Source organism: Bacillus sp. FJAT-42376, assembly GCF_003816055.1.
Classification (GTDB): Bacteria; Bacillota; Bacilli; order Bacillales; family Bacillaceae; genus Metabacillus_B.
In genome coordinates, this window is record NZ_CP033906.1 from 3,093,759 (window position 1) to 3,209,101 (window position 115,343).

Sequence of the window (115,343 nt, forward strand, 5' to 3'; positions counted from 1 at the left end):
ATCTCATTCCCACAAGCGTAAAGATGCTTACCCTTACGCCTGCTGCCAGTGCGGAAATCCAGAGCATGACCGGTACAAATGTAAAGAAAATTCCCAGGAAAACAAGAGCAGCTGCTATAATGACAAGCGTTAACAATGTTGATGGATCCATACTATCCCTCCTATTGGGCTGGTTCGATTTCCCTGACTACTACTCGCATACCTTCCGTTTTAACCACCTTAACTGTTTTTCCTTTTTCAGTGAAGGTACCTTCTGATACAGCGTCAATCCGCTCATCTCCAATTAAAACGGTGCCGGCCGGACGAAGAGCCGTCAGGCATACACCATGCTGTCCAATTAAATCTGAACGCGATTTATTGGAAATGTATCCGCTTTTTGTATCTGTTTGATCTGTTAAAATAAACTTTTTGAAAAATTTCATTTTTTTACCAAACACCTTTGTCAGTAAGATGAAAACAATGAAACAAACGGCAAGCGCAATGCCAATGGATATTCCCATCCATGATGGATTATCCGCTGAAATAAATAGACTGTATCCTATAGCCGCCGCTCCCGCTAAGCCGATTATTCCTCCTGGAAGAAAAAGCTCTGCAATCAACAGCAAGATGCCGGCAGCAAAAAATAGCACAGCATCCATTCCTGCCAATCCGGCAGCTAAGTGACCGAAGAAAAACAAAAAGAGAGCTGACAGTCCAATAAAGCCAAAGATCCCAAATCCAGGTGTATACAACTCTAGAAGCAAGCCCACTAAAGCCACTGTCAAAAGGATTGGAATGACAGCTGGACTCGTTAACAGCCTTGCTGTATGCTCAGCGAATCCTTCCTTGGGCCTTTCTGTATCCGCATAGGACAAACCGCGGAGCGCAAGGACTTCCTGCAATGAATTTGCTTCGCCTTCAGCGTATCCTATTTGCAGCGCCTGCTGTCCGGTTAAGGTGAGAAGCCTTCCTTTTCCTGCATTTAATTGAGGAAGATGAATGGATGGGTCGGCCATAGCAAGCGCATAGACAGGATCCCGTCCGCTGCTTTCTGCGGTTTCTTTTAATTCAGCAAGCCAGAACGATTGGGTCTTCTTATCAGCATCTCCTCCATCGCCTCTAATTACTGCTGCCGCGCCCATTTTTGACTGTTTATTTACTAGGATGGAGTCGGCACTTAATGCAACGTATGCGCCGGCAGAGAGGGCATGTGTATTTATGTAGGCTGTAACCGGAATATCGGTTTTGCGGAGCTTGCCGGAGAGTTTCAGTGCAGACTGAAGAGTTCCTCCTGGTGTATGAATATCAAGAATGATTTGTTTGATATCATCTTTTTCGGCCTGGTTAATCTTTCGCTCTACAAACTTTGCGAGGACAGGATCGATCTCTTTGTGGATCGGTATGAGCATTCCTTTTGGATGACCATCCCCAGCAGCGGCATTAGTGACAGGCACTGTACATAATAAGGACACGATCACAGTGAATAGGAAGCTTGAGAAAAATAACTTAATTGGTGATTCCCCTCCTTTCTGATACAGGATCCCCATATTGGTTATACGTAATAGGAATGGAAAAGATTCAATTTTTTTGAAGCAGTGTTGAGAAGGGGGAATGAGCAAGAAGGGAGGGAGAAATGCTAAAAACACCTTACCGGCCGGCAAGGTGTTTTGCTACTTTATTATGATAGCTGCTGCTGTACAAGCTTATTGACAAGGGAACCGTCGGCTTTGCCTTTTACTTTAGGCATAATCGCGGCCATCACCTTGCCCATCTCAGCTTTGGAAGATGTGCCAGTCTCTTCAATCGCCTGATTGATGATGGTTAGCAGTTCTTCATCTGAGAGCTGTTCAGGCATGTACTCATTGACGATCACAATTTCAGCTTGAAGTTTATCTACCAAATCAGAACGATCAGCGTTTTTGAATTCCTGGAGGGAGTCCTTACGTTGTTTAAGTTCGCGAGAGAGGATCGTTAATTCCTCGTCCTCAGACAACTCGGATTTGTTAAGCTTGATCGCTTCATTTTGCAAAGAAGCTTTGACCATACGTATAACAGTGAGTCTGTCTTTGTCTTTACTTCTCATCGCTTGCTTCATATCCTGATTTAAACGATCAAGAAGACTCATGCAATACACCCTCTTTTAGAATTTGCGTTTTCTAGCCGCCTCTGATTTCTTTTTGCGTTTTACGCTAGGTTTTTCATAAAATTCACGCTTTCTTGCTTCTTGCAACGTGCCTGTTTTTGAAACGGAACGTTTAAAGCGGCGAAGAGCATCTTCAAGCGATTCATTTTTCTTAACTACTGTTTTAGACATGCTATTTCCCTCCCTCCGAATACACCAATCGACGAATGCTTCAAAGTTGTCATGCTTATTTAAACATGTACTTTGCCATTATAATATAACAGGTGGAAATGGTCAACCAAAACCTTAATTATTCCGCGGTTTTGGAAGCTTTGCTCAGTAATCGGATTGGGAGGTTCCGCCATTTACGATACTGATTCCTGCGCTTGCACCTATTCGGGTCGCACCTGCCTCAATCATCGTGTCTGCGCCTTGCCGGTCCCGTACTCCGCCGGATGCCTTCACTCCGATTTCTGGTCCAACTGTTTTTCTCATCAGACGGATATCCTCGACAGTCGCTCCGCCGGTTGAGAAACCTGTTGAAGTTTTTACAAAATCTGCGCCAGCTTTCACTGAAAGTTCGCAGGCAAGTACTTTTTCTTCATCTGTCAGAAGACAAGTCTCAATAATTACTTTTGTAAGAGCTTTGCCGTTTGCAGCTTCTGTAACCGCACGAATGTCTTTTTCGACAAGCTCGGCATTGCCATCTTTTAACGCTCCAATGTTAATGACCATATCAACCTCAGTTGCACCTTTTTCAATCGCATCCTTGGTTTCGAACGCTTTTACTGCAGATGTGGATGCTCCAAGAGGGAAACCGATCACTGTGCATACTTTTACATCCGTTCCCTTTAACAGGGATGCACATAATTCTACCCAGGCAGGGTTTACGCAAACAGAAGCAAATCCATATTCTTTTGCCTCCGCGCACAATTTCTCAATCTGTTCTTTTGTTGTCTCCGGTTTTAAAGCAGTATGATCTATCATTTTTGCGATTTTTTCAGACATGAATAAACACCTCTCACTTAGTTGTCGGACTTCTTACCTCTTCTATTATACATAGTCAAGCTCTTTAAGTCATACATAAAAAGAGACTGGGACATAACTAAAATTGTTGTCCTTAAAGCCGAATATTTCTTTTGAAAAAGCACTGTTAAACTTGGCTGTTGATTGCAGCTAGCAGTCGTTCGCTTTCCGCTCCAATCAACAGGTGTAAAAAATCAGCAACATGCTTTAACATAGCCTTTGAAAAAAACATAAAAACAGTAAAACCGAACGATTATGAAGCTCTATATCAGAGTTTTAAATAATCGTTCGGTTTTTTTATTAGCCGGAAACCTTTTGTCCCCGCCTATTCCTTATGAGCTTAATCGGATGGAATCTTCACGATCGTCCAATACTCTTACGAATTGGCCTTCACTATAAGGATAACCTGCTTTTTCAATCTTCACACGGACAATTTGGCCGACCATGTCTTCCGATGCAGGAAAGACTACTTTTAGATAATTGTCTGTATAGCCCACGTATAATCCGCTGCCGGGGGCATCCTTATATTCCTCTTCAGGAATGACCTCAAGGACTTCTCCCTCGTAGCCGGAAGCATATTCCTTGGCGAGCTGATCGGATAATTCAATTAGACGGTGAACCCGCTCATTTTTCACATCTTCATCCACTTGATCATCCATTCTTGCGGCAGGGGTGCCTGTCCGCTTGGAGTAAGGGAATACATGAAGTTCTGAAAACTGATGCTCTTTTATAAAATTGTAGGTCTCCATGAATTCTTCTTCTGTTTCCCCAGGGAAGCCAACGATGACATCCGACGTAACAGCAAGTCCAGGAAGGGCTTTTTTCAGCCTGACGAGTCTCTCTGCAAAAAATTCCATCGTATACTTTCTTCTCATTCTTTTCAATACGGTATTTGAAGCAGATTGAATCGGAATATGAAGGTGGCGGACAATTTTATCTGAGCGGTCAAGTACTTCTATGACTTCATCTGTAATTTGGCTTGCTTCGATGGAAGAAATACGGATTCTTTTCAGTCCTTCTACCCGCTCATCAAGCGCGCGCAGAAGTGCGGCAAAATTGTAATCCTTCATGTCTTCTCCATAACCGCCGGTATGAATGCCTGTCAGGACAATCTCTTTATACCCTGCATCTACAAGCTGCTGAGCCTGGTTGATCACTTCTTCCGGATCGCGGGAACGCATGAGACCGCGAGCCCATGGAATGATGCAGAATGTACAAAAATTGTTGCAGCCTTCCTGGATTTTCAAAGAAGCTCTCGTACGGTCTGTGAAGGCTGGAACATCCAGTTCTTCATATGTCCGAGCCTTCATAATGTTGCTCACACCGTTGATTGGCTGTCTTTCTTCCCTGTACTGGTCAATGTAATCCAGCATCTTTATACGGTCCTGAGTACCAACCACAATGTCCACTCCGGGAATAGCCATAATTTCGGCAGGAGATGTCTGGGCATAGCATCCTGTTACACAAATAACACCATCCGGATTTTTACGGATTGCACGGCGGATTACCTGCCGGCTCTTTTTATCCCCTGTATTTGTTACTGTGCACGTATTGATTACATACACATCTGCGGAGCTTTCAAACTCTCTCCGCTCATAGCCTGCTTCTTTAAAAAGCTGCCAAATGGCTTCGGTTTCATAGTGATTTACTTTACATCCCAATGTATGAAACGCAACGGATGCCATATATCTTCACCTCATTAATTCAAAATGGTAGGAAACCGCTGAAAGTGCATAGAGCGGAGCGGTTTCCGTCCTTAATATTCTAGGGCCAAATCCTGCTGTTATAAATCCGTTTTCCTGAAGTAATTCCATCTCAGCTTCTGTAAAACCGCCTTCAGGACCTGTCGCGACAAGAAGGGTCTGACCTGGAGAAAGCTGTTCGAGAGCTTGGGCAAACCGGCTTTTCTCTCCATTTTTAGCCGCTTCTTCGTAAGCTGCTATTTTCACGTCATAATCCTTGGCGATTTGAATGAGTTCTTTAATGGAAACCGGGTCATAAACGGCAGGTATAAGATTCCGGTATGACTGCTCTGCAGCTTCCTTTGCAATTTTCTGCCAGCGCCCGGTTTTCTTTTTGGATTTTTTGTCATCCAATTTTACTACAGAACGAGCCGCATTAAAAGGGATAAACGAAAAAGCACCAAGCTCTGTCCCTTTTTGTATAATGAAATCCAGCTTATCCCCTTTAGGCAGCCCGCATGCAATGGCTATATGAACCGGAAGCTCTTTATTTTCCGTGATCCATTCTTTTACGGAACATTTCACTTCACTATTCCCGGGTTCCATTAACGTGCATAATGCTTCTTCTCCGTCTGAGGTCACCCAGACGACAGAGTCCCCTTCCCTCATCCTCATTACTTTGACGATGTGATGAAAATCATCTCCCTCTGCTTGAATAAAGGAGCTGATTTTATGTTTAGGCAGATCGGTAAAATAACGCTGCATGTCCATTCCTCCAGATGCCGGATGCAAAATTTGAAAGGGACGGCTGGAAGAGCCGGCCCTTATGTTTAGTGAGCAATGTGTCAGGAAAGGTCTAATTCTTCCTGGCTAGAAAAGCGACCCAATCTTCCATCACTAGCGTTTCAGCAATTTCAAATCCTGCACTTATGAGAGCATCCTTCACATCGTTCTTTTTATTTAGAATGATGCCGGAGGTAATAAACCATCCGCCCTCTTTTACGAGTTGATAGGCATCATCCGTGAATTTCAAAATAACCTCAGCCAATATGTTCGCTACAATGACATCTGCCTTACCTGTGATTCCGGAAAGCAAATCATTTTGAAAAACTTCCACTTGCCCGTCTACCTTGTTTAACACGATATTTTGTCTGGCACTTTCCACGGCTACCGGATCAAGATCCATTGCCTGTACGGATGATGCCCCAAGTAATGCAGACGCAATACTCAGAACACCCGAGCCCGTCCCAATATCAATAACCTGGTCCCCTTTTTGCACGGTTCGCTCCAAGGCTTGAATGCACAGAACGGTAGTGGGATGAGTCCCTGTTCCGAAAGCCATGCCCGGATCAAGCTCAATAATCAGTTCATCCGAGTGAACAGGCTGATACTCTTCCCATGTAGGAACGATGGTGAATTTTTCAGAAATTTTGACTGGATGATAATACTTCTTCCAGGCTGTTGCCCAATCCTCTTCATGCACTTCGCTTGTCGTAAGCTGTTTAGAGCCCAGATTAATTCCGTACTGGGACAATCCTTCTATTGAATCTGTAATCCCATCAACCGTCTCGGCTAAAAAACTGTTCATTGGCAGATACGCCTTGATGATTACTCCTTCTGCAGGATAATCGCGGGGATCGAGGTGGTAGATTTCTCCATAAACACTTTCTCTATCCTTAAGCAGGTCCATTTGGTCTTCAATTACGACGCCGCTCGCACCAGCTTCATGTAGTATATTAGAGATTGGTTCTACTGCTTCCTGTGTTGTATGGATACTGATTTCTGACCATTTCATCCTCTGCCAACTCCTTAATTATTAATCGCCTTTTATGGCTCTTTTCACTTTATCGAAGAAGCTTTCTTCATTTTCATCGGGACGGTTGCCGGTTGTTTCAGCAAATTCTCTGATCAGTTCTTTCTGCTTTTCTGTCAGATTTGTCGGAGTTACAACCCGGACTACGATATGCTGATCCCCCTGGCCATACCCACGTACATTAGGAATCCCTTTTCCTTTCAGACGGAATTTTGTTCCGGCCTGTGTTCCTGCAGGGACTTTCAGTTTCACTTTACCGTGAAGTGTAGGAACGTGAATCTCATCCCCAAGCGCTGCCTGAGCAAATGTAAGCGGCATTTCACAGTAAACGTCGTCACCATCGCGCTGGAAGAAGTCATGAGGCTTGATTTGGAAGACCACATATAAATCTCCCGCCGGTCCTCCGTTGACCCCCGGTTCTCCTTGACCGGCTACGCGAAGCTGCTGTCCATCATCCACTCCCGCAGGTATGTTCACTTTAATTTTTTTTCTTTTTTTGACCGTTCCATCGCCGCCGCAAGTAGAACATTTATGCTTTACCATCTTGCCGGTACCGCTGCAGTAATGGCAGACTCTGCGGTTTACAATTCGTCCAAATGGTGTATTTTGCTCGACATTAAGCTGACCGGATCCTCCGCAGTGGGAACATGTTTCAGGAGATGTTCCCGGTTTTGCTCCTGAGCCGCGGCATGTATCACATGTCTCATCTCTCGGGATTTCAATTTCCTTTTCCATTCCAAAAGCTGCTTCCTCGAATGTCATGGACATCGTATATTGCAAGTCAGCCCCTTGACGCGGTGCATTCGGATCTCTTCTGCGACCGCCTCCGCCGCCGAAAATAGAGCTGAAAATATCATCAAAGCCAAATCCGCCGCCAAAGTCCCCGCCCTGGCCTCCGAATCCGCCAAATCCCTGGTTTGGATCGGTATGTCCGAACTGATCATAATGGCTGCGTTTCTGGTCATCACTCAGTACTTCATATGCTTCTTTTACTTCTTTAAATTTCTGATCGGCATCTGCCTCTTTATTAATATCAGGGTGAAACTTTTTCGAAAGCTTTCGGTAGGCGCGCTTGACCTCCTCTTTCGAAGCATCTTTACCGACACCAAGTACATCATAGTAGTCTCGCTTACTCATAATCCTCTCAACTCCCGAATTCTCACATAAAGTAAATTGTATCATTTTTAAGCTTACTGTAGCAATACTGAAAAACACAGGATTCTGGTGGCTCAGCCAATGGTTCGGAGCGCCTTTAAAGCTAGCCGGCATCTTGTGCAGGCTCCAGCCCCTTTTTCAGCGAACCTCTCGGGGTATGCATGAATTGTAACGAATGTCATATGGCTGCTCCGCCCAAACATGCTCTTGCATATTATTGCAGTCAGGCTTATCCCGTTCATTTATGACCGTAAAAAAAGTCAAAGTCAAGGCAAGCCTGACTTTGACTTTTCTAGGTCGATCATTCATTATTTTTTATCGTTGTCGTCTACTTCTTCGTAATCAGCGTCTACAACGTTATCGTCTTGCTTAGCAGAACCGCCTTCTTGACCCTGCTGCTGTTTTGCTGCTTCTTCATAAAGCTTCATAGACAGCTGCTGTACAATTTCCTGAAGCTCATCTTTTTTCGCTTTAATTTCTTCAAGCTCGTTTTTCTCAATTGCAGCTTTCAATGCATCTTTTGCATCGTTTGCTTTCTTCACTTCTGCTTCATCCACTTTGCCTTCAAGATCCTTAAGTGTTTTTTCAGTCGTGAATACAAGCTGATCTGCTTCATTGCGGACTTCTACTTCTTCTTTGCGCTTTTTATCCGCATCTGCATTTACTTCGGCTTCTTTTACCATGCGTTCGATCTCATCATCACTTAAACCAGTTGAGGACTTAATCGTGATGGTTTGTTCTTTATTTGTCCCAAGATCTTTTGCACGCACATTTACGATACCGTTCTTGTCGATATCGAAGCTTACTTCGATTTGAGGCACTCCTCTTGGTGCCGGCGGAATGTCAGTAAGCTGGAAGCGGCCAAGTGTTTTGTTGTCGGCAGACATTGGACGTTCACCTTGAAGAACGTGAATATCAACGGCTGTCTGGCTGTCTGCAGCTGTTGAGAATGTCTGTGACTTGCTCGTCGGGATCGTCGTGTTGCGGTCAATCAGCTTTGTAAACACTCCGCCCATTGTTTCAATTCCAAGTGATAGAGGTGTTACGTCAAGAAGCACGACATCTTTAACATCTCCTGTAATGACACCGCCCTGAATGGAAGCACCAAGTGCTACAACTTCATCAGGGTTTACCCCTTTGTGAGGCTCTTTTCCTGTTTCTTTCTTGATTGCATCCTGTACAGCAGGGATCCGTGTAGATCCGCCGACAAGAATGACTTTATCAAGCTCGTCTTTGGAAATGCCAGCATCCTGAAGGGCCTGGCGTACAGGTGCCATCGTGCGTTCAACAAGCTCTGAAGAGAGCTCTTCGAATTTCGCTCTTGAAAGATTTAGTTCCAAGTGAAGAGGTCCTGCTTCTCCAGCCGTGATAAATGGAAGAGAAATCTGAGTGGACGACACTCCTGACAAATCTTTTTTCGCTTTCTCAGCTGCATCTTTCAAACGCTGCAGCGCCATTTTATCTTTAGAAAGGTCAATGCCGTTTTCTTTTTTGAATTCAGCGACAAGGTGATCGATAATGACTTGGTCAAAATCGTCTCCGCCAAGGCGGTTGTCACCTGCAGTAGAACGTACTTCAAACACTCCGTCTCCAAGTTCTAAAACAGATACGTCAAATGTACCGCCGCCAAGGTCATAAACGAGAATCGTCTGGTCTTCATCTTGTTTATCCAAGCCATAAGCAAGAGCTGCTGCTGTCGGCTCGTTGATGATGCGTTCCACTTCAAGACCTGCAATGCGGCCGGCATCTTTAGTAGCCTGGCGTTCTGCATCATTGAAATAAGCAGGAACCGTGATAACAGCTTTTGTAACTGTTTCGCCAAGATAGCTTTCTGCATAGGATTTTAAGTGCTGAAGAATAACAGCTGAAATTTCCTGAGGCGTGAAATTTTTGCCTTCTGCCTCTACTTTGTAGTCAGTTCCCATGTGGCGTTTAACGGACATGATTGTGTTGGGATTTGTAATCGCCTGGCGTTTTGCCACTTCCCCAACTTGACGCTCCCCGTTTTTAAAAGAGACTACGGATGGAGTTGTGCGGTTGCCTTCCGGATTTGGAATAACTTTTGGTTCTCCGCCTTCGAGAACAGCCACACAAGAGTTTGTTGTACCTAAGTCGATACCGATAATTTTGCTCATAATGCTACCTCCTCAAATTATGTATAGATTATTGACTTACTTTTACCATCGACGGGCGAATGACCCGGTCCTTAAGCTTATAGCCCTTTTGAAACTCTTCAATGACAGTGTTCGGCTCATAGCCTTCTTCTTCAGCCTGCATCACTGCCTGATGCAGATGAGGGTCAAATGGTTTTCCAACCGTTTCGATTTCTTCTACGCCTTCGCTTTTAAGAGCCTGAACGAGCTGGCGGTGAACCATCTCCATTCCTTGCAGAAGGGATTTTGTCTTATCATCAGAAGCTTCTACCTTAAGAGCTCTTTCAAAGTTATCAAGCGCCGGCAGAATTTCAGAAATCAGGTTTTGAGCGCGGTACTTTTGTGCGGACTCCGCATCCATCCTTGATCTGCGCTTGAAATTTTCAAAGTCAGCCTGCACACGGAGAAGTTTGCCTTCTGTCTCCTCTACCTTCGCTTCAAGAGACGCAATTTTCGAGTCGGTTTCACTTATTTCAGCAGTTTCTGAAGAATCTTCCCCAGCTTCATCGTGCTCGAGAACCTCCTCATCTGAAAGTGCGGATTTCCCCTCTGATTCTTCTGTCCATTCACGGTCTTTTAAGTCTTTTTCGTTTTCCACAATCTTTCACCTCCCTTAAATGCATGAGAAAGGGGATGGGTTATTGCCGATCCCCATCCTTCATTTTTAAAAAGCAGCAATCTCAGCTGTAATACTGATCCGACATAGCCTTTGACAAGCCTCCGGCAACTTTTTGAAGAAGACTGACAGTCCTTGAGTATTCCATGCGTGTCGGCCCAAGAATGGCTATTGTCCCTATTTTTTTGTCATCGATTGAATATGCAGCTGTAATGAGACTGCAGTATTCCATCGCAGTAATTTGATTTTCTTTTCCGATTGAAATTGAAAGTCCGGCATCCTTGCTGCTGAGTAAATTATAAAACAGCCTTTCTTCATCAATCATTCTCAAAAGAGTTTTCACTTTTTTAAGATCACTGAATTCGGGCTGATTCAGCATATTGGTTTTTCCGCCGAAGAACAATTTCTCCTGGTGGTCTGTCGGAAGAAGGGTGTCCTCAAACGATTCAAGGAAAAGCTCATAATTTTCAATATGAGACTTTAATATGCTCGCTACTTCCTTGTACATTTTATCCTTAAGTTCGGAAAGTGAAACCCCCGATAGTCGTTCATTAAGGATATTTACGATTTTTTCAATATCACCTGGCCTTACAGAGTCCGGAAGGGAAATCGGCCTGCTTTCAACATGCCCCGTGTTGGTTACCATAATAGCAACCGCAGCAGTTTCGCTGATTGGGATAATCTGCAAGTGTTTCAGCTGATTTTCATTCACTTTCGGCCCTAGCACAATGGTCGTGTAGCTCGTCATATCTGAAAGAATCTGAGCTGACTTCTGTACCATTTTTTCCAGTTCAAAGATCTTATCCTCAAAAAGAGATTTGATCATTCGAACCTCATTGCTAGCCAGTCTTTTCGGAGACAGCAGATGATCTACGTAATACCTGTAGCCTTTCTCTGAAGGTATACGTCCTGACGAAGTGTGGGGCTTTTCAATAAAGCCCAATTCTTCAAGATCTGCCATTTCGTTCCGAATGGTAGCTGAGCTGAAGGATATCTCTTCTTTTTTGGACAGGGTTCTCGAACCGACAGGCTGAGCTGACTGGATGAAGTCATCAACAATTACTTGCAAAATCAGCAATTGACGATCTGTTAGCATCTGTCATCACCTCTGTTAGCACTCGTAGCAGCTGAGTGCTAATACTATTAACAAATTATCAAAACAGAAAAGAAAAGTCAATTCAAATGTCTTACTTTTTAAAGACGGCTAAATGCCGATAAAGGATTGGAAAACTTCATTCCCGAGGAGTCTCCCTTTAACCGAAAGAAATATTCTGGAATCGGTTTCTTCAAGCAATCCTTTTTCTTTCTGCTCATTAATGGGTTTGCTGAAAACCTCCGATAGGTCCAGGCCAAATTTTTCTTTAAAATTCCCCTTGCTGATCCCGGCTGTTTTGCGCAATCCGAGAAACAGTTCTTCCTCCATCCGTTCATTGGCCGTTACATGATGTTCGGATGTGACAGGAGATCCTGTTTCATCAATTAAGGACATATATTTTTTCAGCGGACCGGCGTTTACTTCCCTCATACCATTTACATAGCCATGCGCCCCCGCTCCAAAACCGAAGTATTCCTCATTCTCCCAGTATGTCAGGTTATGTTTGCTTTCCATTCCCGGCAGAGAAAAGTTGCTGATTTCATACTGATGGAACCCGCGGCTTTCCATGCGGTCCATCAGTATTTCGTACATACGCGCTTCATCTTCCTGAGGAGGAAGCGGAAGTTTTCCTTTTTGAACCAGGTTGTAAAAAACCGTTTTCGGTTCAATGATGAGAGAATAGGCAGAGAAATGCTGGACGTTGAGACTAAGGGCGAGATCCAGCGTTGTTTCAAAATCTTCGATCGTTTGTCCCGGAAGTCCGAACATTAAATCGATGCTCAGGTTATCGAAGCCCGCCTTTTTCGCATCTTCGACTGTCCGGAATACATCCTCTTTCCTGTGAACGCGCCCGATTTTTTCGAGCAGTCTGTCATTAAAGCTTTGCACTCCGATACTGAAGCGATTGACTCCAAAGCTTTTGAGCAGCTTCATTTTTTCGTAGGAAAGGTCTCCGGGATTGGCTTCCACTGTAAATTCAATGTCTTTATCCAGCGGAAGCAGATGCCGATTAATAGATTCCATCAGCATGGTAAGCTGCGGCTCATTCAATGCCGTTGGAGTGCCGCCCCCGATAAAGATCGTATCAAGCTTCTGTTTGTCATGCTTTTGCATAACTTGCTCAATTTCTTTATTTAAATAGTCCAGATATGCTTCTACTGGCTGATTCTGTATAAATATCTTGTTGAAATCGCAGTAGTGGCATATGTATTCACAAAACGGGATATGCACATAGGCTGCTTTCACCATGATGGACTCTCCTTTTACAGGAAGATGCCGCAGAAACTCTGCGGCATCCCCTTGGCTTTTAAGTTAGTAGCTTTGTTTAATTTGGCTGTTGTTTTCCGCTCAAGGCATTCGCTTTGCGCCTTGGGACTGTCCTAAGCCATTCCAGGCGCCCATCATCAGCAACGGACTTTACCGGAGGCTGATTTCCAGACAAATCCGGAAGAGCGGAATCTCATCCAGTTTTCCCGCCCGGACAGGCTGCTCATCCTTCTGCGTCCAAAGAATGCAGCCTCTCTCCGGCTGGGCTCTTTTGCTTTTATTAGTTATCATCCATTTTAAGAACGGCCATAAACGCTTCTTGGGGAACCTCAACGGAACCAACCATCTTCATGCGTTTTTTTCCTTCTTTTTGCTTTTCCAGAAGCTTTCTCTTACGGGAAATATCTCCACCGTAACATTTAGCGAGCACGTTCTTCCTCATCGCCTTAATCGTAGAACGGGCTACAATTTTCTGTCCGATGGCCGCCTGAATCGGCACCTCGAATTGCTGGCGCGGAATCAGATCTTTCAGCTTCTCAACAATCACTTTTCCGCGGTCATATGCGCTGTCGCGGTGAACGATAAAGGATAATGCATCAATCGTTTCATTATTCAGCAGGATATCCATTTTAACAAGCTTGGATTCTTTGTATCCGATTAATTCGTAATCAAAGGAAGCATAGCCCTTTGTGCTGGACTTGAGCTGGTCGAAAAAGTCGTAGACAATTTCAGAAAGAGGGATTTCGTATACAATGCTCACCCGAATTTCATCCAGGTACTGCATGTCAATAAAAATGCCCCGTTTGCCCTGGCAAAGTTCCATAACAGCCCCTACATACTCATTCGGGACCATAACCGTTGCTTTAACGTAAGGCTCTTCCACTCTGGCAATTTTCTGCGGATCAGGCATGTTGGACGGATTATCAATGCGCAGTTCTTCTCCATCCGTCAAAAATACGCTGTAGATAACACTTGGTGCAGTCGTAATCAAATCGATGTTAAATTCCCGTTCAATCCGCTCCTGAATAATTTCCATATGCAGCAGTCCGAGGAAGCCGCAGCGGAATCCGAAGCCAAGGGCCTGTGAAGTTTCCGGCTCGTATTGAAGGGCAGAGTCATTCAATTCCAGTTTTTCAAGCGCTTCACGCAAATCATTGTATTTAGCGGTATCAATTGGATAGAGTCCGCAGTATACCATCGGATTTAATCGTCTATAGCCTGGAAGCGGCTCAGTAGCCCCATTCTTGGCACTGGTTATCGTATCACCGACCCGTGTATCGCCAACGTTTTTAATGGCTGCCGTAAGGAATCCTACATCTCCTACTGTCAGCTCGTCTTTCATAACGGCTTTTGGTGTGAAAACTCCGAGTTCAAGCACCTCAAACTCTTTCCCTGTTGCCATCATTTTAATTTTCTGTCCGACTTTAACCGTACCTTCCACAATTCGGATGTACGCTACAACTCCCCTGTACGAATCGTAAAGCGAGTCAAAAATCATGGCTTGAAGAGGGCCCTCAGGATCTCCCGTCGGAGCCGGGACCTTTTCAACAACCTGTTCCAGAATTTCTTCGATTCCTATCCCCGCTTTTGCAGAAGCGAGTACCGCTTCAGAAGCGTCAAGGCCGATAACATCTTCAATTTCTTTCCGGACTCGCTCCGGCTCGGCACTTGGCAAATCAATTTTATTGATAACAGGCAGGATTTCAAGGTTGTTATCCAGTGCCAGGTATACATTCGCAAGGGTTTGCGCTTCGATTCCCTGAGCAGCATCAACAACAAGAACGGCTCCTTCGCAAGCTGCCAGACTCCGTGATACTTCATACGTGAAATCGACGTGTCCGGGAGTGTCAATGAGATGGAAAATGTATTCTTCGCCATCCTTCGCCTTGTATGTAAGCTGAACAGCATTTAGTTTTATGGTAATTCCGCGTTCGCGTTCAAGGTCCATTGAATCCAAAAGCTGGGCCTTCATCTCCCTTTGGGTGATTGCCGAAGTCTTTTCGAGAATCCGGTCCGCCAAAGTGGATTTTCCATGGTCAATGTGAGCAATTATTGAAAAATTACGGATTTTAGACTGTCTTTTAAATTTATCCTGATTATTCATGATCATCCATCACTCCTACAAAACTGCGCAGTGCGCTAGCATTGATTATATCAATTGAATTTTCAACATTCAACAAATGTTTTGAAGAGAACGATGAACCCTATGGGTTTTATCAGCAAAAACAGCTTCCGAAATGGAAGCTGTCCGCTATTTATCCTTTTCACCTTGAGCAGCCTTCATCAGGCTGCTGAAAAGATGTTCAATTCCGGATGATATTCCTTTCGCTGCTTCGGAGAGTGGATTAAAGGCATCCATGCTTTCAATCTGTTTTCTTTTCTCTTCTAAATCATGACTGGAGATCGACTGACCGAGAACCGAAGCCTCCATTTCCTGTTTATCCCCGCCGCTCTTTAAGGTAAAGGCACTTTTCATATCCGGATTGTCATAACCCTGGAGGTTCTTCATCCCGGTCCCTGCCATTTGCATTCCCATAAGGACTCCAAGAAAAAGAAGGGCTGCTATAAAAATGGATGTAAACATGAATTTGATCATTTTAATCCCTCGAGTCCTATTATTTCTTCTCTGTTTTCCCTTTAGTATCACCCTGAACCTTCTCCGCCTGCCAATAGTATTCACTAAACACATCTGCAACAGCTTTTGTAGAATTCCTTAATTCTTCGATATTGTTGTCTACTCCTCCGACTTCCAGCAAGATCGAATTTCCGGAGAGATCCTGGTTGAACAGCCCGTTCGAATTTTTAATTTTCAACGTGACCCCTTTACTCAGGCCAGGATATTTTTTTGCCAGCTGGGTATGGAGTTTTTTAGCAAGTTCAATATTTTTCTCCCGATTTGCATTCTTTCCGCCAACTACAAAAACGAGCTGGGCATAAGCCTTTCCTTTGATTGTCACCGTGGTTTGTGCATGGCGGCGGGAATCCCTGTGAATATCAATCAGATAAGCCAGATCTTTTCCGGAGGCCATTGCTTCTTGTACAACCGGTCTGGCAGCGGTGTAGGACTGGCTGTATTTCATGTTCTTTTCTTTTAACAGGCTCTGAATATCTTTTTGCTCAACACGTGTCCCTACTCCCTGTGCTTTCAGCTCATCTGCCAGCATTTTGCCGACGAGCGTCACATTTGCACTTTTATGAAAGGCATCATCAGAATTTTTGGATGGATTTTTAAACAGCGGAAGATAGGATTCCGTATTATGGGTGCTGTAAATGTACACCACTTGTTTATCACCGGTCGTATTGACAGGCGGCTCAGCCGTTCCTTCCGTTTTAGCCGAAGCTTTTCTCAGCTCCTCTATGGATGCTTCCCGTGCCTGAAGCTGAACTTCTTCAGGCGGAGCTGATTCAAAGGGGATAATCGTGCTGTAATTGCCACCTTCACCGGCAACAATAATTTCACTGTCATATAATGAAAAACCGGGGAGCTCTCTTCCAAGCAAGCTTCGCGGGTCATTTAAATTAATGCTTGCGGCCAATCTTAAAAACATCGATGACCAGTCAGCCGGCTTGCTTTCTTCAGGAAGTACCTGAGTAAAGTAATGGTTTTCAGAACCCATCAGATAAACAAATGCCTCCCCTGCAATTCCATCGGCAAGGCTGTGCAGAGATTCGGAAGCCGGCCTGTACTGAGGTTTTAAAGAGGTAAGGACACCAGAGAGCACAAAAATAAAGACAAGGCCCAAAAAGGCTGAAAATAAGAGTTTTTTTATGCTTGTCCCGCTAATGGCAAGGATAGGGGCTGAATTTATCCGTTTCATGTATATCCGTCCTCCCGGAGATTGTCTTATAAAGTCTATGAGCAATCTGCGAGAGTTAGAACGAAAATGCTAGTGTGTATAGGTTCCTCTATTATCATGGCCTATTTGACCATGAAGAGCTGAATTAAGACCGTTCGCTATAACATTGGCCATATCACTGATAAAAACATCCACTTCTTTAGGGGTCACCATGAGATTATGGCCAAGCGGATTGAGCACCTCATGGATCAGCGCTCTCTTTTCTTCTTCCGGCAGGGTTCCAATAATTCCTAAGTATGTTTTTCGCTGCTCTTCTTCCGGGAGATCGTCTTCAGTCAGCTTCTTTTTCTCCCCAAAAGTCATGCCAGCTGGAACAAGGGAACGTGAAGGACGGTCTCCCTGTGCCATCTCGCGTCCAAAATGCTTTAATATATAATCAATCGTATCACTGGCGATTGTAACTGCATCCACTACTGTTGGAATGCCTATGGCAATAACGGGAATTCCGAGTGTTTCCAGGCTCAATTCCTTTCTTTTGTTGCCAACCCCCGACCCGGGATGAATGCCCGTATCGGATATTTGGATGGTTGCATTAACCCGTTCAACAGATCTTGCAGCCAGCGCATCAATTGCGATGATAAAGTCCGGTTTGATACGGTTTACAACCCCCAGGATAATATCACTTGTTTCAATACCCGTCAGTCCCATAACCCCTGGTGAAATGACGCTTACAGGACGATATCCTTCCTGCACATTTTCCGGCTGAAGTTCAAATAAATGACGCGTCACCAATAAATTTTCTGCAGCGATTGGCCCGAGTGCATCAGGGGTAACATTCCAGTTTCCGAGTCCCGCAATTAAACAGGAAGCTTCTTTCTTTATCCCCAGGCTGTCTAAAAAAAGACTGAATTCGCGTGCAAACACCTCAATTACCTTCTGCTGCAATTCCGTATCTTTTTGCCGGATTCCGTCCGCCTGTATGGTCAGATAATTTCCCGCCTTTTTTCCGGTCGCTCTTTCGCCATCTTTATTGATTTCCACCGAAGTCAGCCTGATATCGCCTTCGGTGCGTTCCTTTACCACGATTCCTTTTACTTCCCCGCTCCCTTCCTGCTTCGTCTGTTCTTTTTCCTGCTGCTCCAAGGCGAGATCTCTCGCTTCAATTGCAAGGTCGGTTCGGATTTTATAGTTCGTCAGATCCAGTGAATCACTCATTTTTCTTTCCCTCCTGTAATTCGTCCTGCATTTATTTTTTCCAATAAGGCACGGTGCCATTCGGGAAGTGAGCTATCAACGAAAATTCCTTGTCAGAGGTATTGCATAACGGTGCGGGGTCTGATAAAATATCTCTTGTTCTCTATGTTGGAAATATATCGAGTTAAATAGATCTCGATTGCTTTTTTTTAGGAGGTGAATCGGATGCCAAATATTAAATCTGCGATTAAACGCGTAAAAACAAATGACGCGCGCCGCGCTCATAATGCAACAATCAAATCTTCTATGCGTACTGCAATCAAAAGAGTTGAAGCACTTATTGTGAACAACGATGCTGACAATGCAAAAACTGCTCTTCAAGAAGCTGCTAAAAGAATTGATAAAGCTGCTCAAAGCGGAATCATCCAAAAAAACACTGCTGCCCGCTACAAATCACGTTTGACTAAACAAGTTAACGGTTTGTCTGCATAAGCAATGCTGAAAGAGGACCGGCTCAATGCCGGTCCTCTTTTTATGTTCTTGTTTTTTGGGGTCTTGCAAGCTGCATTAAGAAAATCTCCAAAATCAGCACTTTATCCATCCGGCCTGTTTTCATTCCATAATCCGCTTCAGCAAGCTTCTTTATTAGCGATTTCAGTTCCTCTTCACTAAAGGAAGCCGCCTGCTGTGCAGCAAGCTTCACCCGGAATGGATGGACCTTTAGCGTACTCGCAATCTGCGGCTGTCCATATCCTCCGGCGGCAAGCTGTTTAACCTGGAGAATGAGGCGGATTTGGGCGGATATCAGCGACAATATTTTAATTGGCTCCTCATTTGCCTTTAAAAGATCGTGCAGCACGTGAAGGGCCTGATCTGCTTTTCTTGCTGTGACGTGGTTTATTAATTCAAAAATATTTTGCTCAAGGGTCCTTGCTGTCAGCTGGTCAACCAAAGATCTGCTTATCCTTCCTCCAGGTCCGATGTAAGCTGACAGCTTTAGTATTTCCTGGTCCATTAACATCAGGCTTCCATTTGTCAAAGCAACCAAATGCTCAGAAGCATCCTGTTCCATCTCCGTATCCTCAAGCTTAGCCAATGTATGAGTCCATTGAATTAATTCCTGCTCACTCAGCGGCCTGGCTTCGCCGACTACTGCCGTTTTTTTCAGCAGCTTTGAAATTTTCTTCCGCTCATCCAGTTTTTCGTATGGTGCCTGTACAATTAACACTGTATAAGGAGCAGGTTCTTTAATATATTGTTCGAATCGTTCTATGTTATGGTCTATTTTTTCTTTTTTCTTTTCACCTGTTAAAAATATCGGATTTTTAAGGAGAACCACTCTCTTCTCTCCCATAAACGGCAAGGTTTCCGCATCTTCCATAGCTGTTTCAACAGGAATTTCCTCCATATCATACACAGAAAAATTAAAGTCCTTCTCATCTTCCTGCAAAGCGGCTTCCACCAGCTTTTTAACCGTTTGTTCCATCAGATATGCTTCTGTCCCGATTAAAAGATAAACAGAAGCCATCTTTTTATTATTTATCTGCTTCCAAAACTGCAGCACGTCCATCCAGCTCCTATGTAAAAAAACTCTACACCCATCGTATAGAGTTTCATGCTTTTTGGCAAGGCTCGGAATCGATGAAACGGAGGAAGGAGGGAATCCCCCCATCCTCCATATATGATAAACGTCCTTTTGCAGGGCCCGGGTTCATTCTGCAAAAAAACGATGCCGCATCCTTTACTATTTTGCTCTTGAAATAAAAGAGTATAGCTGTAAAGATCTTCTATACCGGAAGAATCTTTACTTGTACAGGATGGATTTTTTTTCTAGTTTCCCTTATACTAATGGGGAAACAGGAGGGGTAAATGTGAATGAATTTGAAAAGAATGTGCAGAGTAAACGAAATGACGCTGTGGATTCGGGAGTTGGTTTTGCTGTTTCCTTCGGATTTTTTGCAGCCCTTTTCATTATCGCAACGGTCATCAAGCTGGTTGCGGCCTGATTGCTGAATAAGGAAAGAATCTGTTGGAAGAGACTGGATTGCAGTCTCTATTTTTTTGTTTCCCGGCCGCTTTGGGTTACTCCATCGTATGGAGGATAGCTGATAAAGGTTCCTTTTTCTCCAATAAAAAAGTATTGGATCGTCCCGCTCTGATCCGTCCGCAAAGGAAGAATCCCATGGTCATTCAGCCGTTTTATGACCTCGTAATGGGGGTGGCCGTACCTGTTTTTTCTCCCGGCGGAAAGCACAGCAGCGGACGGAGCCATTTTAGAAAGAAGCTCATCCGATGTAGAATTTTTGCTTCCGTGGTGACCAGCTTTTAATACATCGGTTTCCAATCGTTCTCCAATTGTTTTAAGCATTGCTGCTTCTCCCTCTTTTTCAAGATCCCCTGTAAGAACCCACCATTTGCCTCCCAGGTGAAAACGAAGGACGAGCGAGTCCTCATTTTTGCTCTCACTCCATGCTGACGGCCACAAAACCTGAAACTCTATTGCTTTTTCTTTTACCATTTCATGACCTCTTGCTGTATAGACCGGAATGCCTTTTTTCAAAGTTTCTGTAATAAGCTCTCTGTCTTTCTCATCTCTGACAAATCCTTCCGGAACAACAAGCTTTTCTATCCCTATTTTTTTCAGAATGTGAAGATATTCCCCTGTGTGATCCTGATCTGCGTGAGTTAAAAAAACCCCATCAAGATTCGATATGCCTTTTGATGATAAATAAGAGAGAAGCGTATAATCCGAAAGCTGTTTTTCCTCTCTTCGCTTTCTCCATTCCGCATCCTCTGCCTGATAAGAAAGCTTGCCACCTGTATCGATCACATATACACCAGCATTATACGGAAGCTCAATCACTATACAGTCACCCTGCCCTACATCAAGAAATGTGACAGATCCAGCAGAATCAAAATAAGGCAGGATGTGATCTGCAATCAGCAGTCCCATTAATATGAATACAGCCCCTGCTGCTTTCTTTGCCCCTTTTTCCATGGTCCACAAACAGTAAAACACACCCGCAATATAGGCAATCATGAGTCCTGCCGGCGGCTTCCCCGGTTTAAGAAGAAAGGGATCGGCCGCAGAGATTGCTTCCGTCATTCGATTTGTTCCATTAATAAGGAGAGATGCGAGCCAAACTCCGTTCTCCCAGAACGGCGCCTGAAAAAGCGCAATCAGAAAAGAACAGAGAGATACCGGCATAATAAGGAAGGAATAAAGCGGAACATAAATTAAATTAACAATGAGACTGATGAGAGATAGTTCCCAGAAAGAGTGTAAAATGAGGGGCATGGTTGAAATCATAGAGAGGAAGGTGAGAAGAAGGTTTTGAAAGAGGATATTTTTTGGGTATTTTTTAAAGATAGAAGTGGATACCAGTAAACAAAAACTGATGATGAAGGTCAGCTGGAAGCCTGAAAGGAATAGTTGGGAGGGGTTGACTGCAAGCCAGATCATAAACAGGAGAGACAAAAGCTTAAGGGGGCGTACCGGCCATCTCATGATAAGGAACAAAAAGTAAAGTTCAACTGCAGCTACCGCTCTCAGCACAGACGGTGAACCTCCGGCTATTACTAAATAGCAAGGCATAAGCAAAAACAAGATCCATGAAGAGCCCTCCCTGCTGACCCCCATTCTCATTAATACAAATCTTCCTGCGGCTGCAATCAGTGCAACCTGCATTCCTGAAATCGCAAGCAGATGAATGACTCCCACCTTTTGATAAGCAGTTTCTGTATCCTTATTAATCCATTCCCGTTCACCAAAAATAAGCGCCTGTACAATACCTGCGGATTCTGCAGGGAATGAATCGATAATAAACGCCAGCCCTTGTGATCTTAACTGAAGCAGCAGCGCTTCAGGAGAAGAACCTTTTGTGCAGTCACCGATCGATGATGCCGTCAGCATCCAATGAATGGATTGCGCCTCAAGGTACTCCTTGTAGTGAAAACCATTTGGAATTGTGGGCCTGAGAGGCGGCTCCAGTTTCCCTGAAACCGTGCATATCATCCCGCCTGACAGCTGCCGGAGACGCTTTTGATCTGCTTCATCTTTAATAAACAGCCTTAGCGCTGCAGATTCATAATTATTGAGCTTCATGATTGCACCGAACCGGTCTCCGTCCACATTCGGATGAACAGTCAGCATGCCTCTTCCTGAAAAGGGTCCTTCCCGGAAGTCGGTTTCGGTGAAATAACTGTGAAAGGAAGTCAGAAGGACAAAGAAGAAAAAAACTGCCGGCGCCAGTATACCTGCATTCTCTCTTTTTCTTGCAGAATGGATCAGACTCCATATCAGAACAATAAGGAAGCCTGCCCATTCCGCTGAATACCGGGCTGATAAAATACCTATTACAGAGGCGGCTGCACATAAAACGTAAGTCAACCATCCACCTCCTGATCCGTCATGAACCGGACATTATCCGGTCCGCTCTTTGTTTAATTTCATTCATTTCGGATTCATCATCCACTAATTCTTTTAAACGGGTAAGCAAATCCGTCAACAGCTCATCTTTTTCCCCGCTCTGATCTATCTCATGCTGCTTTCTCTCTACCTGTTTTACTTTGACCCCTGCCTGCTGAAAAAGTTCAACGGCATACGGATGATTCTTATAATCGGCGGAGTAAAATACGGATTGAATGCCAGCCTGAATGATCGCTTTACAGCATTGGAGACACGGGAAATGAGTAACATAGATTTCAGCTCCTCTAGTCGGGACTCCGAACTTCGCACATTGCAGAATTGCATTCATTTCTGCATGTATGGTTCGCACGCAATGGCCTTCTATTACATAACAGCCGGAATCGATACAGTGATCCCCTCCCGCGATGGATCCATTGTACCCTCCGGCAATCATCCTTTTTTCGCGGACAATGGTAGCCCCTACGGAAAGTCTTGTACACGTACTTCTCAATGCAAGCAAATGGCTTTGAGCCATAAAATATTGATCCCACGATAACCGGTTCATCTGCAGCCCTCCGTTTTTTTTCCTTCTATCATTTTAGCGGTGATGGAAATCTTACGTCAATTGACTTGAATGAAATCTTTTAGTTTCTCAAACGTTTTGTCCCCGATCCCCGAAACCTCTTTTAAATCTTCCGGTGCCATAAAGCTCCCCTTTTCTTCCCGGTATGAAAGAATGGCTTCCGCCTTTGATGGCCCGATACCCGGCAATGTCTGCAGCTCCTCAAGCGAGGCGGTATTCAAATTGACCGCGGGCTGACTCTTTCCTGCATCTTGGGGGCCGCCGCCGGATGGGGCCGGCACATTCGCATTCACCTCTTCTCCCTCCAGCGGAATATAAACAGCTGATCCGTCTGAAAGCACAGAAGCAAGGTTTACCTGTCTGCCATCTGCATTTTCAAGCAGACCTCCCGCATGGTCTACCGCATCCTTTACTCTTGCTCCCGGCCATAGTTCATATACTCCCGGTCTTTTCACAGCTCCCTTCACATCAACCATAAATTCAGGTTTCGGGAGAAGTCTTTTCGTTTCTGGTCCTGGAGGAGCTTTCTTTTCCTCCGTCTCCCCGACATTCAGATGATCCGGTATGACAGGTACGGGATTTTCCGTTTCCTCCCGCTTTCCTGAAATCAGGAAAACCGCTGCCATTAACATAAAAATTACGCCAATCAAATAAAATCTGTATTTTTGAAACCAGTTCATAAATCACCCCGTAAGCGTTTTTTGGAATAAGTAAAAAGGAGGAAGCATAATGTGTAGGAGAATAGGCAAGTGAAGGAGGGGAAAGCCATTGAACATCGGTTTTATAGGCACAGGCAACATGGGAAGAATTCTTATTGAGGCTTTCGTAGAATCAGAGGCTATTGAACCCCCGGCAATATTTATTACAAATCGGACATTGGAAAAAGCTTATCATATACAATCCGAATTTCCCGGCATTCAAGTGTGTGAAAACAGTGAGGATATTGTCAGGAATTGTTCTTTCATCTTTCTCTGTGTTAAACCGCTTGATCTTCATCCTCTCGTTACAAGACTCTCGACGCATCTTACAGAAAAGCACTGCCTGATTTCCATCACAAGCCCCGTTTCTGCAAGCCTGCTTGAACAAATCTCTCCCTGTCAGTCAGCGAGAGTGATACCGAGTATTACAAATCGTGCATTAAGCGGGGTATCCCTTGTTACATTCGGAAATACTTGCTCTGAAGAGAGCAGAACCAGAATTCTTCATCTTTTTGGAAGCATTTCAGAACCGGTATTAATCGAAGAAAATGTTACGAGGGCGGCTTCAGATATTGTCAGCTGCGGACCTGCTTTTTTCAGCTATCTTTTGCAGCGGTTTACGGATGCGGCTGTCCGGGAAACACAAATCAGCAAAGAAATGGCAGAGCAGCTGGCAAGCGGAATGATTACCGGGATGGGGAAGCTGATTGAAACCGGGCATTATACACTGCCTGGCCTCCAGAAGAAGGTTTGTGTAAAGGGCGGGGTTACGGGAGAAGGGATCAATGTTCTTGAAAAAGAGCTGGGAAGCATGTTTGAGCACTTATTCAGGAAAACGCATGAGAAGTTTGACGAGGACCTATCACTTGTCGGGGATCAGTTCAGGAGCCGCCGTTAAATAACATTCGGCATCTTTCGCCAAAGTCCTTCTGCATTTCGAAAAAAATCGCAAACAAAAAAGGGCGCTCGGGCGCCCTTTTTACGTGTTTGTTTTTTTGGCTGCAAAAAAAAGACGTTCAGCTTGATTATCCAGAGTTCCGGGTTTAAAGTCACCAAAGACTGCCAGAATCTCAAACCCTGCATCCTTCAGCCATAATTTAATCTGTTCAGGAGGATATGTCCGCTGCTGATGAAATTCATCAATGCGGCTGTATGATTGCTGGGCATCCTTTACGAAAAACGTCAGCTCGTGCTCAACAGAATGTTTTTTTTCCCCTTCAAAGCATTGCCAGATTAAACTCACATCTTCATCCGCGTCAGCAAACGTTGATCCTTTTAGAACATGCTCCATTTTGTAAATGGAATGAACGTCGAAAAGGAACAAGCCTTCATCGCGAAGCATTCCCGCAGCAGCTTTAAATGTCTGCTGTACATCTTTATCTTCCAGCAAATAATTTAGAGAATCACAATTGATCATCACTGCATCATATGCACGGTCATGCCCTTCCATCTCTCTCATATCCTGCTGAAAGAAAGGGATGCTCATTTTCTTCTCTTCTGCTTTTTGAATGGCTAGAGCAAGCATCTCTTCACTGAGATCTGCACCTGACATTTCATATCCTTTTTCCTGAAGCAGGACGGCAATTTCGCCGGTTCCGCATGCAACATCCAATACACGCCTGCCTGTATTTCCGTATTTCCTTATCATTTCATCCAGCAGTTTGGCCCAATCCTGATATGGAACATCCTCCATCAGATGGTCATACACACCAGCGAATCCCTGATAGATCATACTTCAAGCAGCTTGGATAAATCTTCGGAAGGCGCATCTCCCCAAAGCTTTTCAAGGTTGTAGTATAGGCGCTCATCACGGTGGAAGACATGGGCAACGACATCTCCAAGATCAATCAGAATCCATCTTGCCTCATCGAAGCCTTCCATTCTTTTTACTTGAATCCCGTTCTCATCTGCTTTGTCTTTAATTTCGCGTGCAATTGCCTGCACTTGTTTATCTGAATTACCGTGGCAAATCAAAAAATAGTCCGCAATTAAGGATAGCCCTTTCATACGAAGTGCCACCATGTCTTCTGCTCTTTTATCATCTGCTGCTTCAACAGCAAGCTTTAAAATATCTTTTTCATTCATTCTGGTTTGGATTCCTCCCGTTTGGATAAGATCAAATCGTTATATGCTTCCACTGTCATTGGATAGACAGCCTGGTTTTTTTTCAATAAAAACGTGATGGTATTCTGCAAAGCCATCTTCATCGCTGCATCCAAATCCCGTTTTGCCGCCTCGCGCGCCTCTTCTGCTCCGGGAAACCTTCTGCCGGGTTCAATATAGTCAGCCACATAAATGACTTTTTCCAAAATGCTCATCCCTGCTTTGCCCGAGGTATGATATTTAATGGCATCAAGAATTTCTTTGTCCTCAATTCCCGCTTCCTTTTCAACCAGGTAGGCGCCGACCGGTGCATGCCATAATTCTTCGTTATGAATCAGCAGATCCTTCTTCATATTCTGATCGATTATAATCTGCTTCATTTCAGATTTTTGCCTGAATTTCGCATAATCATGGAAAATGGCTGCAGTTTCTGCTTTTTTCACGTCTGCCCCATATTTTCCGGCGAGTTCAATCGCTGTTTCCATCACTCCAAGCGTATGCTGGTAGCGGTGGTCTGTCAGCTGTTCTTTCACCAATTCCAAAGCTTGATTACGTTCCATACAGCCCCTTCTCCTTAATATACTTCTTTATTTGATCCGGAAGCAAAAAGCTTGTTGTTTTATTGTTTTCAATACGTTCCCTGATCATGGTAGAGGATACATCAAATTGAGGAACATCAGCTATTGTCACATTAAACGCTGTATCTTTTGAATATCCCGGCCTTCCCACTCCGGCAAAACGCACCATAGACATTAATTCTTCGATCCGGTGCCACCGGGGCAGGTATTCAATCATATCGGCACCAATGATAAAGGTAAAATGATGCTCCGGATACTTCTCTTTGAGCAATACAATCGTATCATACGTATAGGATGGACCCGATCTCTCAAGTTCAATCGGTTCGACCGTAAACCCTTCTTCTCCTCTGATCGCGAGCTCAAGCATATTGTAGCGGTCATGCGCGCTTGAATGATCTTCATCCTGCTTATGGGGAGGGAGATGGTTCGGCAAAAACCAGATCTCATCCAGTGATAAGGCAGCCTTTACTTCGCTTGCCATTAATAAATGGCCATAATGAGGCGGATCAAACGTTCCGCCAAAAATCCCGATTTCCTTCATCGAAAAATTTCCCTTCGTCAGTTCGGCAGCTTAATCTGCTTATTCTCCCGAGATTCTTTGTAAAGGACAATGGTATTTCCGATCACCTGCACAAGCTCTGCTTTTGCTCCTTTGGAAAGTCTTTCTGCAACTGTGTCTTTGTCTTCGTCACAGTTTTGAAGAATACTTACCTTCAAAAGCTCCCTTACCTCAAGAGCTTCACTGATTTGCTTAATCATGTTATCATTCACTCCGCCCTTTCCTACTTGAAAGATAGGGTTAAGATGATGAGCTTCCCCGCGCAAAAAACGCTTTTGTTTTCCAGTCAGCATTTATTTTCCTCCTAATTTCTCCAGCACTACTGATTCCATCACAAGAGGGTCAGGCATAATACCTGTCCAATGGCGGAAAGAAAGCGCTCCTTGATAGATAAACATTCCCACTCCCGAAAGAATGGTGCATCCCCTTTCCTCTGCTTCCTTTAAAAAAGCGGTCTGAATCGGGTTATAAATAATATCACTTACAAGAGTACCCGGCAAAACGTTTGCTAATGAGATGGGCTGCTCATGAATCTTTGGAGACATTCCAATAGATGTTGTTTGAATAACCAGACTGTATTGATCGAGATGCTGTTCAGCTTCTTCGAGACTCAGCACTCTCCCCTGAACGTCTGCATCGCATTCATTCATCACGGCAGCAGCCTTTTCAAGTGTCCGGTTCGCAATATCGGCATGTCCAATCCCGGCATGGGCAAGAGCATCATATATTCCTCTCGCTGCTCCTCCCGCACCTATGATTAAGCATTTAATGCCGGATAAGTCCTTTGTTAAATAAGGTTTGATTGCTTCTAAAAAGCCAGGTCCATCCGTATTGTACCCCGTCAGAAATCCATTGCGGTTCACGATGGTGTTGACCGCTCCCATTCTTGCTGCCGTCTCGTCGACCGCATCTAAATAAGCCATGACTTCTTCTTTATGGGGTACTGTTACATTGACGCCTTTTATCCCCAGTGCCCTGATTCCATTTATTGCAGAGCCAAGCTGGTTTTTTTCTACATGAAACTGATGATAAGAAGCATCTATATTCTGATCCTGAAATGACCTGTTATGGATATCAGGCGACATGGAATGGCCGACCGGACATCCGATTATACCATATAAATCTGCCATTTATGCTCCCCCTGAATGATGCATGTTAAATGAGCGAATTCCGAAGGCTGACATTAACGCCTTTTGGAGCATACGCTGTTACCTTTTTATCCGGTTCATTCACGGTGATCCAGCCTAAGCCTGAGAAAACAATATCTGTTTTCGCTTGTTTAATGGTAAACGTATGAGGGACAAGCTCCGGAAAATCTGCCAGCTGTTCAGGCCTTGGAGGCGACAGAAGTTCTCCCCTGTGGGTTTGATATAGCGAATCCGCCTGTTCCAGTTTCGTCCGGTGAATATACAGCTCATTAGGAATATAGCACGTAAACGCACTTCGGCCCCCCTGCAGGTAATCGAACCGTGCCAAGCCCCCGAAGAATAATGTCTGTTCTTCATTCAGCTGAAATACGGTTGGCTTAATTTCTTTCTTCGGAGAAAGAAGCTTCAAGTCATTTTGACTTACATAATGGGCCATTTGATGATGATTAATGATGCCGGGAGTATCATAGAGGGCAGAGCCGTCATCAAGCGGGATTTCAATCAAGTCCAGCGTAGTGCCGGGATAATGAGAGGTGGTAATCAAATCCTGCTCTCCTGCCACTTCCTTGATGATTCGGTTAATAAATGTGGATTTCCCAACATTCGTACAGCCGACTACATATACATCCTTCCCATCCCGGTACTTTTCAATGGCTTCGGCTACTTCTCTTACACCTCGTCCTCTTGAAGAGCTTACCAAAAATACGTCAATCGGTTTTAGACCGTTTTCCTTCGCTTCCCTTTGCATCCATTGAATCAGTTTCTGTTCCTTAACCGATTTCGGCAGGATATCCGCTTTATTCGCCACGAGCAAAATCGGATTGCTTCCGGCAAAACGCTGGATTCCGTTAATCCAGCTTCCATTAAAATCAAATATATCAACAATTTTCACAATAAGAGAATCCGTCTCTCCTACCCCATGAAGAATCTTCAGGAAATCTGAATCGGTAAGAGCGACATCCTGGATTTCGTTATAATTTTTCAGCCTGAAGCATCTCTGGCAAATCACAGGTTCTCTCAAAAGAGCACTTGGTGGTGTATATCCAATGCCATTAGGATTTTCGGTTTGAATTTCAGCTCCGCAGCCTACACAGATTATTTCTTCACTCACTGCTTTTCCTCCCATTGAATCATGCCTTTTTTCTTTAAGTTATCCATGATCCGGCGCTCTATTTTACGGTTAAATTTCGTCATCACACCGTCTGTTGATGCAACAGGAACAACAAGAATCGTATGGAATCCGTTCCGGTTCCCCCCTAGAACATCCGTTAAAAGCTGATCACCGATGACTACGACTTCTTCTTTTTTCAGCTGCATATCCAGGATGGCTTTCCGGAATGCCCTCCCCATCGGTTTCCTTGCTTTGTAGATAAAAGGAATCTGCAAAGGATCCGAAAACTCTTTTACCCTCTTCTCTACGTTATTCGAAACGATGGTGACTTTAATTCCGCAGTCATTCATTTCTTTGAACCATTCAATCAGTTTTGGTGTGGCGCTCGGCCTGTCCCATTCTACAAGGGTATTGTCCAAATCTGTAATGATCCCTTTGATGTTGCGTTCTTTAAGCTTATAAGGATTTATTTCGAAGATACTTTTTACGAATTCACCTGGTAAAAACATTTTTAGCAAGGGGCTCACACCTCTACGTTCATATTTTGCCAGTCTCCATCTTACCGAATTTCGACAAATCTTTCAAAAAAATCTTTGGTTAACAGGACACAATGGTAATATTAAGAAAATTTTTCGACAGAAACCCGCCTATTCCAACACTTGTGGATAACTATATTCACAAAGTCCGGCCTTCCATTTCAAATTTTTTCAAGTTTATAAACAGCCTATTAACAGGTTATCCACTTTTCTCTGTGGATAACAGAACGATTGTTCCTCTTTGATAAACGTGTTAGATTTAAATCAGTTAAGACACAGCCTACTAGTTTATGCAGCAGGATGAACTTTAGTCCATATTTTCAGGAGGTGACTTGCCAATCATTTGGCCAACCAGTATGCGTAAATTATCGGACGAGCTTTTGATTGAATCCTATTATAAAGCGACTGAATTAAATCTTAGCCATGACTTTATCGAGTTAATCGAATCCGAAATTAAGCGCCGCTCTCTTGTCCATTTCCTTAGAAGGAGAGTCTGAGCGCTTTTCTTTTGTCTTTGTTAAAGCCATACCCTTCAACTAAGCGAATCAAATCATGAATGCAAGATATTATACCATGTCATTGCATGAAACCTCCACCCGGCCTGCAAAGAAGGCATAAGAAGACACCTCATCCAATCGAGGTGTCTTAGCTGCAATATCCGCCATAGTACCAATAATATCCCCCAAAGACCAGGAGCAGGATAAAAGCGACAATTAAAATAGCATACCAGAAACCATAAGAAGCATTGGGCGGGATGTACGGATAGGGATAAGGCAGCGGACCGCAGCCGGGACTGCACGGGTAGTAGCCAGCAGGCATAACGACAAGACCCCCTTCCTATCTTTGCTCTTATGCAATATATGTATGTACCAAAAGCATGGTGCAGGCTTTTGTCCCGGAAACCAGAGAAATACGTCTACTCTGCTAATACACCGCTCTCGATGATGGCTTCATAAAGCAGACGGCTTCCTTTGGGGGTCATATGATTACCCGAAGGATCAATTAATCCAGAAGCAATAAGATCGGAATCTGTATCTCCCCCTGCTGTACGCACCATGTTTCTCCAATGGTCTATAAGAGGCAGGTGTTCACGTCCCGCTGTTTTTCTTACGATATCATTATACGAATTATGCCAATTTCGAGCTCCTTTTCCAGCATCATAATAAATTTTCTCGTACCTGGAGTAATAAAGCTTATCTGTTCCGTTTCCCTCTACAATCGGCAAGCACGTAATCAGAACAGGCCGGCCTCCTATCTTTTTTATCTCATTAATAAAATAAAGAAGATTGTTCTCGAACCGTTTTTTTGAAACACGCGGCTTTCCGTTTTGGAGAATGACTGCGTCGTTCGTTCCGAACATAATAAAGACAACCTCAGGCTTTCGTTTCAGAACATCCTTTTTAAATCGCTTCCGGGCATCCTCTGTCGTCTCTCCGGCAATTCCCGCATTATATATTTTGGCTTCCCCTTTTTTGGACAGATTTAAAAGGTTCACCCATTTTTCATTTTCAGGATAATCTCTGATAGGGAAATTTGCTCCTCTTGTATTGCTGTCTCCAAATGCAACCGCCTTATGCTGCTGATTTCCGGCGCTGCATCCTGCAGCCATTAAAAGACAAAGAATCACTAAAAGCTTTTTCAACTTGTGCACCTCCGTAAGCTCTACCACACTATAATATAGAACTACCCGTGTTTCAACAGATGCATGCAGCCTTTACTCTCCCCATTTTAACTTTATCAATGTGAACAGACACGGCCGGGCTCATTCCGACATACACATAACTAATAGGCAATTGCCTACATAAAGAACTTGGAGGTGCTTATTTGTCCGGACTATTCACTGCACTGGCCTACGTGATGAGAGAAATGGTTTTTCTCGTCGGCTATGTGAAAAACAATGCTTTTCCACAGCCTTTATCGTCCAGCGATGAAAAGAAATACCTTCAGTTAATGGCAGAAGGGGATGAGCATGCCAGAAACCTTCTCATTGAACATAATCTCAGATTGGTGGCTCATATTGTCAAAAAGTTTGAGAACACCGGAGAGGACGCAGAGGATCTGATTTCCATCGGAACAATCGGGCTTATCAAAGCAATCGAGAGCTATTCTCAAGGGAAAGGAACAAAGCTTGCCACCTATGCAGCAAGGTGCATCGAAAACGAAATTCTTATGCATTTACGTGCCTTAAAAAAGACGAAAAAAGATGTGTCCCTTCATGACCCGATCGGTCAGGATAAGGAGGGCAATGAAATCTCGCTTATCGATGTACTGAAATCAGAAAGCGAAGACGTGATTGATACCATCCAGCTGAACATGGAGCTTGAGAAGGTGAAGCAATTCATTGATGTGCTGGACGAACGGGAAAAAGAAGTCATCGTGGGAAGGTTCGGCCTGGATTTGCAAAAAGAAAAAACACAGCGGGAAATCGCGAAAGAGCTTGGAATTTCCAGAAGCTATGTATCAAGAATTGAAAAGCGGGCCCTTATGAAGATGTTCCACGAATTTTATCGGGCCGAGAAAGAAAAAAACGGCAAAAAAAAGAAAAGATAAGGAGAATGGGGAATTTCCCTCTCTCCTTATCTTTTTTCTTTGGCTAGCCGCTGCCCTTCTCCGCATTGAGGTGAATCATCCATACACTTTTCATCATTTTAACCGCTCCCTTTCTTTGTTTTTTTTAACATGCTTTACAGCATCAGCTGCCGGTGTTTGATTTCTTCCATCAGATTTTTTACTCGGGTATCATCATTCATTTCATCTTTGGTTTTTGAGTGTCTTTTAAAGGTAACAGATACAAACAGCAAATGGATCGTCATGAAATCACCTCCCTTCAAGGCTGGCTGCCCTAATTTCCCCGCAAAAAAAACACCGCAGGAAAGAATCCCGGGCGTTTTGTATAAAATATAAAACGCCGCAGAATAAGCAAATCAGTGCTTAGCCTGCGGCGTAAATCCATTTAAGAGAAGAAAAAGGACATACGTTATGCACAAACCGGCCAATATGATTTGGTTTCATCATTCAGTTGTTTTGGCTGAACCATCTTAACAATCATCATTTTAACCGGCCTCCTTTAAAAAATTTTAATACATGGTAATTATATCCACATCCCATTGAAATGTAAACCGATTTTTCCAATTTTTTTAAAAATAGGCGCGGTACACGCTGTTCCTGCTTTATCTTCTGATTAGAGCAAGCAGGTGAAGACTGGGTGGTTCCCGGCAGCGTAACATCCATAGACAGGTTGACGCGTAAGGGAAAATCAGCTCTGGTTTTAAGCTGGGCTAAAAAAAACGGTTTTTTCTGATTATCATCCTTCAGAACGGTTTCTATAATGTCCCGCTTGCTATTTATCTCAGATTTTTTTCCGCCTTAACTCTTCTCTTTCAGCCCGGCTGCTTCCGGGGAAAGTGTCGTCTTCCGCTCCCATCAGCCAATACCGGGATTGTTTTAAAAAACGGGTAAAAAAATAAACCTCCTGATGCTATGAGCGCTCAGAAGGTTTCTTTTCAGGACTTTTCAGACAGCCCCATGATTATCGGTAAATGAGACTATTCTTACTCCGCCTCTTTTTGAAGTTTCTTTTTATATACAAGCGAAACATGAAAACAGATCATGGCTCCTGCCAGCATAAAACCGGAGGCTCCCATCATTGCATATTGTTCGCTTTTTTGACCGGATTCTACTAATACACCAATATAAAAAAATGTACCTACACATAAAAGGACAAGTGCATAATTTTTAAAATCCTGGACTAAATCCTGCCATTGCTTTTTCAAAGAAATCACCTGCCAGAAAAGGTTTTGACAATTACTAGGATAACATATTCTGGCAGGCTGTCTGACTTGTAATATCAGGAAATCAGGATAGAGCTTGTTTCAAGTCTTCAATTAAATCATCCGCATCTTCTATTCCCACGGAAATCCGGATTAAGCCATCGGTTATTCCCAGCTCTTTTCGTCTTTCTGCCGGAATGGATGCATGTGTCATTCTGGCTGGAACAGAAATCAGGCTTTCAACAGCCCCAAGGCTTTCTGCCAGGGTGAAATATTTCACTTTGCTAAGCACTTGATCTGCTTTTTCCTGGCTTCCGACATCAAAGGAGACCATTCCTCCAAACCCGGTGGATTGTTTTTTCGCAACCGCATGGTTCGGATGCTCTTCAAGTCCGGGATAATAAATACTGGATACGGCCGGATGCTCTTTCAGGAAACGCACAATCTCCTTCGTATTTCTCTCGTGTGCCTCCATTCTGAGTCCAAGGGTTTTCACACCGCGGATCAGCAGCCATGAATCCTGAGGTCCAAGGACTCCCCCAGTAGAGTTTTGAACGAAATGAAGCTCCTCTGCAAGCTTCTGGCTGTTTACAGCTACAAGACCCGCTACGACGTCACTATGGCCCCCTATATACTTAGTGGCACTGTGAAGAACGATATCCGCTCCCTGAGTCAGAGGCGTTTGCCAATATGGTGTGCTGAATGTGTTATCCACAATTGTGAGCAGACCCTTTTCTTTTGCAAGGCGGGCTGAAGCTTCGATATCCGTAATCTTCAGTAAAGGATTAGTCGGTGTTTCCAGATACAGCGCTTTTGTATTGGGTTGAATCGCATCTGCAATGTTCTCTAAATTGCTTGTATCCACAAAAGTCGATTCAATGCCGAGACGATTTAATACTTTCGTCATCACACGGTATGTTCCGCCATAAACGTCATCTGTCATAATGACGTGATCTCCGCTGCTGAACAGCATCATCACAGCTGAGATGGCAGCCATCCCGGAGCCGAATGCAAACCCTGCATGTCCTTCCTCAAGGTCCTTTATCAGTTCTTCCAATGCATGTCTCGTAGGATTTCCTGTTCTGGAATATTCGTAGCCTTTATGCTCGCCCACACGCTCCTGTTTATAGGTGCTAACCTGATACACCGGTACATTGACTGCACCAGTGTGTTCATCGCCGGGAATTCCGCCGTGAATCATTTTAGTCAGCTTTTTCATGATTAAATTCCCCCTTCGTAGATTTTTTTGCTTAAGTATCGTTCACTGCTGTCAGGGAAAATGGTGACAATGTTCCTTCCCTCTTCGGCCTTCCATGCTTCAGCCAATGCAGCGTGAAGGGCAGCACCCGACGAACTTCCAACGAGAAGCCCTTCCCGTCTGGCAAGCTCTGCCACTCTGCGGAAGGCATCTTCATCCGTTACGGTATGGATGGAATCAAAATATTCCTTTTTCATGTAATCAGGCAGAAACTCCATACCGATTCCTTCCGTTTTGTGAGGTCCTGATTCGCCTCCGTTCAAAATCGATCCTTCAGGTTCAACGATGCACGTCTTCACATCCGGATTTTTTTCCTTCAGGTACTCAGCTGTTCCCATAAATGTTCCGCCTGTTCCGGCCCCCGCCAGAAAGACATCAATGTTCCCGTCCATCTGCTCCCAAAGCTCCGGACCAAGCGTTTTATAATACGTCAGCGGATTCGCCGGATTCGCAAATTGCTGAGGGCAATAAGATCCGGGGATTTCCTTTAACAACTCCGAGGCTTTCGCGATAGCCCCTTTCATGCCTGAACTTGTCGGGGTATGAACAATTTTTGCACCGAGAGCTTTCATAATTTCCTGCTTCTCCATGCTGAATTTTTCAGGAATGCAGAATATGACTTGAAGGTCTTCACGGATGGCTGCCAAAGCAAGTCCAATCCCTGTATTTCCGGCTGTTGGTTCGATAATGGTACCGCCTTTAGCAACTTTACCGGTTCTTAACGCATCTTCAATCAGTTCTTTTCCAAGGCGGTCTTTAATGCTGCCCCCCGGGTTATAAAACTCGAGTTTGGCAAAGAGACGGGTACCCGGAGGAAGCGGAAAATGCTGTATTTCCATAAGGGGAGTGGAACCGATCAGTTCATGAACACCTTTAACTACTTTCATTCATACACCTTCTTCATCAGTCGCAGCAGGGACGATTCCCCTGCTTCCTGGAATTAATTCAAATGGCGGACGATTCGCAGCACGTGCTCAGCTGAGTGAAGCCCCGCTTTTTCAAGAAATTGATCAAATGACACATCCGATTCTTTTCCGGCAATATCCGAAAGGGCCCGAATGATGACAAATGGAACTTCAAACTGGTGACATACTTGAGCGATCGCTGCTGCTTCCATTTCAACCGCATACAGGTTATCAAATTTCGTCCGGATATACTCAACCCGTTCCGGATCATTCATGAAAGAGTCGCCTGTTGCGATCATTCCTGTCACAACTTGGATTCCTTCAATATTTTTCGCCTGCGCTTCCGCTATTTCCAATAGCGCTGGATCAGGAAGGTAGGCTGGAGGAAGTCCCGGTACCTGCCCGTATTCATATCCGAACGCTGTCACGTCCACATCATGATGACGGACTTCGGTTGAAACCACCACATCCCCCACATTGAGTGAATGATGGAACCCTCCGGCAGATCCTGTATTAATGACATAATCCGGCTTATAGCGGTCAAGAAGCAGGGCTGTACTCAAAGCAGCGTTCACTTTGCCGATCCCTGATTTCAAAAGGACGATTTCTTTCCCTTCATAGCTTCCTTCTGTGAATTCACTTCCGGCAATGATTACACTTTTAGCGCCTTCTAACTGTTCTCTTAAAATGTTTACTTCTTCTTCCATTGCTCCGATTATCGCTATTTTCATTAGGTCAGCCCTCATTTTTCTAAAATTACTGTTTTACTGCTTCCATGATCCATACGAATGGATTCATTTGTGTAAAGACCGCATCGAATCCGTGCTTTTCGAATATTTCCTTCATGACGACATGAGTTGTGTAATATTCGGTTTCAAGATCCTGAGCAAGGCTTAAATAATGCCGTTGTTTTGATTCATCGATCTTCTTTGCATATGCATCCCGGTCAGTGAAAACAGTATCAGCAAAGACTATTTTACCACCTTTGGCAAGCATGCTTCCATATATCCCGACAGCTTTATCCTTCTCTTCATCCGTAAGGTGGTGGAAAGCATATGTGCTGACAATTGAATCAACCGGCTCTGGAGGAGCTGGGAATTCCAAAAAATCTCCATCTGAAATGGAAATATCTCCAGGCAATTTATCGATTGCCTTTCTTCTCATTGCATTTGACGGTTCGATTCCATATACTTTTTTCCCCGCTTTGTGGAGAATGGCCGTTAAGTTCCCTGTCCCCAGACCAAATTCAAGAACCGTGGATCCTGATCTTTCAGCTACTTCTTCCAGGATACCGCTGTAATTTTGGAAAACTTCTTTATATTCAACGTCATGTCCGCTGACAGTTGTATCGTAATCAGATGCCCAGCCTTCAAATACATCCAAAAATTCTCTGCCCATGATGCACGCTCCCTGAAACATAATAATTCCTATGTGTATAGTATGAATTAAATTCATTAACTGTTCAAAGATTATCATAATCCTCCCGGAAGCTCAACAGAAAAGTTTTCCATCCCCCGCAATACCGGGGTTTTTGTTACACTATAAAAAGATAGGCTAGTTAAAGCATGGTGATGATTGAGGCGGAAGGCGTGAGACCCCGCAGTCTCAAAGCGGCGAGGAGGTTCACCGCCCGTCCGTAAGGATACGTGACGACTGCAGGGAAATCAGCAGCCAAGCTTAACAGAGCCAAGAGATAAAAAATAAGGAGAAAAATAGATGAATTTTCAGCTGGATTATTTGAAGGATAAAGTGGAGTTTTTTGAAGCACAAAGTGTTAAGGAACTTGAAACGAAAATCGCCGAGCAGATTGTTCATAATAAAGCGATAATGATGGAAGTTCACTCTGTATCCCATCAAATGCACGTTTTGGAAGATGGCCGGAGATTTTACAGTGCGGTTGTCCATTTTAAAGCGAAATAAGTATGGAACCATTTTTAATGGCAGATTCAAAAAACACTTAGATTGGCTCGTGCTGTTTCTTGCCCCTTCGCGAAGGGGCAGCCGCCGAGCCTTTGCTGCGCTCTGCGCCAGCGGGTGTTACCACTATTCCTCTTCAATCAGCCAGCCGCTAACGGCAAAAAAACAGGGAACGCTTTAAAAGCGACTCCCTGTTTTTTGGCATATGGGGCTTATCAGACAGCCCCATTTCTTTTATTTAGTTTACTTTATTAACCGTTAAAGGTTTCCATCCTTCGTTTTCAATGAAGCGAAGCGTTACCTGGTATTTTTCGCTGGAATTTTTGGGAGAGATGGTTCCTTTTGCATCATTTGGAGAACCATTATTCCCCAGGAACCAGATGGTCATATTGTCCTCCGGAATACCAGTAGCTGCACTCATCGCTTTCGTCATTTCTTTCCAGTCGGCTGAGCCTTTATCATAAACGGTAGTGTGCTCGCCCTTTTGTTCTGTACCGACAGGCTCCCATTTGGATTTTTCAGTACCCTCTTCTTTTGCTTTATCTTCCTGGGCTGGCTCTGCAGGCTGCTCTTCCTCGTCTTCAGGCTTCGCTTCTTCAGATTGCTGATCGTCTGTATTTTGTGAATCTGTATTTTCTTTTTCTGCCTGAGCAGATGCCGTTTCTTGATTTGTCTGCTCTTCCCGGGTCTGCTGATCTGAGACTTTGCTGCTTGAGGACTGCTTTTTATCTCCGCCCAAAATAAGCTGTGAACCCACAGCTACAATGAGGATCAATACGACTCCGATTAGCACATTCAAAACAATATTCGTTTTTCTGCGTTTGTCCCGATTGCCGTAGCGGGTTTTGTTCATGAATCTTCACTCCTTTTCCCACGTTCTTCTGTACTATTCTATCATCGGTATATGAATCTATCCAGTTCTGATTTACTCCAGCTCATCCAGTCCTTTTGCGATATCATAAAAAACCTGGCCGGCGGCTGCCCGGCTTGCGATTGTGTCAGCATCCACGACGACAAGCGCATATTTAGGATTACCCGATGGAAAGTACCCTGCAAACCATTTATTGATTAAATTATGTCCTTCAGAATCCTTTTTGCCTGTTTCGGCTGTTCCTGATTTCCCTGACACTTCGAACGGAAGTGTTCTAAATTTTGCTCCTGTACCCTTTTCATCTGTCACAACGAGTCGCAACAGCTTTTGAAGTTTCTGGACAGTATATCGGTCAATTTCAGCTTCTGAAAGCTCATGATCAGGAAAATGGTACATAGAGGTGCCATTTTTATATAAGATGTCTTCTGCCGTTTTGACCTCCAGTCCATTTCCTCCCCTGCCAATCGTGGCCATCATATTGGCAATCGCAAGGGGGGTAACCTGAACATCTTTTTGGCCGATTGCCGTCTGGGCCACCGCCTTTGGAGCACCTTTATCCTTTTGATCGGACCAAACCGAACCTTCCTTTTCTTCAGGAAACTGTTTGAAGCCGCTATAATGGAAGACGTTTCCCCGCCACCCGACGGGGTGAATCAGCCCAAGCTTCTCTGCCGTGTCTTCCATGTAGTCAGGAGCCTTTTTTATCAGCTCATTTGATAACACATTAAACGTATAATTGCAGCTTCTCGAAAAACTTTGATCAAAACTAAGCGGTCCCAGCTGCCTGTCTTCTTCTTTGGCACCATATGGATTTAAATTGCAGTTGTAGCGAACTGCCGGATGATCAAGACCATTTTCAATGGCTGCTGCAGCCGTTACAATTTTAAAGATTGAGCCGGGCTTCATTCTTTCGAGCGTATAGTTCCTCAGACTGGCTGGCGACCCATTTACATTTAGATCAGGTTTGCTTGCCATAGCCAATAAGGAATTCGTTTCAATATCAATTAATACAGCCCCTCCTTTCTGAACGCCTGACCGGGTGAGAGCGTCTTCCGTCAGCTGCTGCATTTCACTATCAAGAGTCGTCTTAATTTTGACTGGAAAATGCGCACTTGAATCTGCAATGTATTTAACATTAACTCCGAATAGAGGATTTCCGTTTGCATCCACATGGTAAAGGAGCTTTGTTTCCGATTCCGGCAATAGAAATTCATCAAATGCCTTTTGCAGCCCCGAGGCCCCGATTTTCAGATTATAGGGGAGTTCTTTATCAGGGTACCGCTTTTTTGCTACTTCCGGCATTTGGGCTGTATACCCAATGATATGAGAGGCCTCGTGTCCTTCTTTTCTATCCTGCACCATAACTCCGTATATGCCCGGAACCTTCAATTTATTTATTGTCTCCAGATCCGCCTGTGTCAGATCCGCCCCATCTTTCTGTGAAAGAATAAGAGGCTTCTTGGCATTGGATACAAGCGAGCTGAGCAGCCCCTCTGAGATTCCTGCAATGCTTGCGATATCTTTGATTGGCCAGTTCAGGCCCCGGATGAAAGGGAACAGAACCAATGAAGGCTGAGCTGCTGCAGAAAGAGGGAGGCCATTCCGGTCGGTGAGCGATCCCCTTCCGTCATCGATCAGCACAGACTGCGTCCGCTGTTTGATGCTTTCTTCAATGAGATTAATATGATGGCTGCCGAATGCTTCTGTCTGAAAAAGCTGAAGTTCCGCAAGCCTGGCAGCTAATAAACATAAGCAAACTGTCATGACCGCACAAACTGATATCATCCTTTTTTTTATGGAGCGCATATAAAAAACCACCTCGTCATCATTCTCGACGAGGCGGTTCATCTTTAATCGGAACTTACTTAATATTTACGATTTTAACCTGCATTTCTCCGCCTGGAGTCTGTACAGTCACTTCGTCCCCTACTTGTTTGCCAAGCAGACTTCTTGCGATTGGAGAATCGTTGGAGATTTTTCCTTCAAACGGATCAGCCTCTGCACTTCCAACGATGGTATAAGACTCTTCTTCCCCATTCGGAAGCTCCTGGAATGTAACCGTTCTCCCGAGTGCCACAGAATTAGAGTTTGAAGCATCTTCCACAATGATTTTGGCATTGCGGATCATGTTCTCAAGTGTTGTAATTCTGCCTTCAACAAATGCCTGTTCCTCTTTAGCGGAATCGTACTCGGAGTTCTCAGAAAGATCTCCGAAACTGCGCGCGATTTTTATCCGTTCGACGACTTCTTTGCGGCGAACCGTTTTCATGTATTCCAATTCTTGTTCGAGCTTTTCTTTTCCTTCTTTTGTCATCGGAAATTCTTTCTCTATTGCCATCGCTATCCACTCCTTCTGAAACAGCTGTCCCCCGAAATTTTTGGTATGTTAGACCTGTTAATAAGACAAGAGCGAGGGCAAACATGCCCTCACACCCTTTTTTCATATCGAGAATTGGCCTTAAAACTGCCTGAGCTCAAGTTACATGAAACGTTTAACAATCTATACATAATATGGGCACAGTGCTCTATATCTATGCTATGTTATTACAAAATAGCGTTTTGTTCAAGAATTGTTTGAATTTTTGTTACCATTAAATCAATGGCCACGTGATTTTGTCCGCCTTCAGGAATGATAATGTCAGCGTATCGCTTTGTCGGCTCGATAAATTGATTATGCATAGGTCTGACGACCGATACATACTGTTCAATAACTGAATCAATAGAGCGCCCGCGTTCTTTAATATCACGAAGAATTCTGCGGATTATCCGAATATCTGCATCTGTATCTACATACATTTTGATATCCATTAAATCTCTTAACCGTTCATCTTCAAGGATGAGGATTCCTTCAAGAATGATTACATCTTTTGGTTCCACCTCAATGATTTCTTCTGACCGGGTATGGATCGTGTAATCATAGACAGGCTTATTGATTCCTTCATAATGAAGGAGTTTCTTTAAATGGTCAATGAGCAAATCATTATCAAAGGCAAGCGGATGATCGTAATTTGTATTCAAGCGCTCTTCATAAGGAAGATGGCTTTGGTCTTTATAATAATAATCCTGTTCAAGCATCATGATGGAATGACCTTGGAAATGTTCATAGATTGCTTTTGTTACACTTGTTTTTCCAGAGCCGGATCCTCCAGCCACTCCAATTACTACAGGCTTCTTTCCCATCTTTCTCAGAACCCCTTCCGCATCATGTTGTATGGATAAACCGGACGGTCCAGTTTAAATTTCACCGTTTGAAGAGGGTGCCTCGCTGCATCGAGCTCGTTGCCGTCTTCATCATAAACGGATTCAATGACGGTACGGAAATTCTGATCAAGTTCAGGACCGAAAAATTCGACTTCGTCACCAGGCTTAAAGAAATTGCGCTGCTGAAGAGTAACCGTTTTAGCATCCGGGTCATAGCTGAGAACCATTCCGGCAAAATCGTAGGTTGTTTTTTTGCCGTGCACTCCAAACATTTGCTCCTTATGTCCAGGAACACCTTCAAAAAAGGCAGGAGCCGTTTCGCGGTTTGCACACTTATCAAGCTCTTCTAGCCATTCCTGCTGAATGACAAAATTGTCCGGATCGGCGCAATAAGCATCAATGACTTTCCGGTACACACTAACCACAGTTGCGATGTAGTGAATGGATTTCATGCGGCCTTCTATTTTCAGGCTGTCGATTCCCATTTCAATCATTCTTGGAATCGATTCAACTAGCTTAAGGTCCTTTGGGCTCATAGCGAATGGAGAGTCATCTTCATTAAATAAAGGCGTTTCCTTCCCATCCTCCTGTTTGTACAGGTCATAATCCCAGCGGCAAGACTGGCAGCATCCGCCACGGTTTGAATCACGCGCCGTCATATGGTTAGAAAGAGTGCAGCGGCCGGAATAGGCAATACACATCGCTCCGTGAATAAAGGTTTCGATCTCAATATCCACTTTTTCTTTCATTTCCCTGATCTCATCTCCGCTCGTTTCGCGGGCAAGCACCACTCGTTCCAGCCCTTCTTCTTTCCAAAATTGAACGGCCTTCCAGTTGGAAAGAGACTGCTGTGTACTCAGGTGGATTTCAAGCTTGGGTGCTGCGGTTTTACACGTTTCGATAATAAGCGGATCTGCGACGATAATTCCGGTCACTCCGGCTTCTTGCAGACCTTCCAGGTATTCTGCAATTCCATCCATATTTTCGTTGTGAGCAAAGATATTGGTGGTAACATAGATTTTTGCGTTATATTTCTTTGCAAATTGGACCCCTTCTGCCATTTCCTCTAATGAGAAATTATCAGCATTAGAGCGGAGTCCATACTCGCGTCCGCCTATAAATACAGCATCGGCTCCATAACGGACAGCGATCTTTAGTTTTTCAAGGTTACCGGCAGGTGCCAGCAGCTCTGGTTTTTTAGTGATGACCCGTTTCCCGTTTATCATCTCGGAAATAGAATCTTTTACGGCATCCATATCTTATGCCTCCTTGTATATTTTCGGCTTACAGGGTTCGCAGTTAATAAACCGTTTCCTTAAAGAAGAAACCTGTGTCCAGCGGGCGGTGTGCAGGCTGAATCTGCTTTATTTCCTCTAAAAGACTATCTTTGGCCTCTTCATACTCATCCCTTGCATCTGCACAAAGATCAATAGCTTTCCGGTATTTTTTTGTTACTTCAATCAAATACTCGGTTTTCTGAAGGATTCCATCAATTTTAAAGGAATCCACTCCGGCATCCATTAATTCCTGCAGTTCATCAATGATGCACATGTCGTTCGGGCTCATGATATGTGTGCCATTCCCGTCTTCAAACACAGGGTATTTATTTTCACGTTCTTTATCATGAAGAAGAAGACCTGTATCCATCTTCTCCTTGTTCACAACTTCCATTGCCTTGCCTTGATATAAATAATAGTTTCCGATCAGAGAACGCTTAGACTGGAACATACACGTCATACCATGAACCTGGACTTCGATCTCAACTTCCGCATTTTCTTTCGTTTCAATGATTGAGTCCATGCTTAGCTCTCTAGCCAGAACCGCTCTTTTGGCTCCTTTTCTGCCCCAGTAATTACATGTATAGTAATTCGTTGCCGTTGTTTCTGTATTCCAGTGCAGCTTCATTTCTGGAACGGTTTCCCGTGCTGTCATTAGTACAGCAGGATCTCCAAAAACAATTGCATCTGCTTTTACTTCTTTAAGAAACAGCATATAGTCAGCAAGGTCATCGATTTTATCATTATGAAAAATAGCGTTCATAGCCGCATACACCTTAACATTTTTTTCATGCGCTATTTCAACCGCTTTTCTAAAATCATCTCGGTTAAATTCTCCGGCAAGCCGAAGTCCGAATTTCTGTTCGCCAATGATAAATGCAGTGGCTCCAGCATCTGCGAGCGGCACAAGGTCCTCAAGCTTTGAAGGAGTAACTAGCAATTCTGGTTTTTTCATTTTTGCTCACCTCTTTTAATGCTTACGGCAATGCCGTCGCCGACCGGAATGATGCATGTATCATAATCTGGATGAGACATGAGCCAGCCGTTATAGCCTGCTATTTTTTTTACGAGACTGCGTTTTCGCTTATTTTCTATTTGATCCTGTTCTTCTGCAACAAGACCTTTGAATAAAATGTTATCGGTAATGATGATCCCTTTATGAGAGAGCATGGGCGCATATAGTTCAAAAAAGCGCTGATATTGACCCTTCGCTGCATCAATAAATAAGGCATCAAACGGGCCTTCACTTTGAATGGGATCCGAAAGGTCGAGTGCATCGCCATAGTGAACATGAATTCTGCTGCTCAGCCCCATCTGTTCAATGCGCACAAGTGCCTGATTGTATCTCTCTTGGTCTCTTTCTATACTGATGATAGAGGCTTTCGGAACAGCAGTTGCCATGCGGATGGCAGAGTAGCCAATGGCAGTTCCAATTTCAAGTATACGATGGGGAGAATGAATCCGGAGAAATTGAAGCAATACTTCCATTCCAGCCGCTTCCATAATAGGAACTCCATGTTCGCGGGCATAGCTCTCCATTTCCTGAATTGGAAGGGGTCGAGCGGGTATCAAGCTTTCCATGTAAGTATGGAGCTTTTGGTCAAGCACGAATATAGCCTCCTTGCGCAAAAAGAAGAGTTCCGCTTAAGAACTCTTGCCTTTAGTGAACACATTAGTCTTTTCACAACTTGATATATTTTAGCATAAAAAAACAGGGAATGAAAATAAAATTCATTCCCTGGTTGTTCTATGATTTTTCTCTCGGTCCGGTTATATGTTTTTCTTTCAGCTGATTATGCTCTTTGAGCGTCCGGGAATAATAAACCGTTCCATCCGGGGCAGCCAGGAAGTACAAGTAATCTGTGTTATCCGGCTGCAGGGCGGCTTCCATTGAAACGGTTCCGCTGTTTGCGATCGGTCCCGGAGGAAGACCCTTATTTTTGTAGGTATTATACGGAGACGATACTTTTAAGTCTTTATACGTGACACGGTCTTTATGGCCGCCAAGCGCATATAAAACGGTTGGATCGGTCTGAAGCGGCATGCCTGCTTTTAATCTGTTGAAAAAGACACTGGCTATTTTCTGCCGGTCCACCTGTCCGGTGGCTTCCTCTTCAATGATAGACGACATGGTCAGGAAATAATGTACGCTCCACTTTTTCTCTTTCATTTGAGGCAGGTAAGGCTTAATTCTTGCGTCTGTCTCACTGATCATCTTTTCAAGGATGGTATCCAGAGATGTTTTAGGATCCTCGAACGGATAAGTAGCCGGGTATAGATATCCTTCGAGCTTATATTTTACTGTCTTTTTATCAATTTCATCCGTGATCGTATCCGGATATTTCTTTTTCATCAATTCAATAAATTTCGGATCCTGCAGCCGTTTTAAAACATCTTCCTTTGTATATTCCGTGTTGTTTTCGATGACCGCTGCAATTTGGGCCATTTGATGGCCCTCCGGCACAGTAAACTGAATGGCAACATCCTCAGAGAGCTTTCCTGTTTTCAGAAGTTCAATCATGTCATCCATCGTCATGGATTTACTCAATAAATAGTCTCCGGCTTGAAAATTTGTTTCGTTTTTAAATTTTACATAATATTTGAACACCCTGGCATCTTTAATAATTCCTGCGTCCTTCAATTCCGCTGCGATTCCTGATACAGATGACCCTAAAGGAATCGAAATTTTAATTTGCTTTTGATCAGAGGAATCTACAGGACTCAATGCATTTTGAATATATATAACACCTGCTATTGCGGCTGCTGCCAGAACAATGGCCGCTGCAAGGACAATTCGCAATACTATTTTCCGAATCGATTTTGCTTCTTCCTGCCGTTCAAGCAATGTTTTATGTATGGATTGATGATCTTTTTGTTTCATTCTCTTCCCCCTTTCGCTTCCGTATATTATACTACAAAATTTGAGTCCATTCGTCACTCCCCTGTCAAAAAAAAGAGGCCGGGCAGAAACCCGGCATCTTTCCTGTCTGTATTAATTTTCTTCTTCCTCATTATCGAAGAATGTGTTCATCATTTCTTCAATCATGTCCCACTCTTCTTCCGTTTCGATCGGCTGAAGCTCGCCATCTTCGCCATTTTCGCTTGGCGTGAAGCTGGATGCATGAATTTCTACATCTTCTTCGTCCTGATCTTCACTGCTGATCGGGTAGTAAAGAACGTAGGATTTTTTGAATTCATCTGACTCAAATGTAAAAAGGATTTCGCAAAGCTGTTCGTTTCCGTTTTCGTCTACTACTGTAATCTGTTTTTCACCATGTTCCATGTTTATTCACCTCTTTAAGTAATCTCCGTTTAGCGGAGGCTGTCAAGATATCCCTGAAGGATCATGACGGCGGCCATTTTATCAATGACTTTTTTGCGTTTTTTTCTGCTTACATCTGCTTCAATGAGCATGCGTTCTGCAGCCATTGTCGTTAATCTCTCATCCCAGAGTACAACGGGAAGAGAAAAGGTCTCCTCCAGCAGGGCAGCGAACCTTTGACACGCTTCCCCTCTGGGACCTATTGTATTATTCATATTCTTCGGAAGGCCGACGACAATCTTGTCCGCCTCTTCCGTTTTAATGATTTCAGAAAGCCTAGTAAGACCATAGTCTCCGCCTTCTTCATTAATTTTAACCGTTTCGAGCCCCTGGGCTGTCCAGCCCATAAGATCACTGACTGCTACTCCGATTGTTTTCGTTCCATAATCCAAGCCTAATACTCGCATCTATTACTCCTCACGGTGATTTTGCAGGTACGATTTAACAAGCTCTTCAATCAGCTCGTCTCTCTCAAGCTTCCGGATCAAGCTTCTTGCATCACGGTGACGGGGAATATAAGCCGGATCTCCGGAAAGCAAATAACCGACGATCTGATTGATCGGATTGTATCCTTTTTCCTTGAGTGCATCATGTACCGTAAACAAAACTTCGTTCACATCTGTTTGAACGGAATCGTCTGAAACGTTAAATTTCATGGTTTTATCGAATGAGCTCACTGTCTGCACCTCTTTCTCAAGTTCGCGCTCGAGGACTTGATCCTGCTCGTCCTGACTCTTATCACCATTCTACACTAAGAATGAGAATTATAAAACGGATTTAATCCATTCCTCTGCATAGTTTAGAGCAGATTCAAGTTTTTCTGGGTCTTTTCCGCCTGCCTGAGCCATATCCGGACGGCCTCCGCCGCCTCCGCCGCAGCGCTCCGCTACTTCTTTGACGAGCTTGCCGGCATGCAGGCCACGGTCAATAAGATCCTTCGAAACACCGGCTGCAATGTTTACTTTCCCGCCATTTGCAGCTCCCAAAACGATAACTGCAGACCCGAGCTTTTCCTTCAGATCATCCAGAATAGCACGAAGGCTATTCATATCTTTTGCGTTCACCTTGCTTGCGAGAAGTGTAACCCCTTCGATGACCTTAGCCTGATCCGTTAAGGAAGAAGCTTCAAGGTTTCCAAGCTTGGAAGTGAGGGATTCGTTTTCGCGCTGAAGGTCTTTTAGTTCGGCAGTCAGCGCATCAATACGTGCAGGAACCTCTTTCGTATTGGTTTTGAGCTTGGCAGCAGCCGTTTCCAGAATGGAGATTTGCTCATTCATTGTTTCATAGGCTGTTTTTCCTGTAACTGCTTCAATCCTTCTCGTACCTGCCCCGATACCGGACTCAGATACCAGTTTAAACATGCCGATGGAAGACGTGTTCTCCACATGGCAGCCTCCGCATAGTTCAAGACTGTAATCCCCAATTTGAACCACACGGACAATTTTGCCGTACTTTTCACCGAATAAAGCCATTGCTCCCATTGCTTTAGCTTCATCAATCGGTTTCAAGTCAATGTTGACACCGATGCCGGCCCAGATTTTTTCATTCACGATCTGTTCGATTTGCTTCAGCTCGCTATCTGTAATCTGGCCGAAATGGGAAAAATCAAATCGAAGGCGGTTTTCCGTAACCAATGATCCAGCCTGATTGACATGTCCTCCGAGAACATCCTTCAATGCCTGATGCAGCAGGTGGGTCGCTGTATGGTTCTTCACGACGCCTTCTCTTACTTTCCGCTCAACCGCAGCAGTGACGGAATCATTTGCTCTCAATGTTCCTTTTTCCACAATTACGCGATGCAGATTTTGGCCGTTTGGAGCTTTTTTAACGTCTTTCACGCGGGCTGTGAAATTTGCGTTGGAAATAAATCCTTCATCTGCAATCTGTCCGCCGCTTTCAGCATAAAACGGTGTCTGTACAAGGATCAGCTGGATTTCGTCCCCTTCAGATGCTTCGGAGACAAGCTCGCCATCTTTTAGAAGAGCAGCAGCTTCAGTTTCAATAGTAAGATGCTCGTAGCCGACAAACGTACTCTCTGTTGTGAGGTCACCGAGTACTCCTCCCTGAACCTGCATGGAATCCACTTCCTGGCGGGCCGATCTTGCCCGTTCACGCTGCTTTTGCATCTCAGACTCGAAGCCCTCTGCATCAATCTTCATTTCTTCTTCTTCTGCATATTCTTCTGTCAATTCAACCGGGAAGCCATAGGTATCATAAAGGCGGAAAACGTCAGTGCCTGGAATGACATCGTGACCCGCTTCTCTTTGCTTTTTAATCACTTCAGATAAAATAGCCAGTCCATCATTTAACGTTTCATGGAAACGCTCTTCTTCGTTTTTAATGACTTTTTGAATGAACTCGGTCTTTTGTTTCACTTCAGGATAGAAGGCTTCCATAATTTCACCGACTACTGGTACAAGCTCGTACATAAACGGGCGGTTGATATCAAGTTTTTTTGCATAGCGGACTGCACGGCGCAGCAAACGGCGCAGAACATAGCCGCGGCCTTCATTGGAAGGAAGCGCTCCATCCCCTACAGCAAAGGATACGGTACGGATATGATCGGCAATAACTTTGAACGCCTCATCCTTCTCTTTGCTGTCATGATACTCCATGCCGGCAATTGCTGCAGTTGCTTCAATAATCGGCATAAAAAGGTCGGTCTCATAATTGGTCGGCACATTTTGGATGACGGAGCACATCCGTTCAAGTCCCATACCTGTATCAATATTTTTCTTTGGAAGCGGAGTATAGGTTCCATCGGAATTATGGTTGAATTCAGAGAACACAAGGTTCCATACTTCTAAATAACGCTCATTCTCGCCGCCTGGATACAGCTCGGGATCTTCCGGATCGTTGCCGTATGCCTCCCCGCGGTCATAGAAAATCTCCGTGTTCGGTCCGCTCGGGCCTTCGCCGATATCCCAGAAGTTTCCTTCAAGACGGATGATGCGCTCTTCCGGAACGCCTACTTTAGCCGTCCATATTTCAAAGGCTTCATTGTCTTCAGGGTGAATCGTAACCGAAAGCTTTTCAGGGTCAAACCCAATCCATTTTTCGCTCGTCAAAAATTCCCAAGCCCATTCAATCGCTTCTACTTTGAAGTATTCTCCGATTGAGAAGTTTCCAAGCATTTCAAAGAACGTATGATGGCGTGCCGTTTTCCCTACATTTTCAATATCGTTGGTACGGATGGATTTCTGCGCGTTGCAAATTCTCGGGTTCGCAGGAATCACGCGTCCGTCAAAATATTTTTTGAGGGTAGCCACTCCGCTGTTGATCCACAGAAGAGAAGGATCTTCATGGGGAACAAGGGATGCACTCGGTTCCACTGAATGGCCTTTTTCTTTAAAAAAATCAAGAAACATTTGGCGTACTTCTGCAGATGTTAAAAATTTCATTTGTTCGTCCTCCTTAATATGTAAGCCGGGTGCGCCGAAAAACAAAAAACTCCCGTTCCTGTACAAATCCTTTAGATTTGCACAGGGACGAGAGTTTGCTCGCGGTACCACCCTGATTATGGACATGATTCATCCATCAGCTTTATTGAACCTTAACGCGGTTTCTCAACGGCAGGTATTTTGCCTGCACTCAGGAATAGCGTTCTGTTACCCTTCATTTGAATGCCTTTTCAGCCTGGAGGCACTCTCTCTGAAAATGGACTGTAACCTACTCGTTTCCTTCAGCGTTTGTAACGTATTCTACCGTAGATTATAGACAATGGCCGCCCGCCTGTCAATCATGCCTGAGAAGGCGGACCCCATGCTCCAGAATAACTCTGAGGACAGCAGTAACCGGAACCGCAATAATCAATCCGAATATGCCGGCAAGCTCTCCTCCGGCAGCAAGAGCCAGCATGATGACAATTGGATGCATATGAAGGCTTCTTCCTACAATCAGAGGACTGATGACATTTCCTTCAAGAAATTGGAGAACCAAAATAATGATAACCACAGTGATCACGGTTTGTGTCGACATCGCCGCTGCTAAAATCAGGGCCGGAATGGCACCGATGACAGGCCCGAAATATGGAATGATATTCGTGACCGCGATAATCATGCCAAGCACAAGCGGATACTTTACACCAAAAAACCACAGGGAAAGAAATGCAAGAAGGCCAATAATGACGCAGACGAAAAACTGGCCCCGAATATAGCTGCCTAGTGACTCATCCGCATCTCTGATCAATTCCTTGCCCCGCCTCCGCCACTTTTTCGGGGTTAAGTACCAGGCTGTTTTTTTCAAAAGAGAGAAATCCTTCAGCATATAAAAAACTAGGAACGGTATCAGCGTTAATATTACGGCATTATCAAAGATCGACCGAATCGAAAAAATGATGTTATCGATCATACCTGAAAGCCACTGCTCGGCCTCTCCAAGCAAGCCCTCCACCCGATGATGAAGACCCATCGGCCAATGATCCGTCTGATCCCGAATCATCGTAAGCCAGCCTTCATAAAGCTTCACCATTCTAGGCGCATTCGCTGAAAGCTCCATCAGCTGATTGATGAGCAGCGGAATGCCCCTATAAAATCCGTACCCAATCGATCCGAAGAACAGCAAATAAATGACGAGAATGGATATCGTCCTCGGCAGACCCGTCTCATGAAGCTTCTCAACGATGGGGTGCAGCAAATATGTAATAAATGAAGCAATGACAAACGGAACAATAGCCGCCTGCAGCATGATCCACACCGGATTCCACACCACACGAAGCTTCAGGAAAAAGTAAAGGGATAATAAAGACAGCAGAATAATTCCGGCTCTTAGCAGGACTTTTTTTTCGTTCACGGGGCATCCCCTCCGGTGATTAGTTTGGGGGTTTTTTGGGGGGATTATGCAGGGCAGGTGATTTAGATAGTGATTTTATAAACGGTGGACCTGCGATTTCCTTCCGTTTCGTACCCCACTGATTTCAAAAGCCTTTTTACAGTAGAGCTGGAGGACAGGTTTAAGAAGGATTTTGCCTCACGATTTGATATCAAGTTTTTAAAAATATAGGCGTAATCTTTCAATGCTTCAATATGTGCATCATTAGACGTGATCTCACATATACCGCACACCCACATTGAATTTTTAAGCCTTCTCATTGATAACTTCGAACATTTTATACAATAGACCCCCGGCAAAATATTTTCCGTTGAGATTTGATGCTTTACCATCATGTTTTTTTCTAAATCTGTATGTGCAGACAAGAGTTTAACACTCAATTCTGTCAGCTGTTGAGATGAGAGGATTTCTTTTTGATACACTTTTTCTAGTTCGCTTATTTTAAAAGGAATGGTTTGACTATGGAGCACTTTGTTATGGATTTTGGAATTTTTTTGAGAAGCTTGGAGCATAGTTCGGGGATTTCCAATTGCAACGAATTCCTGTATAGGGAGATTCGGAAGATTGTTTTTTCTTAACCAATTCATTAACTGAAGTCTTTGCCTTTTCACTTGCATAATAGGATTAGGAAATGGTTCTTCCATATCGTTTTGAATTCTGATGAGCTGATTGAAATCTGTATCAAACCTAAGCGTTCCCGCTATATTCTTCACTTCAAGAATTGTTATGAAGGACTGTGAGAGTAACAGTACATCGATTTGGAAAAAATGGATGCCATCATGCAGTCTTAAATCATGGAATATTCGGTAAGTTTGTGCGTGGAGGAAGCTTAGAGGATATTCCATTTCCTTTTCTCCTTTATATCCAGCTGTTTGAATCGCCAAATCCTGGAGTACGGCATCGTATTTAGGATGTTGAGGATCGAGTCTTCTTTTTATTGCCTGAAGTTGTTTGAGAGAACGAGGGATTTTAAGAGGTTTAATAATCATTTAAGATTCTCCTTCCAGTGTCATTCTTTCAATTCCCTTTCTGCTGTTAAAACTCCTCCTGCATGCCAAAACTAATTTACGGGCATATTTCTGTCGATTACGGGCAATTCTTTGTCAATTGCGGGCACAAATTTGTCGATTACGGGCATTTTCTTGTCGATTACGGCCAAATCGACAAAACCATATCTCCTGCGACAAATTCCGCACCACCCATCCCCCACACAACCAAACAAAAAACCCCCGCAATATGCGGAGGTTTTTATTAGAACATCTTCTTCATCTGGCGTTGCCAGGTTTTTTTCATTTTGCGGGTGTTCATGCGTTTGCCGCTCATTGCGTAGGTTGCGGCGGCGCCGATTCCCATTGAAATTAGTGAGGTCATGGTGCGGTTCATGGCGTATTCCTCCTTTAATTTCAGATTTAGATTACGGTACGGTCTTGTTCGTCAAACAAATCATCTAAGGAGCTTAAGCTACCGTCTTCCTCAACCTGATGGGTTAAGATCATTCCTTTGGATACCGATAGCTCAATAAAGCAGCCCCAGCAATAGTACTGGTTTACTCCTATTTTCCCCAAGTCCTTGCATTGGCAGTTCGGGCATTTTAACAATCCGGGCACACCTCACTCTTGAATCACATCCATGACGATGGCATCTTTGCTTACCATAAGTTCTTCGCTTAAAGGGTTTACTTTTTTTCGCCCTTCTGTCAGATCTGCGAAGAATCCGTCAGTCAGTTCGTATGCTACGATTGTGCCCAGTTGTTCTGTAAAATATACGTCTTCCAGAAGGCCGAGCTGCTCGCCGGTTCTCGAATAGACGGTTTTATTAAACAGCTGCCCGTTTCCCCTGAACCTGTCATCCTCTTTGGCAGCTCCCAAAGACTGAAGCTGTTCTAAATCACTGACCATTACTCCGTCTTCACCTACTGAACCGATGCAGGATAAAGGGATAAAGCGGTCTTTTTTGAAAAGACCTCTTCCATCCAGTATCAGTCCTGAGACCCGTCCGCCGGAACTAATGACGATGTCGCATATTTTCCCAATGCAGACTGCGTTTCTTGCATCAAAAACCGGAAGTCCCTTTATTGTTCCGTATGTCCGCAAGATGATCTCCCACCTTTCCGAACACACTTAGGATTCTTCCTTCACGCTCAGGTCATACTGCGTAACGTTTTCCATTCCGGTGTGAACGTTATTTTCCCAGGCAGGTTTCACATTTTCCAAAAGTGGTATTAAATAACAAGCAATCATAACATGATTAAGGAAGTGATATTATGAACGAACACAGAGATGTCGAGGTTAGAGAGAAGAGAAAAGATTCAAGTCTTGTTGCATCTACATTTATTAAATACGCCGCTTATATCATCATCTTTTTTGGAGTTCTTTGGTTCTTAATCAGCTACATTTTGCCGATGTTTAATTAAATGACACAGCCAAAAAGCCGCCTGCATTCCTCAGGCGGCTTTTTTACATAAAATCAAAAGGGGTTACATGCTCCATGCCAATATTCGCATCATTCACATCAAATGGAAGGAGCTTTTGAAGTTCGTCCTCTTCCTCAGAGTGTTTATTCAGCCGCTGCTTCAGCGATGTTTGACGTTCGAGCTGGTCCTTATTTTGAATTCCGCGGACAAACGCATCTTCCTCACCGCACATGATTAAGAACCTTTTGCTTCGTGTAATCGCCGTATAGATCAGGTTTCTCCGCAGCATCCGGTAATAACTCTTCACAACGGGCATGACGACAATAGGGAACTCGCTCCCCTGTGATTTATGGATGGAACAGCAGTACGCATGGGTAAATTGAGAAAAATCAGACCGGGTATAGGTAACTTCATTTCCATCAAAGGAAACAACGATCATATCTTCTTTTTCCGTATTCTCCTTAGCGTAAAAAATGGATTCAATTTCCCCCATATCTCCATTAAAAACATTGCTTTCCGGCTGATTGACGAGCTGAAGCACTTTATCCCCGATCCGGTACACAACATCGCCGAATTTCATTTCCCGCTTCGTGCTTGAGGCGGGATTAAAAATATCCTGCAGGAGAATATTCAGCTGATCAATTCCCGCCGGTCCTCTGTACATGGGGGCCAGTACCTGAATGTCCCTTGCTGTAAATCCTTTCTTTTTCGCATTCTCCACTACTTTCCGCACGACTTCTTTTACCTGTGCTGAAGCGCATTTTATAAAAGATCGGTCCGCAGTTGGCGTTTTCAGATCGGGAGGTGTTCTGCCATCCTTTATGTGGTGGGCAAGCTCGATGATGGAGGAACCTTCCGCCTGGCGGTAAATATCAGTCAATCTTACAGTCGGAACTTCTTTTGAGGCAAGCAAATCCCTCAAAACCTGACCGGGTCCAACAGAAGGAAGCTGGTCTTCATCCCCTACCATGACAACCTGAATTTGCTTTGGCAGCGATTTAAAAAGCTGGTTTGCAAGCCAAATATCCACCATAGACATTTCATCAATGATTAAAAGCTTGCCCTCTATAGGATTATCTTCATTCCGGTCAAATCCTTCCGATCCATTCCAGCCGAGCAGCCTGTGAATGGTGACAGCCGGCATACCGGTCGATTCGCTCATCCTTTTGGCAGCCCGTCCGGTAGGGGCAACGAGTAAAATCGGAAATGGTTCATCTTTTTTATAATCGCCTGGATCCAGTGAGCAGCCGTGCAGATCGGAATACAGTTCAACAATTCCCCTGATAACCGTCGTCTTTCCTGTACCCGGTCCGCCTGTTAAAAGAAGCATGGGTGTCATGAGGGCTCTCTGGATGGCTTCTTTTTGACTCGGGGCATAAGCAACCTTCATTCTTTCCTCGAGATTGCCGAGGGAAAGCAGAAATTCTGATTCAGGGAACAGATCATCATATTCTGTTTGCTCCAGAATTTGCTGAATATGCTCCGCCACTTTTTTTTCTGAGTAATAAAGAATGGGGAAATACACTTTCCCCTCTTCGGAAATAAGCTGTTTGCTTTCAGAAAGTGCAGCAATCTGAGTGGAGATATTTTCAACGGTAACCTGTCCTCTATTTGAAGAATCCAGCAGCTGCCTGGTTTTTTCGATAAGCTGGGTTTCACTCAAATAAACATGGCCCTCCTGGGAACTGGATTGTTCAATTGTATACAAACAGGCAGCGTTAATCCTTTCAGGACTGTTACCGGATATCCCTAAGTGATGAGCCAGTTCATCCGCCTTTCCAAAACCGATCCCTTCAATATCTTTTACAAGCTGAAAAGGATTTTCCTGGATTTTTTCGAGCGTCTGATCCTGATATTGCTGATAAATCTTCATGGACAGCTGCGGGCCGAATCCGAATTGGGACAAAGAGATCATAATCTGCTCTAGCCCTTGATGCTGCTTCAGTGTTTGTGAAAGGATATCTGCTTTTTCTTTATTTACTTTCGGGATTTTATAAAGCACAGACGGGTCCTGCATAATTTTTGAAATGGCTGCCGTTCCAAGCTCCGCGACTATGATTTCAGCTGTTTTTTTCCCAATTCCCTTAAACAGATCACTTGAGAGGTATTGAATAATTCCTTCTTCTGTATTCGGCAGATCTTTCCTGAATTGTTCGGTCTGAAACTGTATACCAAATTTAGGGTGATGTTTAATGGCTCCATAGAATATGTACGTTTCTTCTTCAGCAAGGAGAGGAAAGTAACCTGTTACCGTCACTTCTTTTTCATCGAATTCAAGATTGGATTCCAGCAATTTTGCTTTCAGCACAGTGTAAAGATTTTGTTCATTATGAAAAATAACAGCCCGTATGATCCCCTTTACAAAAGGTCTGTCTTCCTGACTTCCGCTGGAAATCTCATCAATCGACATCTGCATGGCGTTTTCTCCCCTCCTCTTGTTTTTAGTTTGATCCTTTAAGCGCCTCTTCCATCAATTTTTTCCCATTTAAAGCCAGAACATGATCCGGCTGAATGGAAACAGCCTTCGAGAACATGTCATAAGCCTCCTGTCCCTTTTCTTCGAAGGAATAGGCTACTCCTAAGTTATAAAAGGCATCTGCATGATCAGGGTCCATTTCAGCAACTTTCTGGAACTCGATCGCAGCCTGCTTAATTTGCCCCTGTGAGGCGAGACAGAGACCATACTGAAAACGGGCATCCGTGTCTCCTTCATTCATTTCAACTGCTCTCATAAAGTAGGGAAGAGCAAGCTTTTCCTTATTCAATTGAACAAGGGACATGCCTGTCATAAAGTAAGCATCCGCTTCTTCAAGACCTTCTTTCATCGCAGCCGTAAAGGCTTGTGCTGCTTTTTCAAATTTGCCGTTTTCATAATGAACGTTTCCTGTTCCGTAAAGAGCTGTAGCTGATTTTGGATCGAGTTCAAGAGCTTTGGAGAAAAAATTTTCAGCCTTATCGAATTCGTTAATCGAGGCAAGCAAATTGCCGAAATTCACATAAAGAACCGGGTTTGACGGATCTTCATTAATCGCTTCCGTAAAATGCTGAGCTGCCTTTTCAAGATCTCCGTTTTTCATCGCCTGAATACCCAATTGATTTTTATCCATCTTATTTCTCCTCCCGGTATGTATATACAAAAAAATAAGCAAAGAGGACCGCTCAAATTCCGCCGGAACCAAAAAAATTGGCTTTGAGCATTCTTCGAGGCAGTCCTGCTGTGCATTTACCCTACGTACATTAATTTTTTGCTGTCTTTGAATACTTCATCAATCGTTCCGCCGCCCAGGCATACGTCCCCGTCATAAAATACGGCGGCCTGACCTGGAGTCACAGCCCTGATCGGTTCATCAAATGTCACTTTCGCTGTAGTTTCATCAAGCATTTTGACCGTTACTTTATTATCGCTTTGACGGTACCGGAATTTTGCTGTACAGGAAAGCTCCCCTTCCGGTGCATGGCCGGAGCCCCAGCTGATATCTGTTGCTATAATGGAATCCGAGTATAAAAGGTCATTATGGAAGCCCTGATCAACATACAGAATATTCCGCTTCAGGTCTTTTCCGATGACAAACCAAGGATCCCCGCTTCCGCCGATGCCGAGTCCGTGCCTTTGGCCGATTGTATAATACATAAGACCATCGTGCTTGCCCATTTTAACACCGGACAGAGTTTGCATTTCGCCAGGCTGTGCAGGAAGATACCCTCCCAGGAATTCTTTAAAATTCCGCTCACCGATAAAGCAAATGCCGGTACTGTCTTTTTTAGATGCAGTGGCAAGTCCCGCCTTGGCGGCCATTTCTCTCACCTTTGGCTTATCGATCCCGCCGAGAGGAAACATAACCTTTGAAAGCTGTTCCTGTCCAAGCTGATTCAGGAAATACGTTTGGTCTTTGTTCTCATCGATTCCGCGAAGCATTTTGAAGCGGCCATCCCTTTTTTCAACCCGTGCATAGTGCCCTGTTGCAAGATAATCTGCGCCGAGGGACATTGCATGTTCAAGGAATGCTTTAAATTTGATTTCTTTGTTGCACATGACGTCCGGATTCGGTGTTCTGCCTGCTTTGTATTCATTAAGGAAATAAGTAAAGACCTTGTCCCAATATTGTTTTTCAAAATTTACCGCATAATATGGAATCCCAATTTGATTGCACACCCTGATCACGTCGTTGTAATCTTCCGTCGCTGTACAAACTCCGTTCTCATCGGTATCATCCCAATTCTTCATGAAGATGCCGATCACGTCGTACCCCTGTTCTTTGAGCATAAGGGCAGCGACGGACGAATCCACTCCGCCGGACATTCCAACAACGACGCGTGTGTCTTTAATCGCTTTTTCCATATTCTTTCACCTCTTTTCTAAGCTGTTAGCCGTTTCACGATCGCGGCTATTTTATGAGCAGCCTGCTCCACTTGTTCAACCGTGTTTCCGAGTCCGAAGCTGAATCGAATGGAAGAAGCCGGTCTGTTTGAATGGTCTCCGAACATGGCAGTAAGGACGTGGGATGGATCAATGGAGCCTGCTGTACAGGCCGAACCGCTGGATGCCGATATCCCTTCCAAATCAAGGTGTACAAGAAATGATTCGACATTCGTGCCCGGAAAGAACACATTCAATATATGAGGAAGACTTCGTTCCGCTGAACCGTTCACCTCAAACGAAATACCTTCAGCCTTAAAAACATCCGTCATTTTCGTTTTCATCGCTTTGTATTCGCGCACTTTTTCTTCACGGGCCTGTTCGGAAAGCACAGCCGCTCTGTGCAGGCCGGCAGCCCCCGGCGCATTTTCTGTTCCAGCCCGTCTTTTAAGCTCCTGCTCTCCGCCGAATGCACGCGGTTTAAGCTTTAAACCGGACTTGGCATATAAGAAACCAATCCCTTTTGGCCCATTCAGCTTGTGTCCTGATACAGAGAGCAAATCTGCCTGAAGCTCGGTGACATCAAGTTTGACTACCCCGAATGCCTGAACCGCATCCGTATGGAAATAGGCCTGATGGTTTTTGAGCATTTCACCGATTTCTCTGATTGGCTGCAGTGATCCAACCTCATTATTTCCATACATAATCGTAACAAGGATCGTCTCATCTGTCAGTTCTCTCGCAAAGTCCTCAAGAGAGATCTCTCCATGTTCATTTACTGGAAGATAGGTGACCCTGAAGCCTTCCTTCTCCAGAAACTCGCATGTATGAAGAACAGCATGATGCTCAATGGAGGTTGTAATGATATGGTTTCCCTTCGAACGCCGCGCATAGGCTGTACCCAAAATGGCTAAATTATCTGCTTCCGTGCCGCCGCTTGTAAAAATAATTTCTGTTGCCCTGGCACCGATAAGGGAAGCTATCTCATCTCTCGCCATGTCCAGCGTCCGTCTGCTCTCTCTTCCATGTGCATGAATGCTCGATGGATTGCCAAACGTTTCGGACATGAAGGACGTCATCGTATCTATAACAGCTGGATGCATTGGGGATGTCGCTGCGTGATCCAGATAAATTCGTGACATGTTTTCACCTCTTATATATAAAACATATAGGATTCCTGCTCACCGTCAGAGTAGCTGGCAAGATCTTCAAGTGTTGTGCTGTCAAGAACATCCTTAACAGCATCACGGATCCGGATCCATAATTCGCGCTTAGCCGGCTCTTCATCCTCAAGGACTTCGACCGGACTGATTGGTCCTTCCAGCACCCGGATAATGTCTCCTGACGTAATGTTTTCCGGTTCATCGCCCAGAACGTAGCCGCCATATGCCCCTCTGATGCTTTTTACAAGACCTGCATTTCTGAGCGGTGCGATTAGCTGCTCTAAATAATGTTCGGACAAATCATTTGTCTTGGCAATACTTTTTAATGAAGTTGGCCCATCTCCATGTTTTTTTGCCAGTTCAATCATAATGGTCAGACCGTAACGGCCTTTTGTCGATATTTTCAACCAAAACACCCCTAATCCGGTATCGTAAAACCTGCAGAAAGATAGAATCTGACTGCTCTATATCATTAAATTGTTCCGTTAAAATCTATAAAAGGAATTCTACAAGGAATCCATGTATCTGTTTCTCCGTAAATCCGTAAAAACCTATGCTATTATACCATATTTAGCAGGGGGTTCGCTTGAAAACCATAAGACTGATTGGAATATTATAATGAAATAGCAACCATTTTGCAAAAAATAGGTATCAGAAATCCGCTCTCTGCAAACAAATTCAAAACATATTATAATGAAGAGTACATATGTACGATTGGGAGAGATAGAATTGAAGCCTCTTGCTTACAGAATGAGACCAAGAACCTTAGATGAAATCATTGGACAAAAGCACTTAGTGGGTGAAGGCCAGATCATATCCAGAATGGTTCATGCCAGACATCTGAGCTCTATGATCCTGTACGGTCCTCCAGGGATTGGAAAGACCTCCATTGCCACAGCAATTGCAGGGAGTACTGAAACAGCTTTTCGAACTTTAAATGCGGTCATCCATAATAAAAAAGATATGGAAATTGTGGCCGAAGAGGCGAAAATGTCAGGAAAAGTCATTTTGATTCTTGATGAGGTTCACCGTCTGGATAAGGCGAAACAGGATTTCCTTCTGCCTCATCTCGAAAATGGCCGGATTGTCCTGATTGGAGCGACAACAAGCAATCCTTATCATGCCATCAATCCTGCTATTCGAAGCCGCTGCCAGATTTTTGAACTCAAGGCTCTTACAGATACTGAAATTAAAGAAGCGTTAACCCATGCGATTGCGGATCAGGAAAGAGGGTTTGGAAAGAAGCACATCTCAATTGCTTCTGAAGCACTTGATCATCTTGCTTCCGCCAGCGGAGGCGATGTGAGATCATCGTTAAATGCATTAGAGCTCGCCGTGCTTTCCACATCTGAGGATGAGGAGGGAGTCATCAGAATTGATGTAAATACAGCAGAACAGTGTCTGCAAAAAAAGGCCTTTGCCCACGATAAAGATGGGGATGCCCATTATGATGTTCTATCCGCTTTTCAAAAATCGATTAGAGGATCGGATGTTAATGCTGCCCTGCACTATCTCGGACGGCTGATTGAAGCAGGGGACCTTGTCAGTATTGCAAGAAGGCTTCTCGTGATTTCATATGAAGATATTGGACTGGCAAGCCCGCAAGCCGGTCCGCGCACCCTTGCAGCAATTGAATCGGCTGAGCGGCTGGGATTCCCGGAAGCCCGGATTCCTCTCGCTAACGCCGTTATTGAATTATGTCTTTCCCCGAAATCAAATTCTGCCTATAAAGCATTGGATGAAGCTCTCGCGGATATCCGGTCAGGCAAATCCGGGGATGTCCCTCCCCATTTGAAAGATGCCCATTATAAAGGCGCAGGAAAACTGGGAAGAGGAATCGGCTATCAGTACCCCCATGATTTTGAAGCCGGCTGGGTGAAACAGCAGTATCTGCCTGATTCTTTAAAAAATAAAGTCTATTATTCGCCGAAAACGACCGGCAAATTTGAGCAGGCACTCGCTCAAGTCTATAATAAACTGAACGGACGAACGGATCGAAACTAACGATTCTTTGAAGCGTTTAAACAGAATAAAACCCAGACAGGCGATTGTGTCAACAGCCTGTCTGGGTTTTTATTAAGAATACGCGTAACCCGGTTCATCAAAACACCGGTTCAGCTGTTTCATTACGCCTGATTGGTCGGACGCACGATCACTTCATTCACGTTTACATGCTCCGGCTGGGATACAGCATAAAATACAGCTTCTGCAATATCTTCAGCATTCAGCGGCTTCATATCTTCCGGAACCATTTTCTTGAACATTCCCTGCACTTCTTCATCCGTAATATGATTGGTCAGCTCAGTCTGTACAGCTCCAGGAGATATATTTGTGACTTTAATAGCCGTTTCCGCAAGTTCTTTCTCCATTCCCATGGATAAAGCGCGGACCGCGTATTTTGTCGCACTGTAAACCGCTGAAGTCGGGAATACTTCGTGTCCGGCAACAGACGATACGTTGACTACATGTCCGCTGCCCGCTTCCAGCATGCCTGGAAGGACAGCATGGACTCCGAATAAGACTCCTTTAATATTGACATCCACCATCTGCTCCCACTGATCGACAAGATCATTTTTGAGGAAGGACAGAAGCATCACTCCTGCATTGTTCACAAGGATGTCCACCTGGCCGAAAGCTTCTTTCGCCTGCTTGGCCAGCTGTTCCACATCTTCTTTTGATGTAACATCTGTTGCAACTGCAAGAACTTCTGCAGAATAGGATTCTTTCAGCTCGTTTGCCAGTGCTGTAATCCGGTCCTGGCGGCGGGCAGCCAGAACGATGTTGGCTCCTTCACCGGCTAATTTTCTCGCGATGGCTTCGCCGATTCCGCTGCTTGCTCCTGTAATGATGGCTGTTTTACCTTTAATTGAGTTCATGATTATCTCTCCTTTATTTTGCTTCACCTCCTACCAATACCCTTTTAAATAAAGAAATTAACCAGCAGAGAGCATTCAAAAAAGCGGCCCGGGGGCCGCTTTCAGTCGTTTACTCTGCTTATTTTGATATCTTTCAGCAGTTTCATGATCACATGTCCGCCCATAATCAGGCCTGCAACAGACGGTACCCATGCATTGGAGGACGGAGGCATTTTGGCTTTGCGGATTGGTGCATCGTCCTTCCCTACCACTTTGCGGACGTCTTCCCGGATGACAATCGGGCTTTCATCGGAAAATACAACTTCTATTCCTTTATGAATCCGGTCTTTCCTTAATCTTGTCCGGATGACTTTTGCGATGGGATCTGTGTGGGTTTTGGATATATCCGCCACTTTAAACCGCGTTGGATCTGTTTTGTTTGCCGCACCCATGCTCGAAATAATTGGTATATTTCGGTTTAAACATTCCTTCATAAGATGAATTTTGTACGAAATTGTGTCAGATGCATCAATCACGTAATCCAGGCCATAGCTGAAAAATTCTTCATATGTTTCTTCGGTATAAAACATTTTCAAAGAGATAACATCGCAGTCAGGATTGATTTCCTTAATCCGGTCTCTCATTAAATCCGCTTTCGGCTTGCCTACGGTTGAAACAAGGGCATGGATTTGCCGATTTACATTCGTAATATCCACATCATCTTTATCGACAAGCACTAAACGGCCGACACCGGAACGGGCGAGCGCCTCTGCAGAAAAGGAACCGACGCCTCCGATGCCGAGCACAGCAACCGTGCTGTTTTTTAATATCTCAATGCCTTCTTTTCCAATGGCTAATTCATTTCGCGAAAACTGGTGCAGCACATTTCTTCACTCCATTGCAGTTGGTTTTTAGCTTCATAAAAAACTGCATGAGCATCCTTGCCCATGCAGGTTAATGACTATGTTCAGATGGGCGTAAGTCCCAATCGTGCCGTCGTGTTCATCCTTTGTTTTGAACCCGCTCTCAGCAGGTGGGTGCCCTGTTCCGGAAAATTCGCAAGTCCTTTTGAAAGGCATTTACTCATTCCGGAAACTCGGGCTCCCGATCAAAAAAATGTTCGGTCAAACTCAAGGGATACAACGAACACATCAGGACTGTGCCCCGTCTTTTATCAGATTATACTACACGTTTTTTTCCTTTTCAAGGGAAACCGGGAGGGTCTATCCTACCATTTCCTGTTAGTTATTTCGTTTTTCTTGCGATGTGAAGATCATCAAGCTGAGCGTCGCTTGCCTGCCCCGGAGCATCTGTCAGCAGACAGCTTGCACTCGCTGTTTTTGGAAATGCAATGGTATCGCGCAGGTTGCTTCTGCCCGCGAGCAGCATCACCATACGGTCAAGTCCAAGAGCGATTCCGCCATGCGGAGGAACTCCATATTCAAATGCTTCAAGGAGGAACCCAAACTGGTCTTCAGTCTGTTCTTTGCTCATCCCAAGCAAGGCAAACATTTTTTCCTGAATGTCTTTTTCAAATATCCGGATCGACCCTCCGCCGAGCTCATACCCGTTCAGCACTAGATCGTAGGCTTGTGCTTTCATCCCCGCAGGATCGCTTTCAAATTTATGCAAATCCTCCCTGACAGGCATCGTAAACGGATGATGGGCAGCATAATAGCGGTTTTCTTTTTCATCAAATTCAAAGAGAGGCCAGTCCACTACCCAAAGGAAATGAAACTTGCTTTCATCGATGAGTCCCAGTTCTTTGCCGAGCTTAAGACGAAGTGCTCCCAGAGCATCTGCCACAACGGATTTCTTATCCGCTACAAACAGGAGAAGATCTCCGGTTTCTGATTGTGCTGTCTGGATCAATGCTGTCTGTTCTTCTTCGCCGAAAAATTTAGCAATCGGCCCTTTTAAGCCGTCTTCTTCATGTTTCAGCCAGGCCAATCCTTTTGCTCCATACGGCTTCACGAATTCAGTCAATGCATCGATGTCTTTTCTTGAATATTTCGATGCTCCGCCTTTTACTGTAATGGCCTTTACTTCTCCACCGGATTCAACTGCGCTGCTGAACACTTTAAATCCGCTTTCTGCAACCAGTTCAGATACATTGATCAGTTCCATGTCGAAGCGTGTGTCAGGCTTATCTGAGCCGTAGCGGGCCATAGCCTCATCGTAGCCCATTCTCGGAAGCGGAAGCTCAATATCCATGCCTTTCACTGTTTTCATCACATGCGCCATCATTTTCTCGGACATTTCGATAATTTGGTCCTGACTCATAAAGGAAGCCTCTATATCAATTTGGGTGAATTCAGGCTGGCGGTCAGCTCTTAAATCTTCATCACGGAAGCAGCGGGCAATTTGATAATACTTATCAAAGCCTGAAACCATCAGCAGCTGTTTGAACAGCTGAGGGGATTGAGGCAGGGCATAAAACTCGCCTTCATGCACACGGCTGGGCACTAAATAATCCCTTGCCCCTTCCGGCGTGCTTTTCGTAAGGACAGGCGTTTCAACATCAAGGAATCCATCTTGATCAAGGAATGACCGCAGTGCTTTTGTCACTTCATGGCGCATTTTAATGGTATTGAATAAAGCCGGTCTTCTTAAATCCAAATAGCGGTATTTGAGACGGACATCTTCGGATACCTCTTCTGATTTGTCCTCAATCATGAAAGGAGGAGTTTTAGATGTATTCAAAATCGAAACGGATGAAGCGTGCACTTCTACACTTCCGGTCTTTAAATTCGAATTGACTGTACCCTCTGCGCGCTGTGTAACCGTCCCTTCAATATCAAGAACAAATTCACTCCGCACACTGTTTGCTGTTTCCCACGCTTCTTTTGCTTCTTCAGGATTAACAACGATCTGCACAATACCTGTCCTGTCGCGCAAATCGATAAAAATCAGCCCTCCAAGATCACGGCGCTTTTGCACCCATCCTTTAAGCACAACTTTTTCACCAATAGCTTCCGGCAAAACTTCCCCGCAATAATAAGACCTTCCAAACATGGTTACATCTCCTTACTTTCAATTAAAATCGTGTTACTCCTTACGCCCTCCGTCAGCACGGTCTCCGATGGATGCTCCGTTTTAAAGATGCAGCATTTTCACACAGATCCGGCGCTTGCGAGAAGGGTCTGCAGGCCCTGTCTTTCGCCTGCCCGGCTTCGCTGTTCATGTCCCGCGTCCAGCGGTCACTTCGAGCGGGATAAAATAACAGGTGCAAGTTCAGAAATCGCAATTTCCTGCTGTTCACCTGATTCCATATCTTTAAGTGTAATGGCTTCACGTTCCAGTTCATCATCTCCAAGAACAGCGACAAATCTGGCCTTAAGCCGGTCTGCCGCTTTGAACTGGCCCTTCAGTTTTTTGTTCTCATAATCCCTCTCTGCTGAAAGACCGGCTTGTCTTAAATCATTTAAAATAGAAACGGACCGGTCCTTGGCTTTTTCGCCCATATAGGCGACGTAGCAATCGATGGATGAATCCACCGGAAGCTCTGCTTTTTCTGCATCGATTGCTGCGAGGAACCGTTCAAGACTCATGGCAAAACCAATGCCCGGGTTTTCCGGACCCCCCATTTCTTTAACGAGCCCGTTATATCTTCCGCCTCCCGCAAGAGTCGTAATCGCTCCGAACCCATCGGCATTGCTCATGATTTCAAATGCCGTATGATTGTAGTAATCAAGTCCGCGGACAAGGTTTTTGTCTACTGTGTAGTCAATGCCCAGTTCATCGAGATAAAATTTTACTTTATCAAAATAGGCGGTTGAATCTTCATTTAAAAATTCAAGAATCGAAGGTGCTGTTTGAACGAGTTCATGCTCCCTGTCTTTTTTGCAGTCAAGGATCCGGAGAGGATTTTGAGCAAGCCGCTTTTGGCAGTCTGAGCAAAACTCCCCAATTCTCGGCTGAAAATGCTGAATCAGCGCCTCTCTGTGAGCGGTTCGGCTATCTTTGTCTCCCAGACTGTTGATCACAAGCTTCAGATTTTTAAGACCGGCTTTTCTATAAACATTCATTGCCAGAGAGATAACCTCTGCATCGATAGCCGGATCTTCGCTTCCGATAGCCTCAATGCCAAATTGAACAAATTGGCGGTAGCGACCTGCCTGCGGGCGCTCATACCGGAACATGGGACCGATGTAATACAGTTTGACCGGGGATTGCGGATTTGCGAACATCTTGTTTTCTACATAAGAGCGTACAGCGGACGCGGTACCTTCAGGGCGCAGTGTTATGCTTCTCCCTTTCCTGTCTTCAAAGCTGTACATCTCTTTTTGGACAATATCGGTTGATTCCCCTACGCTTCTTAAAAACAATTCCGTATGTTCGAAGATCGGTGTGCGGATTTCCTTATATTGATATGCGCTGCATACTTCTCTTGCAATATTTTCGATAAATTGCCACCGTTCTGACTGTCCCGGCAAAATATCCTGTGTTCCTCTTGGAACTTGAAATGCCATTTCCATCACTCCTGCGTTCTTTAAAATTGGCTCTATTCCTAATAGCTGATTCATCGGCAAAGGGAGGTTCAACTTTTTCTCCGCTGTCCTGAAGAAGGCTCCGGCCTCCGCATCTTGGCTGTTCGACAGAGCTTAAAAATAAAAAAACTCCCATCCCTGCAAGATCGCAGGGACGAGAGTTAATACCCGTGGTTCCACCCTAGTTGAAGTCGATAAAGAAGACTTCCGCTCATAACCGTTAACGCCGGCTGCGTCCAATTCCTACTAAGCGAATGCTTTTCAGAAAGAAACCTAAGGAGTGTTCGTTCATTGGATCATCATGGAGAAATGCTTTCAGCCGTGGCATTTCCTCTCTTTCCATGTGTAGTTCCAGCTACTTTTCTCCCTCACTGGTTGTTCATATGTATAGCCATTCATTTTCGAATTTTATCTTATCATACGCATGCATACTTGTCATGTCAAGATTGATGTAAATTTTTTTTCAAATCTTTCAGTTCCCGAAGCGCTACACCAAATTCCATGGCAGCCTCTATAGAGACCGAATCTTTTTCCATCTTCGCCAGTGCCTTCAAGTCTGCTGAAAATAAATTTCCCGGAGACTGGTGGGCCATTTCTCCTTTTTCACTGTACCTCATGTATGCAACCCCCTTCGAAGTATTCATTTTAGGATGCCCAATTTGACGAAAAATTATTGCAAACGAATCAAGGATTAAACGGTATAATGAAAGAAGTTATGGTGTTAAAGGGGGTTCTTATGGCAAAAAAAACGGCAAGTATGGTTATAAGCTTCATTCTGCTCATTGCAGTTCTGCAGGGCCAGCCATTTCCTGTCCATGCAGCACCGAAGGAAACGGCTAAAATCTTGAATGATACCCTGAATATTCGCAAAGGACCTGGATTGAGCTACGGAATCGAAGCGATCGCACGGAAAAACGAAGCATACAGTGTCATTGAAAGAAAAGGGGATTGGGTTAAACTCGCCCTTCCGGGAAACAGAACAGGATGGGCTGCGAGCTGGCTTGTGCAGGTTCAGTCGTCCTCTCAGGAAGATGCAATCTATTCAAACGCTGAAGATGTCAGAATTCGCAAAGGACCTGGAAAGCAGTACCCCATCATCGGTACATTTCCAATGGGAAAGAAAGCAAAGCTTGTAAGCAGAAAAGGCGATTGGACAAGCATTGCTTACGAAGGAACGGCAGGCTGGATCTCATCACAGTATGCATCCTCTAATAAAAAAGAAGAAAAATCAGTTTCCCGTTCTGGACTTACAGGGTACATAACAGCTTCCTCTCTTTATGTCCGTTCTGCACCTGCGGGTGAAAGTACTCTGCTTGGTTCAGTAAAAAAAGGAACAGCGGTTACGATTTTAAACACACAAAGCAATTGGCTCCGCATCTCATATGGGGGAGAGACAGGCTGGGTTAACCGGGAATTCGTTCAGACCGAAAGAATCAACGAAGTGTCAGGAATTGTGTCAGCTGATTCCCTTAATGTCCGCCAGTCCGCTTCATTGAATGGAACCGTGTCGGGAAAAGTACGTAAAAACGAGAAAGTAATCATTTTGGAGAAGAAAAACGGGTGGGCTCATATTCGATTTGATCGTAACCAAACAGGCTGGGTATCTGCTCTATACATCCAGAAAGCAGATACTGAAAAATCCGCTCATAACCGCAGTGGAACGAATAAAACCATTAAACTGGTTTCAAACGGGACCAACATCCGCTCCTCTGCTTCAGTAAACAGTTCTGTCATAGCAAGAGGAACAGCCGATACGACGTATCCGGTTTTGTCGATTCAAAATGACTGGTATAAAATTTCTCTTCCGGATGGACGGACCGGTTATGTTGCAGGATGGCTTGCAGAGGATGCTGAATCCGGAAAAAGGATCAGCCGGCCGGGAGAATCGAAGTCGCTTAAAGGAAAAACCATTGTCATCGATCCCGGGCATGGGGGGATTGACGGTGGGACGGCCGGGAGTAACGGAACACTCGAAAAATCGTTAACAATGAAAACGGCCCGATATTTAGAGGCAGCATTGGAATCTGAAGGAGCGAATGTTATATCGACAAGAAGCTCTGATTTATACATCAGCCTTCAATCAAGAGTTCGCACTTCCCATCTCAGGGCAGCCGATGCCTTTATCAGCCTTCATTATGACAGCAGTTCCAGCCAGACAGTAAGAGGCATGACGGTTTACTATTACCATACACCCGGCCGCAGCTTAGCAGCGGAGGTCAATGACGGACTGATCCGCAGCACCGCCTCTAAAAACCGGGGTGTCCGATTCGGAGATTATCATGTGATCCGTGAGAACACGAGACCGGCTATTCTGATCGAGCTTGGTTATCTGAGCAGTGTGACAGATGAAATGACCGTAAACTCAAATTCCTTTCAGCAGAGCGCAGTGAGAGGGATTACCGAAGGTCTTAATAAGTATTTCAGTCATGAATAGGCTTGGCTTTTTAACGGTCCGGGAGCTCTTTCCTGCAGAAAATCATAAAAAAGGAAGCCGTGTACGGCTTCCTTTTTTGCTATTTCCCCCGGTCAGCACTATCGATAATCAGGGTGACGGGACCTTCGTTAATGAGTGAGACATCCATCATTGAACCGAATACGCCTGTTTCAACCGTTAAACCGGACTTGCGGAGTTCCTGATTGAATTTCTCGTACAGGGGCTCTGCAGCATCTGGTTTAGCAGCACCCATAAAATTGGGCCTTCTACCCTTTCGGCATTCTCCGTAAAGGGTAAACTGCGAAACAGAAAGCACCTCCCCTTTTTCATCAAGAATCGAACGGTTCATTTTTCCGGATTCATCCTCAAAAATCCGGAGATTGGCAAGTTTTTCAGCCAAATACACAGCGTCCTGTTCCGCATCATCATGTGTTACTCCTACGAGAACCATGATTCCCCGGCCTATTTTTCCGGCCGTGCTCCCGCTTACTGTCACTTCCGCTTCTTTTACCCGCTGAAGAACAATTTTCATTGAAAAAGACCCTCACTTTAGTTCATCAATCTTCTCACAGAATAAATATCCGATATTTGTTTAATTCGTTCAACCACTTTATGCAAATGGTTTATATTCGCTATCGATAGGGCCATATGAATCGTGGCTACCTTATTCCTGTCCGACTTTCCGGAAACAGAAGAGATATTGGTTTTCGTTTCATTCACTGCCTGAAGGACCTCGTTCAGAAGGCCTCTCCGGTCGTAGCCCATGATTTCTATTTCTACATTGTATTCTTTTCTGCCGTCGAGCTGATGCTCCCATTCGACTGGGATGAGGCGATCTTTCGCATCATCCGCCTGGATGTTCGTGCAATCATCACGATGGACAGAAACGCCGCGTCCCTTCGTAATAAAGCCGACAATTTCATCCCCTGGCACCGGATTGCAGCATTTCGAAAGCCTGATTAAAAGATTGTCGATTCCTTTTACTCTTACACCCGCATCCCGTTTCTTCGGAGATGGATATTGTTTTGTTTCCGTCACAATTTCCTCAACCGCTTTTTCCTGTTCTTCCAGATCACGCTTTTTCCGCCATTTTTCAGTCAGCCGGTTGGCTACCTGCAAAGCGGTTATCCCGTTGTATCCCACGGCTGCGAACATGTCTTCATCGTTGGCAAAGTTGAACTTTTCGTATACTCTTTTTACGTTATCGGAAGCAAGGATCTCTTTTAGATCAAAATCCATGTTTTTGATCTCTTTTTCAACCCATTCCTTCCCCTTCTCAACATTCTCTTCCCGGCGCTGCTTTTTGAAAAACTGTCTGATTTTGTTTTTAGCCTGGGAGGTTTGGGCAAGTTTAAGCCAGTCCTGACTTGGCCCATATGAATGCTTAGATGTCAGAATTTCAATGATATCTCCTGTTTTCAGCTTATAATCCAGCGTCACCATTTTTCCGTTTACCTTCGCACCGATCGTCTTATTCCCGATCTCCGAATGAATGCGATAGGAAAAATCGATTGGGACAGATCCTGACGGCAATTCAATGACATCGCCTTTTGGTGTAAAAACAAACACCATATCGGAAAACAGATCAATTTTAAGAGATTCCATGAATTCTTCTGCATTCGTTGATTCATTTTGAAATTCAAGAATTTCTCTGAACCAAGTTAATTTCTTCTCAAGAGAAGCGTGGTCGTCCAGTTCTTTTCCTTCTTTATAAGCCCAGTGAGCAGCAATCCCGTATTCAGCAATGTGATGCATATCCATTGTGCGGATCTGCACTTCCAGCGGATCCCCTTTAGGACCGATTACCGTCGTGTGGAGGGACTGATACATATTTGGCTTAGGCATAGCAATATAATCTTTAAACCGTCCAGGCATCGGTTTCCAGCATGTGTGAATAATTCCAAGAACGGCGTAGCAGTCTTTAATGCTGTTTACAACAATTCTGACCGCAAGCAGATCATAAATTTCATTAAACTGCTTATTTTGAAGAACCATTTTTTTATAGATACTGTAAATGTGCTTCGGACGGCCTGAGAATTCCGCCTGGATTTGCACTTCCTCCACACTGTTCTTCACATCATGGATGACCTCATCCAGATACTCTTCACGCTCAGCACGCTTTTTCTTCATTAAATTAACAATTCTATAGTACTGCTGAGGGTTTAAGTATCGGAGAGCCGTGTCCTCAAGCTCCCATTTAATTTTTGAAATCCCGAGTCTGTGTGCAAGAGGCGCGAAAATCTCAAGCGTTTCATTCGAAATTCTCCGCTGCTTTTCTTGAGGAAGATGCTTGAGAGTCCTCATATTATGGAGCCTGTCGGCCAGTTTAATCAAAATGACCCGGATATCCTGAGCCATTGCGACAAACATTTTCCGATGATTCTCCGCCTGCTGCTCCTCATGGGATTTATATTTAATCTTTCCGAGCTTTGTCACCCCGTCCACAAGCATCGCGACTTCATCACTGAATGCCTTGCGGATATCATCCAGGGTAACATCTGTATCTTCCACTACGTCATGCAAAAAACCGCCGGCTATTGTAGATGGATCCATATCAAGATCTACTAGTATGCCCGCAACTTGAATAGGGTGGATAATATACGGTTCACCGGATTTGCGGTATTGCTCTCGATGAGCTTCTTCTGCAAAATCGTACGCTTTCCGGATAAAATCAAGATTGTCATCAGCCAGATACCGCTTTGCCCGTTCAATTACCTGTTCAGCGGTTAGGACTTGTTCATTCGCCATGAGATCACCTTTTTTGAAGAAAACTTTATTGTACCTATTATCATGAAAAAAAAGGGTTCTGTAAAGGGATAGGGAAATAATTCGAATTTAACAGAAAGCGCGGTCGGATAAAGAAAAAACATAAGCAAGCGATACGAAGGGGATGATGGCGCTTACATAAAAATCCGGTTACCCATCATTTCCCGTAAATTATTTTACCTCCTTTTCCGGGAAAGCAGGTTAGAACCGGAATAAAATGCAAGCAGGGAGGATTCGCGCAGCGTGCATCCTTCCTTTTTCTCATCTTATAAAAAAACCGGCCGAAGACGGCCAGTTTTTTATCAGCAATTAATATTGCATTAACGTCATTACATCGTAGCCATCCAGTTTTTTTCTTCCGTCAAGATACGAAAGCTCAATTAGGAAGGCCATTCCGGCAACAACGCCGCCAAGCTCTTCAACAAGCTTGATTGTCGCTTCAATCGTTCCGCCTGTAGCAAGCAAATCGTCTGTGATCAGAACCCTTTGCCCGGGAAGAATTGCGTCTTTGTGAATCGTCAGGACATCTTTGCCATATTCAAGACCGTAATCCACCTTTATGACTTCACGGGGAAGCTTGCCTTCTTTTCGCACAGGCGCGAAACCGACTTCAAGTGCATATGCAACCGGGCAGCCGATAATAAATCCGCGTGCCTCCGGACCCACAACGAGGTCAATTTGCTTTTCACGGGCAAATTCAACAATTTGATCCGTCGCATATTTATAGACTTCGCCTTTATCCATTAATGTTGTAATGTCTTTAAACCGGATTCCAGGCTTCGGATAATCCTCGACGATCGTGACATATTGTTTTAAATCCATCTTTCGTTTTTCCTCCTCAAACTTGAACAGGCTTAGACGCTTTATTGAGTTGCTCATCAAACCAATCCAGAAGCTCCCGGTATGACGAATACAGCAGCCTGTTTTCCAGCTCCATTTGATCTTTTTTCTGTTTATAAGCAAGTGATTCACTTAAATCGCGTTTGCCGCCATTTTTGTTAATTGAAATCAGACCATTGTTTATTGTAACAAAATCCAGCTCAAAAAACACCTTTGACATAAAATCAATTGTATCAGACGTCCATCCTTTATGTTTGGCAAGCTCTGCACCGTGGCGGTTTATATCAAATTGCTCTCTTTTCAGGAGAAATCCGTAAAACCACTTAAAGTGCTCTCTCGTCGGAATGGTAGAAAAGAAATGGTCTTCTGTCTGATGGAAGAAAACGTATATTCTTTCCGGCTCTGCCTGATTAAACAGGGAAGCAAAAATATCCATGTTATCCGGCACGTCCATAAAAACGGCGTAGCGTCCCTGAAGATTGGTCTGTGAAGCCTGTTCAGGCGATTCAATATAAAGACACTCACCGGAAATCCCCTGCTGCATAAGCTGTTCCGCCGTTTCTTTTTTAAAGGCAATCAGCCGTTTTTTCTCTGATGGGATCCGTTCAAGAATCTGCTTCACCTGGCGTGTTCCCCTGTGATCAAACAGCTGCCAACCTTTAACCGCCGCATCCTGAAGCATAAACTGGGGTTTGCGGAAGTTATTCCATTCGTTTACAGAGAGCTGGCCGACTACTGACACTTTAGAAACCGGCGAAATTTCATCATGCAAATGTCCAAACCCGAATCCTACACAGTCGAGCTGGGTTTCATCCTGCTCAAGAGTCAGTTTAAGATGATTTTGATTGGAACCGATTTTCCTCATTCCTGAGACAGACAGATCCTCGATCATCACAACCGGTTTTGGATTATGCATTCCGAAAGGAGCGAGGAGATTCATTTCCTCAATAGAGGAAAGTGTCACTTCGTCAAGCCTGCAGGACAAATCGACTTTCGTCAGCGGTACAAAATCCTCTTCCTTCAGCTGATTCTTTGCGAGAGCATTCATCCGTTCTCTCAGTTCATCGATATCATCCGCTGCCAGAGTCATTCCCGCAGCCATCGGATGTCCGCCAAAATGGGGCAGGAGCTCCCTGCATTCGGATAGGTTTTTGAATAAATCGAAACCCGGGATACTCCTGGCAGACCCTTTCGCTTTTACCCCTTCCTCGTCTAAACACAGGATGATGGTCGGACGGTAAAATTTTTCAACGATTTTTGATGCAACGATTCCCACTACACCTGGATTCCATCCGCTGTTCGCGAGAACAAGAACAGGGTATTCTTCAGGCGGGTAGAGCGATTCTGTCATTTCAATCGCTTCCCGTGCAATATCCTGCACAATTTTTTGTCTTTCACGGTTCAAGCTGTCTATGTCCGCAGCAAGTTCTGCTGCCCGAGCCGAATCAGCCGTTCTCAGGCACTCCACAGCCGGATCGGCTGACTGAAGTCTTCCGACTGCGTTAATTCTGGGCGCAATCGCAAAGCCGATCGTTTCTTCTGTAAGCTCGCCTTCTTTTGAGGAAGCCTGCTGGAGCAAAGCTTTTATCCCGGGCCTGCCTGTCCTTTTCAACCGTTCAATGCCTCTTGAAGCAATCAATCTGTTTTCACCGTGGAGAGATACTAAATCAGCAATTGTACCAATCGCAGCAAGTTCAAGAAGGGAGTCCTGAACAGTCCCGAGAAGAGCATGGGAAACCTTCAGTGCTACCCCCACACCCGCCAGTTCTTTAAATGGATACAAACTGCCGGGAAGTTTCGGATGAACAATAGAGATTGCATCGGGAAGCACAGGACCTGCTTCATGATGATCCGTTATAATTAAATCCAGACCGATTTCTTTCGCATAATCGGCTTCTTCTGCAGCTGAGATCCCGGTATCCACTGTTATAATCAGCGACACTCCCGTCTCCTTTAGCTTCAGAAAGGCCGCTTTATTCGGCCCATACCCTTCTGTAAAACGGTTCGGGATATAGAAATCAGCGTCTGCCCCAATCTGATGCAGCGTTTCAAGCATGACAACTGTCGACGTAACTCCATCTGCATCATAATCCCCATATACACAAATCTTTTCATGAGAATCCACTGCTTTTTTTATCCGGGCAACAGCCGAGTCCATTCCGTTCATTAAAAAAGGATCATGAAAATCCTGCTGATCCATATATAAAAATGCTTTAGCAGCTTCTGGCTCTTCAATGCCCCTGTTTACGAGCAAAGACGCAACCAGCAGCGTTATATTCAAGCTCTCCGCCAGTCTTTCTGCTTTAGCGGCATCTGCTCCTGTAACGGACCATCGGGCTTTAGGTTTTAACATTTCTTCACCCCTCAATCATTCTATTATACTTTAGCCGGCACCTTGTTTCAAACAGGTGATGGATCAGACCAAACCACCGAATGAATGCAGATTCAATAGAAAATAAGATGGCTTCAAGATAAAGAGGGTGACCAAAGTCACCCCCCATCCTTTATAAATCTCCTGTTAAAAATTGTGCCTTACCGTTTCCGAAGCTCCAGTCGGCATCGCTGTTGATTGTGATAGAAACCATTACGTCCTGCGGATCAATTCCGCAGCGGTCTTTTAAATGCTGAACAAGCAGCGCATAAAATTTTTTCTTTTGTTCCTCCGAACGCGGACGGCTGGTCATGGAAATCATCACTACATGGTTTGTCCGCTCAAATCCAAGCCCTGTGTCCTGGATGACCATTTCATGTTCTGCATGCTGATGGACAATTTGATAGCGGTCCCGTTCCGGCACTTCAAATGCGGCCACCATGGCTTCATGTGCCGCATCCAGCAAAGTCTGCAGCTCTTCTTTTGTTCTTCCTTTTATTACATCAAAACGAAGAAGGGGCATATGATAACCTCCTAAACGATTAGAATGATTCTACCATATCACCACACATCCCGACGGGCAATTGTAAAGTCTGCTGCGTGCCTTTATTTTCTTTCAGGCTTTCTCAAAAACCAGCTGCTCTCCGTTTTTTGCCCTCCCCGCTTTCCTGCCTTTGTAGCCCCTTTTTACTAGCTGTCCTGTTAACACACGGATATAGAAGCCGTGAGAGACTGCGAGTATATGCCGGAAACCCAGGACTTCCGCTTCCGAAATCCACTGATTTGCCCGCTCAGCCGTTTGTTTTCTAGTTTCACTTTGAGATGGAAGGGAGAATAGCCAGCTGAGTCTTCCCATCATCATCCAGACATGGAAAGGCAGTTTACCTTTTATATCGGTAAATGGTGCAATAGGAATTTCCCTAAGTAAAGGGGTTATAACAGGAACGCCATATAAATGCTCAGCTGTCTGACTGGCTCTCACTAAATCACTCGAATAGCAGGCATCCCAGTCAGAATCTTCAGCGGCCTGTAGAATTTTTGAAATGGAAGAGGTATCATACTGAACACACCAGCTGCGGAATTCCTCAGGGGTCATCATTTTTTTATACGGGCAGTCTACTCTATAGTGCCTGACAATGGTTATTTTCATTTCATCCTTCTCCTGAGTTTTCTCATTTTCTTTCATTTTACCAGAATTGGAAAAAAAGAACCTGTCACGCTGTCTGCAAACAAAAGAGGCTGACCTGGTTCAGTCAGCCTGAAGTGTATGAAGGAGCTTTAAACCGGCACCTTGTACTCCTGCCGCCTCTTTTAGCATACTTGAAGAGATTCGGTTAGACAGCGGCTCTTTTCTTAAGGAGCGGTATTCATCCACGCACTTGCATATTTCCTCAAGAAGACGGCGGTTGCGGTTGATTACCCCTCCTCCCATTACAATGCGGTGAGGATCGATGGTGCAAATGATCGAATAGACCGCTCTTGCCAGTCTTCTGATCATGTTTATCGTTTCGATGGATTTTGCGCCTGCCAATAAGGAGTCAAACAACTCCTGCTGCGCCTTGCTTTTCGTGAATTCAGCAACAGTTTGGCTGATGGCGGAACCTGAAGCCAGCTCTTCAAGCGTCCTGCGGACAATCGCACCGTCGACATGCTCTTCCTGCTCTATATTCATCCCAATTTCCCCGGCCATGCCCGCTCCCCGGAAAAAATCCCCCTGATGGATAATGCTGCAGGCGATGCCGGTGCTGACAGTCAAAAATACGAACGTCTCCTGTTCGTCAGCTCCACCGTGCACCCACTCTGCATAAGCTGCCATGCATACATCATTTTCGAGAATGATTCTTTTGCCAAAGTCAGACTTCAGTCTTTCTGCAAGAGGAAAATTCCGCCAGGGAAGATTGTTTGAAAAAACAGCGATTCCCTGCTCCCTGTCTACCATTCCAGGTGTCCCGGCTCCTATTCCTTCTATTTGATTTAGCGGGATCCCTGAGCTCCTGAGCACCTTGTGAATGCATTCCTTAACCCTGCCATACATTGACTCTTCACTTACAGAAGAAGAAGGCACCACTGATACGGATGCCGTTTTGCCGGAATCGTCGACCACGCCAGCCGCTATCTTGGTGCCTCCTATATCCAGCCCAATCGCATATGTCATTTATTTCCTCCTCACCTCATCGGGATATTGACAACCTGGGTTAAGTTCTTGGGAAGATCCGGATTTAATCCCAACCATTCTGCCCGGAAGAACGCTATTTTTTGGACATATGGCATAGCCAGAACGAGGTGATGTTCGGTCGTGCCATTTGGCAGCAGAAAAGCATCGGTTACTTTTTCCTGATTTTTTTCAGAAAGCTCTGGTCCGATATAGTAAACGGATGCCCCAAGTCTTCGGCAATCCTCAAGCAATGGCACATCATAGTCCACTGTGGCAGATGACCCGATGAGAACTATAGCAGTCCTGCTGTCTGCTATTGATATGGGTCCATGCCTGAATTCGAGGGAGCAGTAGCTCTCACAGTGTGTCTGGGTCATTTCCTTCAATTTCAGCGTTGCTTCTTTAGCCAGGCCATTATACATCCCGCTGCCTAAGTAGATGACCTTTTCCCGCGTTTGATCTTCAGATAATCCCTTCACTTTTTCCGATTGCAATAAAGCTTCTTCCATTTTATGCGGCACTGCGTCAAGTTCATTCCAAGCCTGTGCTGAGCCGGCCATTTTGGCACTGTACAGCTGAAGGGAGAAAAGCATGGCTGAGAAGCTTTGAGTCATTACGACGCTTTTTTCATTGATATGAGAGAGGACAATCGCTTCATTGCAAATCGTGCACAGGGGGGATTGCTCATTGCACGTAACGGCCAAAGAAGAAACATTGGCCCATTCCCCGACTCTTTTTATTGCTTCTACTGCTTCAGTCGTCGTTCCGGATCTCGAAATGATGATGATTTTGTAATTTGAACCTTTCGCTATGGCTTCATCCGGACAGAGAATCAATTCTGACGCAGGGACTGCAGCAGCAGGTTTTCCGGTTATTTTCTGATAGTATTTTGCTGCACTGCACGCCAGGTAATAGGACGTACCGCAGCCGGTAAAAAGGAGAATGGTATCCTTTTTAACAGGTTCAAAAACCTTCTCTTCTAACATTTGCAGCGTTTTTTGCATAACGGATGGCTGATCATTGATTTCATTCCATGTATAGCGCTCCATATTTCCCTCCATTAATCGATTTTATAAACCTTCACAACGCTTTGAAGAAAGGTATAATTTTCCACCTTTATTTTACCTGCTGTCCATTCCATTGCATTCGCCGCCCCTGCAGCTGTTCCGCTTTTCAGCGCCTCTTCCCAACCTGAACCTCTATAAAGGGCAGCTGTCATTCCTGCAAGAAATGCATCGCCGGACCCTGTCGGATTTACCGCCCGGACGACGGGTGCCTCTGCATATAAAGCAGTGCCATTTTGATAAAGGATGGAGCCTCTGCTGCCGAGGGTCACAGCAATGGCTTGCGGGCCCCGATTGCAAATAAGCTTTAGATCGCTTGCCAATTCAGACAGCCGGTTCAAGTCGAAACGCTTGCCCAGCAGCTCCTCGAGCTCATTCAGATTAGGTTTAATAAGAAACGGCTTCGCCTGAATCCCGAATTCAAGCGCTCTTCCTCCTGTATCCAATATAATTTTAGGCCCTTTTTCCGCTGCCGCTTGCGCCGCATCCGCGTACGCCTCCTCGGTCAAACCGGAAGGGAGACTGCCTGAAAATAGAACATAGTCACTTTTTGCAGCCAAATCGGGCAAATCCATCCGTAAAAACCGGCCCCATTCTTCCTGAGAAACGGATGGCCCTTTTTCAAGCAGTTCCGTGTGCAAGCCGGGGGTCTTGCATTCTGAGTCAGCTATAGCATGGCAGGCTCTGCTTTCTTCCCCAATTTCTGTGAAATGGGTCGGGATGGCCTGTTTTGTGAGGGAATCAATAATAAACCGGCCGTTTTCCCCGCCGGCAAATCCTGCAGCTGTCACTGGAATCCCGAGGGTATGCAAAACCTTTGCCGCATTTATTCCTTTTCCGCCGGGTTCTTTGAAAACCTTCTCAACCCGGTTGGTCTCATTTTTGCGGAAATCCGGGACGATATAGGTAAAATCCGCGGCAGCATTTAAAGTAACCGAGGTAATCATTACAAAACCTTCGGAGACTGGAGCAGAACGGCTATTTTTTCCTTCACCAGCTCTTCCGCACACTCTCTTGCTGTAATAAAGTATTTCCTTGGATCAGAGGCTTTCTGATGAACCGTTAAATATCTCCTCAGCTCGGAAGAAAAAGCCTGTTTTAATTCTGTTGAATAATTAATCTTTGAAATCCCGCATCCTATTGCTTTCCTTATATCCTCATCGCAAACTCCGGAAGCTCCGTGCATAACAAGAGGGATTCCGCATGCGCCTCTGATTTTTTCCAGCAAATGAAAATCGAGATCCGGCTCATCGGCATAGATGCCGTGTACCGTTCCAAAGGACGGAGCTAAAAAATCAATGCCTGTTCTAAGGACAAATTCCTCTGCCAGCGATGGATTGGTAAAATGACTCCGGTCTGCTTTTTCCCCATTCCCATTATTTCTTGCAATGGCGCCGAGCTCAGCTTCTACAGGCACGCCCATCGCCTGGGACGCCTCCGCCACTTTTTTTACAAGCACAATATTTTCTTCAAAATCAAGGGACGATCCATCGATCATGATCGATGTATATCCCGCTCTTAAGCATTGCATCGCAATTTTAAACGTATCTCCATGATCCAAATGAAGCGCAACAGGCACCTTTGATTGTCCTGCAAGCGATTTAACCGCATCTACTGTATATTCAAGCCCCATATAGCGGACGGTATCAGGAGTGGTCTGAAGGATAACCGGAGAATTGAAGGACTCGGCTCCGCTGATGACCGCCTTCATAAGCTCCAGGTTATGCACCGCAAACGCACCAACCGCATAACGGTTTTCAAAAGCGTCTAAGATGATTTCTTTAGACGACACAAATGACATGTGCATCCTTCCCTTGCCGGTTATTTTTGATAAAATAAGGCCACTTTTCGGATTGCTTTTGCTATTTCTTCTACATCCAGATCTGTATAAAATTCGCTCATCGGCAGTTTGACCGCCGTTTCCAGAATTCTTTCAGCTATCGGACAGCTGCCTGCTTCATAATTCGGCCGTCCTAAGCTGAACGGATAATGTGTACCGGGATACGCAGACCGTTCTGAAAACAGCGGCTGCCGGTACAGCACCTCGGGGATATAGCCGGGCTGATTCGGTATTCCTTCTTCAGCTAATGCATCTGAAAATTCTTTCCGTGAACATGTGAAGGCTTCGAGATCCAATCTGAACATATAAAACCAATAGGTGGATACGCTGTTTAATGGTATCTCCTGCGGGATCACACCTTTTATATCGTGAATCATGCCTGTAAGCCGGTCTCCAAGCTCGGTTCTCCTGCCGCAAATAGCGGGCAGCTTCTTAAGCTGTGCAATCCCGACCGCCCCCTGCAGCTCCGTCATCCTGTAATTTGGAGCGAGAGAGGCAATTTTCCTTGTGACGGTTTCCTCAAGGCGCGAATAGTTCTTGTCAGCAAATGCATGAGCTCTCCTGTATACTTCTTCATCCTCATCATTCACCGCCACCATTCCTCCGTCACCGGTTGAAATATGTTTAAAGTCATTCGTACTGAAACATCCAAAATGGCCAATCGTTCCGGTCAGCCGGCCGTTGTATTCTGCCAGATAGCTTTGTGCACAATCTTCAATTACGACCAGTCCGTGCTGCTCTGCAATCTTCATGATGGCATCCATCCGGCATGGCACTCCTGCAAGGTGGACAGCAATAATCGCCTTCGTTCGGGATGTAATAGACTTTTCAATGGATGCGGGGTCCAGATTGAAGCTATAAGGCTCTAAATCTGCGAAAACAGGAATCGCATTTTGATATAAAATTCCAATAACCGTACCCTGATCCGTGATCGGGCTTGTAATGACTTCGTCTCCTTCCGTCACTCCTGCTGCTCCCAGCGCAATGTGAATAGCGGCCGTTCCTGAAGAAGCTGCCACACTGTGTTTAAGGCTATAAAGATGATTAAAATTCCGTAAAAATGTTTTGACTTTACTTCCAAAATGGTAGAAAAGAGTATTCTGATCGAGCGCCTCAAGCAGCTCCTTTGCTTCTTCGAGTCCAAAGCGGTTTCCCGTCCCAAACGGGGCCGTTTTGGTTTTTCTGCCGCCATGGATGGCAAGGGGTTCGGTATGAATAGCCATTCCAGTCTCCTTTCACGATGTTTGTGCCTGCTTGAATACCGGTATTTTCTTGATGCATAGGTGGCCGAAGCGGATTTCCGCCTCCTCCCCAAGAACATTGGCATGTTTCGGAACAGGTACCCATATGACAGGGGAGGCAGTCGGTGCCTCACCTGACAGCTCCGGTTCCCCGGATGGAGCTAACCGGTCAATTTTTATTCTTCTTCTCGCCCTTTCCCACCGGCTGATCTGTTCGGAAGTCCAAAACTCAAACTTCCTGGCCCTCGCTTCCCTCACAACCTTCCGGAAGGCTTCACCTACTTTTGGCTGCTCGAGAAGATGAAGCTGGTGAAAAAGGAAATGAGCCACACCGCCAATCCGCTGAACTTCTTCCAAAAAGGGTTCAATAACCGTTGTATCTGCCAGTGCATGGTGATTAAGATCCTGGGTTAAAAATCCAAGTTCGATGACATCATATTTTCGGTTTTTTTCTGTGTGCCAAGCGATCGGAAAGTAGGGGAGGCACGTTCCGAATAAAAAGCCGATATTCCCCTTTTTACTTGGGCCTCTGGATTGATCGAGCTGAATTCCTTCCTTTTCACACCACTCAAACAGCTCCCCCCACCCCTTAAAGAGCGTGTAGTGGTTTTTGTTTGTGCAGAAGTGCTTTAAACCGGTCTTTGTTTTTAAATCCTGAAGCTGCCTTTTGAATTCCATCTCGCTCCATACACCATTCTCAACCTCCAATGCATTGTAATGATAGGCGAGCTCATGGCCCTCCTGTTTGATTTTTTTATACATGCCAGATTCATATCCGGGTTCAATCATGCACCATGTAGAATGAATTCCGCACTCTTTCAATAAAGAAAGCGTCACCTCGGCCGATTCTTCCAGATTAAAATCACTGTCATGGGAAATGGTGGCGATTTGGTCAATTCCGGCAGGCCACCTTCCGATAAACGGAACCGTCAGCCCCTTCTCAAGCGCCATTTCTGCAAGCTTATGATAAAAAACTTCACGCCAGCGGTCAGCATAGGCTTCCGAAAAGTAGTTCATTCCCGTATCCGTCGTTTCCCGATCGCAGCTCCAGTCCATAGTGAAACTGTCATCTGCTTTCAGGAGCCCATCATCAATTCCCGCCGTTCCGTCCGGGGCGGGCACCCCGTCCCGATGAATCGGCTCCAGTCCCTGCTGCAGCCCGACAATGGAATAAGGAAGATCAGCCTGACAGTGGACCATTTTCCCGCTCCCTGCCATTATGGTCATCCAGAGTTCTCCAATGACCGGGCCTTCCGGTGAGCCGTCTGTTAAAAATCCCTCTTTTGCATTCCAATCTGCTGGGGCGGCACGATACCAATGATTCGTTTTTAAAAAACGGACCGGCTTTTGATAGCCAAGCTCTTTTGCGGGATATCCGTACCCCGGACCTCCGCAGTCCACTTGACAGCCCGCCCATCTTGCAAGCTTGGGAGAATCCGATAAATGGAGGACCGCCCCTCCATTTTTTATATATGAAATCAATTGCTGGACGGCCTGGTCAGACTCGTTCAGCAGGCCTGCAATTAACAAATCCATTTCTTCCATGGGATCCGTATTTTCGGATATGACTTGATACGGAATGCCAAAATGATCCAATACTTCTTTCATATAAAAAGCAAACACATTTTCCCGTTCTGCCCATTTTTTGTTTGCCGTCTGTTCATCCAGCAGCAAACCAATTTTCGCCATCTTCATCTGTCCCAACACCCGCCCATACAAATTCTCTCTAATCATCGGAGTGCAATTTCACTTTTTCACCGCCGCGTTCCCGGCTTTTATTTACTGCTTCAATGAAATGAATGATTTCAAGCGTTTCCTCATTCTCCGGAACCGGAATCCCGGTTTTAGAGAATTCAACGGTTTTCTCAAGGAGGGATGCGTAATAAGGCTTCTTCGTTTTGCTCAAGTTCAGTCGCACTTCCCTGTCTTTGGCGGCAGCAACTACTTCAAAATCTGCCGGTTTATTCTTTATCCCGCATAGGAGTCCTTTTCTTCCCCCGCTCCACTCGCACAGAATCATTTCCATATCGCTTCTTACGGCTGTCTGTACACTTTTACACCCTTGGCCCAATAGGGAATAGAGCATTTCGGCAAGATGTATGCCATACCAGAAATACCCTGGCTGTGTCTCTTCAAAAGAAAGGGGTCCTATACATTCTGCATAGGAAATTTTCTCTTTCCCGGATGACAGGAAAGCTTGAAGCGGCTCACCGAATCGGAGAGAAGAGCTGCTCATCAAAGGGACGTTCCGCTTTTTGGCCAGATCCACTATTCTTTTTGCAGAGTCTGAAGAAACAGAAAAAGGTTTATCTATAAAAACCGGGACGCCGAAGGAACAAACTTTCCGAAAAAGCTCTTCATGTTTCCTTCCGTCTACTGATGTAATCCAAATCGCATCACTCTTGGCTGCTGCTGCTTCCGCTGTTTCTGCCAACTCGACCTGAAACTGATCTCTCAAAACAGAGGTATAGTAATCCACCCTGTTTTTACTTAATGCAAAGTCATCTGACTCCCCACGGTAAGCGCTTATAATGGAAACTCCTTCTATATAAAAAGGGTTCTTCGGATTCATGATGAGATCGGCAAAAATTTCTGCATGGGACGTATCAAGTCCGATCATCGATATCTTCAGCATCTCCTCTCATCCTTTCAGCCGGAAATCAAAATGCCAAGTAAGCCTTTCAACCTTATTCACCCGGTAAACAGCATAGAACATCCAGCAGGTTTTTTCGGATCCATCATGTTCCTGATAAGAAATGGTTTCGACTCTTATCCTTTCAGGCTGCTGATCCGGTGTCCCTATAGCGATACCCCGTTTTGTTTCCCAAACAGCTGACCTGCCGTCCCATTCGGGCTGAACAGAAGCCATCCACCTTTCCGTGACGTGAATCATGCCTTTTGTCTGGAATGTATCTTCAATCGACAGGTCGGCACCGTATTTTCCGATCTTCCACAGGAAGCTTCTGCTAAAAAACCTCAGATCTTCCACATCGTAGGCTTTCGTTAGATCCATTGAAAGAAAGGCGCTTTTACGGCCGGTTTCTTGCTTGATCAGAACAGCTGCGGATTCGCTCCCTGGCTTTTGTTCTTTCCCCTGAATAGCAGGAACCGAGTGGCTTTTGGAAGAGGGTTGGAGGTGTTCGTATCGTTCCCTGCCAAAATAGCCTGCTGTATAAACTCCCGCACCTAAATCCACAAATAGATTCTCTCCGAATGCATGCACCATAAATGAGCCGAGATCATTGTGATTATGAGGTTCCCCGTTCTTTCCGCCTTTAGCATAAAAAGCAAACTCTCCCGAATGATGGATCACGGTCATAGCGGATGGATAATAGGTCGTTATTCTCTCTGCATGTTTAGTCCATTCCGAATCAGGATGATGCCACCATAGATTCCGTGTCATATGACCGAACCGGAAGCACGGGTCGTCCTGCAACTCAGGCTTCGATGGAGGCGAACCTGAACGATCAGGAAATTCCCGGTTCAGGAAGGTCTGTATACCTGGATGGATTTTCATCTTAGAGGAATCCGAATACGTGAAGGCATGGTTTGGCTGTATGAGCACTGCATCAGAATAGGCGCCGATGTTGGAGATTTTCCGTTCCTGAAACAAATCCACCCCTGCAGAGGCTCTCAGCATCTGGGCAAAGTAGATGAAATAGCCAAAACCGTACTCCCAGTAAGCTAAGCCTTCGAGGCAGTATCCATCATCACCGTAGCCTTTCAAAAAATAATCGAGTGACCGGGCAATCCTTGGCAGAATGATTTGTTTTTCCTTGTCTGAGCCGATCATTAAAACCGTCATACCTATACACGAACCGCACACCCCGGACCAATTATCCGTCCTCTTCTCCCAATTGTATGCACACGCAGGATCACACATCGGCGAGATAATCCGCCTGTCTATTTCACTTTTTATCCTTTCTGCCACCAGCGCATCCAGCTTATCTCCAAGGATCAGAAGGATTTCAGAAAGAGAATGGGCGGTTTCCGCAGAAAATAAGTCAATCTCTGGACACAGCTGCTCTTTAGCGAGTCTTACCGGCTCTTTCATATGCGCAGGCACACACCACGACCATTCACTGCAAATCTCCCAAACGATATCCTCAAGTGCTTTTACATGCTCCTCCTTCCCCTCCATAACAGCCATGATATAAGCAGTCCCAAGCATGAGCCGTCTATGAAAATATCGTTTCTCAAAACCGGTTCTATTTCCCGTTTCGAAAAATTCTTTCCACTGTCTAAATGCCGCAGACGGAACCGGCTGATCCTGAGCAGCATCAGTTAATTGAGAATAGTAGGTTTTAAGGTTCTGATGGATAAACACTCTTCTTTTTGTTTCGCGAATAGGAAATCCATAGAGATCCTGAAAATCAACAGGCCTGTAATCGGTAAACACTTGCAGCAGATCTAATCCTTTCACGATTTCCACCTTCACATGTTAAATACATGTATTTTTAAAATAAAAGGGGCTCAGGATCAATCCAACCCAGCCCCCGTTTTCCTACTTCCAGTAATCCTTATCTTTAATCTGCTTGTTGTATTCTTCAATCATCTTTTGACCGCCCATGTTTAAAAATTCGTCCACCATCTTATCCCAATCGGAAATTGGACGCTGGCCGGCAATCATTTTTGCCTGTTCATCAAAAAGGAACTGATCAAATTCTTCTTTTTTCTGCTGGGCCGTCTCGGAAACCAGTCCGTTTACCGGATTCATATAATGCTTCGTGCTTTTATGCATTTCTTCCAGCTCTTTTGCCAGATTGGATACTTTTTCAACTTTGTAATCTTTATAAAACTCATTTACCTCTTCATTTGGCGGCCACATGGCATTGTCTACATAATAAGTAGATGGCGTTTTCCCTTCTGTTGCGAAGTTGGGGTCGAGTACCGCAGCTCCATCCTGCATGCTGTAGCCGGATCCTTCATGTCCCCACCACCAGTCAAAATTTTTATTATCCGGTGTCCGCTCTTCACGCGGATAGAAGGTACGGCCGAACTCCATCATATCCAGGATTTTCTCGATTTTCCCCGGGTCTTTTGCCAGATCGGCTGAGAGCGCTGTAATGCCGCCATAGCCAGATGTTGCCGTATAGCCTGTGTTGCCGTCCGGATCCGCAAAAGGATACAGCGGGGCGAATTCAGCATTCGGCTGAAGCTCAAGCAGACCCTGAAAATAGGCTTCAGACATTCCTCTCGGTGCTCCTACAAATATCCCTGCTTTGCCGGAGAAAAATTCTTTATTGGTATCCGGCCATGTAAGGACCGCATAATCCTGGGTAATCGCTTTTTCTTTGTAAAGGTCAGCAAACATCTGAATCATTTCTTTGCGCGCATCAGAGATGATTCCCGGAATATAGCTGCCGTCTTTATCTTTATGGAGCCATGACTCTGCATTCCAGTAAGCCCCCATATCAAAATCGGGATTGATTTTTTCACCCATTGCGAATCCGTACGTATCATTTTTTCCATTTCCGTCCGGATCATTTTTGGTGAAAGCCAAGGCCACTTTTTTTAGTTCATCATAATTTTTCGGCATGTCAAGGCCGAGCTTATCGAGCCAGTCTTTGCGGATCATCGGAGTCAGGTCAGCCTCTGGATAATAGGTCGGAATTCCATAGATTTTTCCGTTTACCTTCATCGACTCCCAGATGTGATCGGGTACATTTTTTAACGTTTCATACTTATCAATGTAGGAATCAAGCGGTAAAAAGGCTCCTTGACCGGCCCACTTTCCATATCTCGTGTCCACCGCTTCAAATCCAACCATATCAGGAACATCCCCTGATGCGACAACAGCCGAAAGCTTTTCCTGATAATCTGCCTGAGGAACAAATTGCACTTGATAATCTACGTTAAATTTTTCATTGATCATTTTCAGTCCCTCTCCGTCCTTTGGAGGCGGATCACCAAAACGATAATCAATCGCAGTCACTGTATATTTCTTATTTGGATCTTTCTCTTCCGATTTTGATGCCGGATCATTGGATGTACATCCCCCTGCGAGCAGAATACCTGCCATTAAAAGACTGAAGCCTTTCGCTCTCTTCATCCCTATCCCTCCGTTTGCCGTAATTGACCCCAATAAATTTACTGTCATCAGCCATCTTCATCCTTTAACAGATCCAAGCATCACCCCTTTAGCAAAATGCTTTTGCAGAAATGGATACACAAGCAAGATCGGCAGTGTGGCAAGCAAGATGGCTGCCATCTGAATGGTTTCAGGAGGCGGCGGGCTTTCAAGCATCGCTGCCGTACTTCCCAGTGCTGAATTCGGTTCATTGATGACGACAATCTGCCTCAGAACAACTTGGATCGGCCACATGGACGGATCATTTAAGTAGAGGATTCCGGTAAAGTAGTTGTTCCAGTGCATAACCGCATAAAACAGTCCAAAAGCGGCCAGGGCAGGCTTCGAGAGGGGCAGGACAATTTTCCAGAACACCTGTCCTTCATTGGCTCCGTCAATCAATGCAGCATCATGAAGCTCTTCCGGTATATTCATAAAAAACTGTCTCATCACGATTAAATAGAATGGACTGATGGCCACCGGGATAATTAACGACCAAATCGAATTCAGCAGTCCCGTCGCTTTAACCACTAGATAGGTCGGAATCATTCCGGCACTGAAAAGAATGGTAAATAGAACAAACATGATAAAAAATTTCTGACCTGCAATGGGCCTCGCTAAGGCATAAGCCATCGTAGAAGTGAAAAACAAGTTAACGATCGTTCCTGCTACCGTAATGAAAATGGTGACTCCAAGCGATCGTACAAAATTATTAGAACTGAGAATGTATTCATACGCATCCGTTACCCAAGCCTTTGGCCAAAGCAAAAAGTCATTGTTCAGAAAATCCGATAAAGAGGAGAAGGATACCGTGAATATATAGAGAAAGGGGAAAACCATGACGATTGCGATCAGAACAAGCGCCAGCATATTGAACCCTTCCAGAATCCGGTCAGACAGTGATCGGTGATGCATTTTCATCACATCCTTTCATTCGTTAGTAAAGACCTTCCTGTCCGAATCGCTTGGCAAGCCGGTTAGCTGTGACTACAAGAATCAGTCCGACTGCTCCTTTAAAGAGTCCGACCGCTGTTGCAAATCCATAGTCTGCCTGCTGAATGCCTTTAAAGTACACGAAGGTATCCAATACATTCCCGACATCCATATTGAATGGATTCAGCATCAGGAAAATCTGCTCAAACCCGCTGTCTAAAACGTTGCCGAGTCTTAAAATCAGCAAAATCAAGATGGTGCTTTTCAGAGCCGGAAGCGTGATGTACCATATTTGCTTCAGGCGGCCGGCTCCATCCATAATGGCGGCTTCATACAGCTGCGGATTAATTCCGGATAAGGCAGCCAGAAAAATGATCGTCCCCCACCCTGCTTCTTTCCATATGACCTGAAGAACAATCAGCGGCTGGAAAAAGGCAGGGTTTGTCAGAAACGGGATCGAATCCAGACCGCCGGCTGTCAGCATACTGTTGATCAGGCCTTCGCTGCGCAGGAAAATAACCGTAATCCCGACCACGACCACCCACGATAAAAAATGGGGAAGATAGATAATAGACTGCACGACCCGTTTAAACGCCTTGCTTCTCACCTCGTTCAGCATAATGGCGAGAATGATTGGAACAGGGAAAGCAAAAACAATCTGCAGGAATGAAAGACTGAGCGTATTCCAGATCACTTGAATGACGTCACTGTTTGAAAAAATCTTTTGAAAATGAGCGAAGCCGACCCACGGACTGTCCACAATCCCCTGAAACGGATTGTAATCCTTAAAGGCAAGAACAAGGCCGAGCATGGGGATGTATTTATAGATTAGGAAATAAAGCAATCCCGGAAGCAGCAGCAAATACAAATATCGCTGTTTTGCAAATGCCCGCTTTGCTTTTGCTGCCATTGTGATTTTACGAACGGGAAGCTTTTCATTCAGTTTAGGGACGGCCTCAGTATGAGCGGGCTGATTGTCCATGAAATCTCTCCTTTGTATACCTGTATAGAACTTGTATTCAATACATCAGAACAGGTTCTAGCCCGCTCTTGAAGCCTGCAGTCTGTGAAATCTTCTTCCGCACGCCCACTCGATAAAACAAACCGGCACTGATACGGCATAGAATGGAAGAAGGCCCGGAATAAAGAAGAAAACCGCTCCGATCAGGATCAAACCGGCCGTCAGCAGAAAAAAGGTTGCCGGATAGCCAAGAAGAAGATAGAGCGCATTTTTCAAATATCCTGCTAAGCTCTTCATCTCGAAATTCACATACAGCGAGAACACAGTAACCCATCCAAAGAGCCATAGAACGAAGATAATAAAACATAAATAAGAGGCTAAAAGTGCATAAATCGATGAGAACATCCGGAAAAAACTATAATCAATATAAAGAACCGCTCCAATGGAAAAAGTAACGTAACCCAGTTTATTTGCGTTTTTCCATTCCTTCCGATAGTACGAACGGAATACGCTGCCGATTTTCTGCTCCTCGCCTTTAAACATGGAACGAATTGTATGATGGGCTGCGGCTGTTGCGGGAAAAACACCGAGGAAAATTCCGCCGGCGAATGTATGCATCAGCCAAAGGATATTCAGCCAGGCGAGCCTGGCCCCCCAATCACACAGTTCCAGCAGCTTTCCGCTTATGCCGCCCATGAAACCCCCCCTCTCTTTTATAAATTGATCGTTCTTATAAGCTTTGAATCTGCTAAATATTGAATTTGGGCTTTTTCTTCCTCTCCGGGGAGTTTAAGAAGCCATTCCTCCCTGGCTTCATCCATAAAGATCTTCAGCTTTTGATCTTCCTGGAGCCATTTAATCCTGCAGGGGCTTTTTTGTTTTGAAATTCCGGGAAGGATGATCGTCAGTAGGCTGTTCTCCTCACTTTCCACTTCCATATAGGTTCCGTATTTTTCCGCTCCCTTAAACACTTTATGAACGGCATGGACCGCCTCTTTTGGCCAATGTACTTCCGCTGAATGGCGATCTCCTTCGATCAAAAAAGATTTCCCAGGCAATGATTCATGGATGTGAAGTTCGGCTCCTTTTGACGTCAGGCGGGATTTCGTATGGAATAAATACGACACTTTGTCCGTGTCATTCCTTTTCTTAACTTGATCCCAGATAATATAGATTCCAAGACGGTCAGAAAAAATAATGGTACGGCTGAACAATTTAAGGCGCCCTTCATAGCTTTCGGCTGCTTCCCCTTTCATTCGAAGCCAGCCTTCCTTATCTTCCAATACGAAAATTGAGCCTCCTCCCCTTTTACTCTGTCCTTCTCCGTTAACCAGGACGGTATTATGACCGATTGTCTGATTTGTAAATTCATTTCCTGGTCCGGGAACATAATCCTGATAGCCTGGATCTGTGAGCAGCCATTCCCCTCCTGCATTCAGGATAAAGCTATTTTGATCAAAGTGGTTATGCCCCCTTGCAGAGGGACCTGAGGTGAAAGAGAGGACACTGTCATTTGCCCCCCACCCGGTTCTTACCGCACCAAGACCAATAGACTGAAAGACTTTTCCATATGTCCCTTTATAAAAATCATCAGGGCTCAGCGGCTTGATGGAAAGCTCAGGATACAAGAGCTGTTCTGAAGAGTCGGGGCAAAACCGTTCAATGTACCATTTCGCCACCGGATGCTTATTGCTGCTTGCCAGAAAATACATCAGTGCCGCAAGCTCCAGTCTGTTAAACGAATCGGAGAAATTACTAAACTCCGGCACACCGCCTGCTCCCATCAGCCAGAAAAACTGGTCCGGCAGAACTCTTTTGAAGTAAAGATGGCTGCTTAAACGGTCATCACCCGTTTTTTTCCGAAGAGCATCAGCAGCCAGTAAGATATGCTGAACGGCTACAGCCGTATAAAGCAGGCCTTCGGTTTCTCTAGCAGAGGATTTTCCATCAAGGTAGATTTGCAGATAACGGGAAGCGGTTTCTATAAATTTAGCAACGTGAGGAAAATCTTCGTACACAACAAGACATCCAATCAGCAGGGCGCATTGTTTTGAACAGACAATATTGTGCTGGTCAAAATTACTGTGATCTGCAGCAAGGGGACGGATTCCATGGGTAAGAATGGCCTCTTTTACTACTCTTGCTTCCTCTTCGGCGAGCAGGTGTCGGATGGAATCAAACCCAATAGCCACTCCGAGCAGGAAATGGGCGTTGCTCAAGTTCCCTTCCGAACCCCGGCGGGGAAATTCATACCATCGGGTAAAATCCGCAAGACCCAATAAGTACTCTTTTATTTTTTCAGCAAATTTTTGCCGTCCCGTTAATTGGAATGCGATGCTCAATCCTTTAATCCTCTCTTCTACTCTTCTTGAAAACATCGTCCAATAAGGGTATTCCGTATATCCAGGCGGATCGTTCAGCTGTTCCGGCTGAAGAATGGGGATTGAGACTGTCATCGTATGGGATGCCTTTCCGTATGTAATAAGGAGCTCTTCCTCTTTCAGATATTCTTCTGCCAGGCTAATTGCCTTTTCACCTATTTGAAGAAAAGACGCTGCATTCTCTGATTGGGGGGCGACATGAATCAGTTTTTTATTTAAAGCGCTTACATTTATTTTTTTTCCAGCAGCTAAAATTTTTATTTTTTTCCTCACTGTCGCATCGCTGCTTTTGACATCCATGTGTGTTTCTCCTTCTTTTAATGCAATCAGATGCCCGTCGGAGATTTTAAGAAGTTCAGGCGCTGCCACGCTGATATGAGGGCTGAATCCAGCGGGGCTGTGAAACCACTTAACCTGAGCTTTTTCTCCAACGACGAGTGTGCTGATATCAAGCACTTCAAATGCTCCCGCTGACATATTCGTTCCTCCCTTTGCATACATGTATTTCACTTGTATGTAATGTTATGCGAGATGGCTGTTTAGTATGTATCTACCCATAAATTATCACAATTTACTGACAAATTCAATGTCTTTTTCATTTTTCTGGAAAAGAGAAAGAGCTTTCCAATAAGTCCGATTTTAAGCTTCTCTCTATTTTTATCTTCCGTCTGTTTTGCTGATTGCCTCTTCAGGCTGCTTGCTATCCTAGGCGGGCGGTGCTCTCAGCCAAAATCAAGCACCTTCCGAATAGCACTGCTGGGATTGGTCTGAAATACATGTTAAAACAAGCCCCCTGGATGCTCATTCACGAAGCACTCAGGGGGTTTTAGTTTTGTTTATCTTTTCTCTACAGGACTGTTCAGACAGCCCTGTCCCCTTTTAAGTTCCAACCTGAATCGTGACCGCATCGCTCTTGGTTCCATTTTTTAAAACAGCGGTAATAACAGCCTCTCCCGATGAAAGGGCCTTTACTGTCCCATCCTGTTCCACACTGGCCACCCCGCTGTTGCTGGAATACCACTGGATCTCTTTGTTTGTAGCAAAGTCAGGAATGACGGAAGCTTCAAGTTTAACGGCCTCACCCTCTGACAGGGACATTCTTTCCGCTTTCAACTCTACCGCTTCTGCCCGAATAACAGGATCTTCAATCGTATAGCGCCAAATATTATTTCCAGTAGACAGCTCGTCTCCTTGTGCAAAATAAAAATTCCCCATTGAATCTTCCGCTAACTTTTTGGCGTTCTGCTTAAGAGGCGTCACTTCTTTCGTCGTTTTGCTGATTTTATAGAAGGTCTGATCCACGGTTACGTATAAGTCGCCGTCTGGCCCTTCTTCCATATTTCCGCCCACCCGGTAACTGCGGACTCCGGGAAATTTTACTTCCTGATAAATCGTCTTGTTCTGAACAGGATCATAGATAAACAATGTATCCTGGGCAATTCCCCATATCTTTCCGTCCTGATCCGCATGCAGGTAGCTTACAGATACTTTTCCTGGAACCGGAGCGATTTCATTTGTTACTCTTGATGATGCAGGGTCCCATGTAATGAGCCTTGCTTCTTTTTCTGTGGGATCCGCGCCTGTTCCTCCGAAAATACTGGATCCTGCATAGACCTTTCCTTTAGATGCTTTCACAGATACGATGCTCTGGTTTGGAACGATATTCCGGTTGATCATCAGATTCCCGGTCGAACGGTTATAAATAGAAAGGGTTCCGCCGTTCTTCCCGTAATCCGGAACAGTACCCATATAGACTTCATCACGTTCAGGAATCGAGTCCATTGCTACAGGACGGTTTTGTTCATTTGGCCCATGGAGGTCAAACAGAAATTTCATATTTGTTCTGCGGTTCCAAGGGAGCGAAGAATCGTATTCATAAATTCTGGCCATTGGATAAACCCCAAAATACATCTTGCTTCCAATGGAGGCCATGCCCTCTACCTGACCGAGACCTGTCTCCTGCCTGGTTAATCCGGTCAGGGGATTATAAATTCCAACGTCACCGCCTATGAATCCGCTGCTGTAAATTTTCCCGTCCGGGCCTCCGAGAACATTATAAATATTAGTAGGCTGGGGCGGAAGCGGCAGAACCGTTTTTTTCAGCGCACCCGACTCCAGATTATACTTGAAAAACCGGCCTTCATAATTTCCTGTAAAGCCGACAAGCGCTATACCGCTGAATGGAGGCTCTGAGAGCGGCTGAAATCCGAATCCAATGACCGGCTGCTCCAAATTCACCGGTGCTCCGCCGGATGTCACGGGGGATGCTGTTTTTGAATCTACGTTATATTGATAGAGAATGCCAGATGATGTGTAAAATACCGATTTCCCATCAGGTGACAATGGAGAGACACCTCTGGACTGGGCTGTCGTTTCATAGTCAACTGCGAGCGTTTTTTTATCGGCTACGACGAGCTTGAATTCGGGTTCCAGCTTAATAAACAGCTTTCCTCCCTGAATCTGAAGGTCATAAACGGAAATATAGGATTTGTACTTTTCAGGCAAAACGTTCCGTTTCTCCCCGGTTTTAATGTTGTATTTGATCAAATGAGCATGTGCACCCACTCCTGCATAGACCGCGTTTTCTTCCGGATCATAGGCAACACTTCTTACGTATTCTTCCCCGGGCACCATTTCCCCGAAATCCGTAAACCCCTTTGCCGGATCGTATTCGAAGATGTGTCCGTCAAAATAGGTTCCTCCGTATACCTTCCCGTTTTCTCCCGCTGTCAAATCCCAAATAACGGTTTGTTTCGGCACAGGTTTGCCCAGCACTTCTGCCTCGCTGCTCCCCGGCACATATTTATACAGTGTCCCATTTGGGGTAGAACCGGCATAGACCGTCCCGTCTGACGCCACCGTTACAGCCCATGCAGCTTCCGCTTCAGGAAGCGGGATAATCCTTTTGATTTGTTCCGTTTCTACATCCGTTACAACAAGCAGTGCCGGCCGTCCGGCCAAGACCGTATAGGCGGATGGGCGGCCGTTCTCATCTTTTCCAAAGGCCCCTCTCATCGCCAGCAGTTTTTCAATTTGAGTACCCAGATCTTGAAAGGAAGGGAGAACTTCGGCAGTTTTTACGGTCTCTGCAATGACATCCCCATGCGGATTTGTGAGCTCAACTTTGAATGTGTAGGTTCCTGCCTTGGAAAATCTCCATTCCGTTTTCAGTGTTTCACTATGGTCTTTTTTTAAATCGATATCCGTCAGCAAATCTCCTGTATTCTTTACCGCCTTAACCCTTTCGCTTCGGTGAACCGCGATCAGATCACCAGGTCCGGACAATTTGGATAGATGCACATCGATGTTTTCCGCTCCTCTTTTTTTCACACTGGAAGCAGATATTGAAATCGGGGCCGGTGTATAAGCTCCCGTTAAAATTTGTTCAGGCAAATCAATAACCGTCTGATAAACCGACTGGGTATTATCTTGTATCACTTCAACCACCGCCTCAGTCTTTATGCCTTTGTACTCGGCAGTCAGCACTGTTTTTCCAGGGCTTAATCCTTTTACTGCCTGTCCATCCAGTATAGCAATTTCAGGATCTTTTATCTTGAGAGAACTCCCGCTCACAATGATAGCGCTTCCATTTTCCTTTTTTGCTAAAACGGTGATCCTTTTCCTTTCACCTGTCTTCACTTTCACTTTCTCCGGAACAATCTGGATTGATTCCACATCGTCCGCTGCAGCTCTCGCATGAAATGGGCTCCATATTATGAAAAAAGCAAGAATCATGAGCGTTAAACTTCTGACTGCGTATCTCTTTCTGTCTGTTGGCATCCTTATCCTCCCCATCTGGATGTATTTTCCTTGTTCACTCTTACAAATGTAATGAACTGGAATGGCTTCGTCAATTCATTTGACGAAATTTTCAGAAATAAGCAGAAAATAAGAAAACCGGATTATGAATCACATCCGGCTAATTGACTATTCAGCAGCTTTTCAATTCGTTCACATGCATCTTTCGGACTCTCCATCGAGGCCCAGACAAGATTCAATTCATTTTGAAGAATTTCCATTTCCTGCGTATGCAAGTTCAATTCGCTTACAGGAATGGCATATGGCAGCACTTCTTTAAACGCATTATAATTCTTCGGATGAATGTCCGGATTCAAAAGGGTGTCATCTTCCGCAACTTTTTTTAAAGCTGGAATTGTGCATCCATTTTCTTTAAGAATCGTTTGAGCTTTCTCCCCCGCCATAAAATCCGCGAGGGCCTGAGAAGCCCCTTTCGCCTCGGAATTTGCATTAACCGCAATTCCGCCTCCAAGCAAAAGCGTTGCTTTTCTCTCTTTTTTCGGAAGCGGGAGAATGTCCCATTGTATATCCTGATTCCGGAATTCATTTAAGTAATAATACGTAGTTAAGATCATCGCAACTTTCTCTTTATTAAAGATATCTTCAGCCAGCTGATTGCTTCCATGTGTAAAAATCGGTGAAACGCGGTGCTTATACATCAAGTCCACACAGTACTGCAGTGCTTCGATATTCGCTTCATCTGCAAGTGTGAAACGGCTGCGGTTGGAGGTCATGAGCTTTCCTCCATTTTGAAGAACAAACACCGGCCAGCGGTGAAAGGAGGAAGAAAAACAAAATCCATAATGCTCTACAAGTGTCTTGTCTGCCCCTGTTTTCGTCGTTTTTAATGCGGCCTGAAGCAAGTCTTCCCAGCTTTCCATCTTTTGGAGTCCCGGCATTCCTGCATCTTTAAAAAGTGTTTGGTTGTAGCATATGACAACCGGCGAAAACAGAAACGGTGTAGCATAAACGCTGCCGTTATGGGAAAACATCTCGAAAATCTGGCGGTAGCTGTTCTTTTCGGTCATGCGCGGCGACTGGTAGGGATCCATTAAATGCACGCGGCCGCGCTCTGCGAATTCCCGGAATTGGGAATCGGAAACGATAAAGGCATCGGGTCCAGCACCCATTTCAATCAAATCAATAAGCTGCGGGACATACTCTGTTTCCGGCATAATTTTCAAATGCACTTTTATGTGGGGATGCGTCCGTTCAAATTCATTCAGAATCTTTTCCACGCTTTCCACTTCATAAGAAGTGGAATACCAGGCAAGTGTAACAGTTGTTATATTGGCTGCTGAATCAAGCGTAACCCGATTCCCTTTTCCCGGTATTTTTTCAATAAAGCCTTCTTCGACAAGCTGGGCAAGCCCTTTTCGAATCGAGACGCGGCTGATCTCATATTTGTGGCTGAGCTGATGCTCAGGAAGCAAATATTCTCCCTTGCGAATCCTTGTGCTGACAATCTCGTCCTTCAATTCATTCATAAACTGATTATATTTTCTTTCAAAATCATTTTCTCTGCGTAATTGCATGAGCACCTCTCCTAGCGGGTAGTGAACTTTAAATAACGGTCTAAAAATTGATAGGAATGCTCCCGGATCGCGGATGGGAACTCATGCCCGCTGCTGCCGATCATCCAGTCAAATGAATCCTTTTCTGCCAATCCATCATATACCTTCTGCACTTCAAGAATCCCGTTTAACGCTTCTTTCCAGTGAGGAAAAACCGGATCGTTCCGGCACATCCACAAAAACAGCGGCACCGGAGCACATAAACTTAAGATTTCATGAAAATCAAACGGAATTTCCCCGTTGTCAATCCAATCGCTTATAACCGGAAAATGACTGAACCAATCCCGCTTTCCCCATCGGTGGCGCTCTGGGTCTCCTGCCATCATACTGAATCCGCAGCTGCAAACGATCGCTTTAATCCTCTTCTCGACTGTTGCCAAAAAATAAGCATTATACCCGCCCAGAGAGTGACCGATTACCCCAATCCGATTCTGATCTGTCTCCTGCATGGACGCAAGCACTTCAATCCCCTGGAGATGATCAGCCATCATCTTTCCCGCTGCCGTGCGGCTTGGATACCGTTCGTAAAACCCTTTTGTTTCAAACGGGCGCTCACCCTTTCCAACCCGGTCGCCCGCTGTAATGGTGTCCGGCGCCAGCACAGCATACCCCCGTTTAGCAAGCTCGATGCCATAAGACCGCTCTTTCCTGCCTGAACGATGGGCGATATCCATTTTGCCTTTTTCATCAGTCGGATGCAAAGCTAAGATTCCCGGGAGCTTTTCGCCTTCATAATGGGGCAGGAGCAAGAGGGCCGGGACAGTATCGCCATCTGGCGCGGTATATTCAATCCGCTTGCATACGTACCCTTCTTCCTCGGTCTTGCTGAGAACGGAATAATCCGGAGAACAAATGCTCCACTTTTCATTGACGATATTCAGCCACCGATCCATAATGATTTGTTTTTTGGTTCCCCACTCATGTGCTGAATTTCCAGTTAAAATGGATGTTACCTTTACAGCCTTAAAACTTCCCTCCACTTTGCATCGCCTCCGCTGATCTGCATCGATAAAAGACTGGTTCCCGAGCAAAAATACAGTTCTGATCCGATGATGGCTCCGCCGCTTGTGATGTTTTCCTTTACCGGTAAACAGGAGACATAATGGCTATGGAAATCCACTTTCCATATCGCACTTTCAAGTAAAAAAAATGCAAAATCAGCCGTTTGAATACAACCTCCTCTAACGGGCTTGCCGAATGCCGAACAGTTTTCAAGCTTATCAGCAGCCAGTGTACGGCTGTCAAACCGAAAGAAAAGAGAGGATTGTGTCATGCCGTATCCGGTGTTTCCGCTTACACAAATATGCGAGATTTCTTTTTCAAGCGGAAAAGGTACCGATACGTTTTCTATTTTTTTATTTTTCCAGTTTAATTTATATAAAACGGCTTCTTCCGCCATTTGCCGGGCCCCGCCCGGTGTAAGAATGCTGGTCGCTCCGATCATGTCTCCTTTAGAATCAAAAGCAAGGCTGACCGTACTCTGATCGGGTATGACCTGTCCGGGGGGCAAAAGATCAATTTTCCCCTTTTCAGGAAAATAGATTCCGAGGGAGCCTCCTCTTTCTCCATAACCGGGAAAACCCGAAAACACTATACATCTCTCATTTGGATGGACAGCACAATCACGGGGTCTGTGAATAGCCTCAGTCTTTCCGATCAGTTTTGGATTTCGGTTTGGAGCAAACGGCTTCTTCAAGGAGAATTCATACATTTTTCCGCCTGCATAGGCAAAACCAATCATCGTGCTGTCATCTAAAGAAGCATACGTGCAAATGTTTCCGCCCCCGCCTTCTTCAAGCGACCCTAAAAGTTTGGTGCCTCTCTTATCAGCCGTGAATAGCTTCATTGGATGCATGCTCGTTCCATACAATTTCCCATCCGGAGCAGCTGCAACAGCGCTAAGCTCTGCACCTCGTGTTTTGTAAAACAGCGAGATCGATTTGCCAGTAAGTTTTAGTTTTTTTTCTGCTAAATCAGAAGCCTCTAATTGATCCGCTCCTGTCAGTTGCCCGTGACATGTATGAAATCCTTCTCCCCAATATTCCGGATCATCTTCAGGAGGCGGAATTTCCCTCACAGCTTTTCCACCGGCCAGTTCAGCCCAGTCTTGATCACGGTCACTCATTCTCAAAGCCCGGGTTTTATATTGGCCATATACTCTTCCGCCATTTCCCTTGCGTACATAGCCTGTTCCAGGGACAGCCGAGTCCCGGGCAATGATCGAATGTTCTCCGGTTGCCGGATGGAAAGCCGCAATACTGGGATTTTCTGTACCCAATCCGATATAAATCCACCCATCCCCGCCTGCAGCCATTGTCCCGGCATACCGGGATTCGCTTTTTAATGAAGGAAGACGCCTCAGCCTTAATCGAACAGGATCAAATTCTGAAACGCATAAATTGGGATAGGAAACGAAATAGACCAGTCCCCCGGGCCCTTCTGTCAAAGTAAAAACGGCCGCCTCGTCTGCCGCATTTTCTTTAAAAACACACTTTCCTGCAAAAGGATCTATACAATAGAAAACCGAACCTGCTCCGGAACAGTACAGACCGCCAGAAGTGGCATACGAAACATATGGATACTCGCTGCTGTTCATACTAAGCTGAATGGTTTCTTCTGTTTCAGGATTTATAATAAGAAAAAAACCCTTTGCCGCAATCACGATTCTCTCCCTGCCAAACGCATCCCGGCAAACCGCTGCTGTTCTTGTTTCGCTGAGCTGCACAGGCGCTCCCCAGTTTTTCACCATCATCACCCTATCGTTAGACGTAAACAGGTTGTATACATGTATAGATTTATATTCTAAAAATTCAAAACTTTTGTCAATGTTTTTTTCAGTGCACAAGAAAAACAGCCGGTATGAACCGGCTGTTTTTCTGCTATTCTGTCATATGATTCCGTTCTGTCCGGCTTGGAAGTGTATCGTCATGGACCGGCTCTTTCGCCTGAAGCTCCTCATGGGAATGTACCGGTTTTTGTCTCTCTTCTTCCAGTTCCTTTTTCAGCATTTTGTTTTCTTTCCGCAAAGAGCGGATTCTGCTCATTCCGGAGAATCCTGCCATTAAGGCACCTATGAGAACTGAACCTAATACAATCAATATTAACGGCCATTGAGATTGGCCGAATAAGTAATCAACTTCTACTGGTTCCACATTCAACACAGCGAAAACCGCTACGATAAGTGCAAAAAAGATAACCAGCAATAAACTCCATTGTTTTTTCAAGTTTAATTCCTCTCTCTCTGCATGATGAATGGATTGACGTGAACGAATACCCGCTGTACCTCATCAAATTCACTAAGTGCAGCACTCACATTCTTTGCGATCCGATGCCCCTCCAGGACCGTGATAGACCCATGCACTGAAATTTTTACGTCTACAATGACATAATGTCCGTGCTCTCTTGCAAACAGTTCATCAATCCGCTCCACACCCGCAATATTTAAAATGGCGGCCCTCATTTCTGCCGTGTCCTCTTCATGCATCACATGATCAAGGGAAGCATGGATCGCCTCGCTTCCTACTTTCCATGCGGTAAACAGGACGAGGATGGAAACGGCCACACCAGCAAACGGATCTGCATAAAGGAGCCAGTCAATGTGCAGCCAGGAACCGGTTATGGCTCCCAAGATCCCGATCATGGCTGCAAGTGAAGCAAATACATCGGATCGATGATCATGGGCATTCGCAATTAGAGCTGCGCTCTTCAATCTTTTACCCAGTCTATAGTTATATTGAAACATTATTTCTTTTATAACAATCGCAGCAGCTACTGCGGCAATGGCAATGGGAGCAGGTGCTTTGGCAGGCTTAAAAAATGCTTCAAACGAGCTTTTGCCTATTTCAAAGCCGACAAGTGTCAATAGAACTGCAACGACGACTGCGGCGATGGTTTCTGCTTTTCCATGACCGTATGGATGGTCTTCATCCGGGGGCTTTTTCGCAAGGCGGATTCCGAATAAAACAACAAGTGATCCGGCTACATCCGAAACTGACATGGCAGCATCGGCGATGAGTGCTTTACTGCCCGATAGAAAACCGATTACACCTTTTAAAACAGCCAAGACCAAATTTGCACCAATACCTGCTGCTGCTGCCATTTGCACCTGTTTAAACCGGTCATCCTTTTTCATAACTGTCCCTCCCTGACTGAGGTCTCTTCTTATCTTATCCTGCGCATGAAGAATAATGAGCATTTGCTTTGTAAATTTCTCCGGATAGGACATATTATCAAGGACTAAACGAAGGGAGATGGAAAGATGGAAAAGTCCGATCAATTCGTAAAAGACCTGCACGAACGGCAGGAAAAGGATGAAGCAAACCGTGCACACCAGGGCAAAGGGAATCCGGGGAAAAAGTCACCGAGCAAAACACATAAGGGATAAAAAGAGGACCGCTTTGGCGGTCCTCCATCTGTTTACACCTCAGGGTGCTGGTTCGTATGCATTTCTTTCGTTTGATCATCTTTCTTTTTCAGAAATTCTTTTTTCTTTAAAATCAGCCAAAGCTGAGCAGCGATGAAAATTGAAGAATAAGCGCCGGAAATTAATCCGACTAGCAAGGCAATCGAGAAGTTCCGGATCGATTCGCTTCCGAAAATTAATAAGGCTACCGTCGTGATGACAACGGTTAACACCGTATTTACAGACCGGGTGAACGTTTGCTGCAAGCTTTTATTCACAATAATGCTCAAATCTTCAATGGATTTTACTTTTCGTTTCTTTTGAAGCTCGCGGATTCGGTCGAACGTTACGATGGTATCGTTAATAGAGTAGCCGACAATCGTAAGAATCGCGGCAATAAACGTCAAATCTACTTCCAGCCTTGTCAAACTGAAGAATGCGACAATAAAGAAGGCATCATACAGCAAGGCTACAATAGCAGACAGTCCCATTCTCCATTCATAGCGGATGGCAACATAGATGACAATTCCCAGGGAAGCCAGTAAAATTCCGTACAGCGCATTCTGGGCCAGCTCTTTCCCAACCTCAGAAGATACAGTGCTTACACTAGGCTCGCTGCCGTATTTTTCGCTGAACTTCGTTTTAAGTTTCGCAATATCTTCCTTACTCAGAACACCTACATATCTTGCAACCGCTGCTTCATTGTTAGTGCCTGCAAGAACAATTTCATCCGGTTCCATGTCAATGGATTTGAGGTCTGAATCGATTTGTTCAGCGGTTACAGGTTTCCCTGCATCGATTTGTACTCGCGTTCCGCTTGTAAAGTCGATTCCAAGATTCAATTTAAAAATCAATAAAATGATGATCCCTGCCGCAACCGTGATTCCTGAAAATGCAAAAAACTTATTGCGGTGTTTCAGGAAATCGACTTTGTCAAAGCGGGTCGGCGGATCTGTATGTTTATCGGTCTGGTGAATTTCAAGCATATGGCTCTTCTTCACACCAAACCATGATTTCTTCTTATCGAGCCAGCGGCTTTCCACTAGAAGTGACAGAAGAATTCTTGAAAGGAAAACAGCGGTTATAAAGCTTGCGACGATACTGACAAGAAGCATCGTAGCAAATCCTTTTACGGCACTCGTTCCGAAGAAAAACAGAACAGCACCTGCAAGCATGGTCGTCAGATTCGCATCAAAAATCGTCATAAATGAGCGGCGGTTTCCTGATTTAAAGGCCGAACGGACAGACTTGCCCAGCTTCAATTCCTCTTTTATCCGCTCATACGTGATGATGTTTGCATCAACCGCCATTCCGACACCAAGAATCAGGGCTGCAATACCAGGCAGTGTCAGCACCCCGTTCATCCAGTCAAACAGCTGAAGAATCAGATAAATGTAGGCACTTAATGTAATAACAGCGACTGCCCCTGGAAGACGGTAGTAGAACAGCATGAACAGGAAGATAATCGCAACACCGATGATTCCTGCCAACACAGTGGAGTGCAGTGCTTCTTCCCCAAACTTAGCTCCTACAGATGTCGAGTAGGTCTCATCCAGCTTCACCGGAAGGGATCCTGCGTTAAGCAGATTTGCCAGCTCTTGAGCTTCTTTAACAGAGAATTGACCGGTGATGACCACATCGGTTGTATCAAATACTTCATTTACATTCGGATCAGAAAGGAATTTCGGCTTCGCTTTGCCTCTTTCCTCTTTGTATTTGTCACCCGGCTGATAATCAAGCCAGATCACAAGCTGATTCTCAGGCTGCATGGCAACGATCTTGCTTGTAGCCTGCTTAAACTTTTCTTTATCCTTCAGCTTTACGGATACGACCGGCTGATTGGACTGCGGATCAAAGGTCTGCTTTGCCGCCCCCTGCACCAAATCCGATCCGTTTAGATATTCTTTATCATTCACATCGCGGAATGTTAATTGTGCCTCTGTAGACAAAATTTCACGTGCTTTGTTCTGATCTTTTACTCCTGCAAGCTGAACGCGGATGCGCTTGCCTTCAATCTGGATGTTCGGCTCGCTTACACCAAGAACGTTCGCACGGTTTTCGAGCGCACGTACCGTACTGACAAGGGCATCCCTGTCAATAACGTCCCCTTTATTAGCTGGCTTCACATCATACAGAACTTCGAATCCGCCCTGCAGATCAAGTCCTCTTGGAATATTTCCAGTTACATCGTTTGTTCTGAATCCAATAAGAGTCCCAATTAAAATTGTAATGAGAAAAAACGCAAGGATGCGCCCCCGCTTAATCATTATGTATCCTCCTTAGCTACCTGAACCCGCTGCTAAAGCAGTTCTTCAAGCATTTTGCTGCCTTCTTCGCTCCCAAACCAGTTTGGCATTTTATGAGATTCGACCGCTGCAAAATTCATGAATTCCCCTGCCCGAACAGACATGATGTCACTCACCATTTTATAAATCATTAATTCTTCCTTCTTTTTCCATTTCTTTTTCAATAAGTATGTCCACAATTCCTGCTCTGAGACGTGATCATAGCCTAATACGATAAACTCTTCCAGCTTGCTTTTCATAAAAGGCCTGACATGATGCCTGTACAGTTCCGCAGGATGCTTCTCCATTCGCGCACGCTCCTTTAACCATCTAGATAAGCAGTATACCGTACGATCGGCCTATGATCATGAAACTTGTCATGCTTGGCCATCTAACAGTCATATAGTAATTGTATATGAAAAGAAGCCATTTGAGAAGGCAGGGAAGGGAATGTCCAAGCAAACATTTTTGAAAGGAACGATTATATTAATCGCTGCAGGACTCATTACCCGAGTTCTCGGATTCATCAACCGGATTGTATTAGCAAGATTCGTCGGCCAGGAAGGGGTCGGCCTATACATGATGGCCGTTCCGACGCTCGTTTTAATCATTACGATCACCCAGTTTGGTCTTCCTGTCGCGATATCCAAACTTGTTGCAGAGGCAGATGCACAGGGCGATCAGAAGAGAATTAAAAAAATACTTGTTGTTTCCCTGGCTGTGACGGGCGGGCTGAGCATTGTTTTCACACCGGTCATTCTGCTTGCGGCGCCATTTCTGTCCCAGCATCTTTTTACCGATCCGCGCACCTATTATCCGCTCATTGCCGTTGCACCCGTTGTTCCGATTGTGGCCGTATCCTCAGTATTAAGAGGATACTTTCAGGGGAAGCAAAACATGAAGCCGGCAGCTTATTCGCAAGTGCTTGAACAAATCATCCGGATTTCGCTCATTGCCGTGTTCACCACTGCCCTTCTTCCTTACGGCATCGAATATGCTGCCGCAGGTGCCATGTTTTCTTCCGTTGCAGGCGAACTTGTTTCGCTCATTTATTTGTTTTTCATGTTTAAGCTGAAAAAGAAACTAAAAGTTCGAAAAGACTTTTTTCAATCCGTTAAAGCCGGCAAGGACACACTGAATGACTTATTGGCAATCGCCATTCCGACAACCGGAAGCCGGCTGATTGGATCTGTTTCATGGTTCTTTGAACCAATCGTAGTCGCCCAGAGTTTAGCGATTGCCGGAATCGGAACCGCATTGGCTACGAGGCAATATGGAGAGCTGGCGGGCTATGCCCTGCCGCTGCTCATGCTCCCATCCTTCGTGACCTTTTCTCTTTCGACCTCTCTCGTGCCAGCCATTAGTGAAGCAATGGCTCAGAAAAAAAAGAAGCTTGTTGAACACAGGCTCAGGCAGGCATTAAGGCTTTCGCTAGTAACAGGCGGCCTTTCAGCCGTTGTGCTTTATGTATTCGCTGAACCCCTAATGAAGGGGATGTACGGAAACGCAGATGCAGCCATTTTTGTTAAATTGATGGCCCCGTTCTTTATTTTTTACTACATTCAAGGGCCTCTGCAGGCTGTGCTGCAAGCGTTGAATCTTGCCCGCGCTGCGATGATTAACAGTCTGATTGGCGCTCTCGCCAAAACCGCTCTTATTTTTGCCTTGTCCACCAGACCCGAGATGGGAATAAAAGGAGCCGCACTTGCCATTGTCATTGGCATGATGGCTGTGACACTGCTTCATCTGGCAACTGTCATAAAGGTTGTGGCCCTGACCATTTATATTAAAGAATACGTATACAGTTTTCTGGCCATGGCTATAACCGGGATAGCAGGATACTACTCTTATTATCACTGGCTGCACAAGCTTGGAAATCTTCCGGGTCTAGTAACCGGCGTCTGCCTGTGTACCGGAATCTATTTAATTCTGCTGATTCAGCTTAAGCTCGTTCTGAAAGAAGAATTGAAGCGAGTGCCGCTTTTCGGCCCCGCCCTTGCAAAACTGATTCCCAATCCGCGCAGCTAATTCTGCAGATTCGATAAATCCACATAAAATACGCCATTTGTATAGCTGCAGTAAGAAATGTTCTGTATATCCTGATAGCCAAGTTTTCGGAGCTCCTGTCTAAGCCAGAGCTCCGATTTCCCGATTTTCTGCAGGTGCTGGGGCTGGATGGTGCCATCTACAATCAGGGGCAGTTCAAGCGTTTCCATCGGCTCTTGCTGTTTTTTTTGAAAAACATTCAATTTGCCTGAAGTCTCTAAAATCGCAAACTCCACATCAGCCAGACTTCGCACATCTTTCTCTCTCAGCTGCGTCATCAGATCATCAAAATTGTAGCGCTGGGATTTCATCGCTTTTTCATCAATCTTTCCGTTGCTGATTATGATGGTTGGCTTTCCATCAATCAGGGTCCTCACCCTTTCGCTTTTTAAAGACAGCATCGCCAGACCGAACTGAATGGCCAAAAGCAAAAGCATCGAAACAATGGAATGCATCAGCGGGTCCTCTGGAGACTCGATGGCCATGACTGCAAGCTCTGCAATCATAATAAATACAACTAAATCCAAAATACTTAATTCTCCGATTTCCCTTTTCCCCATCAAACGGAAAATAATAATAATCAGAAAGTACAATAACACCGTCCGGGCTATGATGATCAAATAAACCTCCATCCGAGCCCCTCCCTTCTCACATCGCTTTTTCTAGTTTGTACACCCGTAATCAATCCATGCGGAAAAGTTTCTGGATGGATTGATTCTAAAAGGAAAAGCTCCCGAATACCCTTACATTAGACGAGCATTAACAAGCATGCGCCAAAAGGGAGAGATGCTTAGATGGAAACAAAAAAATGGGGAAAAGCAATACTGAGCGGTCTTATTGCCATTTTTTCAGCAGCTGTAGCCATTAGCCTGATTTTTTCACTGCTTCTTAAATTCACAGGGATGACGGAACGATCCATTCAATGGATGCTCCTGGCCTTGTCCTTTATTACCTTGTTCATTGGGGGATTCATAGCGGGAGGAAAAGGAAAAGAAAAGGGATGGCTGCTCGGAGGAATGACGGCTCTCTGTTATACACTCATTATTTTATTGTTTCAGTTCCTTGGATTTGGATCTGCCCTCAAGCCGATGCAATTTCTTTATCACGCCGGATTCTTAGCCATAGCCATGCTCGGCGGGATGATTGGAGTGAATATGTCTTCTGATCGGTAAATAAGGAAGAAGGCGAAAGCCCGGGTGAAGCCCGGGCTTTTTATGATGGTTAAACTTGCTGGCCGATGCCTGGCAATGCTCTTTTTCATGATGATGCCTGGCATTCTTGCCTGGCATGACTCCTTTTCATTATGATGCCTGGCATTCTTGCCTGGCATGACTCTTTTTCCTGATGATGCCTGGCATTCTTGCCTGGCATTCCTATCGTTATGCATGACATTCCTTATAATGATTTAAATCCACGGCCTCCCTTCTTCTTCTCCCCGCTTCCATAAAAAAACAGAGAAAGCATTATGCTTCCTCTGTTTTTGCCAATACGGATTTCTCTTTTACTTCGCGGATTGCCCGGCGTTCAAACGTTAAACGGGAACCATCTCCGGCTTTTAGAACGGCCTTCTCTTCATCGATCGATTCAATCGTGGCGTGAAGCCCTCCAATTGTCACAACTTTGTCACCTTTTTGCAAACTGCTTTGCATTTGGCGGAAGGTTTTTTGCTGTTTTTGCTGCGGACGGATCAGCAGGAAATAAAAAATCGCAAACATTAGCACTAACGATAAAATCGTTGTCATGGAATTGCCACCCATATTCTTTCACCCCTTTCAAAGATTAGAAGTTGCGAGCGTTCGGCTTGTTGAAACCATATTGTTCAAAGAATTCGTCTCTGAAATCGCCAAGACGGTCTTCACGAATCGCTTGTCTAACTTGCTCCATTAATTTTAACAGAAAATGAAGATTATGATAAGACGTAAGTCTGATACCAAAAGTCTCTTCGCACTTAATTAAATGTCGAATATAGGCGCGGGAGTAATTTTTGCAAGTATAGCAGTCACAATTTTCATCAATCGGTCCAAAGTCTTTTGCATATTTTGCGTTTTTCACAACTAATCGTCCGGTACTTGTCATTAATGTACCGTTTCTGGCAATCCGGGTCGGCAGTACGCAGTCGAACATATCAATTCCTCTTATCGCCCCGTCAATCAGTGAGTCGGGAGACCCTACCCCCATTAAATAGCGGGGTTTATTATCCGGCATCCATGGTGTAGTGAACTCCAGCACCCGGTTCATCACATCTTTCGGTTCTCCTACAGATAAGCCTCCTACAGCATAGCCGGGGAAATCAAGTGATACAAGATCTTTTGCACTCTGTTTGCGCAGTTCTTCGTATTCTCCACCCTGAATAATGCCGAACAGCCCTTGATCGTTTGGACGCTGATGCGCATTCAGGCAGCGCTCCGCCCACCGGCTTGTCCTTTCCACTGATCTCTTCATATAATCATATTCAGCTGGATATGGAGGACATTCATCGAACGCCATCATAATATCGGAGCCGAGATCATTTTGAATTTGCATCGCTTTTTCCGGAGACAGGAAGAGCTTATCGCCATTCAAATGGTTCCGGAAGTGCACGCCTTCTTCCTCGATCTTTCGGAATTCGCTCAGCGAGAATACTTGGAACCCGCCGGAATCGGTCAAGATCGCCCGATCCCAGTTCATAAATTTGTGCAGTCCCCCAGCTTCCTTTACGATCTCATTTCCCGGACGAAGCCAAAGATGATACGTGTTGCTGAGAATAATATTGGATCCCATTCCTTTTAAATCTTCCGGGGACATTGTTTTTACTGTCGCCAATGTTCCGACCGGCATAAATGCAGGTGTATCAAAAGATCCGTGCGGCGTATGAACTTTTCCAAGCCTCGCACCCGTCTGTTTGCATGTTTTAATAAATTCGTACCGTATCGGTGATGATGAAGCTGTCACCGTCTCTCCTCCTCTATATGAAGCCTGTTATTCATTGTATCCAAATCTGATCTGTTTATAAAATAAGCATCGCATCGCCGAAGCTGAAGAAACGGTATCGTTCTTTTACAGCTGATTCATAGGCGTTCATGACATGTTCCCGGCCGGCTAAAGAACTAACCAGCATAATAAGAGATGACTTGGGAAGATGGAAGTTTGTAAGCATCCCGTCGATTCCTTTAAATTCGTAGCCTGGGTAGATGAAAATACTTGTCCATCCGCTCTCTTCACGGAACTTCCCGTCTGACGAAGCAATCGTTTCAAGTGTCCGCGTTGAAGTTGTCCCGACGGAAATAATCCGGCCGCCATTTGCTCTCGTTTCATTCAGCAGGCGTGCGGTGCCTTCCGTCATCTGGTAAAACTCTGCATGCATCTCGTGTTCTTCCACCGTTTCTGCACTGACTGGGCGGAACGTTCCAAGCCCGACATGGAGGGTAATATACGCGATTGACACTCCTTTTTCCTGAAGCTCATTTAGAATTTCCTCCGTAAAATGGAGTCCGGCAGTAGGTGCAGCCGCAGAGCCGGCTTCTTTGGAGAACACAGTCTGATATCGTTCCCTGTCATCGAGCTGTTCTTTTATATAAGGAGGCAAAGGCATTTCCCCAAGCGACTCCAGGACTTCATAAAAAATACCATCATAGGAAAAGTGAAGCGTTCTGCCGCCATGCTCCTGTTCTTCTACACAGGTTGCTGTTAATTTCCCGTCTCCAAACGTGATCACAGTCCCTGCTTTTACTCTTTTAGCCGGTTTAATCAGTGTTTCCCATGTGTCTCCTTCGGTTTGTTTCAGGAGAAGAACCTCGATTTTGGCCCCCGTATCCTCCTTCATCCCGAATAATCTTGCCGGCAGCACGCGTGTGTCATTCAAGACAAGACAGTCACCCGGCTGAAGATACTGGGTGATATCAGGAAAATGACCATGCACGATCTCTCCGCTTTTTTTATCCAGCTTCATTAAGCGTGAAGCATCTCTTTTTTCAAGCGGAACCTGGGCAATCAGTTCCTCCGGCAATTCAAAATCAAATAATTCTACTTTCATATTATCACCTGTTTTTCATATCATTTAAATCGTCCAAATACTGAAAAGAGAACAGTCAGCAAAATACTGATCACAATCGATGTAACGATTGGAAAAAAGAAGGTTGTATTCCCCTTTTTAAATACAAGATCTCCAGGCAGCCTGCCGATGAACTGCATCAATAATCCGGCAGCCAAGAGAACTGTACCTATCATTATCAGCATTTTAGGCCATTCATTCATGTCCGGGAACCTCCAGGCTAAAATGTTTGTAAACGGCATCCGTTACCATTCTGCCCCTGGATGTTCTTTGCAAAAACCCGATTTGCAAAAGATAAGGTTCATATACGTCTTCAATCGTATGAGACTCTTCGCCAATGGTTGCGGAAATCGTGTCCAGCCCCACTGGTCCGCCTCTGTACTTCTCAATAATTCCCATTAATAATTTATGATCGATGTGGTCAAGGCCAAGGCGGTCAACTTGAAGCCTTTCAAGGGCTTCAGAAGCCAGATCCTCTGAAATAGCCTCTTTGCCCAATACTTGAGCAAAATCGCGGACCCTCCTTAATAACCGGTTTGCAATCCTCGGTGTCCCCCTCGATCTCCGGGAGATCTCGGCAGAAGCCTGCGGGTCTATTCCAATTTGCAGAATATCCGCTGTTCTTTCCACAATTTCAGAGAGTTCTGATTCCTTGTAGTATTCCAATCTGCTTAAGACTCCAAAACGGTCCCTCAGCGGAGCTGTGAGAAGACCGACCCTTGTCGTAGCACCGACTAACGTAAAGGGCGGGAGATCCAGCCTGACGGATCTTGCCTCAGGCCCCTTGCCAATGACAATATCGAGGCAAAAATCTTCCATTGCGGGATAGAGGACCTCTTCAATTGAACGCTGCAGCCGGTGAATTTCATCAATAAACAATACATCTCCAGGCTCAAGAGCGGTAAGGATGGCGGCCAGGTCTCCCGGACGTTCAATGGCAGGTCCGGATGTTGTGCGCAGATTCACGCCCATCTCGTTTGAAATGATGGAGGCAAGCGTGGTCTTCCCGAGACCCGGCGGACCATATAAAAGGACATGGTCCAATGTCTCCCCCCGCATTTTCGCTGCCTGAATAAAGATATCCAGGTTTTCCTTTACCTTGTTCTGCCCGATATATTGACTGAGCCTCTGCGGACGAAGGCTGAGCTCTAAATATTGTTCTTCATTTTCCGCATTGCCGGAAACAAGCCGGTCATTCATTGTCATCACCTTACTTTAAAAGCTTTTGCAATGCTTTTTTCACCAGCTGGTCAGTCGATAGCGCCTCTTCTTTCAGAGCTGGGATCACCTTATTGATTTCTCTCTCCGCATATCCAAGAACTTTTAAGGCTTCGACCGCTTCTGATACAGCTTTTGAAGACGAATCTTTCTCTTCAAATACTTCATGATTGAAAAGGGAGAATGCAAATTCAGGAGCTACATCACCAAGCTTGCCTTTTAAATCCAGAATGATTTGTCTCGCTGTTTTCTTTCCAACTCCGGGAAACTTAACAAGAAACGCTTCATCCTCACCTTCAATAGCCTGCACGACCTGGGAAGGATCTCCTGAAGCAAGGATGGCAAGCGCTCCTTTTGGACCGATTCCGGTTACGTTCAGCAGTTTGGTAAAAAGAGCTTTTTCTTCTCTTGATCTAAAGCCGTAAAGAGCAAGAATATCCTCTCTCACGTGCTGGTATGTAAAAATCGTTGTTTCCGTTCCTTTTGCATATATAAACGGGTTTGGGGCAAATATTTTGTAGCCAATGCCGGAATGGTCTATTACGATAAATTCGGGAGAGATATAGTCGATCTTCCCTCGGACAAATTCAATCACCTTTTTCACCTCTTCACAACTGTACCTCATTGTATCATAAAAAAGGGTGTCCAAGAACCAGAAACGTTAACATACGTTCGGATTTCAAAATAAAAAACCTGCTGCAGGCAGGCTGAGTCTGATGGACATCTATTTTCTGGAAGCGGGAGTGCCGTAGGCTTTGAAGGTTTCAATAACGCGCAGATATTGTTTCCTGCTCTCTACTCTTATTCCCTTTTCCAGTTCGGTGTGTCTCTTTGATTCAAGCTTGCCGACATCAAGTTGAAAAAATGACTGGATCACTTTCGCTTCTTCCCCTGGCTTTCCTTCAAATACAGTTAAGATCCCCTCTTTATTGATACCGAAATATCCGGTTGCCTTCATAAGAGGAGAAATATCGTTTATCTGTTTTTTCAGGACAATCCGGTTATTCTCTCGGTCAATCACGAGCCACTCCTGATAATACTCAGAGAGGTCAGCGAGAGAGTGAAAGGATTCTTCTCTAACCTCGACACTTGTTTCCCCGTCGAGATACATTCTTTCCAGCGAGATTGTGAATGACTGAAAGGAAGGATCTTTATTTTCAGCTGCTTCTGCTTGTATGGTGCATATGATGGTGATCAAGGTGATGAGCGACAGTTGAAGGAATATGGCAGGCCGGTGTTTCAGCAACTGGGCCACCTCACTTTTCATTTAAATTTAAGCTCTTGGCTTGCTCCCGAATATCAGGAGGCACACCGTTTCGTCTAATCTGCCACTGTTCAGCATAGGAATAATAGCTTGAGCTCGTAAGCCTGTGCCGGACTTGTGAATCCCCAAACCGGATTTTCATGCCCTTCTCCCCGCAGTACGTGTATATCAAACCTTTTAGAGAAAACTTCCATGATTGCTGCATTTATATTTTGGCCAAACTTTATGGTTTTAGTCACCAAAACGATGAAATTCAGACTGTCTGTTTCATCCTGTTCATTTTTTGTGCCGGAATGGAGCCTTCCATCCTTATTCAAATAAACAAAAAAAACCAGGGAACCCCTGGTTTTTATCGATTAGGATTAAGTGTACGCTGAATCGTTTTCCCTGTATTTTTCATAAAATCTTTAATATCCGCATCAATCGTTTTGCGCGGTTTATTATTTTTAATATTCGTATCAATTTGCTTTACTCTGTTAAAAGACCCTTCGTCCGTAAACACATCAACGTTTTTACCGTTGGCCAGCTTCTCTGTCTCTTTGAGGATGGCATTTTTTACATTCACGTTGTTTTTATCATTTGTGTCTACAGCTACAATAACGTTGTCTTTTGTCACGAGCGTTCTGGCGTTATCCACATTTTTCATTTTAGAAACGTGTTTTGTTACTCTGTCGGCTATTTTTTGATCGCTTTCCGTGTAATAGCCGTTTTTATTTTGATTATAAGCAATCGGCATGCTTTGATTATTCATATTGCGGTTATCTACCCGGGTCGGCCGGTCATTTCGGTCCCCATCCATCATCTCTGTAATGGGGCCATCATTATCCGAGTGATCTTTATTTTTTCCAGCGTGTTCGTTTGAATACATACCAATCGGCTGGGTGTTGTCATTGTAATCCATTGCATTGTCTTTCCCGTTGTTGCAAGCCGTCAGCAGACCCGTCAGCAAAGCAAGTGAACCGTATTGAATGGTCTTTTTTATCAAGATGACTACCCCCTGTTTTGCCATTTGAGCTTTTTATACTTGCTCTTAGTTAGCTTGCTCGAAACAGCCGGGTTTAATCTTGACAGTTCCCACCAAAAAAGCGGAAGCCGTTATTTATAAAAAAGGCAAATGCTATCGCAGCCTTACGATTCAGACAAAAACAAAAAAAGAGACGATAAATCGTCTCACTCAGCGGAATTAATCTTCTTCTCCATTATAAAACTCCGGACGTCCAAACATTTGACCATAGCCCGGCTGCATTCCGTATCCAGGCTGCTGCATGCCATAGCCCGGCTGCATCCCGTATCCGTGCTGCATGCCATACCCTGGCTGCATGCCATACCCCGGAGATCCGCATCCGCAATCCGGCTCATATGCTCCCGCTGCCATTGGCGGCTGTTTCTTTCCTTCCTGTGCCCCCATTACGTTCGGCATGTTTTCGGATGCTCCCATTACATTTGGCATGTTCGGAGACATCGCGCCCATCACGTTCGGCATGTTCGGAGACATCGCACCCATCACGTTCGGCATATTTTCATCCATTGCACCCATCACGTTCGGCATATGATGGTCATATGCACCCATCACACCGGGTCCAAACCCTGATCCAGGCATAATCGGTGAAGCTGGTGTGCAGCCTGGAGGATATGGCGAATACCCCTGCGGTGCCATTTGCGGCATGCTTTGAGCGCCCATCACATTCGGCATATTCGGAGACATCGCGCCCATTACGTTCGGCATGTTTTCATCCATGGCGCCCATCACGTTTGGCATATTTGGAGACATCGCGCCCATCACGTTCGGCATATTTTCAGATGCTCCCATTACATTCGGCATGTTCGGAGACATCGCACCCATCACATTCGGCATATTTTCATCCATCGCCCCTGCTACTCCGTATGGCATTGGCTGCGGTGATGGCACGCACCAATACGGCATCGGATGGCAATGGTGCATATGATGATGATGCCCGTATCCATAATGATGTCCATATCCATATGGCGCACCATACATAGGATCCATTCCATATCCCGGGCCTCCATACATAGGCTGCTGCATGGAAGGCTGCATAGCTCCCGCTACTCCGGTTGGAGCAGAATAAGGCATATTTGGCATGTTCGGCATTTTCTCCATTTTCTTGGTTGCCTCCTCTTTCATGGCTGGTGAAACTGCCTTTTGTGCCCCTTGCTTCGCTGCCGTCTTCTCTTTAGGCTTTTCAGCCGGTTTTTTCATTTCCGGCATGACATTGGCCGGTTTTTTCATCTCCGGCATCACATTAACCGGTTTTTGAGGAAGCTGCGGCTGCTTAGGCGGCATTTGCATGTTCACCATATAATAGTTATTAATATCCATTTCAGGGTAAACAGGCTGAGGGATGTTCGGCATCTTAGGCATAAAAGGAGTAATTGGTTTTTCCTTTTTAGGCTCTTCTGCCGCCTGAACTTCTTTCGGCTTTTCCTTGACAGGCTGCTGAACCGGCTGTTCCTTGGCAGGAATCTGCATTTCTTTTTTTGAATTAAAGTTGATCTGTGCTTCTTTTTTCACCGGAACGCTTCCTGTCGGCACTTTGATTTTCATTCCGGGCATTATGGAATCGGGATTGCTTAATTGGGAGTTCATTTTTTTCAGTTCTTCAAAATCTGCTCCGTATTTTTTGGCTATGTTCCACAATGTATCCCCTTTTTGTACGATATGGATTTTCAAAAGTTCCCCCTCCTATGCGTTAACTGTATAGTAAAAGCATACAGGCTAATTGCCGTTATTCTTCACCACAAGTTATGCGCAAAAAGAAGCGAATATGCCTTCTTTGAAAAATGCTAAAGGTTTGAGCGCTGTTTTTCCCTCCTGAAACTTCCCTATTATAGAACGCAAAAACCGTGATATTTGTGCCACCTTTTTTGAATAAATTCCACTTTTGCCCTTAGAAAAATAAATCACCCCTTCACGTGCAGTTAGCCAAGCCCGCCGGGGAGCCGGAAGGCAAGAAGTTCAGATTCACTTTCATCAATACTTAATCACATTCCCCCCTGCTGTATGCTGTTTCCAGCAGAACTCGCGTAATCTCGTGACATCCTTGTATGTATCTAATCCAGAGGCTCTGTTAAAGTCTGATGTTGATTTTTAACACCAGTTGATTGAAGTGGAAGGCGCGAGACTCCTGCCGGAGCTGCGGGACAGGTGAGACCCCGCAGGCGGAAAGCGAGCGCCTGTAACGGAAATCAACAGCCAAGTTTAACAGAGCTAATCCAAAAAAAAGACCCATGCTGCGCATGGGCTCATCCGATGGGAAGGTTAAATCGAAAGCATTCTGTTCAATGCAAGCACTGCCTGTGCTGCCTCCTCTTTCTCTACAATGATCCTGTTTACCCCTTTGCCTTCTGCAATCGACTCCAAAGACCACAATAAATGGGGAAGGTCAATTCTGTTCATTGT

The 115,343-nt window shown here is 44.9% G+C and carries 114 protein-coding genes, 1 other RNA gene and 2 other annotated features (2 of these 117 cut by a window edge); of the genes, 12 read left to right on the forward strand and 103 right to left on the reverse strand.

Features of this window, described 5'->3' with window-relative positions; translation table 11 throughout:
* The 17 genes from floA to gpr form a co-directional block, all read right to left on the reverse strand.
* Positions 1 to 151: the 5' portion of a flotillin-like protein FloA gene (floA, locus tag CEF21_RS15595; RefSeq protein WP_123917936.1), read on the reverse strand. Its footprint begins 830 nt before the window's first position; 151 of the gene's 981 nt are visible here — the first part of the coding sequence; it begins with the start codon at positions 149 to 151; its stop codon lies beyond the left edge, outside the window.
* Between the two features lie 10 nt (positions 152 to 161).
* Positions 162 to 1,388 (reverse strand): NfeD family protein, encoded by a 1,227-nt coding sequence (locus CEF21_RS15600; protein WP_241156690.1) that lies wholly within the window; start codon positions 1,386 to 1,388, stop codon positions 162 to 164.
* A 269-nt stretch (positions 1,389 to 1,657) separates the two neighbouring features.
* Complete coding sequence (locus CEF21_RS15605) at positions 1,658 to 2,104, reverse strand: GatB/YqeY domain-containing protein (RefSeq protein ID WP_123917940.1); 447 nt, start codon at positions 2,102 to 2,104, stop codon at positions 1,658 to 1,660.
* A 15-nt stretch (positions 2,105 to 2,119) separates the two neighbouring features.
* Positions 2,120 to 2,293 carry a 30S ribosomal protein S21 gene (gene rpsU / locus CEF21_RS15610; protein ID WP_009791389.1) on the reverse strand — a complete coding sequence of 58 codons (174 nt, stop codon included), beginning with the start codon at positions 2,291 to 2,293 and terminating at the stop codon, positions 2,120 to 2,122.
* 144 nt (positions 2,294 to 2,437) lie between these two features.
* Positions 2,438 to 3,109, reverse strand: a complete 672-nt coding sequence (deoC, locus tag CEF21_RS15615) for a deoxyribose-phosphate aldolase (RefSeq protein WP_123917942.1) — start codon at positions 3,107 to 3,109, stop codon at positions 2,438 to 2,440.
* A gap of 350 nt (positions 3,110 to 3,459) precedes the next feature.
* Positions 3,460 to 4,812, reverse strand: a complete 1,353-nt coding sequence (gene mtaB / locus CEF21_RS15620; protein WP_123917944.1) for a tRNA (N(6)-L-threonylcarbamoyladenosine(37)-C(2))-methylthiotransferase MtaB — start codon at positions 4,810 to 4,812, stop codon at positions 3,460 to 3,462.
* Between the two features lie 6 nt (positions 4,813 to 4,818).
* Entirely contained in the window at positions 4,819 to 5,574 is a 756-nt protein-coding gene (locus tag CEF21_RS15625) for a 16S rRNA (uracil(1498)-N(3))-methyltransferase (RefSeq protein WP_123917946.1), read from the reverse strand.
* A gap of 91 nt (positions 5,575 to 5,665) precedes the next feature.
* Positions 5,666 to 6,604, reverse strand: coding sequence for a 50S ribosomal protein L11 methyltransferase (gene prmA / locus CEF21_RS15630; RefSeq protein WP_123917948.1), 939 nt, complete (start codon positions 6,602 to 6,604; stop codon positions 5,666 to 5,668).
* A gap of 21 nt (positions 6,605 to 6,625) precedes the next feature.
* Entirely contained in the window at positions 6,626 to 7,759 is a 1,134-nt protein-coding gene (gene dnaJ / locus CEF21_RS15635) for a molecular chaperone DnaJ (protein ID WP_123917950.1), read from the reverse strand.
* 326 nt (positions 7,760 to 8,085) lie between these two features.
* A complete protein-coding gene (dnaK, locus tag CEF21_RS15640; protein ID WP_123917952.1) occupies positions 8,086 to 9,912 on the reverse strand; it encodes a molecular chaperone DnaK in 1,827 nt (608 codons plus the stop codon).
* Between the two features lie 28 nt (positions 9,913 to 9,940).
* On the reverse strand, positions 9,941 to 10,528 hold the full coding sequence (grpE, locus tag CEF21_RS15645; RefSeq protein WP_123917954.1) for a nucleotide exchange factor GrpE: 588 nt from the start codon (positions 10,526 to 10,528) through the stop codon (positions 9,941 to 9,943).
* An 82-nt stretch (positions 10,529 to 10,610) separates the two neighbouring features.
* On the reverse strand, positions 10,611 to 11,642 hold the full coding sequence (gene hrcA, locus CEF21_RS15650; RefSeq protein ID WP_123917956.1) for a heat-inducible transcriptional repressor HrcA: 1,032 nt from the start codon (positions 11,640 to 11,642) through the stop codon (positions 10,611 to 10,613).
* Positions 11,643 to 11,750: 108 nt separating this feature from the next.
* Positions 11,751 to 12,890 (reverse strand): radical SAM family heme chaperone HemW, encoded by a 1,140-nt coding sequence (gene hemW, locus CEF21_RS15655; RefSeq protein ID WP_123917958.1) that lies wholly within the window; start codon positions 12,888 to 12,890, stop codon positions 11,751 to 11,753.
* 298 nt (positions 12,891 to 13,188) lie between these two features.
* Positions 13,189 to 15,012, reverse strand: coding sequence for a translation elongation factor 4 (gene lepA / locus CEF21_RS15660; protein WP_481747678.1), 1,824 nt, complete (start codon positions 15,010 to 15,012; stop codon positions 13,189 to 13,191).
* Positions 15,013 to 15,159: 147 nt separating this feature from the next.
* A complete protein-coding gene (locus tag CEF21_RS15665) occupies positions 15,160 to 15,504 on the reverse strand; it encodes a DUF3679 domain-containing protein (RefSeq protein ID WP_164462211.1) in 345 nt (114 codons plus the stop codon).
* Between the two features lie 19 nt (positions 15,505 to 15,523).
* Positions 15,524 to 16,726 (reverse strand): stage II sporulation protein P, encoded by a 1,203-nt coding sequence (gene spoIIP / locus CEF21_RS15670; RefSeq protein WP_123917962.1) that lies wholly within the window; start codon positions 16,724 to 16,726, stop codon positions 15,524 to 15,526.
* A gap of 69 nt (positions 16,727 to 16,795) precedes the next feature.
* Positions 16,796 to 17,920, reverse strand: coding sequence for a GPR endopeptidase (gene gpr / locus CEF21_RS15675; protein ID WP_123917964.1), 1,125 nt, complete (start codon positions 17,918 to 17,920; stop codon positions 16,796 to 16,798).
* 204 nt (positions 17,921 to 18,124) lie between these two features.
* On the opposite strand from gpr, the gene rpsT reads away from it, so the two are divergent.
* Positions 18,125 to 18,391, forward strand: coding sequence for a 30S ribosomal protein S20 (rpsT, locus tag CEF21_RS15680; protein WP_123917966.1), 267 nt, complete (start codon positions 18,125 to 18,127; stop codon positions 18,389 to 18,391).
* Between the two features lie 40 nt (positions 18,392 to 18,431).
* Here rpsT and holA read toward each other — a convergent pair whose 3' ends face one another.
* On the reverse strand, positions 18,432 to 19,427 hold the full coding sequence (gene holA / locus CEF21_RS15685; protein WP_481747679.1) for a DNA polymerase III subunit delta: 996 nt from the start codon (positions 19,425 to 19,427) through the stop codon (positions 18,432 to 18,434).
* Between the two features lie 343 nt (positions 19,428 to 19,770).
* Between holA and CEF21_RS15690 the strand changes: the two genes are divergently transcribed.
* A complete protein-coding gene (locus tag CEF21_RS15690; protein WP_123917971.1) occupies positions 19,771 to 19,905 on the forward strand; it encodes a YqzM family protein in 135 nt (44 codons plus the stop codon).
* A 47-nt stretch (positions 19,906 to 19,952) separates the two neighbouring features.
* Here CEF21_RS15690 and CEF21_RS15695 read toward each other — a convergent pair whose 3' ends face one another.
* Genes CEF21_RS15695 through CEF21_RS15705 form a run of 3 tightly spaced genes read right to left on the reverse strand, consistent with a single transcriptional unit; the run spans position 19,953 to position 23,570 of the window.
* On the reverse strand, positions 19,953 to 22,289 hold the full coding sequence (locus tag CEF21_RS15695) for a DNA internalization-related competence protein ComEC/Rec2 (protein ID WP_123917973.1): 2,337 nt from the start codon (positions 22,287 to 22,289) through the stop codon (positions 19,953 to 19,955).
* 19 nt (positions 22,290 to 22,308) lie between these two features.
* Positions 22,309 to 22,872 (reverse strand): ComE operon protein 2, encoded by a 564-nt coding sequence (locus tag CEF21_RS15700; RefSeq protein ID WP_123917975.1) that lies wholly within the window; start codon positions 22,870 to 22,872, stop codon positions 22,309 to 22,311.
* A 56-nt stretch (positions 22,873 to 22,928) separates the two neighbouring features.
* Positions 22,929 to 23,570, reverse strand: coding sequence for a helix-hairpin-helix domain-containing protein (locus CEF21_RS15705; protein WP_123917977.1), 642 nt, complete (start codon positions 23,568 to 23,570; stop codon positions 22,929 to 22,931).
* An 88-nt stretch (positions 23,571 to 23,658) separates the two neighbouring features.
* Between CEF21_RS15705 and comER the strand changes: the two genes are divergently transcribed.
* On the forward strand, positions 23,659 to 24,486 hold the full coding sequence (gene comER / locus CEF21_RS15710; protein ID WP_123917979.1) for a late competence protein ComER: 828 nt from the start codon (positions 23,659 to 23,661) through the stop codon (positions 24,484 to 24,486).
* An 81-nt stretch (positions 24,487 to 24,567) separates the two neighbouring features.
* Here the strand turns inward: comER and CEF21_RS15715 are convergent, their stop codons facing one another.
* Genes CEF21_RS15715 through CEF21_RS15750 form a run of 8 tightly spaced genes read right to left on the reverse strand, consistent with a single transcriptional unit; the run spans position 24,568 to position 29,596 of the window.
* Entirely contained in the window at positions 24,568 to 25,320 is a 753-nt protein-coding gene (locus tag CEF21_RS15715) for a class I SAM-dependent DNA methyltransferase (protein ID WP_123917981.1), read from the reverse strand.
* Positions 25,317 to 25,673 carry a ribosome silencing factor gene (gene rsfS / locus CEF21_RS15720; RefSeq protein WP_123917983.1) on the reverse strand — a complete coding sequence of 119 codons (357 nt, stop codon included), beginning with the start codon at positions 25,671 to 25,673 and terminating at the stop codon, positions 25,317 to 25,319. The genes CEF21_RS15715 and rsfS overlap by 4 nt, the downstream gene beginning before the upstream one ends.
* Positions 25,670 to 26,251 (reverse strand): bis(5'-nucleosyl)-tetraphosphatase (symmetrical) YqeK, encoded by a 582-nt coding sequence (yqeK, locus tag CEF21_RS15725; RefSeq protein ID WP_123917985.1) that lies wholly within the window; start codon positions 26,249 to 26,251, stop codon positions 25,670 to 25,672. Before yqeK ends, rsfS begins: the two co-directional genes overlap by 4 nt.
* The gene (locus CEF21_RS15730) at positions 26,241 to 26,810 is read right to left on the reverse strand and encodes a nicotinate-nucleotide adenylyltransferase (protein WP_123917987.1); all 570 of its coding nucleotides are present in this window, start codon (positions 26,808 to 26,810) and stop codon (positions 26,241 to 26,243) included. Before CEF21_RS15730 ends, yqeK begins: the two co-directional genes overlap by 11 nt.
* Positions 26,811 to 26,827: 17 nt before the next feature.
* Positions 26,828 to 27,121, reverse strand: coding sequence for a ribosome assembly RNA-binding protein YhbY (gene yhbY, locus CEF21_RS15735; protein WP_123917989.1), 294 nt, complete (start codon positions 27,119 to 27,121; stop codon positions 26,828 to 26,830).
* Entirely contained in the window at positions 27,122 to 27,958 is an 837-nt protein-coding gene (gene aroE / locus CEF21_RS15740; protein ID WP_123917991.1) for a shikimate dehydrogenase, read from the reverse strand.
* Between the two features lie 25 nt (positions 27,959 to 27,983).
* A complete protein-coding gene (gene yqeH, locus CEF21_RS15745; protein WP_481747596.1) occupies positions 27,984 to 29,087 on the reverse strand; it encodes a ribosome biogenesis GTPase YqeH in 1,104 nt (367 codons plus the stop codon).
* The gene (locus CEF21_RS15750) at positions 29,084 to 29,596 is read right to left on the reverse strand and encodes a YqeG family HAD IIIA-type phosphatase (protein ID WP_123920305.1); all 513 of its coding nucleotides are present in this window, start codon (positions 29,594 to 29,596) and stop codon (positions 29,084 to 29,086) included. Before CEF21_RS15750 ends, yqeH begins: the two co-directional genes overlap by 4 nt.
* A 383-nt stretch (positions 29,597 to 29,979) precedes the next feature.
* On the opposite strand from CEF21_RS15750, the gene sda reads away from it, so the two are divergent.
* A complete protein-coding gene (gene sda / locus CEF21_RS15755; RefSeq protein ID WP_123920307.1) occupies positions 29,980 to 30,120 on the forward strand; it encodes a sporulation histidine kinase inhibitor Sda in 141 nt (46 codons plus the stop codon).
* 419 nt (positions 30,121 to 30,539) lie between these two features.
* Here sda and CEF21_RS15760 read toward each other — a convergent pair whose 3' ends face one another.
* Entirely contained in the window at positions 30,540 to 31,232 is a 693-nt protein-coding gene (locus CEF21_RS15760) for an SGNH/GDSL hydrolase family protein (RefSeq protein WP_481747680.1), read from the reverse strand.
* 215 nt (positions 31,233 to 31,447) lie between these two features.
* On the opposite strand from CEF21_RS15760, the gene sigK reads away from it, so the two are divergent.
* On the forward strand, positions 31,448 to 32,173 hold the full coding sequence (sigK, locus tag CEF21_RS15765) for an RNA polymerase sporulation sigma factor SigK (protein ID WP_123917997.1): 726 nt from the start codon (positions 31,448 to 31,450) through the stop codon (positions 32,171 to 32,173).
* 134 nt (positions 32,174 to 32,307) lie between these two features.
* Here sigK and CEF21_RS15770 read toward each other — a convergent pair whose 3' ends face one another.
* The 6 genes from CEF21_RS15770 to CEF21_RS15795 form a co-directional block, all read right to left on the reverse strand.
* Positions 32,308 to 32,436, reverse strand: a complete 129-nt coding sequence (locus CEF21_RS15770) for a YrzI family small protein (protein WP_123917999.1) — start codon at positions 32,434 to 32,436, stop codon at positions 32,308 to 32,310.
* 738 nt (positions 32,437 to 33,174) lie between these two features.
* Positions 33,175 to 33,396, reverse strand: coding sequence for a YrhC family protein (locus CEF21_RS15775; RefSeq protein ID WP_164462212.1), 222 nt, complete (start codon positions 33,394 to 33,396; stop codon positions 33,175 to 33,177).
* 82 nt (positions 33,397 to 33,478) lie between these two features.
* Positions 33,479 to 34,612, reverse strand: a complete 1,134-nt coding sequence (locus CEF21_RS15780; RefSeq protein ID WP_123918003.1) for a bifunctional cystathionine gamma-lyase/homocysteine desulfhydrase — start codon at positions 34,610 to 34,612, stop codon at positions 33,479 to 33,481.
* A gap of 2 nt (positions 34,613 to 34,614) precedes the next feature.
* Entirely contained in the window at positions 34,615 to 35,538 is a 924-nt protein-coding gene (locus tag CEF21_RS15785) for a PLP-dependent cysteine synthase family protein (RefSeq protein WP_123918005.1), read from the reverse strand.
* Between the two features lie 53 nt (positions 35,539 to 35,591).
* On the reverse strand, positions 35,592 to 36,287 hold the full coding sequence (mtnN, locus tag CEF21_RS15790) for a 5'-methylthioadenosine/S-adenosylhomocysteine nucleosidase (protein WP_123918007.1): 696 nt from the start codon (positions 36,285 to 36,287) through the stop codon (positions 35,592 to 35,594).
* A 25-nt stretch (positions 36,288 to 36,312) separates the two neighbouring features.
* Positions 36,313 to 36,954: a class I SAM-dependent methyltransferase gene (locus CEF21_RS15795; protein WP_123918009.1), complete on the reverse strand. Its 642-nt coding sequence runs from the start codon at positions 36,952 to 36,954 to the stop codon at positions 36,313 to 36,315.
* A 318-nt stretch (positions 36,955 to 37,272) separates the two neighbouring features.
* Between CEF21_RS15795 and CEF21_RS15800 the strand changes: the two genes are divergently transcribed.
* Positions 37,273 to 37,476, forward strand: coding sequence for a DUF2536 family protein (locus CEF21_RS15800; RefSeq protein WP_123918011.1), 204 nt, complete (start codon positions 37,273 to 37,275; stop codon positions 37,474 to 37,476).
* A gap of 235 nt (positions 37,477 to 37,711) precedes the next feature.
* Here CEF21_RS15800 and CEF21_RS15805 read toward each other — a convergent pair whose 3' ends face one another.
* From CEF21_RS15805 to CEF21_RS15885, 17 genes are all read right to left on the reverse strand, one after another.
* Positions 37,712 to 38,326, reverse strand: coding sequence for a YrrS family protein (locus tag CEF21_RS15805; protein WP_123918013.1), 615 nt, complete (start codon positions 38,324 to 38,326; stop codon positions 37,712 to 37,714).
* Positions 38,327 to 38,398: 72 nt separating this feature from the next.
* Positions 38,399 to 40,150 carry a peptidoglycan D,D-transpeptidase FtsI family protein gene (locus tag CEF21_RS15810; protein WP_241156691.1) on the reverse strand — a complete coding sequence of 584 codons (1,752 nt, stop codon included), beginning with the start codon at positions 40,148 to 40,150 and terminating at the stop codon, positions 38,399 to 38,401.
* 55 nt (positions 40,151 to 40,205) lie between these two features.
* Complete coding sequence (gene greA, locus CEF21_RS15815; RefSeq protein WP_123918017.1) at positions 40,206 to 40,682, reverse strand: transcription elongation factor GreA; 477 nt, start codon at positions 40,680 to 40,682, stop codon at positions 40,206 to 40,208.
* 206 nt (positions 40,683 to 40,888) lie between these two features.
* Positions 40,889 to 41,524, reverse strand: coding sequence for a uridine kinase (gene udk / locus CEF21_RS15820; RefSeq protein WP_123918019.1), 636 nt, complete (start codon positions 41,522 to 41,524; stop codon positions 40,889 to 40,891).
* Positions 41,525 to 41,529: 5 nt separating this feature from the next.
* Positions 41,530 to 42,801 carry a peptidase U32 family protein gene (locus tag CEF21_RS15825; protein WP_123918021.1) on the reverse strand — a complete coding sequence of 424 codons (1,272 nt, stop codon included), beginning with the start codon at positions 42,799 to 42,801 and terminating at the stop codon, positions 41,530 to 41,532.
* A gap of 43 nt (positions 42,802 to 42,844) precedes the next feature.
* A complete protein-coding gene (locus tag CEF21_RS15830) occupies positions 42,845 to 43,777 on the reverse strand; it encodes a peptidase U32 family protein (RefSeq protein WP_123918023.1) in 933 nt (310 codons plus the stop codon).
* The gene (locus tag CEF21_RS15835; protein ID WP_123920309.1) at positions 43,774 to 44,403 is read right to left on the reverse strand and encodes an O-methyltransferase; all 630 of its coding nucleotides are present in this window, start codon (positions 44,401 to 44,403) and stop codon (positions 43,774 to 43,776) included. The genes CEF21_RS15830 and CEF21_RS15835 overlap by 4 nt, the downstream gene beginning before the upstream one ends.
* Positions 44,404 to 44,569: 166 nt before the next feature.
* The gene (gene mltG / locus CEF21_RS15840) at positions 44,570 to 45,703 is read right to left on the reverse strand and encodes an endolytic transglycosylase MltG (protein WP_123918025.1); all 1,134 of its coding nucleotides are present in this window, start codon (positions 45,701 to 45,703) and stop codon (positions 44,570 to 44,572) included.
* Between the two features lie 111 nt (positions 45,704 to 45,814).
* A complete protein-coding gene (locus tag CEF21_RS15845) occupies positions 45,815 to 46,105 on the reverse strand; it encodes a DUF1292 domain-containing protein (protein WP_123918027.1) in 291 nt (96 codons plus the stop codon).
* A 29-nt stretch (positions 46,106 to 46,134) separates the two neighbouring features.
* Positions 46,135 to 46,551, reverse strand: a complete 417-nt coding sequence (ruvX, locus tag CEF21_RS15850; RefSeq protein ID WP_123918029.1) for a Holliday junction resolvase RuvX — start codon at positions 46,549 to 46,551, stop codon at positions 46,135 to 46,137.
* A 3-nt stretch (positions 46,552 to 46,554) separates the two neighbouring features.
* Positions 46,555 to 46,821: an IreB family regulatory phosphoprotein gene (locus CEF21_RS15855; protein ID WP_035405221.1), complete on the reverse strand. Its 267-nt coding sequence runs from the start codon at positions 46,819 to 46,821 to the stop codon at positions 46,555 to 46,557.
* A gap of 87 nt (positions 46,822 to 46,908) precedes the next feature.
* Positions 46,909 to 49,545, reverse strand: a complete 2,637-nt coding sequence (alaS, locus tag CEF21_RS15860) for an alanine--tRNA ligase (RefSeq protein WP_123918031.1) — start codon at positions 49,543 to 49,545, stop codon at positions 46,909 to 46,911.
* Positions 49,546 to 49,625: 80 nt separating this feature from the next.
* Positions 49,626 to 49,839, reverse strand: a binding site (T-box leader).
* 40 nt (positions 49,840 to 49,879) lie between these two features.
* Entirely contained in the window at positions 49,880 to 50,935 is a 1,056-nt protein-coding gene (locus CEF21_RS15865) for an AI-2E family transporter (protein WP_123918033.1), read from the reverse strand.
* Positions 50,936 to 50,997: 62 nt separating this feature from the next.
* On the reverse strand, positions 50,998 to 51,963 hold the full coding sequence (locus CEF21_RS15870; protein WP_123918035.1) for a nuclease-related domain-containing protein: 966 nt from the start codon (positions 51,961 to 51,963) through the stop codon (positions 50,998 to 51,000).
* Between the two features lie 262 nt (positions 51,964 to 52,225).
* Entirely contained in the window at positions 52,226 to 52,357 is a 132-nt protein-coding gene (locus CEF21_RS15875) for a DUF3918 family protein (RefSeq protein ID WP_123918037.1), read from the reverse strand.
* Positions 52,358 to 52,383: 26 nt separating this feature from the next.
* Positions 52,384 to 52,572: a hypothetical protein gene (locus tag CEF21_RS15880; RefSeq protein WP_123918039.1), complete on the reverse strand. Its 189-nt coding sequence runs from the start codon at positions 52,570 to 52,572 to the stop codon at positions 52,384 to 52,386.
* A 12-nt stretch (positions 52,573 to 52,584) separates the two neighbouring features.
* Positions 52,585 to 53,067, reverse strand: a complete 483-nt coding sequence (locus tag CEF21_RS15885) for a PRC-barrel domain-containing protein (protein ID WP_164462213.1) — start codon at positions 53,065 to 53,067, stop codon at positions 52,585 to 52,587.
* Between the two features lie 170 nt (positions 53,068 to 53,237).
* Between CEF21_RS15885 and CEF21_RS21365 the strand changes: the two genes are divergently transcribed.
* Positions 53,238 to 53,387 (forward strand): hypothetical protein, encoded by a 150-nt coding sequence (locus tag CEF21_RS21365; RefSeq protein WP_164462214.1) that lies wholly within the window; start codon positions 53,238 to 53,240, stop codon positions 53,385 to 53,387.
* 43 nt (positions 53,388 to 53,430) lie between these two features.
* Here the strand turns inward: CEF21_RS21365 and recD2 are convergent, their stop codons facing one another.
* The 5 genes from recD2 to cymR all read right to left on the reverse strand — a co-directional run bounded on the left by recD2 (position 53,431) and on the right by cymR (position 59,314).
* Positions 53,431 to 55,803, reverse strand: coding sequence for an SF1B family DNA helicase RecD2 (gene recD2 / locus CEF21_RS15890; protein WP_123918043.1), 2,373 nt, complete (start codon positions 55,801 to 55,803; stop codon positions 53,431 to 53,433).
* Between the two features lie 25 nt (positions 55,804 to 55,828).
* Positions 55,829 to 56,494 (reverse strand): tetratricopeptide repeat protein, encoded by a 666-nt coding sequence (locus CEF21_RS15895; RefSeq protein WP_123918045.1) that lies wholly within the window; start codon positions 56,492 to 56,494, stop codon positions 55,829 to 55,831.
* A 116-nt stretch (positions 56,495 to 56,610) separates the two neighbouring features.
* On the reverse strand, positions 56,611 to 57,726 hold the full coding sequence (gene mnmA, locus CEF21_RS15900) for a tRNA 2-thiouridine(34) synthase MnmA (RefSeq protein ID WP_123918047.1): 1,116 nt from the start codon (positions 57,724 to 57,726) through the stop codon (positions 56,611 to 56,613).
* Between the two features lie 17 nt (positions 57,727 to 57,743).
* The gene (locus CEF21_RS15905; RefSeq protein WP_123918049.1) at positions 57,744 to 58,886 is read right to left on the reverse strand and encodes a cysteine desulfurase family protein; all 1,143 of its coding nucleotides are present in this window, start codon (positions 58,884 to 58,886) and stop codon (positions 57,744 to 57,746) included.
* Positions 58,887 to 58,897: 11 nt separating this feature from the next.
* Positions 58,898 to 59,314, reverse strand: coding sequence for a cysteine metabolism transcriptional regulator CymR (cymR, locus tag CEF21_RS15910; protein ID WP_123918051.1), 417 nt, complete (start codon positions 59,312 to 59,314; stop codon positions 58,898 to 58,900).
* Between the two features lie 322 nt (positions 59,315 to 59,636).
* On the opposite strand from cymR, the gene CEF21_RS15915 reads away from it, so the two are divergent.
* Positions 59,637 to 60,911 (forward strand): replication-associated recombination protein A, encoded by a 1,275-nt coding sequence (locus CEF21_RS15915; RefSeq protein ID WP_123918053.1) that lies wholly within the window; start codon positions 59,637 to 59,639, stop codon positions 60,909 to 60,911.
* Between the two features lie 122 nt (positions 60,912 to 61,033).
* Here the strand turns inward: CEF21_RS15915 and CEF21_RS15920 are convergent, their stop codons facing one another.
* The 6 genes from CEF21_RS15920 to CEF21_RS21370 form a co-directional block, all read right to left on the reverse strand.
* Positions 61,034 to 61,783: an SDR family oxidoreductase gene (locus CEF21_RS15920; protein ID WP_123918055.1), complete on the reverse strand. Its 750-nt coding sequence runs from the start codon at positions 61,781 to 61,783 to the stop codon at positions 61,034 to 61,036.
* 101 nt (positions 61,784 to 61,884) lie between these two features.
* Complete coding sequence (locus CEF21_RS15925) at positions 61,885 to 62,646, reverse strand: tRNA threonylcarbamoyladenosine dehydratase (RefSeq protein ID WP_123918057.1); 762 nt, start codon at positions 62,644 to 62,646, stop codon at positions 61,885 to 61,887.
* Positions 62,647 to 62,739: 93 nt separating this feature from the next.
* Positions 62,740 to 62,923: non-coding RNA, 6S RNA (gene ssrS, locus CEF21_RS15930), on the reverse strand.
* An 84-nt stretch (positions 62,924 to 63,007) separates the two neighbouring features.
* Positions 63,008 to 64,777, reverse strand: coding sequence for an aspartate--tRNA ligase (gene aspS, locus CEF21_RS15935; protein WP_123918059.1), 1,770 nt, complete (start codon positions 64,775 to 64,777; stop codon positions 63,008 to 63,010).
* A gap of 185 nt (positions 64,778 to 64,962) precedes the next feature.
* Positions 64,963 to 66,234, reverse strand: a complete 1,272-nt coding sequence (gene hisS / locus CEF21_RS15940; protein WP_123918061.1) for a histidine--tRNA ligase — start codon at positions 66,232 to 66,234, stop codon at positions 64,963 to 64,965.
* A gap of 165 nt (positions 66,235 to 66,399) precedes the next feature.
* Positions 66,400 to 66,633: a binding site (T-box leader), on the reverse strand.
* 59 nt (positions 66,634 to 66,692) lie between these two features.
* Positions 66,693 to 66,869 (reverse strand): hypothetical protein, encoded by a 177-nt coding sequence (locus tag CEF21_RS21370; RefSeq protein WP_164462215.1) that lies wholly within the window; start codon positions 66,867 to 66,869, stop codon positions 66,693 to 66,695.
* 119 nt (positions 66,870 to 66,988) lie between these two features.
* Here CEF21_RS21370 and CEF21_RS15945 point away from each other — a divergent pair, with 119 nt between their 5' ends.
* Complete coding sequence (locus tag CEF21_RS15945; RefSeq protein ID WP_164462216.1) at positions 66,989 to 68,686, forward strand: N-acetylmuramoyl-L-alanine amidase family protein; 1,698 nt, start codon at positions 66,989 to 66,991, stop codon at positions 68,684 to 68,686.
* Between the two features lie 79 nt (positions 68,687 to 68,765).
* Here CEF21_RS15945 and dtd read toward each other — a convergent pair whose 3' ends face one another.
* From dtd to CEF21_RS16070, 25 genes are all read right to left on the reverse strand, one after another.
* Positions 68,766 to 69,218, reverse strand: coding sequence for a D-aminoacyl-tRNA deacylase (gene dtd, locus CEF21_RS15950; protein WP_123918065.1), 453 nt, complete (start codon positions 69,216 to 69,218; stop codon positions 68,766 to 68,768).
* A gap of 17 nt (positions 69,219 to 69,235) precedes the next feature.
* Positions 69,236 to 71,434 carry a RelA/SpoT family protein gene (locus tag CEF21_RS15955; RefSeq protein ID WP_123918067.1) on the reverse strand — a complete coding sequence of 733 codons (2,199 nt, stop codon included), beginning with the start codon at positions 71,432 to 71,434 and terminating at the stop codon, positions 69,236 to 69,238.
* A gap of 327 nt (positions 71,435 to 71,761) precedes the next feature.
* Positions 71,762 to 72,274 carry an adenine phosphoribosyltransferase gene (locus tag CEF21_RS15960; protein ID WP_123918069.1) on the reverse strand — a complete coding sequence of 171 codons (513 nt, stop codon included), beginning with the start codon at positions 72,272 to 72,274 and terminating at the stop codon, positions 71,762 to 71,764.
* A gap of 16 nt (positions 72,275 to 72,290) precedes the next feature.
* Complete coding sequence (recJ, locus tag CEF21_RS15965) at positions 72,291 to 74,645, reverse strand: single-stranded-DNA-specific exonuclease RecJ (RefSeq protein ID WP_123918071.1); 2,355 nt, start codon at positions 74,643 to 74,645, stop codon at positions 72,291 to 72,293.
* A 151-nt stretch (positions 74,646 to 74,796) separates the two neighbouring features.
* Positions 74,797 to 75,186 (reverse strand): tautomerase family protein, encoded by a 390-nt coding sequence (locus CEF21_RS15970; protein ID WP_123918073.1) that lies wholly within the window; start codon positions 75,184 to 75,186, stop codon positions 74,797 to 74,799.
* Between the two features lie 93 nt (positions 75,187 to 75,279).
* Entirely contained in the window at positions 75,280 to 75,813 is a 534-nt protein-coding gene (locus CEF21_RS15975) for a histidine phosphatase family protein (RefSeq protein ID WP_164462217.1), read from the reverse strand.
* Positions 75,814 to 75,912: 99 nt separating this feature from the next.
* Positions 75,913 to 76,818 carry an ROK family protein gene (locus CEF21_RS15980; protein WP_123918077.1) on the reverse strand — a complete coding sequence of 302 codons (906 nt, stop codon included), beginning with the start codon at positions 76,816 to 76,818 and terminating at the stop codon, positions 75,913 to 75,915.
* Positions 76,819 to 76,829: 11 nt separating this feature from the next.
* The gene (locus CEF21_RS15985) at positions 76,830 to 77,867 is read right to left on the reverse strand and encodes an SIS domain-containing protein (protein WP_164462218.1); all 1,038 of its coding nucleotides are present in this window, start codon (positions 77,865 to 77,867) and stop codon (positions 76,830 to 76,832) included.
* Positions 77,868 to 77,878: 11 nt separating this feature from the next.
* Positions 77,879 to 78,829, reverse strand: coding sequence for a 1-phosphofructokinase family hexose kinase (locus CEF21_RS15990; RefSeq protein WP_123918081.1), 951 nt, complete (start codon positions 78,827 to 78,829; stop codon positions 77,879 to 77,881).
* On the reverse strand, positions 78,829 to 79,683 hold the full coding sequence (locus CEF21_RS15995; RefSeq protein WP_123918083.1) for a class II fructose-bisphosphate aldolase: 855 nt from the start codon (positions 79,681 to 79,683) through the stop codon (positions 78,829 to 78,831). Before CEF21_RS15995 ends, CEF21_RS15990 begins: the two co-directional genes overlap by 1 nt.
* Positions 79,684 to 79,703: 20 nt before the next feature.
* Positions 79,704 to 80,945 (reverse strand): DegT/DnrJ/EryC1/StrS family aminotransferase, encoded by a 1,242-nt coding sequence (locus tag CEF21_RS16000; protein WP_123918085.1) that lies wholly within the window; start codon positions 80,943 to 80,945, stop codon positions 79,704 to 79,706.
* Between the two features lie 12 nt (positions 80,946 to 80,957).
* A complete protein-coding gene (locus tag CEF21_RS16005; protein WP_123918087.1) occupies positions 80,958 to 82,658 on the reverse strand; it encodes a polysaccharide deacetylase family protein in 1,701 nt (566 codons plus the stop codon).
* 31 nt (positions 82,659 to 82,689) lie between these two features.
* Positions 82,690 to 83,598 carry a Gfo/Idh/MocA family oxidoreductase gene (locus tag CEF21_RS16010; protein ID WP_123918089.1) on the reverse strand — a complete coding sequence of 303 codons (909 nt, stop codon included), beginning with the start codon at positions 83,596 to 83,598 and terminating at the stop codon, positions 82,690 to 82,692.
* 6 nt (positions 83,599 to 83,604) lie between these two features.
* Entirely contained in the window at positions 83,605 to 85,386 is a 1,782-nt protein-coding gene (locus CEF21_RS16015; protein ID WP_123918091.1) for a heparinase II/III domain-containing protein, read from the reverse strand.
* 81 nt (positions 85,387 to 85,467) lie between these two features.
* Complete coding sequence (locus tag CEF21_RS16020; protein WP_241156692.1) at positions 85,468 to 87,015, reverse strand: extracellular solute-binding protein; 1,548 nt, start codon at positions 87,013 to 87,015, stop codon at positions 85,468 to 85,470.
* Positions 87,016 to 87,072: 57 nt separating this feature from the next.
* The gene (locus CEF21_RS16025; RefSeq protein ID WP_123918093.1) at positions 87,073 to 87,948 is read right to left on the reverse strand and encodes a carbohydrate ABC transporter permease; all 876 of its coding nucleotides are present in this window, start codon (positions 87,946 to 87,948) and stop codon (positions 87,073 to 87,075) included.
* Positions 87,949 to 87,970: 22 nt separating this feature from the next.
* Positions 87,971 to 88,876 (reverse strand): ABC transporter permease, encoded by a 906-nt coding sequence (locus tag CEF21_RS16030; protein WP_123920313.1) that lies wholly within the window; start codon positions 88,874 to 88,876, stop codon positions 87,971 to 87,973.
* 129 nt (positions 88,877 to 89,005) lie between these two features.
* A complete protein-coding gene (locus CEF21_RS16035; RefSeq protein WP_123918095.1) occupies positions 89,006 to 89,623 on the reverse strand; it encodes a YesL family protein in 618 nt (205 codons plus the stop codon).
* Positions 89,624 to 89,640: 17 nt separating this feature from the next.
* Complete coding sequence (locus tag CEF21_RS16040; RefSeq protein ID WP_164462219.1) at positions 89,641 to 91,785, reverse strand: heparinase II/III domain-containing protein; 2,145 nt, start codon at positions 91,783 to 91,785, stop codon at positions 89,641 to 89,643.
* Between the two features lie 402 nt (positions 91,786 to 92,187).
* Entirely contained in the window at positions 92,188 to 95,088 is a 2,901-nt protein-coding gene (locus CEF21_RS16045; protein WP_164462220.1) for an Ig-like domain-containing protein, read from the reverse strand.
* A gap of 122 nt (positions 95,089 to 95,210) precedes the next feature.
* A complete protein-coding gene (locus tag CEF21_RS16050) occupies positions 95,211 to 96,641 on the reverse strand; it encodes an extracellular solute-binding protein (protein WP_123918101.1) in 1,431 nt (476 codons plus the stop codon).
* Between the two features lie 11 nt (positions 96,642 to 96,652).
* A complete protein-coding gene (locus CEF21_RS16055; protein ID WP_123918103.1) occupies positions 96,653 to 97,660 on the reverse strand; it encodes a dienelactone hydrolase family protein in 1,008 nt (335 codons plus the stop codon).
* Positions 97,636 to 99,432, reverse strand: coding sequence for an NHL repeat-containing protein (locus CEF21_RS16060; protein ID WP_123918105.1), 1,797 nt, complete (start codon positions 99,430 to 99,432; stop codon positions 97,636 to 97,638). Before CEF21_RS16060 ends, CEF21_RS16055 begins: the two co-directional genes overlap by 25 nt.
* A gap of 127 nt (positions 99,433 to 99,559) precedes the next feature.
* Positions 99,560 to 99,904, reverse strand: coding sequence for a LapA family protein (locus CEF21_RS16065; protein WP_123918107.1), 345 nt, complete (start codon positions 99,902 to 99,904; stop codon positions 99,560 to 99,562).
* 2 nt (positions 99,905 to 99,906) lie between these two features.
* Entirely contained in the window at positions 99,907 to 100,812 is a 906-nt protein-coding gene (locus tag CEF21_RS16070; RefSeq protein WP_123918109.1) for a cation diffusion facilitator family transporter, read from the reverse strand.
* A 126-nt stretch (positions 100,813 to 100,938) separates the two neighbouring features.
* On the opposite strand from CEF21_RS16070, the gene CEF21_RS16075 reads away from it, so the two are divergent.
* The gene (locus tag CEF21_RS16075) at positions 100,939 to 101,064 is read left to right on the forward strand and encodes a DUF4023 family protein (protein ID WP_123918111.1); all 126 of its coding nucleotides are present in this window, start codon (positions 100,939 to 100,941) and stop codon (positions 101,062 to 101,064) included.
* Between the two features lie 32 nt (positions 101,065 to 101,096).
* On the opposite strand, the gene secDF is transcribed toward CEF21_RS16075, so the two are convergent.
* Together secDF and CEF21_RS16085 are read right to left on the reverse strand one after the other, a co-directional pair.
* Positions 101,097 to 103,346 (reverse strand): protein translocase subunit SecDF, encoded by a 2,250-nt coding sequence (gene secDF / locus CEF21_RS16080; RefSeq protein ID WP_123920315.1) that lies wholly within the window; start codon positions 103,344 to 103,346, stop codon positions 101,097 to 101,099.
* A 35-nt stretch (positions 103,347 to 103,381) separates the two neighbouring features.
* The gene (locus CEF21_RS16085; RefSeq protein WP_123918113.1) at positions 103,382 to 103,675 is read right to left on the reverse strand and encodes a post-transcriptional regulator; all 294 of its coding nucleotides are present in this window, start codon (positions 103,673 to 103,675) and stop codon (positions 103,382 to 103,384) included.
* A 142-nt stretch (positions 103,676 to 103,817) separates the two neighbouring features.
* On the opposite strand from CEF21_RS16085, the gene spoVB reads away from it, so the two are divergent.
* Complete coding sequence (gene spoVB / locus CEF21_RS16090; protein WP_123918115.1) at positions 103,818 to 105,395, forward strand: stage V sporulation protein B; 1,578 nt, start codon at positions 103,818 to 103,820, stop codon at positions 105,393 to 105,395.
* On the opposite strand, the gene CEF21_RS16095 is transcribed toward spoVB, so the two are convergent.
* Positions 105,392 to 106,045: a DUF421 domain-containing protein gene (locus CEF21_RS16095; protein WP_123918117.1), complete on the reverse strand. Its 654-nt coding sequence runs from the start codon at positions 106,043 to 106,045 to the stop codon at positions 105,392 to 105,394. The genes spoVB and CEF21_RS16095 overlap by 4 nt on opposite strands.
* 162 nt (positions 106,046 to 106,207) lie before the next feature.
* Between CEF21_RS16095 and CEF21_RS16100 the strand changes: the two genes are divergently transcribed.
* Positions 106,208 to 106,585, forward strand: coding sequence for a TIGR04086 family membrane protein (locus CEF21_RS16100; RefSeq protein ID WP_123918119.1), 378 nt, complete (start codon positions 106,208 to 106,210; stop codon positions 106,583 to 106,585).
* 291 nt (positions 106,586 to 106,876) lie between these two features.
* Here CEF21_RS16100 and yajC read toward each other — a convergent pair whose 3' ends face one another.
* From yajC to nadA, 11 genes are all read right to left on the reverse strand, one after another.
* Entirely contained in the window at positions 106,877 to 107,155 is a 279-nt protein-coding gene (yajC, locus tag CEF21_RS16105) for a preprotein translocase subunit YajC (RefSeq protein WP_338777345.1), read from the reverse strand.
* A gap of 37 nt (positions 107,156 to 107,192) precedes the next feature.
* A complete protein-coding gene (gene tgt / locus CEF21_RS16110; protein ID WP_123918121.1) occupies positions 107,193 to 108,344 on the reverse strand; it encodes a tRNA guanosine(34) transglycosylase Tgt in 1,152 nt (383 codons plus the stop codon).
* Positions 108,345 to 108,399: 55 nt separating this feature from the next.
* A complete protein-coding gene (gene queA, locus CEF21_RS16115; RefSeq protein WP_123918123.1) occupies positions 108,400 to 109,425 on the reverse strand; it encodes a tRNA preQ1(34) S-adenosylmethionine ribosyltransferase-isomerase QueA in 1,026 nt (341 codons plus the stop codon).
* A 20-nt stretch (positions 109,426 to 109,445) separates the two neighbouring features.
* Positions 109,446 to 109,646, reverse strand: coding sequence for a DUF2905 domain-containing protein (locus tag CEF21_RS16120; protein ID WP_123918125.1), 201 nt, complete (start codon positions 109,644 to 109,646; stop codon positions 109,446 to 109,448).
* Complete coding sequence (ruvB, locus tag CEF21_RS16125; RefSeq protein ID WP_123918127.1) at positions 109,639 to 110,643, reverse strand: Holliday junction branch migration DNA helicase RuvB; 1,005 nt, start codon at positions 110,641 to 110,643, stop codon at positions 109,639 to 109,641. Before ruvB ends, CEF21_RS16120 begins: the two co-directional genes overlap by 8 nt.
* Before the next feature lie 10 nt (positions 110,644 to 110,653).
* The gene (ruvA, locus tag CEF21_RS16130; protein ID WP_123918129.1) at positions 110,654 to 111,256 is read right to left on the reverse strand and encodes a Holliday junction branch migration protein RuvA; all 603 of its coding nucleotides are present in this window, start codon (positions 111,254 to 111,256) and stop codon (positions 110,654 to 110,656) included.
* A 129-nt stretch (positions 111,257 to 111,385) separates the two neighbouring features.
* Positions 111,386 to 111,907 carry a BofC C-terminal domain-containing protein gene (locus CEF21_RS16135; RefSeq protein WP_241156693.1) on the reverse strand — a complete coding sequence of 174 codons (522 nt, stop codon included), beginning with the start codon at positions 111,905 to 111,907 and terminating at the stop codon, positions 111,386 to 111,388.
* A 10-nt stretch (positions 111,908 to 111,917) separates the two neighbouring features.
* On the reverse strand, positions 111,918 to 112,067 hold the full coding sequence (locus CEF21_RS21375) for a hypothetical protein (protein ID WP_164462221.1): 150 nt from the start codon (positions 112,065 to 112,067) through the stop codon (positions 111,918 to 111,920).
* Between the two features lie 207 nt (positions 112,068 to 112,274).
* A complete protein-coding gene (locus CEF21_RS16140; RefSeq protein ID WP_164462222.1) occupies positions 112,275 to 112,910 on the reverse strand; it encodes a YhcN/YlaJ family sporulation lipoprotein in 636 nt (211 codons plus the stop codon).
* Between the two features lie 198 nt (positions 112,911 to 113,108).
* Entirely contained in the window at positions 113,109 to 114,614 is a 1,506-nt protein-coding gene (gene safA / locus CEF21_RS21740; protein WP_277423910.1) for a SafA/ExsA family spore coat assembly protein, read from the reverse strand.
* A 588-nt stretch (positions 114,615 to 115,202) separates the two neighbouring features.
* Positions 115,203 to 115,343: the final stretch of a quinolinate synthase NadA gene (gene nadA, locus CEF21_RS16155; RefSeq protein ID WP_481747598.1), read on the reverse strand. The gene runs 960 nt beyond the window's last position; the window shows 141 of its 1,101 coding nt (coding positions 961–1,101); its start codon lies beyond the right edge, outside the window; its stop codon occupies positions 115,203 to 115,205.

Bases quoted from the DNA above. Each gene is read 5' to 3' on its own strand.
- CEF21_RS15600 (WP_241156690.1), bottom strand. From the start codon at position 1,388: ATGCTCATACCGATCCACAAAGAGATCGATCCTGTCCTCGCAAAGTTT.
- CEF21_RS15605 (WP_123917940.1), bottom strand. From the start codon at position 2,104: ATGAGTCTTCTTGATCGTTTAAATCAGGATATGAAGCAAGCGATGAGA.
- rpsU (WP_009791389.1), bottom strand. From the start codon at position 2,293: ATGTCTAAAACAGTAGTTAAGAAAAATGAATCGCTTGAAGATGCTCTT.
- deoC (WP_123917942.1), bottom strand. From the start codon at position 3,109: ATGTCTGAAAAAATCGCAAAAATGATAGATCATACTGCTTTAAAACCG.
- mtaB (WP_123917944.1), bottom strand. From the start codon at position 4,812: ATGGCATCCGTTGCGTTTCATACATTGGGATGTAAAGTAAATCACTAT.
- CEF21_RS15625 (WP_123917946.1), bottom strand. From the start codon at position 5,574: ATGCAGCGTTATTTTACCGATCTGCCTAAACATAAAATCAGCTCCTTT.
- prmA (WP_123917948.1), bottom strand. From the start codon at position 6,604: ATGAAATGGTCAGAAATCAGTATCCATACAACACAGGAAGCAGTAGAA.
- dnaJ (WP_123917950.1), bottom strand. From the start codon at position 7,759: ATGAGTAAGCGAGACTACTATGATGTACTTGGTGTCGGTAAAGATGCT.
- dnaK (WP_123917952.1), bottom strand. From the start codon at position 9,912: ATGAGCAAAATTATCGGTATCGACTTAGGTACAACAAACTCTTGTGTG.
- hrcA (WP_123917956.1), bottom strand. From the start codon at position 11,642: ATGCTAACAGATCGTCAATTGCTGATTTTGCAAGTAATTGTTGATGAC.
- hemW (WP_123917958.1), bottom strand. From the start codon at position 12,890: ATGGTGAAAGCAGCCTATGTGCATATCCCGTTTTGTGAATACATATGC.
- lepA (WP_481747678.1), bottom strand. From the start codon at position 15,012: ATGAATAATCAGGATAAATTTAAAAGACAGTCTAAAATCCGTAATTTT.
- CEF21_RS15665 (WP_164462211.1), bottom strand. From the start codon at position 15,504: ATGATCAAATTCATGTTTACATCCATTTTTATAGCAGCCCTTCTTTTT.
- spoIIP (WP_123917962.1), bottom strand. From the start codon at position 16,726: ATGAAACGGATAAATTCAGCCCCTATCCTTGCCATTAGCGGGACAAGC.
- gpr (WP_123917964.1), bottom strand. From the start codon at position 17,920: ATGAGTGATTCACTGGATCTGACGAACTATAAAATCCGAACCGACCTT.
- rpsT (WP_123917966.1), top strand. From the start codon at position 18,125: ATGCCAAATATTAAATCTGCGATTAAACGCGTAAAAACAAATGACGCG.
- holA (WP_481747679.1), bottom strand. From the start codon at position 19,427: ATGGCTTCTGTTTATCTTTTAATCGGGACAGAAGCATATCTGATGGAA.
- CEF21_RS15700 (WP_123917975.1), bottom strand. From the start codon at position 22,872: ATGAACCGGTTATCGTGGGATCAATATTTTATGGCTCAAAGCCATTTG.
- CEF21_RS15705 (WP_123917977.1), bottom strand. From the start codon at position 23,570: ATGAACTGGTTTCAAAAATACAGATTTTATTTGATTGGCGTAATTTTT.
- CEF21_RS15715 (WP_123917981.1), bottom strand. From the start codon at position 25,320: ATGATCTATCAGGGATTCGCTGGTGTGTATGACCATCTGATGGAGGAT.
- rsfS (WP_123917983.1), bottom strand. From the start codon at position 25,673: ATGAATGAAAAAGATATTTTAAAGCTTGCTGTTGAAGCAGCAGATGAT.
- yqeK (WP_123917985.1), bottom strand. From the start codon at position 26,251: ATGGAACGTAATCAAGCTTTGGAATTGGTGAAAGAACAGCTGACAGAC.
- CEF21_RS15730 (WP_123917987.1), bottom strand. From the start codon at position 26,810: ATGAAGGAAATCGGGATTTTTGGCGGAACGTTTGATCCGCCTCATTAT.
- yhbY (WP_123917989.1), bottom strand. From the start codon at position 27,121: ATGCTGACTGGAAAACAAAAGCGTTTTTTGCGCGGGGAAGCTCATCAT.
- aroE (WP_123917991.1), bottom strand. From the start codon at position 27,958: ATGGCAGATTTATATGGTATAATCGGATGTCCGGTCGGCCATTCCATG.
- CEF21_RS15750 (WP_123920305.1), bottom strand. From the start codon at position 29,596: ATGTTTTTACCAGGTGAATTCGTAAAAAGTATCTTCGAAATAAATCCT.
- sda (WP_123920307.1), top strand. From the start codon at position 29,980: ATGCGTAAATTATCGGACGAGCTTTTGATTGAATCCTATTATAAAGCG.
- CEF21_RS15760 (WP_481747680.1), bottom strand. From the start codon at position 31,232: ATGGCTGCAGGATGCAGCGCCGGAAATCAGCAGCATAAGGCGGTTGCA.
- CEF21_RS15770 (WP_123917999.1), bottom strand. From the start codon at position 32,436: ATGACGATCCATTTGCTGTTTGTATCTGTTACCTTTAAAAGACACTCA.
- CEF21_RS15780 (WP_123918003.1), bottom strand. From the start codon at position 34,612: ATGAAAAAGCTGACTAAAATGATTCACGGCGGAATTCCCGGCGATGAA.
- CEF21_RS15785 (WP_123918005.1), bottom strand. From the start codon at position 35,538: ATGAAAGTAGTTAAAGGTGTTCATGAACTGATCGGTTCCACTCCCCTT.
- mtnN (WP_123918007.1), bottom strand. From the start codon at position 36,287: ATGAAAATAGCGATAATCGGAGCAATGGAAGAAGAAGTAAACATTTTA.
- CEF21_RS15795 (WP_123918009.1), bottom strand. From the start codon at position 36,954: ATGGGCAGAGAATTTTTGGATGTATTTGAAGGCTGGGCATCTGATTAC.
- CEF21_RS15800 (WP_123918011.1), top strand. From the start codon at position 37,273: ATGAATTTTCAGCTGGATTATTTGAAGGATAAAGTGGAGTTTTTTGAA.
- CEF21_RS15805 (WP_123918013.1), bottom strand. From the start codon at position 38,326: ATGAACAAAACCCGCTACGGCAATCGGGACAAACGCAGAAAAACGAAT.
- CEF21_RS15810 (WP_241156691.1), bottom strand. From the start codon at position 40,150: ATGCGCTCCATAAAAAAAAGGATGATATCAGTTTGTGCGGTCATGACA.
- greA (WP_123918017.1), bottom strand. From the start codon at position 40,682: ATGGCAATAGAGAAAGAATTTCCGATGACAAAAGAAGGAAAAGAAAAG.
- udk (WP_123918019.1), bottom strand. From the start codon at position 41,524: ATGGGAAAGAAGCCTGTAGTAATTGGAGTGGCTGGAGGATCCGGCTCT.
- CEF21_RS15825 (WP_123918021.1), bottom strand. From the start codon at position 42,801: ATGGATGCCGTAAAAGATTCTATTTCCGAGATGATAAACGGGAAACGG.
- CEF21_RS15830 (WP_123918023.1), bottom strand. From the start codon at position 43,777: ATGAAAAAACCAGAATTGCTAGTTACTCCTTCAAAGCTTGAGGACCTT.
- CEF21_RS15835 (WP_123920309.1), bottom strand. From the start codon at position 44,403: ATGGAAAGCTTGATACCCGCTCGACCCCTTCCAATTCAGGAAATGGAG.
- mltG (WP_123918025.1), bottom strand. From the start codon at position 45,703: ATGAAACAAAAAGATCATCAATCCATACATAAAACATTGCTTGAACGG.
- CEF21_RS15845 (WP_123918027.1), bottom strand. From the start codon at position 46,105: ATGGAACATGGTGAAAAACAGATTACAGTAGTAGACGAAAACGGAAAC.
- ruvX (WP_123918029.1), bottom strand. From the start codon at position 46,551: ATGCGAGTATTAGGCTTGGATTATGGAACGAAAACAATCGGAGTAGCA.
- alaS (WP_123918031.1), bottom strand. From the start codon at position 49,545: ATGAAATTTTTAACATCTGCAGAAGTACGCCAAATGTTTCTTGATTTT.
- CEF21_RS15870 (WP_123918035.1), bottom strand. From the start codon at position 51,963: ATGATTATTAAACCTCTTAAAATCCCTCGTTCTCTCAAACAACTTCAG.
- CEF21_RS15875 (WP_123918037.1), bottom strand. From the start codon at position 52,357: ATGAACCGCACCATGACCTCACTAATTTCAATGGGAATCGGCGCCGCC.
- CEF21_RS21365 (WP_164462214.1), top strand. From the start codon at position 53,238: ATGAACGAACACAGAGATGTCGAGGTTAGAGAGAAGAGAAAAGATTCA.
- recD2 (WP_123918043.1), bottom strand. From the start codon at position 55,803: ATGCAGATGTCGATTGATGAGATTTCCAGCGGAAGTCAGGAAGACAGA.
- CEF21_RS15895 (WP_123918045.1), bottom strand. From the start codon at position 56,494: ATGGATAAAAATCAATTGGGTATTCAGGCGATGAAAAACGGAGATCTT.
- mnmA (WP_123918047.1), bottom strand. From the start codon at position 57,726: ATGGAAAAAGCGATTAAAGACACACGCGTCGTTGTTGGAATGTCCGGC.
- CEF21_RS15905 (WP_123918049.1), bottom strand. From the start codon at position 58,886: ATGTCACGAATTTATCTGGATCACGCAGCGACATCCCCAATGCATCCA.
- CEF21_RS15920 (WP_123918055.1), bottom strand. From the start codon at position 61,783: ATGAACTCAATTAAAGGTAAAACAGCCATCATTACAGGAGCAAGCAGC.
- aspS (WP_123918059.1), bottom strand. From the start codon at position 64,777: ATGTTTGGAAGGTCTTATTATTGCGGGGAAGTTTTGCCGGAAGCTATT.
- hisS (WP_123918061.1), bottom strand. From the start codon at position 66,234: ATGGCATTTCAAGTTCCAAGAGGAACACAGGATATTTTGCCGGGACAG.
- CEF21_RS21370 (WP_164462215.1), bottom strand. From the start codon at position 66,869: ATGAGGTACAGTGAAAAAGGAGAAATGGCCCACCAGTCTCCGGGAAAT.
- CEF21_RS15945 (WP_164462216.1), top strand. From the start codon at position 66,989: ATGGCAAAAAAAACGGCAAGTATGGTTATAAGCTTCATTCTGCTCATT.
- dtd (WP_123918065.1), bottom strand. From the start codon at position 69,218: ATGAAAATTGTTCTTCAGCGGGTAAAAGAAGCGGAAGTGACAGTAAGC.
- CEF21_RS15955 (WP_123918067.1), bottom strand. From the start codon at position 71,434: ATGGCGAATGAACAAGTCCTAACCGCTGAACAGGTAATTGAACGGGCA.
- CEF21_RS15960 (WP_123918069.1), bottom strand. From the start codon at position 72,274: ATGGATTTAAAACAATATGTCACGATCGTCGAGGATTATCCGAAGCCT.
- recJ (WP_123918071.1), bottom strand. From the start codon at position 74,645: ATGTTAAAACCTAAAGCCCGATGGTCCGTTACAGGAGCAGATGCCGCT.
- CEF21_RS15970 (WP_123918073.1), bottom strand. From the start codon at position 75,186: ATGCCCCTTCTTCGTTTTGATGTAATAAAAGGAAGAACAAAAGAAGAG.
- CEF21_RS15975 (WP_164462217.1), bottom strand. From the start codon at position 75,813: ATGAAAATAACCATTGTCAGGCACTATAGAGTAGACTGCCCGTATAAA.
- CEF21_RS15980 (WP_123918077.1), bottom strand. From the start codon at position 76,818: ATGACATATGCGATTGGGCTGGATATAGGAGGCACCAAGATAGCGGCT.
- CEF21_RS15985 (WP_164462218.1), bottom strand. From the start codon at position 77,867: ATGGAGCGCTATACATGGAATGAAATCAATGATCAGCCATCCGTTATG.
- CEF21_RS15990 (WP_123918081.1), bottom strand. From the start codon at position 78,829: ATGATTACCTCGGTTACTTTAAATGCTGCCGCGGATTTTACCTATATC.
- CEF21_RS15995 (WP_123918083.1), bottom strand. From the start codon at position 79,683: ATGTCATTTGTGTCGTCTAAAGAAATCATCTTAGACGCTTTTGAAAAC.
- CEF21_RS16000 (WP_123918085.1), bottom strand. From the start codon at position 80,945: ATGGCTATTCATACCGAACCCCTTGCCATCCATGGCGGCAGAAAAACC.
- CEF21_RS16005 (WP_123918087.1), bottom strand. From the start codon at position 82,658: ATGAAGATGGCGAAAATTGGTTTGCTGCTGGATGAACAGACGGCAAAC.
- CEF21_RS16010 (WP_123918089.1), bottom strand. From the start codon at position 83,598: ATGCTGAAGATATCGATGATCGGACTTGATACGTCCCATGCAGAAATT.
- CEF21_RS16020 (WP_241156692.1), bottom strand. From the start codon at position 87,015: ATGAAGAGAGCGAAAGGCTTCAGTCTTTTAATGGCAGGTATTCTGCTC.
- CEF21_RS16025 (WP_123918093.1), bottom strand. From the start codon at position 87,948: ATGCATCACCGATCACTGTCTGACCGGATTCTGGAAGGGTTCAATATG.
- CEF21_RS16030 (WP_123920313.1), bottom strand. From the start codon at position 88,876: ATGGCAGCAAAAGCAAAGCGGGCATTTGCAAAACAGCGATATTTGTAT.
- CEF21_RS16035 (WP_123918095.1), bottom strand. From the start codon at position 89,623: ATGGGCGGCATAAGCGGAAAGCTGCTGGAACTGTGTGATTGGGGGGCC.
- CEF21_RS16040 (WP_164462219.1), bottom strand. From the start codon at position 91,785: ATGTCAGCGGGAGCATTTGAAGTGCTTGATATCAGCACACTCGTCGTT.
- CEF21_RS16045 (WP_164462220.1), bottom strand. From the start codon at position 95,088: ATGCCAACAGACAGAAAGAGATACGCAGTCAGAAGTTTAACGCTCATG.
- CEF21_RS16050 (WP_123918101.1), bottom strand. From the start codon at position 96,641: ATGCAATTACGCAGAGAAAATGATTTTGAAAGAAAATATAATCAGTTT.
- CEF21_RS16060 (WP_123918105.1), bottom strand. From the start codon at position 99,432: ATGATGGTGAAAAACTGGGGAGCGCCTGTGCAGCTCAGCGAAACAAGA.
- CEF21_RS16070 (WP_123918109.1), bottom strand. From the start codon at position 100,812: ATGAAAAAGGATGACCGGTTTAAACAGGTGCAAATGGCAGCAGCAGCA.
- CEF21_RS16075 (WP_123918111.1), top strand. From the start codon at position 100,939: ATGGAAAAGTCCGATCAATTCGTAAAAGACCTGCACGAACGGCAGGAA.
- CEF21_RS16085 (WP_123918113.1), bottom strand. From the start codon at position 103,675: ATGGAGAAGCATCCTGCGGAACTGTACAGGCATCATGTCAGGCCTTTT.
- spoVB (WP_123918115.1), top strand. From the start codon at position 103,818: ATGTCCAAGCAAACATTTTTGAAAGGAACGATTATATTAATCGCTGCA.
- CEF21_RS16095 (WP_123918117.1), bottom strand. From the start codon at position 106,045: ATGGAGGTTTATTTGATCATCATAGCCCGGACGGTGTTATTGTACTTT.
- CEF21_RS16100 (WP_123918119.1), top strand. From the start codon at position 106,208: ATGGAAACAAAAAAATGGGGAAAAGCAATACTGAGCGGTCTTATTGCC.
- yajC (WP_338777345.1), bottom strand. From the start codon at position 107,155: ATGACAACGATTTTATCGTTAGTGCTAATGTTTGCGATTTTTTATTTC.
- queA (WP_123918123.1), bottom strand. From the start codon at position 109,425: ATGAAAGTAGAATTATTTGATTTTGAATTGCCGGAGGAACTGATTGCC.
- CEF21_RS16120 (WP_123918125.1), bottom strand. From the start codon at position 109,646: ATGAATGAATGGCCTAAAATGCTGATAATGATAGGTACAGTTCTCTTG.
- ruvB (WP_123918127.1), bottom strand. From the start codon at position 110,643: ATGAATGACCGGCTTGTTTCCGGCAATGCGGAAAATGAAGAACAATAT.
- CEF21_RS21375 (WP_164462221.1), bottom strand. From the start codon at position 112,067: ATGAAAATCCGGTTTGGGGATTCACAAGTCCGGCACAGGCTTACGAGC.